Annotated in this window: 86 protein-coding genes and 3 tRNA genes (1 of these 89 running past the window's edge); 43 read left to right on the top strand and 46 right to left on the bottom strand. The window is 53.6% G+C overall.

All coding sequences use genetic code 11. The annotated features are described in order from the left end of the window. Positions 1 to 255 precede the first annotated feature (255 nt). Positions 256 to 1,317 carry a histidinol-phosphate transaminase gene (gene hisC / locus HZS79_RS15570; protein WP_179928320.1) on the bottom strand — a complete coding sequence of 354 codons (1,062 nt, stop codon included), beginning with the start codon at positions 1,315 to 1,317 and terminating at the stop codon, positions 256 to 258. A gap of 164 nt (positions 1,318 to 1,481) precedes the next feature. Between hisC and HZS79_RS15565 the strand changes: the two genes are divergently transcribed. The 4 genes from HZS79_RS15565 to mnmH all read left to right on the top strand — a co-directional run bounded on the left by HZS79_RS15565 (position 1,482) and on the right by mnmH (position 5,587). After that, on the top strand, positions 1,482 to 1,931 hold the full coding sequence (locus HZS79_RS15565) for a copper resistance protein NlpE N-terminal domain-containing protein (RefSeq protein WP_179928319.1): 450 nt from the start codon (positions 1,482 to 1,484) through the stop codon (positions 1,929 to 1,931). Between the two features lie 117 nt (positions 1,932 to 2,048). Beyond that, positions 2,049 to 3,419, top strand: coding sequence for a DNA repair protein RadA (radA, locus tag HZS79_RS15560; protein WP_162220018.1), 1,371 nt, complete (start codon positions 2,049 to 2,051; stop codon positions 3,417 to 3,419). Between the two features lie 45 nt (positions 3,420 to 3,464). Continuing rightward, positions 3,465 to 4,502, top strand: coding sequence for a selenide, water dikinase SelD (gene selD, locus HZS79_RS15555; RefSeq protein WP_162220005.1), 1,038 nt, complete (start codon positions 3,465 to 3,467; stop codon positions 4,500 to 4,502). Then, the gene (gene mnmH, locus HZS79_RS15550; RefSeq protein WP_179928318.1) at positions 4,499 to 5,587 is read left to right on the top strand and encodes a tRNA 2-selenouridine(34) synthase MnmH; all 1,089 of its coding nucleotides are present in this window, start codon (positions 4,499 to 4,501) and stop codon (positions 5,585 to 5,587) included. The genes selD and mnmH overlap by 4 nt, the downstream gene beginning before the upstream one ends. A 33-nt stretch (positions 5,588 to 5,620) precedes the next feature. Here mnmH and HZS79_RS15545 read toward each other — a convergent pair whose 3' ends face one another. Further along, positions 5,621 to 6,313 carry a type 1 glutamine amidotransferase gene (locus HZS79_RS15545; RefSeq protein WP_179928317.1) on the bottom strand — a complete coding sequence of 231 codons (693 nt, stop codon included), beginning with the start codon at positions 6,311 to 6,313 and terminating at the stop codon, positions 5,621 to 5,623. Between the two features lie 112 nt (positions 6,314 to 6,425). Here HZS79_RS15545 and HZS79_RS15540 point away from each other — a divergent pair, with 112 nt between their 5' ends. After that, the gene (locus tag HZS79_RS15540; RefSeq protein ID WP_162220019.1) at positions 6,426 to 7,028 is read left to right on the top strand and encodes a YjaG family protein; all 603 of its coding nucleotides are present in this window, start codon (positions 6,426 to 6,428) and stop codon (positions 7,026 to 7,028) included. Between the two features lie 13 nt (positions 7,029 to 7,041). Here HZS79_RS15540 and HZS79_RS15535 read toward each other — a convergent pair whose 3' ends face one another. From HZS79_RS15535 to hisB, 5 genes are read right to left on the bottom strand one after another with little or no spacing between them, the layout of a single operon-like run. Then, the gene (locus HZS79_RS15535; RefSeq protein WP_162220008.1) at positions 7,042 to 7,548 is read right to left on the bottom strand and encodes a hypothetical protein; all 507 of its coding nucleotides are present in this window, start codon (positions 7,546 to 7,548) and stop codon (positions 7,042 to 7,044) included. 9 nt (positions 7,549 to 7,557) lie between these two features. Then, positions 7,558 to 8,331 (bottom strand): imidazole glycerol phosphate synthase subunit HisF, encoded by a 774-nt coding sequence (gene hisF / locus HZS79_RS15530; RefSeq protein ID WP_162220009.1) that lies wholly within the window; start codon positions 8,329 to 8,331, stop codon positions 7,558 to 7,560. Then, on the bottom strand, positions 8,328 to 9,074 hold the full coding sequence (hisA, locus tag HZS79_RS15525; RefSeq protein ID WP_162220010.1) for a 1-(5-phosphoribosyl)-5-[(5-phosphoribosylamino)methylideneamino]imidazole-4-carboxamide isomerase: 747 nt from the start codon (positions 9,072 to 9,074) through the stop codon (positions 8,328 to 8,330). The genes hisF and hisA overlap by 4 nt, the downstream gene beginning before the upstream one ends. Positions 9,075 to 9,085: 11 nt before the next feature. After that, the gene (hisH, locus tag HZS79_RS15520; protein WP_179928316.1) at positions 9,086 to 9,727 is read right to left on the bottom strand and encodes an imidazole glycerol phosphate synthase subunit HisH; all 642 of its coding nucleotides are present in this window, start codon (positions 9,725 to 9,727) and stop codon (positions 9,086 to 9,088) included. A gap of 52 nt (positions 9,728 to 9,779) precedes the next feature. After that, positions 9,780 to 10,373: an imidazoleglycerol-phosphate dehydratase HisB gene (gene hisB / locus HZS79_RS15515; RefSeq protein ID WP_162220012.1), complete on the bottom strand. Its 594-nt coding sequence runs from the start codon at positions 10,371 to 10,373 to the stop codon at positions 9,780 to 9,782. A 204-nt stretch (positions 10,374 to 10,577) separates the two neighbouring features. Between hisB and HZS79_RS15510 the strand changes: the two genes are divergently transcribed. From HZS79_RS15510 to HZS79_RS15475, 8 genes are all read left to right on the top strand, one after another. Continuing rightward, positions 10,578 to 11,060, top strand: a complete 483-nt coding sequence (locus HZS79_RS15510; protein ID WP_179928315.1) for a GNAT family N-acetyltransferase — start codon at positions 10,578 to 10,580, stop codon at positions 11,058 to 11,060. Then, positions 11,060 to 13,393, top strand: a complete 2,334-nt coding sequence (locus HZS79_RS15505; protein ID WP_162220014.1) for an AsmA family protein — start codon at positions 11,060 to 11,062, stop codon at positions 13,391 to 13,393. The genes HZS79_RS15510 and HZS79_RS15505 overlap by 1 nt, the downstream gene beginning before the upstream one ends. A 140-nt stretch (positions 13,394 to 13,533) precedes the next feature. Then, on the top strand, positions 13,534 to 14,631 hold the full coding sequence (mutY, locus tag HZS79_RS15500) for an A/G-specific adenine glycosylase (RefSeq protein ID WP_162220015.1): 1,098 nt from the start codon (positions 13,534 to 13,536) through the stop codon (positions 14,629 to 14,631). 59 nt (positions 14,632 to 14,690) lie between these two features. Continuing rightward, positions 14,691 to 14,966, top strand: coding sequence for an oxidative damage protection protein (locus HZS79_RS15495; protein WP_162220016.1), 276 nt, complete (start codon positions 14,691 to 14,693; stop codon positions 14,964 to 14,966). Positions 14,967 to 15,140: 174 nt separating this feature from the next. Further along, a tRNA-Phe gene (locus HZS79_RS15490) sits at positions 15,141 to 15,216 on the top strand. 5 nt (positions 15,217 to 15,221) lie between these two features. After that, positions 15,222 to 15,296 (top strand) — tRNA-Gln (locus tag HZS79_RS15485). Positions 15,297 to 15,368: 72 nt separating this feature from the next. Then, a tRNA-Thr gene (locus tag HZS79_RS15480) sits at positions 15,369 to 15,444 on the top strand. 360 nt (positions 15,445 to 15,804) lie between these two features. Further along, entirely contained in the window at positions 15,805 to 18,801 is a 2,997-nt protein-coding gene (locus HZS79_RS15475; RefSeq protein WP_218928025.1) for a non-ribosomal peptide synthetase, read from the top strand. A gap of 71 nt (positions 18,802 to 18,872) precedes the next feature. Here HZS79_RS15475 and HZS79_RS15470 read toward each other — a convergent pair whose 3' ends face one another. Then, on the bottom strand, positions 18,873 to 19,541 hold the full coding sequence (locus HZS79_RS15470) for a 4'-phosphopantetheinyl transferase family protein (RefSeq protein WP_162219005.1): 669 nt from the start codon (positions 19,539 to 19,541) through the stop codon (positions 18,873 to 18,875). Positions 19,542 to 19,752: 211 nt separating this feature from the next. Between HZS79_RS15470 and HZS79_RS15465 the strand changes: the two genes are divergently transcribed. Then, positions 19,753 to 20,418, top strand: coding sequence for a fumarylacetoacetate hydrolase family protein (locus tag HZS79_RS15465; RefSeq protein WP_162219004.1), 666 nt, complete (start codon positions 19,753 to 19,755; stop codon positions 20,416 to 20,418). Between the two features lie 88 nt (positions 20,419 to 20,506). On the opposite strand, the gene speA is transcribed toward HZS79_RS15465, so the two are convergent. Further along, the gene (speA, locus tag HZS79_RS15460; protein ID WP_179928314.1) at positions 20,507 to 22,426 is read right to left on the bottom strand and encodes a biosynthetic arginine decarboxylase; all 1,920 of its coding nucleotides are present in this window, start codon (positions 22,424 to 22,426) and stop codon (positions 20,507 to 20,509) included. Further along, positions 22,426 to 23,382, bottom strand: coding sequence for a homoserine kinase (locus HZS79_RS15455; RefSeq protein ID WP_162219002.1), 957 nt, complete (start codon positions 23,380 to 23,382; stop codon positions 22,426 to 22,428). The genes speA and HZS79_RS15455 overlap by 1 nt, the downstream gene beginning before the upstream one ends. A 174-nt stretch (positions 23,383 to 23,556) precedes the next feature. On the opposite strand from HZS79_RS15455, the gene polA reads away from it, so the two are divergent. Continuing rightward, the gene (gene polA, locus HZS79_RS15450) at positions 23,557 to 26,331 is read left to right on the top strand and encodes a DNA polymerase I (protein ID WP_179928313.1); all 2,775 of its coding nucleotides are present in this window, start codon (positions 23,557 to 23,559) and stop codon (positions 26,329 to 26,331) included. Between the two features lie 101 nt (positions 26,332 to 26,432). On the opposite strand, the gene HZS79_RS15445 is transcribed toward polA, so the two are convergent. Next, positions 26,433 to 27,458, bottom strand: coding sequence for a Fe(3+) ABC transporter substrate-binding protein (locus HZS79_RS15445; protein WP_162219000.1), 1,026 nt, complete (start codon positions 27,456 to 27,458; stop codon positions 26,433 to 26,435). Positions 27,459 to 27,684: 226 nt separating this feature from the next. On the opposite strand from HZS79_RS15445, the gene HZS79_RS15440 reads away from it, so the two are divergent. Continuing rightward, entirely contained in the window at positions 27,685 to 28,782 is a 1,098-nt protein-coding gene (locus tag HZS79_RS15440; RefSeq protein ID WP_162218999.1) for an ABC transporter ATP-binding protein, read from the top strand. Between the two features lie 25 nt (positions 28,783 to 28,807). On the opposite strand, the gene HZS79_RS15435 is transcribed toward HZS79_RS15440, so the two are convergent. The 4 genes from HZS79_RS15435 to dctP all read right to left on the bottom strand — a co-directional run bounded on the left by HZS79_RS15435 (position 28,808) and on the right by dctP (position 33,672). Next, positions 28,808 to 30,508, bottom strand: a complete 1,701-nt coding sequence (locus tag HZS79_RS15435) for an ABC transporter permease subunit (RefSeq protein WP_162218998.1) — start codon at positions 30,506 to 30,508, stop codon at positions 28,808 to 28,810. A 163-nt stretch (positions 30,509 to 30,671) separates the two neighbouring features. Next, on the bottom strand, positions 30,672 to 32,006 hold the full coding sequence (locus HZS79_RS15430) for a TRAP transporter large permease (protein WP_162218997.1): 1,335 nt from the start codon (positions 32,004 to 32,006) through the stop codon (positions 30,672 to 30,674). Further along, positions 32,003 to 32,506, bottom strand: a complete 504-nt coding sequence (locus HZS79_RS15425; protein ID WP_162218996.1) for a TRAP transporter small permease subunit — start codon at positions 32,504 to 32,506, stop codon at positions 32,003 to 32,005. Before HZS79_RS15425 ends, HZS79_RS15430 begins: the two co-directional genes overlap by 4 nt. Positions 32,507 to 32,568: 62 nt before the next feature. Next, positions 32,569 to 33,672 carry a TRAP transporter substrate-binding protein DctP gene (gene dctP, locus HZS79_RS15420; RefSeq protein WP_162218995.1) on the bottom strand — a complete coding sequence of 368 codons (1,104 nt, stop codon included), beginning with the start codon at positions 33,670 to 33,672 and terminating at the stop codon, positions 32,569 to 32,571. A gap of 334 nt (positions 33,673 to 34,006) precedes the next feature. On the opposite strand from dctP, the gene HZS79_RS15415 reads away from it, so the two are divergent. Continuing rightward, positions 34,007 to 36,208 (top strand): tRNA(Met) cytidine acetyltransferase TmcA, encoded by a 2,202-nt coding sequence (locus tag HZS79_RS15415; protein ID WP_179928312.1) that lies wholly within the window; start codon positions 34,007 to 34,009, stop codon positions 36,206 to 36,208. A 27-nt stretch (positions 36,209 to 36,235) separates the two neighbouring features. Then, the gene (locus tag HZS79_RS15410; RefSeq protein ID WP_179928311.1) at positions 36,236 to 37,699 is read left to right on the top strand and encodes an aminoacyl-histidine dipeptidase; all 1,464 of its coding nucleotides are present in this window, start codon (positions 36,236 to 36,238) and stop codon (positions 37,697 to 37,699) included. Positions 37,700 to 37,802: 103 nt separating this feature from the next. Here HZS79_RS15410 and HZS79_RS15405 read toward each other — a convergent pair whose 3' ends face one another. Next, entirely contained in the window at positions 37,803 to 38,279 is a 477-nt protein-coding gene (locus HZS79_RS15405) for a Dps family protein (RefSeq protein WP_162218992.1), read from the bottom strand. 253 nt (positions 38,280 to 38,532) lie between these two features. After that, complete coding sequence (locus tag HZS79_RS15400; protein WP_179928310.1) at positions 38,533 to 39,672, bottom strand: glycerate kinase; 1,140 nt, start codon at positions 39,670 to 39,672, stop codon at positions 38,533 to 38,535. A gap of 117 nt (positions 39,673 to 39,789) precedes the next feature. Between HZS79_RS15400 and HZS79_RS15395 the strand changes: the two genes are divergently transcribed. From HZS79_RS15395 to HZS79_RS15380, 4 genes are read left to right on the top strand one after another with little or no spacing between them, the layout of a single operon-like run. Then, a complete protein-coding gene (locus HZS79_RS15395) occupies positions 39,790 to 40,332 on the top strand; it encodes a hypothetical protein (RefSeq protein ID WP_179928309.1) in 543 nt (180 codons plus the stop codon). Beyond that, positions 40,329 to 40,703, top strand: a complete 375-nt coding sequence (locus tag HZS79_RS15390; RefSeq protein ID WP_162218989.1) for a histidine phosphatase family protein — start codon at positions 40,329 to 40,331, stop codon at positions 40,701 to 40,703. Before HZS79_RS15395 ends, HZS79_RS15390 begins: the two co-directional genes overlap by 4 nt. A gap of 29 nt (positions 40,704 to 40,732) precedes the next feature. Further along, positions 40,733 to 41,395 (top strand): DUF1007 family protein, encoded by a 663-nt coding sequence (locus HZS79_RS15385; protein WP_202932406.1) that lies wholly within the window; start codon positions 40,733 to 40,735, stop codon positions 41,393 to 41,395. 59 nt (positions 41,396 to 41,454) lie between these two features. Further along, positions 41,455 to 42,474 carry a nickel/cobalt transporter gene (locus HZS79_RS15380; RefSeq protein WP_179928308.1) on the top strand — a complete coding sequence of 340 codons (1,020 nt, stop codon included), beginning with the start codon at positions 41,455 to 41,457 and terminating at the stop codon, positions 42,472 to 42,474. Between the two features lie 44 nt (positions 42,475 to 42,518). Here the strand turns inward: HZS79_RS15380 and HZS79_RS15375 are convergent, their stop codons facing one another. Next, positions 42,519 to 42,938 carry an HIT domain-containing protein gene (locus HZS79_RS15375; protein WP_162218986.1) on the bottom strand — a complete coding sequence of 140 codons (420 nt, stop codon included), beginning with the start codon at positions 42,936 to 42,938 and terminating at the stop codon, positions 42,519 to 42,521. Positions 42,939 to 43,116: 178 nt separating this feature from the next. Between HZS79_RS15375 and HZS79_RS15370 the strand changes: the two genes are divergently transcribed. Together HZS79_RS15370 and HZS79_RS15365 are read left to right on the top strand one after the other, a co-directional pair. Further along, complete coding sequence (locus HZS79_RS15370) at positions 43,117 to 43,248, top strand: entericidin A/B family lipoprotein (RefSeq protein ID WP_009724875.1); 132 nt, start codon at positions 43,117 to 43,119, stop codon at positions 43,246 to 43,248. A gap of 108 nt (positions 43,249 to 43,356) precedes the next feature. Further along, on the top strand, positions 43,357 to 43,710 hold the full coding sequence (locus tag HZS79_RS15365) for an I78 family peptidase inhibitor (RefSeq protein ID WP_179928307.1): 354 nt from the start codon (positions 43,357 to 43,359) through the stop codon (positions 43,708 to 43,710). On the opposite strand, the gene HZS79_RS15360 is transcribed toward HZS79_RS15365, so the two are convergent. Continuing rightward, positions 43,707 to 44,312: a LysE family translocator gene (locus HZS79_RS15360; RefSeq protein WP_179928306.1), complete on the bottom strand. Its 606-nt coding sequence runs from the start codon at positions 44,310 to 44,312 to the stop codon at positions 43,707 to 43,709. The two genes, HZS79_RS15365 and HZS79_RS15360, sit on opposite strands and share 4 nt — an antisense overlap. A 96-nt stretch (positions 44,313 to 44,408) precedes the next feature. Here HZS79_RS15360 and HZS79_RS15355 point away from each other — a divergent pair, with 96 nt between their 5' ends. Beyond that, positions 44,409 to 45,803 (top strand): aminotransferase-like domain-containing protein, encoded by a 1,395-nt coding sequence (locus tag HZS79_RS15355; RefSeq protein WP_179928305.1) that lies wholly within the window; start codon positions 44,409 to 44,411, stop codon positions 45,801 to 45,803. A 20-nt stretch (positions 45,804 to 45,823) separates the two neighbouring features. On the opposite strand, the gene HZS79_RS15350 is transcribed toward HZS79_RS15355, so the two are convergent. The 7 genes from HZS79_RS15350 to HZS79_RS15320 form a co-directional block, all read right to left on the bottom strand. After that, the gene (locus tag HZS79_RS15350; RefSeq protein WP_162218982.1) at positions 45,824 to 46,828 is read right to left on the bottom strand and encodes an ion transporter; all 1,005 of its coding nucleotides are present in this window, start codon (positions 46,826 to 46,828) and stop codon (positions 45,824 to 45,826) included. Positions 46,829 to 46,860: 32 nt separating this feature from the next. After that, positions 46,861 to 47,385, bottom strand: a complete 525-nt coding sequence (locus tag HZS79_RS15345; RefSeq protein WP_162218981.1) for an acyl-CoA thioesterase — start codon at positions 47,383 to 47,385, stop codon at positions 46,861 to 46,863. A gap of 57 nt (positions 47,386 to 47,442) precedes the next feature. After that, positions 47,443 to 48,753 (bottom strand): short-chain fatty acid transporter, encoded by a 1,311-nt coding sequence (locus HZS79_RS15340; RefSeq protein ID WP_179928304.1) that lies wholly within the window; start codon positions 48,751 to 48,753, stop codon positions 47,443 to 47,445. 140 nt (positions 48,754 to 48,893) lie between these two features. Then, the gene (locus HZS79_RS15335) at positions 48,894 to 50,192 is read right to left on the bottom strand and encodes an MATE family efflux transporter (RefSeq protein ID WP_162218979.1); all 1,299 of its coding nucleotides are present in this window, start codon (positions 50,190 to 50,192) and stop codon (positions 48,894 to 48,896) included. Positions 50,193 to 50,204: 12 nt separating this feature from the next. After that, positions 50,205 to 50,453, bottom strand: a complete 249-nt coding sequence (locus tag HZS79_RS15330; RefSeq protein ID WP_126942239.1) for a YfhL family 4Fe-4S dicluster ferredoxin — start codon at positions 50,451 to 50,453, stop codon at positions 50,205 to 50,207. Between the two features lie 66 nt (positions 50,454 to 50,519). After that, positions 50,520 to 50,999: a pantetheine-phosphate adenylyltransferase gene (gene coaD, locus HZS79_RS15325; RefSeq protein WP_371829577.1), complete on the bottom strand. Its 480-nt coding sequence runs from the start codon at positions 50,997 to 50,999 to the stop codon at positions 50,520 to 50,522. 11 nt (positions 51,000 to 51,010) lie between these two features. Further along, positions 51,011 to 52,897, bottom strand: a complete 1,887-nt coding sequence (locus tag HZS79_RS15320; protein WP_162219013.1) for a beta-ketoacyl synthase — start codon at positions 52,895 to 52,897, stop codon at positions 51,011 to 51,013. A gap of 210 nt (positions 52,898 to 53,107) precedes the next feature. Between HZS79_RS15320 and trmB the strand changes: the two genes are divergently transcribed. The 6 genes from trmB to HZS79_RS15290 all read left to right on the top strand — a co-directional run bounded on the left by trmB (position 53,108) and on the right by HZS79_RS15290 (position 60,158). Next, positions 53,108 to 53,773, top strand: a complete 666-nt coding sequence (gene trmB, locus HZS79_RS15315; protein WP_179928303.1) for a tRNA (guanine(46)-N(7))-methyltransferase TrmB — start codon at positions 53,108 to 53,110, stop codon at positions 53,771 to 53,773. Then, positions 53,770 to 54,099: a DMT family transporter gene (locus HZS79_RS15310; RefSeq protein WP_162218976.1), complete on the top strand. Its 330-nt coding sequence runs from the start codon at positions 53,770 to 53,772 to the stop codon at positions 54,097 to 54,099. Before trmB ends, HZS79_RS15310 begins: the two co-directional genes overlap by 4 nt. A gap of 83 nt (positions 54,100 to 54,182) precedes the next feature. Continuing rightward, positions 54,183 to 55,676, top strand: coding sequence for a D-alanyl-D-alanine carboxypeptidase/D-alanyl-D-alanine endopeptidase (dacB, locus tag HZS79_RS15305; RefSeq protein ID WP_238401460.1), 1,494 nt, complete (start codon positions 54,183 to 54,185; stop codon positions 55,674 to 55,676). Between the two features lie 28 nt (positions 55,677 to 55,704). Next, positions 55,705 to 56,076 (top strand): diacylglycerol kinase, encoded by a 372-nt coding sequence (locus tag HZS79_RS15300; RefSeq protein WP_162218975.1) that lies wholly within the window; start codon positions 55,705 to 55,707, stop codon positions 56,074 to 56,076. Positions 56,077 to 56,148: 72 nt separating this feature from the next. Then, entirely contained in the window at positions 56,149 to 59,148 is a 3,000-nt protein-coding gene (gene glnE, locus HZS79_RS15295) for a bifunctional [glutamate--ammonia ligase]-adenylyl-L-tyrosine phosphorylase/[glutamate--ammonia-ligase] adenylyltransferase (protein WP_179928302.1), read from the top strand. A gap of 116 nt (positions 59,149 to 59,264) precedes the next feature. Then, positions 59,265 to 60,158 carry an AEC family transporter gene (locus HZS79_RS15290; protein ID WP_162218973.1) on the top strand — a complete coding sequence of 298 codons (894 nt, stop codon included), beginning with the start codon at positions 59,265 to 59,267 and terminating at the stop codon, positions 60,156 to 60,158. A gap of 47 nt (positions 60,159 to 60,205) precedes the next feature. Here HZS79_RS15290 and HZS79_RS15285 read toward each other — a convergent pair whose 3' ends face one another. After that, positions 60,206 to 60,562, bottom strand: a complete 357-nt coding sequence (locus HZS79_RS15285) for a hypothetical protein (protein ID WP_162218972.1) — start codon at positions 60,560 to 60,562, stop codon at positions 60,206 to 60,208. Positions 60,563 to 60,791: 229 nt separating this feature from the next. Between HZS79_RS15285 and HZS79_RS15280 the strand changes: the two genes are divergently transcribed. From HZS79_RS15280 to HZS79_RS15260, 5 genes are all read left to right on the top strand, one after another. Continuing rightward, positions 60,792 to 62,414, top strand: a complete 1,623-nt coding sequence (locus tag HZS79_RS15280) for a BCCT family transporter (protein WP_162218971.1) — start codon at positions 60,792 to 60,794, stop codon at positions 62,412 to 62,414. A 29-nt stretch (positions 62,415 to 62,443) separates the two neighbouring features. Then, positions 62,444 to 62,608 carry a hypothetical protein gene (locus HZS79_RS15275; protein WP_179928275.1) on the top strand — a complete coding sequence of 55 codons (165 nt, stop codon included), beginning with the start codon at positions 62,444 to 62,446 and terminating at the stop codon, positions 62,606 to 62,608. A 185-nt stretch (positions 62,609 to 62,793) separates the two neighbouring features. Next, entirely contained in the window at positions 62,794 to 64,143 is a 1,350-nt protein-coding gene (locus tag HZS79_RS15270; RefSeq protein ID WP_179928301.1) for an MFS transporter, read from the top strand. Positions 64,144 to 64,180: 37 nt separating this feature from the next. Further along, a complete protein-coding gene (locus HZS79_RS15265) occupies positions 64,181 to 64,696 on the top strand; it encodes a retropepsin-like aspartic protease family protein (RefSeq protein WP_179928300.1) in 516 nt (171 codons plus the stop codon). 72 nt (positions 64,697 to 64,768) lie between these two features. Next, the gene (locus HZS79_RS15260) at positions 64,769 to 64,948 is read left to right on the top strand and encodes a PLDc N-terminal domain-containing protein (RefSeq protein WP_162218968.1); all 180 of its coding nucleotides are present in this window, start codon (positions 64,769 to 64,771) and stop codon (positions 64,946 to 64,948) included. 184 nt (positions 64,949 to 65,132) lie between these two features. On the opposite strand, the gene HZS79_RS16920 is transcribed toward HZS79_RS15260, so the two are convergent. Continuing rightward, positions 65,133 to 65,255, bottom strand: a complete 123-nt coding sequence (locus HZS79_RS16920; RefSeq protein WP_274380168.1) for a hypothetical protein — start codon at positions 65,253 to 65,255, stop codon at positions 65,133 to 65,135. A gap of 230 nt (positions 65,256 to 65,485) precedes the next feature. Between HZS79_RS16920 and HZS79_RS15255 the strand changes: the two genes are divergently transcribed. Together HZS79_RS15255 and HZS79_RS15250 are read left to right on the top strand one after the other, a co-directional pair. Continuing rightward, positions 65,486 to 66,244: a winged helix-turn-helix domain-containing protein gene (locus HZS79_RS15255; RefSeq protein WP_162218967.1), complete on the top strand. Its 759-nt coding sequence runs from the start codon at positions 65,486 to 65,488 to the stop codon at positions 66,242 to 66,244. Positions 66,245 to 66,267: 23 nt separating this feature from the next. Beyond that, positions 66,268 to 67,863 carry an ATP-binding protein gene (locus tag HZS79_RS15250; protein WP_162218966.1) on the top strand — a complete coding sequence of 532 codons (1,596 nt, stop codon included), beginning with the start codon at positions 66,268 to 66,270 and terminating at the stop codon, positions 67,861 to 67,863. On the opposite strand, the gene HZS79_RS15245 is transcribed toward HZS79_RS15250, so the two are convergent. Further along, positions 67,826 to 68,764: a LysR family transcriptional regulator gene (locus tag HZS79_RS15245; RefSeq protein WP_162218965.1), complete on the bottom strand. Its 939-nt coding sequence runs from the start codon at positions 68,762 to 68,764 to the stop codon at positions 67,826 to 67,828. The two genes, HZS79_RS15250 and HZS79_RS15245, sit on opposite strands and share 38 nt — an antisense overlap. 99 nt (positions 68,765 to 68,863) lie before the next feature. Here HZS79_RS15245 and metE point away from each other — a divergent pair, with 99 nt between their 5' ends. Further along, on the top strand, positions 68,864 to 71,161 hold the full coding sequence (gene metE, locus HZS79_RS15240; RefSeq protein WP_179928299.1) for a 5-methyltetrahydropteroyltriglutamate--homocysteine S-methyltransferase: 2,298 nt from the start codon (positions 68,864 to 68,866) through the stop codon (positions 71,159 to 71,161). A 68-nt stretch (positions 71,162 to 71,229) separates the two neighbouring features. Here metE and ppk1 read toward each other — a convergent pair whose 3' ends face one another. Together ppk1 and hemB are read right to left on the bottom strand one after the other, a co-directional pair. Further along, on the bottom strand, positions 71,230 to 73,443 hold the full coding sequence (gene ppk1 / locus HZS79_RS15235) for a polyphosphate kinase 1 (RefSeq protein ID WP_179928298.1): 2,214 nt from the start codon (positions 73,441 to 73,443) through the stop codon (positions 71,230 to 71,232). 123 nt (positions 73,444 to 73,566) lie between these two features. Next, positions 73,567 to 74,574 carry a porphobilinogen synthase gene (gene hemB, locus HZS79_RS15230; protein WP_162218962.1) on the bottom strand — a complete coding sequence of 336 codons (1,008 nt, stop codon included), beginning with the start codon at positions 74,572 to 74,574 and terminating at the stop codon, positions 73,567 to 73,569. Positions 74,575 to 74,753: 179 nt separating this feature from the next. Here hemB and elbB point away from each other — a divergent pair, with 179 nt between their 5' ends. Beyond that, positions 74,754 to 75,413, top strand: coding sequence for an isoprenoid biosynthesis glyoxalase ElbB (elbB, locus tag HZS79_RS15225; protein WP_162218961.1), 660 nt, complete (start codon positions 74,754 to 74,756; stop codon positions 75,411 to 75,413). A 118-nt stretch (positions 75,414 to 75,531) separates the two neighbouring features. Here elbB and tatC read toward each other — a convergent pair whose 3' ends face one another. The 13 genes from tatC to HZS79_RS15160 form a co-directional block, all read right to left on the bottom strand. Next, positions 75,532 to 76,317 (bottom strand): twin-arginine translocase subunit TatC, encoded by a 786-nt coding sequence (gene tatC, locus HZS79_RS15220; protein WP_162218960.1) that lies wholly within the window; start codon positions 76,315 to 76,317, stop codon positions 75,532 to 75,534. Continuing rightward, positions 76,314 to 76,784, bottom strand: coding sequence for a Sec-independent protein translocase protein TatB (tatB, locus tag HZS79_RS15215; RefSeq protein ID WP_162218959.1), 471 nt, complete (start codon positions 76,782 to 76,784; stop codon positions 76,314 to 76,316). Before tatB ends, tatC begins: the two co-directional genes overlap by 4 nt. Positions 76,785 to 76,787: 3 nt before the next feature. Next, a complete protein-coding gene (tatA, locus tag HZS79_RS15210; protein ID WP_179928297.1) occupies positions 76,788 to 77,075 on the bottom strand; it encodes a Sec-independent protein translocase subunit TatA in 288 nt (95 codons plus the stop codon). Positions 77,076 to 77,098: 23 nt separating this feature from the next. Then, complete coding sequence (locus HZS79_RS15205; protein ID WP_009724838.1) at positions 77,099 to 77,455, bottom strand: phosphoribosyl-ATP diphosphatase; 357 nt, start codon at positions 77,453 to 77,455, stop codon at positions 77,099 to 77,101. Between the two features lie 135 nt (positions 77,456 to 77,590). Next, positions 77,591 to 79,213 (bottom strand): ubiquinone biosynthesis regulatory protein kinase UbiB, encoded by a 1,623-nt coding sequence (gene ubiB / locus HZS79_RS15200; RefSeq protein WP_162218957.1) that lies wholly within the window; start codon positions 79,211 to 79,213, stop codon positions 77,591 to 77,593. Beyond that, positions 79,213 to 79,890: a ubiquinone biosynthesis accessory factor UbiJ gene (locus HZS79_RS15195; protein WP_179928296.1), complete on the bottom strand. Its 678-nt coding sequence runs from the start codon at positions 79,888 to 79,890 to the stop codon at positions 79,213 to 79,215. Before HZS79_RS15195 ends, ubiB begins: the two co-directional genes overlap by 1 nt. A gap of 22 nt (positions 79,891 to 79,912) precedes the next feature. Continuing rightward, positions 79,913 to 80,668, bottom strand: a complete 756-nt coding sequence (ubiE, locus tag HZS79_RS15190) for a bifunctional demethylmenaquinone methyltransferase/2-methoxy-6-polyprenyl-1,4-benzoquinol methylase UbiE (RefSeq protein WP_162218955.1) — start codon at positions 80,666 to 80,668, stop codon at positions 79,913 to 79,915. A 120-nt stretch (positions 80,669 to 80,788) separates the two neighbouring features. Continuing rightward, a complete protein-coding gene (locus HZS79_RS15185; RefSeq protein ID WP_179928295.1) occupies positions 80,789 to 81,190 on the bottom strand; it encodes a gamma-butyrobetaine hydroxylase family protein in 402 nt (133 codons plus the stop codon). A 237-nt stretch (positions 81,191 to 81,427) separates the two neighbouring features. Continuing rightward, positions 81,428 to 82,750 (bottom strand): ATP-dependent protease ATPase subunit HslU, encoded by a 1,323-nt coding sequence (hslU, locus tag HZS79_RS15180; RefSeq protein WP_162218953.1) that lies wholly within the window; start codon positions 82,748 to 82,750, stop codon positions 81,428 to 81,430. Positions 82,751 to 82,760: 10 nt separating this feature from the next. Further along, entirely contained in the window at positions 82,761 to 83,294 is a 534-nt protein-coding gene (hslV, locus tag HZS79_RS15175) for an ATP-dependent protease subunit HslV (RefSeq protein ID WP_179928294.1), read from the bottom strand. 210 nt (positions 83,295 to 83,504) lie between these two features. After that, entirely contained in the window at positions 83,505 to 84,266 is a 762-nt protein-coding gene (locus HZS79_RS15170) for an SPOR domain-containing protein (protein WP_162218951.1), read from the bottom strand. A gap of 3 nt (positions 84,267 to 84,269) precedes the next feature. Further along, entirely contained in the window at positions 84,270 to 85,955 is a 1,686-nt protein-coding gene (gene argS, locus HZS79_RS15165) for an arginine--tRNA ligase (RefSeq protein ID WP_162218950.1), read from the bottom strand. Between the two features lie 179 nt (positions 85,956 to 86,134). Then, entirely contained in the window at positions 86,135 to 88,393 is a 2,259-nt protein-coding gene (locus HZS79_RS15160) for a primosomal protein N' (protein WP_218928024.1), read from the bottom strand. A gap of 146 nt (positions 88,394 to 88,539) precedes the next feature. Between HZS79_RS15160 and rpmE the strand changes: the two genes are divergently transcribed. Both rpmE and HZS79_RS15150 read left to right on the top strand, forming a co-directional pair. Then, positions 88,540 to 88,755, top strand: a complete 216-nt coding sequence (gene rpmE, locus HZS79_RS15155; RefSeq protein ID WP_009724828.1) for a 50S ribosomal protein L31 — start codon at positions 88,540 to 88,542, stop codon at positions 88,753 to 88,755. 419 nt (positions 88,756 to 89,174) lie between these two features. Beyond that, a complete protein-coding gene (locus HZS79_RS15150; protein ID WP_162218949.1) occupies positions 89,175 to 90,446 on the top strand; it encodes a malic enzyme-like NAD(P)-binding protein in 1,272 nt (423 codons plus the stop codon). 84 nt (positions 90,447 to 90,530) lie between these two features. Here the strand turns inward: HZS79_RS15150 and HZS79_RS15145 are convergent, their stop codons facing one another. Next, positions 90,531 to 91,355: an acyl-CoA thioesterase gene (locus HZS79_RS15145; RefSeq protein WP_179928293.1), complete on the bottom strand. Its 825-nt coding sequence runs from the start codon at positions 91,353 to 91,355 to the stop codon at positions 90,531 to 90,533. 111 nt (positions 91,356 to 91,466) lie between these two features. Here HZS79_RS15145 and tadA point away from each other — a divergent pair, with 111 nt between their 5' ends. Next, positions 91,467 to 91,919, top strand: a complete 453-nt coding sequence (gene tadA / locus HZS79_RS15140) for a tRNA adenosine(34) deaminase TadA (RefSeq protein WP_340159025.1) — start codon at positions 91,467 to 91,469, stop codon at positions 91,917 to 91,919. A gap of 53 nt (positions 91,920 to 91,972) precedes the next feature. On the opposite strand, the gene mltF is transcribed toward tadA, so the two are convergent. Continuing rightward, positions 91,973 to 92,215: the final stretch of a membrane-bound lytic murein transglycosylase MltF gene (mltF, locus tag HZS79_RS15135; protein ID WP_179928291.1), read on the bottom strand. Its footprint extends 1,221 nt past the window's final position; only the last 243 of its 1,464 coding nucleotides appear in the window; its start codon lies off the right edge, out of view; it ends in the stop codon at positions 91,973 to 91,975.

The raw sequence follows: 92,215 nt of genomic DNA, 5'->3' as shown, positions 1-92,215 counted from the left end.
TTTTGCTTTTTAGGGGTCTCCCCTGGACCCCGTTTGTCGGGAACAAACGGGAACCGCTTTAGCGGGCCCGAAGGGCGAGTCTCAGGATGAGACGAGTAGAGTAGCGGAGCGCCGCCCGGATTATCGTCAGGCACTTATTAAGAAAAACCCCAGCTTCATTAGAAGCTGGGGTTTTTTGTTGTTGAGCTATTGTATTTGAAAAATCCCCCAGGGCTTGCGCCCTGGGGGATTTTTTATGCTTAGAAAATGTAAGAATTAGCGGCAGATTGCTTCCAGTGCCTCTATTAAACTATCCATTTCATCATCTGTGCCGATGGTGATGCGCAAGAAGTTGTTGAGCATGTCAGTATTAAAATGACGTACCAAAATTCCCCGCTCGCGAAGGCCTACAAACAGCTGAGCACCTTCAAAATCAGGATGCTGGGCAAACACGAAGTTGGCTTTAGAGGGGAGAACGTCAAAGCCTAGCTGCTCAAGTCGCTGACGTGTGCGCTCACGAGTCGTTATCACGTTATTTCGACAGGCATTAAAGTGTGTTTTATCTTTAAGGGCTTCAATGCCGACGAGGCTCGCTAAACTATCCACTGGGTAGGAGTTAAACGAATCCTTGACTCGCTGAAGGCCATCAATCAGCTCTGGTGAACCAATGGCGTAGCCTAAGCGTAAACCCGCCAAGCTACGTGATTTAGAGAACGTTCCCGTGACGAGCAGGTTGGGGTAGCGCCCAACTAAGGTGACAGCGCTTTCTGCGCCAAAATCAACATAGGCTTCATCGACTAACACGACTCGGTTTGTTACGCGTTTAAGCAGTGACTCAATGGCTTCTAGTGAATGTGCGTGCCCAGTTGGTGCATTAGGGTTGGCAAAGATAACGCCGCTACGCTCTGATGCATTCGCCAGGGCGTTAAGATCGACTTCCCATTGGGCATTCAGCGGATGTTTGCGCAATGTGACGCCGTAAAGATTGGCGTAGACAGGGTAAAAGCTATAGGTAATTGAGGGCACATCCAGCGGTGTGTCATGGCAAAAAAAGGCCTGAAATGCAAAGGCGAGCACTTCATCTGACCCATTGCCGACGAACGTTTCGGCGACGCTAATTCCATAGCTTTCAGCCAACGTTGTACGCAGCGCGTGAGAGGTAGGGTCAGGGTACAGACGTAAGTGATCGGTGGCATAATTGCGCAGTGCTTCGCTTACCCCAGGCGCAGGGGGATAAGGATTTTCGTTGGTGTTGAGTTTAATCACGCGTTCGCGTGGCTGCTCACCGGGCACGTAGGGGGTAAGCTCCCTAACGGCCGGACTCCAGTATTGGCTCATGAAGGTAACCTGATTATCCTGACATAATATAGCCATGGTCGCCTGATGGTCGCCTGAGCGCAAGCATTCAAGTAGGCATGGGGGTGGGCGTTGCACCTTGTAGCGGTTATGCTGTCATAAGCGCGCGGAAAAAATGTATGTCCAACACGATAAGGAGACACTCAATGCAATATAGGAGTTTGCTAGCCGGCTCGGCTATGTTGGCACTGCTGGCGGGCTGTGCAGCTGGTCCAACGGAACAGCGCGAAGAAGCAGGCATGACTGCTTCTCAAGCCAACTACCAAGGTACGCTGCCTTGCCGTAACTGTGATGGCATCGATTTGAATGTCACGATGATGGGGGAAGAGATGAGTGCCGCTGAAGAGCGGACGTTTACTCTGAATGCCACTTACCGCAACCATCCTCAAACACCGCCTGATGAGAACTATGAGGGTAATTGGGAAGTGCTGACAGGCACCCCATCTGACCCAGATGCGACCGTTTACGAGTTAACGCCTGATGGCGATGGGCAGATCTATTACTTTCTGCGCATCAGTGAGCGCACATTGGAGCTGATCGATCCAGAACGTCGTCGTTTTGAAAACGGTGAAATGCTGCAGTTACAGCGTCAATAAAGTGTGAAGCGACGCTCAAAGGCGGCCATTGGCCGCCTTTTGCATTTCTAGTCATCTGATGCATAAATCTCAGTAGCGATAACAATCAGTATCGATAACAACAGGAGCAACATGGCGGTGGCGAAAGCGAAGAGTGCCTTTGTGTGCACCGAATGCGGTGCGGAGTACCGAAAGTGGCAAGGCCAGTGCTCCAGCTGCCAGGAATGGAACACGCTAAGTGAGATTCGTCTGGCCAGTGCGCGCCCCGGAAGTGGTGCTGCGACTGGGCGAGCGGGCTATGCAGGAGACCTGTCGCGAGATGTGGTGGATCTTGGCAATGTGGATCTCAGTGAGGTTCCTCGTCTCACCTCAACTTTTGCCGAGTTTGATCGCGTACTCGGTGGCGGCTTAGTACCGGGTTCCGCTGTGTTGCTAGGGGGCAATCCAGGCGCTGGTAAGTCCACGCTGCTTCTGCAAACCGCCTGCAAGCTGGCCCAGCAGCGGCGCATTGTATATGTCACTGGGGAGGAGTCGCTTTCCCAGGTGGCGATGCGCGCCCATCGCTTACAGCTGCCTACTAATGGGCTGAAGATGTTGGCGGAGACCAGTGTCGAAACGATTCTAGCAGTGGCCGAACGAGAAAAACCGGAGATTTTGGTCATCGACTCAATTCAAACGATGCACCTAGAGGATATTAGCTCCGCGCCGGGTGGGGTTGCCCAGGTACGTGAATCTGCGGCCGCGCTGACACGCTTTGCCAAGCAAACGAACACGGTATTGTTGCTGGTTGGGCATGTGACGAAGGATGGCACCCTGGCTGGTCCTAAAGTATTGGAGCATATGATTGATGCCTCGCTGCTATTAGAGGGCGGTGCCGACTCTCGGTTTAGAACCCTTCGCGGCCAAAAAAACCGCTTTGGCGCAGTGAATGAACTGGGTGTGTTTGCGATGCTCGAGCAAGGTTTGAAAGAGGTCAAAAACCCCAGCGCGATTTTCCTATCACGGCAAGAAGAGCAGGCACCCGGTAGTTTGGTTATGGTGGTATGGGAAGGTACTCGGCCGATTCTGGTGGAAGTACAGGCCCTGGTCGATGAATCTGCGCTGGGGAATCCACGCCGTGTGGCGGTTGGTGTTGATCAAAACCGGCTGGCTATGTTGCTAGCGGTGCTAAATCGCCACGGAGGCCTGTTTACCGGCGATCAAGACGTATTCCTTAATGTGGTAGGTGGTGTGAAAGTGCTCGAAACCAGCGCCGACTTAGCGGTGCTCTTAGCTGTGGTATCTAGCCTGCAAAATCGTGCGTTGCCAAAAGAGTTAGTGGTATTTGGCGAAGTGGGGCTTTCAGGAGAGATTCGGCCCGTGCCCAGTGGGCAAGAGCGTATTGCTGAAGCGGCTAAGCACGGATTTCTACGGGCGATTGTGCCACGTGGCAATGCACCCAAACAGGCACCGAAGGGTATGGAGGTTATTCCTGTCGATAAATTGAGCGATGCCCTGGAAGCCCTTTAGCGTCAGCTATGCTAAGGAACAACACCAAGACTAAGGAGAGGCGTCATGAGTTCGATTCGGTTAACCCAATATAGTCACGGTGCGGGGTGCGGCTGCAAAATTGCCCCCAATGTACTGGATGCAATTCTTGCTAAAGCAGGACCTGCCGCGGGACACAAACGACTCATTGTAGGTAATCAGGGGCGTGAAGATGCTGCGGTGTACGATTTAGGCGATGGCCGCGGCATGATTGCGACCACTGATTTCTTTATGCCGATTGTCGATGACCCCTTCGATTTTGGTCGTATCGCTGCCACTAACGCGATTAGCGATGTGTATGCCATGGGCGGTACACCGGTCATGGCACTGGGCATTTTAGGCTGGCCGCTGGATAAACTTAGTGCTGAAATTGCGGGCGATGTTGTCGCTGGTGCTCAGGCGGTATGTCGTGAATTAGGTGTTGCATTGGCCGGTGGTCACTCGATTGACGCCCAAGAGCCGATGTTTGGTTTGGCGGTCAACGGTTTGGTCGATTTGGCGCATTTAAAACTCAACAGCCAAGCGAAGCCTGATGATCTGTTATTCTTAACTAAACCACTGGGTGTCGGGCTCTTAACCACGGCTGAAAAGCGCGGCTTGCTCAAAGCAGGGCACCAAGGCCTTGCCCGTGAAACGATGCTTAAGCCCAATCAAATTGGCATTGAGTTGGCGAAGGTGAAAGGCGTCAACGCCATGACAGATGTCACGGGGTTTGGTCTTGCTGGGCACTTGGCGGAAATGTGCAGCGCAAGTGGTGTGATGGCACAGATCGATTTTCGCCGCTTACCCCGTTTAGCAGAAGCCGAAGCCTACCGTCGGCAGGGCGCTGTCCCTGGAGGCTCACAGCGCAATCGCGATGCTCTGGGTAAATCGTTACCCGTTATGGATGATGCTCATTGGCAGTGGCTGTGCGATCCTCAGACATCAGGCGGTTTGTTGATTAGCGTCGACCCTGCCTGGGAGGATGATGTAGAGCGCATTGGACGTGAGCACGGCATTACTCTGGTGCCCTTTGGTACCCTGAAAGCGGTTCAGGGTGACGTTTTGATTGAGGTTGTTGGGTGACCCTAGACACTGTTCCGGCATCATTAGGCCTAATTGCGGAAGAAACGCCGCTGATTGATGTTCGCGCTCCGGTTGAGTTTACCCAGGGCAGTTTGCCTGGCGCGGTTAACTTGCCGTTAATGGTTGATGATGAGCGCCACCAAGTGGGCATTGCATATAAGCAGCTGGGACAGCAGGCGGCAATCGGGTTAGGTGAGCGCTTAGTTTGCGGTGAAACTAAGCAAGCACGCGTTAACGCGTGGCAGGCGTATGTCGCACGTCAACCAGAAGCAATTATCTACTGTTTTCGCGGTGGCCTGCGTTCGCAAATTGCGCAGCAATGGCTAGATGAAGCAGGTATCAGCAGGCCGCGTATTGACGGTGGCTGGAAAGCGCTACGTCAGCGGTTGTGTAAGCGTATTGAGGACGCCGCCAGTCAACCGATGTTGGTCGTGGCGGGGCTAACAGGCTGTGCTAAAACGACGCTTATTAATCAATTGAGTAACGGCATTGATCTGGAAGCTTTTGCCAACCATAAAGGATCAGCCTTTGGTCGACAGCCAGATGAACCGGCGACACAAATTAACTTTGAGCACGCCTTGGCCAAGTGCTTAATCGGGTTGACGGGCAAACTGGTGGTAGAGGATGAGTCGCGACAAATCGGTGATGCTAATATTCCGCTTACCTTTTGGCATGCTTTACAGCGTGCGCCACGAATACGTATTGAGATGCCTCTGGACTGGCGTTTAGAACAGCTGCGCCGTGACTATATCGAGGCACTTGAACAGCGCTATGCCTCCCGTTACGGCCAGCAAGAGGGTTGGCAGCGCATGCAGCGGCAGTTGGCCAATGCCTTGGAGCGTTTGGCGAAACGCTTAGGCAATGCCCGATGGCAGCGCCTACAGCGATTGCAGGCCATGGCGTTTCGCGCTCATGCCATAGGGGATGTTTACGCCCACGAGGCATGGCTTGCGCCGTTGCTGACGGAGTATTACGACCCACTTTATCGCTATCACCTTGAAAAGCAGCGGGATAGTCGCCCTGTGGAGCTGCACGTTGGTGATTGGGAAAGCTGTTTAGACGCCGCTAAGCAATGGAGCACTTAGCGGCGTTTGATTCACCGATGGGGCTTATGCAACTTATGTAGCTTTCAGCCACTGAGTCATCATGCGGTCTAGCAGTGGTGCTAACTGATGAAAACGACTAGCGTCTTCTAGAATCTGTTCATTGGTTTGTAGAAAACGTCCTGCTGCGGCCGTTTTTGGCTGTGGCCGTTCATCTGCATTGAGCAGTGGTGAGACGCTGGAAGCTGTCGCTTCAAAATGGCACAGTAAACCGATGACCCGCCCGGCATCCCATGAGAACCCTTGCAGTGGTGCTGCTGCACTGCCGCCTAGCGGTAGTGCGTTTTCCGGTAAGCTAAACACGAGGCGGTGCCACATAAATGCCTCAAATCGCTCGGGTAGATCAAAGGTGCTTTCTGGGGCAAGTGTTATTTGGTGCCAGCCTATTTCAGGGTAGGTGCCTGGTGCAATAACAGCGTCTAGTGCTTGCGCTATCCACAATGCGCCCAAGCCAATGCCGAGTATGGGTTTTTGGCCATCCAGATAGCGATTAATCAGCTTTCGCTCGGCTTTAAACCAATCAGGGGGATCATTCACTAGACGTTCAGGGCCATCCAGTATAATTAGCGCATCGCACTCGCCTGGTCGTGGGGTTAGCTCGCCCGCATAAAGATGAAAAACGGTGTAACTATGGCCCATACTCTCAAGCCAGTCAGTGAGACGAGCAGGACCATGGTCAGGGCCGTGCTGTAGCAGATGGATATGCATGGTAATCTCCTCGCCGGCCGATGTTAACAATGCGACAGGGATCTCCTATCGCGTTTGTGCGACGATAACGTATCGCGTTCATTTCACCAATATTGTGACCCAGGAAATCAGCATGGTGGCTAAACCCCTAGGATTTTATCAGCGGCTTCAGCAGTTACCGTTGCCCGCCCAACAAGCCTTTATGGCTGCGCTGTGTGAACGATTGCTGCCCAATTATGCGCTATATCAGCAAACCACGGGGCAGGGCGATGGCCATACCTTGCGTGCTGTGCTTAACCTTGTATGGGAGCGGCTCAGCGTACCGAACGCCAGCATCGACTTTGCCCGACAAGCGGAAAAGCTGGCCGAGTGCGAGCCTCCTGAAGATGATGAGAGCTTTGGAGCGCGTCGAGCGCTAGATGCCGTTGTGTCAGTATCAGCGCTATTAGATACGCTGCAGGGCGAGTCGCCTGAAGCGGTGCTGGATGTGAGCCGTACCTCGCGAGCGGGCGTTCGTGCTTTTATCGAGCTGACAGAGGGCGAAGAGGATGCTGAGGCGCTTGCGCTGATGATTCGTGACCATCCACTGATGGCCGATGAAAACGACTTCCAGGATGCAGTTCTGGAAGCCGTGAGCGAGCCAATCAACAAAGCCTCGCTAAAAGAGGTTCGCCAACTAGGACGCAATAACGGCATCAGTAATCTCGGATTAACCTTAGATGAGGACGGTGAGTAACCGGCAAGGTCATTTAAAACCGCAGGCCCGCCGTCACCATCATGCCGGCGGTGCCGAAGATAATCAGATCCGATTCTACGCGTCCCCACTGCACGCCAATGCTGGGTAATAGTGCCGGCGCGATTTCAAAATGATTAAGGGGAATTTTGTCGCGGTACTCACCTTTATAGCCGCGCAACAGCCCGCCGGTCAGCTTGGCACGTACGTTAACCTCTTCAGCTACTTGCCAAAGAGGAAACTCTCGGCCTGCATAGACGTACCAAGTAGGCTGATCGAAGGAGTTTTTAAACCATGCCGCCCCAGCTAACCAGCGGTCAGGGTTGTGCAACTCAATACTGGCTAGCTTTTGCTGATTGACGTGCTCTGGGTCAGGGTCAAAGTGGCGTGTTAATAGGCTGGTTTGCACCAATATGTGGTCGAGCTCTAAGGTGGGCGGCCAGTCTGGCAAAGTAAACGCAGATACGTTTGTACTGAGCCAAAACCCTGCTAGCCCTCCTAGCCATTGATAATAACGAGGCATGTTATGTTCCTATAGCCGCATCTCGATGCCGCGTTCCGCCATATAGCGTTTTGCTTCTGGTATGGTGTATTCACCAAAGTGGAAGATACTTGCCGCGAGTACCGCATCGGCACCACCTTTGAGTACGCCGTCCACAAAGTGGTCTAAGTTTCCGACACCACCAGAGGCAATCACCGGCACGCTGACGGCTTCAGAAATGGCGTGGGTAACGCCAAGGTCAAAGCCGACTTTAGTGCCATCTCGATCCATACTGGTTAACAGTAGCTCGCCTGCGCCAAATTCGACCATCTTCTTGGCCCATTCGACGGCATCCAAGCCTGTCGGTCGGCGCCCGCCGTGGGTGAAGATTTCCCAGCGTGGAGGTTCGCCTTCTTTGGACACCTTTTTGGCGTCAATCGCTACCACGATACATTGGCTGCCAAAACGCTCCGCTGCCTCGCGAACAAACTCTGGGTTGGTAACAGCAGCGGTGTTAATTGAGACTTTATCAGCCCCTGCATTCAGCATGGTTCGAATATCATCGCAGCTGCGGATGCCGCCCCCAACGGTGAGAGGAATAAATACTTCACCGGCGATGCGCTCTACCATTTCGACCGTGGTGTCACGGTTTTCGTGGCTGGCGGTAATGTCGAGAAAGGTGATTTCATCGGCGCCTTGCTGGTTGTAACGCTGGGCGATTTCAACCGGGTCGCCCGCATCACGAATGCCAATGAAGTTAACGCCTTTCACTACACGTCCGGCATCGACATCTAAACAAGGGATAATACGTTTCGCTAAGCTCATTCCGTGCCTCCGCTAAGCTGGTCGCTCAAGCGCTGGGCTTCTGCTACATCCAGGCTGCCCTCGTAGATAGCGCGGCCGGTAATCGCGCCTAGAATGCCGCTATCCGCGACATCACACAGCGCACGAATGTCATCTAAATTGGTGACGCCGCCAGAGGCAATTACGGGTAAGCCGCCTTCACGGGCTAGTGCAGCGGTGGCGTCCACATTGACGCCTTGCATCATGCCGTCACGGGCAATGTCGGTATAGACAATGCTGGAAACGCCGTCATTGGCAAAGCGCTTGGCAAGCTCAGTCGCCTTCAGGGTAGAGACTTCCGCCCAGCCATCGGTGGCCACATAGCCATCTTTAGCATCCAGGCCAACAATAATATGGCCTGGGAACGCGCGGCACATCTCACCCACGAAGTCTGGCTCCTTGACCGCTTTGGTGCCAATAATAACGTAAGAGACCCCAGCATTTAGGTAATGCTCAATGGTTTCCGCCGAGCGGATACCGCCGCCAATTTGAATTGGCAAGTTCGGATAAGCTCGTGCTATCGCGGTCACTGCCTCGCCGTTCACCGGCTTGCCTTCAAATGCGCCGTTTAGGTCAACTAGATGCAAACGACGCGCCCCCGCTTCTACCCAGCGGGCGGCCATGGCAACAGGGTCATCGCCGTAGGACGTCGCATCTTCCATGCGGCCTTGCTTCAAGCGCACACACTGGCCGTCTTTGAGATCAATCGCGGGAATTACCAACATAATGAAACCTCTCAGGGCGTCCAGGTGACAAAGTTTTCTAGCAGGCGAAGGCCTGCGCGGGAGCTTTTTTCAGGGTGGAATTGCACAGCGAAGGTGGCATCGCGGCCAATCGCCACGTGGGCGCAAACCTTGCCGTACTGGGTGGTACCAAACACTTGAGCATTGTCCGCTGCATTGACGTAGTAGCTGTGCACAAAATAAAAGTGTTCGTTATCGTCAATACCTGCCCACAGCGGGTGGTCGTGATGCTGTGCCACCAGGTTCCAGCCCATGTGCGGTACTTTTAAGCGCTGTTCATGATCATCACGCATATTGGCCGGAAAACGATCGACGCTGCCATGGAAAAAGCCCAGGCAGTCCACTCCGCCGTTCTCTTCGCTGCGCTCCATCAGCATTTGTTGACCCACGCAAATTCCCAGCAGTGGTTTTTCCTGACGGGTAAGAATATCGTCGACTAAGCCGCGTAGTTCGGTTCGCTCAAGCTCGCCCACACAGTCGCGAATAGCACCCTGGCCGGGTAGCACCAGGCGTGTTGCGCCTAAAATTCGCCGAGGGTCGCGGGTAATAATGACATTTTCATGGGTAACATGCTCAAGCGCTTTTGCCACAGAGTGCAGGTTGCCCATTCCATAATCGATTACCGCGATGGTCATAAAGCGCTCCTTGTTTTCGTTGGCGAGCTACCACTAACAACAATGCTCGGCATTATAGACTTCCTTTGGTAGACGGCATCTGTCCCGCCATTCGTGGGTCTTCTGCTACTGCCATGCGTAGCGCGCGCCCAAAGGCTTTAAAAATAGTCTCAGCCTGGTGATGAGCATTAAAGCCTTTTACATTGTCGATATGCAGTGTGACACGCGCATGGTTGACGAAACCTTGGAAAAACTCCCAAAACAGTTGGGTGTCCATACGGCCAATGGTATCGCGGGTGAAGTCGACATTCATATACAGGCCTGGTCGGCCGGAAAAATCGATGACGACACGCGATAGTGCTTCATCAAGGGGAACGTAGGCATGGCCATAGCGGTAAATGCCGCGTTTATCGCCTATCGCTTGGTGAAAGGCTTGGCCCAAGGTAATGCCCAGGTCTTCAACCGTATGGTGATCATCGATATGTAGGTCGCCTTTGGCGTCAATATCGAGGTCCACCATTCCATGCCGTGCCACTTGATCAAGCATATGGTCAAGAAACGGGACGCCGGTTTCACAGCGGAGACGGCCTTTGCCGTCAAGGTTGACGCTGACCGTAATCTGCGTTTCGTTGGTGTCACGGCTTACCGTGGCAATACGCGCTGACATGTTGCATCTCCTGCGCTGTGGCGCACTCTGAGGAATAATCGGCAGGGTGACATTAGTATGCCACCATTAGACAAGGGCATAACCTGCGACCAAAACAAGCATTATAGAGAATCGGCCCCCCCATCCGCTACAATGCGCGAAAGGTAGCCGCTTTTGCTGGCGGTAGAATAGCAGCCTCGCTGCTCTGTCAAAGAGGATTTTACCATGCCGGTGACACTGCATTACGTTGATCAGGCCTGTTGGGAGGCAGAAGAACAGGTGCGCATTGACATGAGGCGTATCTATGAAGACGCGCCCCAAGAGCGTATGCCCATGCCAACCGTTCTCCCTTTTATAGAACAACACTTAAAAGGGCAGCACTTTTTTGCCTGCGCACACTTTAATGATCGCCTGTTGGGTGCAGTGGCAGTAAAAGAAGCGGATGACCGTGCCTGGTGGCTATCAGATCTGTGCGTTCGAAAAACCACGCGGCGACGTGGCGTCGGTACGCGATTAATGGCTCTTTTGGGCGATCAAGCAAAAAAAGAAGGGCGTGTATTGCGTATTGAAACGTCATCGTTGCCATTAGCCGACCGCGTACTACTGTCTAAGTTGGGGTACCGGCCAGTGGCCAATGAACGTTCTTCTCAACCAGATGCACCAGCGACCAGTGATTTTGTTGAGCTAGACCCACAAGGAAAAGGGTAATGAAACAGTTACTACGTATTTTACTGGCTGCAGTAGGCATTTTGGCGATCGTTGCCGTCGCCGCTGTGGTGTATGTGACCACCTTTCTTGACCCCGAGGACTTTAAGCCCCGTTTAACCGCAGTAATAGAAGAGCAAACAGGGCTTAATTTGGCGCTGGAAGGCCCTATTGCGTGGTCGTTTTATCCACGCATTGGCGTTAGCGTCGCGCAGGCAAAGGCATGGTTGCCTGAGCAGTCACAAGACGATACATCGTTCGCGTCTGTTCAGCATGCTGAAGTTAGCGTGGCATTTGCCCCGCTGCTGCGCGGTGAGATTGCCGTTGATGGTTTAACCCTAGACGGTATGCGCTTAAATCTGGTCAAGAACGAAGAGGGTGTTGGGAACTGGGAGCCACTGCTGGAGCGCTTGGCTGAAAAGAGCAATGAAACGGCAGAAACCGTACTGGCACCGGCAAGCGCCGGCCCCCATGCGGATGCTGGGAATTTGTCAGTAGTGCTGAATATTGCCAGCGTAGAAGTGAAAGGTGCGGACATCCGTTTCCGCGATGAACAAAGCCAAACACTTTGGCGAGCGCAGCCGCTGAATATCTCTGGCACTAATGTCAATCCAGTGCGCTCATTCCCTTTGAAAGTCGTGTCCACTCTCACTAAGCACAACCGCCTAGATGCAGAGGCATTGGAGCGCGCGCCTGAGCTAACGAGCGATGTGAATTTGGAAACCCGTCTTCGTTTAGGATTAGAAGACGAGCAGGTCACCTTTGAAAATACGCAATTGACCACCCGTACACGCCGTGCTGAAGCGAGCGATCCGCAACAGCTAAGTCTGAAAGCAGCAGAAATAGTTATCCGCATGGGTGAGCAACAACTCTCTGTCCGTGAGGGTGTCTTAGATGCCGGATTACGTCATCCAGACAATTGGCAGGGCAGCCTTGCGCTTGCCCTGACATTTGGCCTGGAAAGTGATTGGGCATCAGAAACAGCACAACTCAAAGATGCCCAGCTCACGGGGCCAGATGGCCTACGAGTAAGCGGTCATCTAAATATTGAGCAACTGCTCACTGCTCCCGAATATCGTGGTCAGATCACTGCTGCCCCTTTTACGCTACGTCCTTGGTTATCACGTGCAGGGATCACCCTGAACACTGCCAATGAGAGCGCATTGAGGGATGTGGCGATGACTAGCCCAATTGAAGGCGATATGGTGCGTATTGCGCTGCCGCGCCTTTCTTTGGTGGTGGATGACAGCACCTTTACCGGCGAACTCTCCACTGCGCTGGATGGCACGCAGTTGGCGTTCAACCTGGAAGGCGATCAGCTGAATTTGGACTATTACCTACCTCGTCCGGAAGCCGCCCAGCAGGCGAGTCGAGGGCTGCTACGCCAAGCGTTTGCGCAAACTGACGGTGCTCTGTTGCCGCAGGAATGGCTTAGCACGCTAACGCTTGAGGGTGATGTAAGTATCAATCAGCTGGTGTTGGCAGGGCTAACGTTCGATAAAGCGCGGTTAAGTTTGCGCGGAGAGAGTGGCAACCACCTGCTCTCGGCTTTTGAGTCGCGCTTTTACGATGGCGAGTTAACTGCCACCGGCAGCCTTGATGCGAGAGGTCGTGCGCTTGAGTGGCAGCTCTCACCCATTATCAGCAATGTACAGGTTGCGCCACTTATTGAGTCCTTCAGCGAAGAAGATGCCCCGTTGCGAGGCCGCTTCAACCTAGAAGGCTCACTCACCACTGAGGGTAACAGTCGTGGAGTGCTCACCAGCAACTTGAACGGTGAGCTGAACGCCCGGTTAACTGAAGGCGCTATTCTACAGACTAACATTTCCCAGGAAATGTGTGAGTTAGTCGCCCAGTTGGAAGGGCAAGGAACCGTGCGAGAGTGGCACCCAGATACTCGGTTTGAGCGATTCGACGCCACTATTCAATTGCGCAATGGGGTGGCATCTAGCGAGGACTTAAGCATTACTCTGCCTGGCATCGACGTCAAAGGAGACGGGGAGTTTAACCTTAATACGATGAACTTCATCACAAGGGCGAATGCGCGCTTAGTGGATACTGCTGATGCAGCCTGTCAAGTAAATCCCCGTTTAGAGCAGCTGCCGCTTCCGGTACGTTGTGAGGGGCATATAGGCGATGACAAAGCCCAGTGGTGTGGTTTTGACCGCACTGCTTTTCAAGTTGCGGTGGTAGACCTGCTGCGTAGCGAAGCCGGTAGCCGCGTCGAAGAGGAGTTGGAAGAGCGGCTAGGAGAATCTCTGGACCGAATCGACGAACGTTTGGGTGAGGGCGTGGGTCAGGAGCTTCGTGAAGGGATTCGTCGTCTATTTAACTGAGGGTGTATTCACGCTCTGAGTTCACGTACTAAGCGCTGCGCCGGCCCGAACGCCGGCGCTTTTTTTCGTGCGAATGGCCGCTGCCACAAGATTTATTGCCTGCTCATGGTTGGTGACGTTTTACTGTTAAAGGAGTTTCTATGGCCGATATGCCTGCGCCTTGCCTAACGGCGGAAGAGTTTCAACGCCGCTTGCTCACTTGGTTTGATCAGTATGGTCGTCACGATTTGCCATGGCAGTCACCCCGTAGTGCTTATCGCGTGTGGGTGTCAGAAATAATGCTTCAGCAAACTCAAGTCACCACGGTCATTCCCTATTTCAAACGCTTTATGGCGCGGTTTCCCACGTTAGAAGCATTGGCCAACGCGCCCCAGGACGATGTGTTGCATCTCTGGACAGGGCTTGGCTACTACGCCCGTGCGCGTAACCTGCATAAAGCGGCCCAAGTGGCGCTGGAAGACCACGATGGCGAATTGCCCGCCGACAGTATCGAAGCGTTGATGACGCTGCCCGGCATAGGCCGTTCCACTGCTGGCGCAATTGTCGCGCAAAGTTCCGGTCAGCAGGCAGCAATCTTAGATGGCAACGTAAAGCGATCTTTAACCCGCTTGCATGCCGTTTCAGGCTGGCCAGGTAAGCCAGCAATAGAACGCTCGCTGTGGGCGCTGGCTGAATACTACACACCCGATACCCGCCTTGCCGACTATACCCAAGCCATCATGGATTTCGGTGCTACGCTATGCAAACGCGGCAAACCTGATTGTCTGATTTGCCCATTTAACGACGTCTGCCGAGCCTATGCCCAAGGCGAGCCGCAGCGCTTCCCCGAGTCCAAACCTAAAAAGACCTTGCCCACGCGTGAAACTATTATGCTAATGCTACGGGACAGACAAGGGCGGGTTTGGTTAGAGCAGCGGCCTCCCAGCGGACTATGGGGAGGCCTATGGAGCCTGCCCCAATTTGAACGCCATGGTGAGCTTAACGACTGGCTAGCTGATCATGTGGTTTCCCCAGAGCGCCATGCACCACTACCTAGCTTTACCCACACCTTTAGCCATTTTCGCCTATCGATTACACCTCAGCCGGTCAACTGCGATAGGCTGAGCGGTGTAAGAGAAGACGGCGTATGGTATGACGTTAATGATCCGCCTGCGCTCGGCTTGGCAGCTCCGGTTAAATCGCTGCTGAGCCAACTGGCGACGTTTACCCTAGACCCAACGCCAGGGCCATCGCGTTAATATCACGTGCGATGTTACCTTGATCGTCAGTACCGCTATTTAGGAAGGAGAGTACCCCCATGAGCAACACAGTGTTGTGCCGCAAGTACCAACAAGAGCTACCCGCTCTGCCGTTTCCACCGCTGCCGGGTAAGCAAGGGCAAGAAATTCAAGCCACGGTGTCTAAGCAGGCCTGGGAAGAGTGGCAAGCGCTGCAAACGCGCCTGATTAACGAAAAGCACCTGAACATGCTTGAGCCTGACGCACGCGCTTACTTAATGGATCAGATGCAACGTTTTCTAGACAACGAAACCACGGACCAGGCCGAAGGTTACGTACCGCCAACCCAGGCTTAAGTGTTTAGGAAGTAAGGCTGAAAAGGGGGAAACTCGGCGCAGCCCACAGCTGGTGTGGCTTCTGCCCGTTTTTGACCCTGCCAAGAAATTCCCTAAGCACGTGACTAGAAAGAAAGTTTCACGAAAGTGTTGACGAAAAGCTGAGTTTTTAGTTTAATACGCACCGTTGGCAGCGGCCAGATAGCTCAGTTGGTAGAGCAGGGGATTGAAAATCCCCGTGTCGGCGGTTCGATTCCGTCTCTGGCCACCAAACGTTGGGGTATCGCCAAGTGGTAAGGCACCGGTTTTTGGTATCGGCATTCCCAGGTTCGAATCCTGGTACCCCAGCCATTGCCAGCAAGATTTCTTGTTGATTGCGAAGCTTAACAGTGAAGCAATCATTTTCTCAAGAAAACGCGAAGCGCCGACATAGCTCAGTTGGTAGAGCAACTGACTTGTAATCAGTAGGTCCCGGGTTCGACTCCTGGTGTCGGCACCAATTAAAGTGGTTAAAAAGCAAAGCGTTAGAGAATTAGATGAAGCCGTCCGAAAGGGCGGCTTTTTCGCGTGCGTAGACACTGCCAATGGGCTAAGTTTATATAAGCGCTTGTGTCAGGTGTGGGAAAATCGGGTGAACAGGCCTAAGAAACTCCGAGCCATTACACCCGAGTCACAATAAGGGAAGCACTGCCTGCTAGGTGTTAGGCACAGACAATGGCGAGAATGTCGAATGGCAATTAATTCACGTTCTCTTCAGCCCTGTCGGCGGTTTTACACACAATATTGAGATTATAGGCTAGGCATCTCGTGTTAGTGCACAAGTGACGTATAGATCATTCATAAATAGGAGTAAAGCCCTATGATGATACGTTGCGATACTGTATTGCACTATTTCCAGAAGCATGCTGATCGCTGCCCTAATCGAGAAGCGGTCAATGACTCTTCTACTCATCTTACTTACGGCGAACTGGATCGCCGCAGCAATGACGTAGCCGCCTTTCTGCGAGAGCAGGGAATAGGCAAGGGAGATCTGGTTCCCTTGTTATGTGATCGCACCCACCGTTACGTAGTGGCCATTTTGGGAGTTATGAAAAGTGGTGCTGCTTATATTCCGGTGGACATCCGTTACCCGCTGCAGCGGCAACAGCGCATTCTGACGCAGAGCGGTGCTTCTTTCGCATTGGCGGCATGCAGTGAATTACCTGCTGATACTCCCTTCTTAGTGCACTCCATCGATAGCATGCCGAGTAGCGATGTTCGCCCGCCCACGCTGCCGTCTTCTCAGGACTTGGCCTACGTGATCTTCACTTCAGGCACCACTGGCAATCCTAAGGGCGTTATGGTCGAGCACCATGCCTTTGAACGGGTAGTCGCTTGGCACAACAACAACCTAGGTGTGACTGAGGACAGCCGTTCCACACTAATGGCCGGTACAGGATTTGACGTGGCGCAGTTGGAAATCGCATCGATGCTGATGTCTGGGGGCACGCTGATCCTGCCTGACGAGGAAACGCGTTTGGATCCCGAACGACTGCTGGCGTTCTTTGCCCGCCAGCGCCTCTCGCATGCCTTTGTACCCACAGCGTTGATTTCGGCGGTCACTACCCAACCTCAGCCGTCGGCATTGGCGTTAACTTATCTGTTCACCGCCGGAGAAAAGTTGACTCCACCAGCTACTGCACACTTGCCGTATCAGTTGGTGGATTATTATGGGCCGGCAGAGGCCACTATTTTTGCTACCTGTCACCACGTTCCTGGTGCCGAGACAGACAGTCGCCCCGCTATTGGCTACCCCATGGCCGGTAGCGACATTGTCTTGCTTGATGAGCAACTCGCACCGGTGCCCGACGGTGAAGCAGGGGAAATTTTCATCGGCGGCGACAATCTGGCTCGGGGGTATCTGCATAACGAGCCACTGACGCGAGAGAAGTTCATTATTCATCCTCAGTGGAGACGGCGCCTGTATCGAACTGGTGACTTGGCCCGCAGGCTCCCAGACGGACGCCTCCAGTTTCTAGGGCGCTTGGATGACCAAGTGAAGATTCGTGGTAACCGGGTAGAGCTGGCTGAGGTGGAAGAGGCGCTACACGCACAAGCCGGGGTAAGCGAGGCAGTTGTACTGGCTTCCGATGCGAAGGCTGATGGCGAACGGCATCTTCTGGCTTTTATTGTGCCCGATCGCCAGCAGGCCCCAATGGAGACCGAGCTGCGACGGGGAGTGTTGGAAACCTTGCCAGACTACATGGCCCCGTCTGCCATCTATCGACTTGAATCACTACCGCTCAACGCCAATGGGAAAACAGACAAGCAAGCGCTACTGAAGATGTCTCAGCGGCTGGAAGGCAGTGCTGACAACGATATCCCAGGAAGCGCGCCAGAAGTGGCCTATATCAACCAGATGGAACGCGACATTGCCGACGCCTGGGCGAGCGTACTTGGGCATCGTCGTTTCGGTCGCACCGACCGCTTCTTTGATGTTGGCGGTCATTCATTGCTGGCAGCTCGGCTGATGCTAGCTGTGCGTGAAAGACTGTCCGTTCAGGCCTGGATTCGTGATCTTTTTGAGTATGATACGGTTGAGTCGTTGGCTGCAGTGCTAGAAGAGCGTCGCAGCGATGACCGTCCACAGTCCTTGCTAGACCGAGAGCGTATTCACCCTCTGCGTGAAGATGCCAGCTTGCCCGATGATCTCGTGTTCTCTCCCTGGCAAATGAAGGACTCCCTGGTGCGACCGCGTCACATCCTGCTTACTGGCGTCACGGGCTTTGTCGGCGCTCACTTGCTGACCGACTTGCTTTCCACCACCGATGCGAGGCTTCACTGTCCAGTGCGTGCTCGCTCGGGGGTGGACCCCTGGCGACGCCTGGAAGACACTCTGACCCGTTACGGTATCACGCTTTCTGAGGTAGAGCGGGAACGTGTCGAGGTGTATCGGGCAGACTTATCGGAGCCTCGGCTCGGACTGACAGGGATGCATTATGACGAGCTTGTGGAGATGGTCGACGTGATTTATCACTCCGCCAGTGCGGTCAATTTCATCCAACCTTATTCGTACATGAAGCGTGACAATGTCCAGGGGCTGCTGGAGTTATTGCGCTTTGCTGCTGACACGCGCACCAAGCCTCTGATGTTGCTGTCTACTATCTCCGTATACAGCTGGGGGCATCTACACACCCGCAAGCGAGTGATGTGCGAGGACGATGACATCGACCAGAACTTGGATGCGGTGATCACAGATATCGGCTATGTCCGAAGCAAATGGGTCATGGAAAAAATAGCTGATCAAGCAGCCCAACGTGGGTTGCCACTAATGACCTTCCGGCTGGGGTATGCCACCTATCACAGCACTCGAGGCGTGTGTGCAGATTACCAATGGTGGGGGCGCTTGGTACAAACCTGTGTGACGCACCAGAGCATCCCTGACCTGGAAGCATTGCGCGAGGGGTTGACCAGTGTTGACTACATGACCGCTGCAATCGCGCATATTTCCCGTAACCCGGAAGGCTTGGGTCGCAAATTCAATCTGACACACGAGGGTGACAACAACTTGACGTTCAAGGAGTTCTTCGGCCGACTGGAAGACCTCTTTGGCTACCGCTTCCAAGTGTTGCCCTACGCACAATGGAAGGCGCAGTGGGAGCACGACGCCAACGCGCCACTTTACCCTTTGTTGAGCCTATTCAATGACACCATGTATGACGGCCAATCCACAGTGGAGTTGTACCAGAACACCTACCTATGGGACTGCCGCAATACCAGGCACTTTCTCAGAGGCAGTGGTATTGAGAAGCCGGTATTTTCCCGTCAGGAATTGGCGAACTACTTGGCGTATCTGGATGTGCTGGAGACGCCCTAATAGGCTAGTTGAGAGCTTTTAGCAGGGCATTCACGGCCGCGATTATCTTTTGGCTACAACCCATTATTGACCTAAGCGGGGAACGGCGCTGGCTTCTTCAGTATGCATAGAGACAGACACATGCCAAACCCCGTCCATTGATGGACGGTTAGCAGGGTGCCTTGAGCAAAGGGGGCTACTGGGCAACGAAAGCGTAAACCTTCTGAAGTGACTTCCAGGGTAGTAAAGTCGAAAAATGTCTGGCTGAGAGGATACTGTGCCTTGTAGGCTGCTTCCTTCATTGAAAAAATCTGCAAAGCCGCGAGTTCAGGAGGTTGATCGATACAAGCGAGTTCCTCGGGGGTGGCAATGTCGGGGTGAAGGCTACCTTCAAGGGGGGCTAGGCTCTCGATATCAATGCCGATGGCTTGGGTATGATGCGCCCGAGCAGCGACACCTAAGCAGGCATCTGTTGTATGTGAAAGACTGCCGACTATACCCGCTGGCCAGACAGGGGCACGACCTTTGCCCATCAAGATCGCTGAAAGAGGGACGTCGAGTTTCTTTAGCACAGCATGCGCAGCGGAGCGGCCGGCTGCGAACTCCATCAGTCGCTTCGTATCTGCGCCAACGATAGAGACTTCTTCTTCAGGAAAAAGTGAGAGGTGCATTATTTGCGGGTCTCGAATGGCGCAAACTACTTCTATTGGCCAGCTCGTCTGGTTTTCGGCAAGTAAGCGTTCAAGCGACCCTACACCCATGTGACTTTACCCTGGCTTTAGGAGAATGACTTCATTAAAGCTAGTCCCTTACTGTCGATTCTGCTTGAGATACACAGAGCCGCAGGTAGATTGCTGATAGGCTATAGTGAAAAATTGAGATGAGATATGTGGAACATATGCATAGCTAAGGTAGACTGTTGCGCCTGTCGTTGCGAATGCGGCACGCATAATGAGAAGGAGAATACCCGCCATGCGTTACATTCCACAGTTTACTGATGGCCAGGAATTTCCCCACGCGCTGGGCAAAGTCGTATGCGTTGGTCGTAATTATGCCGACCATGCCAAGGAATTGGATAATCCGGTTCCCAGTGAACCACTGCTGTTTATTAAGCCTTCCACTAGCGTGGTGGATATAACCAAGCCGCTTGACCCGCCGTTTTCGCGGGGTGATGTTCATTACGAGGTGGAGTTGGCTCTTTTGGTGGGTGAAACGTTAACTCACGCCACCAAAGATGAAGCGCAGCGTGCCATCGTTGGTATTGGGTTAGCGATGGATTTAACGTTGCGTGATGTGCAAACCCAGCTGAAAGAGAAAGGGCATCCCTGGGAAATTGCTAAGGCGTTTGATGGTGCTTGCCCCTTATCATCTTTTTTGCCCCTCAGCCGTGTGCCTAACTGGAATGCATTGGCATTTTCGTTGGAAATCGACGGGGAAGAGCGTCAGCATGGTGAGGGCGCAGATATGATCTTTGCGATTCCGACCCTGGTGGCAGAGATGAGTCATCACTTCACCCTAGAGCCGGGTGACGTCATTTTGACGGGTACTCCCGCTGGTGTTGGCGTACTGCCCCGTGGCGCGTCGCTGCGCTTAACATTGACCGGTGGGCTGGAGGTCACTACCCGCGTAGTGGAGTAGCCGACAGCGATGGCACCAAGTTAAACGAACAAGGCCACCGACAGACAGTGTCGATGGCCTTTTTTTGGCTAACAGCGTTAGCGTGTAATTACTCTAGGTAGGTATAGCCTTCAAGACCATCGCTTAAGCTAGTGGCAAAGTGGGCTTGCTCTTCGGCAGAAAAGCCGCTGGTTACTAACTGTTCAGTCAGTTTCTGCTTTAATACTTGCGCATCAAAATTCACGTAGGCCAGCACATCAGCCACTGTGTCGCCTGCCTGGGGGTTTGAGAGCACCCATTTTCCATCGTCACCGAGCGCGGCATCCACCGAATCGGTATCGCCGAATAGATTGTGCAGGTCGCCCAGTATTTCTTGATAAGCACCGACTAAAAAGAAGCCTAGCCAGCGTTCATCTTCAGTGGGCCACTCCGGCAGCGGTAATGTGCTTTCAACGCCTTGGCCATCCACGTAGCTATCGATACGGCCATCAGAGTCGCAGGTGATGTCCTGGATAACGGCACGACGGGTAGGTTCTTTGTCTAACCCACTTAACGGCAGCACTGGGAAAATCTGTTCGATTCCCCATACGTCCGGCACCGATTGGAATAGCGAGAAGTTGACGAACAGCTTATCGGCCAACTTTTCAGCGAGCTCATCCATAATTTCTCGGTGAGCGCGGTTACGGGTGTCGAGTTGTTTACGCAACCGCGCACAGGCGGCCATATAGAGCCGTTCGCCTTCTGCGCGGGCGTTGATATCGCTCAGGCCCATCACAAAACGATCTTGTAGCTCGCTAACCGCTTGAAGAAGGTCATGCCACGCCTCAACGAGTACACGGGGCTCTTGATGGTCGCCTAGTTGCTCAAATACTCGCCATAGAACGTCGACCTGAGAGTCCTTCTGTGAGGAACGCTTAGGCGGTGCATCACTGACACGCTCTTCGCCAATTACGTTAGTGATTAGCACGGCGTGGTGGGCAGTGAGTGCACGACCTGATTCGCTGATTAGGTGCGGCTGAGGAAGGCTTGCGTCTTGGCACAGCTGAGCAAAGGCGCCGACGACATTGCGGGCATACTCCTGCATGGAGTAGTTGGCTGAGCAGTAACTACGTGAGCGGGTGCCTTCGTAATCAACGCCGAGCCCCCCACCGACATCGACAGTATCAATGGGTGCGCCCAGACTCATCAGATTTTGATAAAAGCGCGCGCACTCTCTTAGCCCGCGTTGAATATCGCGGATATTGGCAATTTGCGAGCCAAGGTGGAAGTGCACTAACTGCAGACTTTCCAGCGCATCTTGAGTGCGTAGGGTGTCCACGACTTCAAGAATTTGGCTGGCGGTCAGGCCAAACTTGGACTTTTCGCCGCCGGTGTTTTGCCACTTGCCTTTGCCTACGGAGGCAAGTCGCGCCCGTAGGCCAATACGTGGCGTCACATCCAGCGCGCGAGCTTCTTCCAGAATAAGGCTTAGCTCAGAAAGCTTCTCTACTACCAAGTAGACACGGTGCCCCAGTTTTTCGCCCAGCAGTGCAAGGCGAACGTACTCACGGTCTTTGTAGCCATTGCAAACAATCAGCGATGAGCCGCTATCAGAGAGTGCTAACACCGCAAGCAGCTCTGGTTTACTGCCCGCCTCGAGTCCCACCCGACCATTACCGCGTTCGGAAGTGGCCAAGATTTCTTCTACCACACGGCGCTGCTGATTCACCTTAATTGGGTAAACCGCCGTATAGCCTCCCTGGTAACCGATATCCTGCATTGCGACATCAAATGCTCCGCACAACTGCTCGACACGGTCATGAAGAATGTCGCTAAAGCGCACTAGCACCGGCAGCCGTAGCCCTGCGGTTTGCAGTTGTCGCACCAGGCCGCTTAACGGTAAAGCGGGGCCTTGAGCATCGCTACCTAGCGGACGAACCAGCGCTTGACCGTGGTCGTCCACATCAAAGTAACCGCTACCCCACTGGTCAATGTTCCATGTGCGACGGGCGCGTAAGGCCTGGGTGCTGGTGGTTACCGTCTCGCTCATTAAGAAACCTCGGGGAGTGGTAATGCGCCGAAGGCGATACGCGCTTTTAAAATAGTTCTGAAACGCTCAGGGTCGTGGGGCGTCAGATCGTGGGCGGGTGGGTCGACATAAACCACCAGTAACCGCGATAGCCAGTAGCGCAACGCGGTCATGCGTAACATGGTTGGCCACAACGCTCGCTCATCAGCAGACAGCGGGCGTCGTGCCTGATAAGCACCAAGAATGGCTGTGTAGCGTTCAGCATTAAGCGAACCATCTTCATTGGATGCCCAGTCGTTAATCACTATCGCCAGGTCAAACAGCAAATCGCCCGTGCAGCCATTATAAAAATCGATAATGCCGCCTAGCTGGTCGCCTTCAAACAGGGTGTTGTCGCGAAAAAGGTCGCCGTGCAGCGCCCCTTGGGGGAGTTCACCGTGTTGGCTAAAGGCGCTTTCGAAGTCATCAACCTCGTTCTTCATCAGCGTTTGGTCATCAGGGCTAATATACGTTAGCACCTTATGGTGAACCGCCCGAAGCCAATGAAGATCGCGGGGGTTGGGTCGATGCCCCGGGAAGTGCTGGGAGACAGCATGCAGATGGCCAAGTGTATGCCCCAGCGCTTGGCACTGAGCAAGGTTTGGCGCACTAGGGTGCTTGCCTGGTAAGCGTGGGAACAGCAGCGCAGGCTTGCCTGCCAAACTGTGCAGCGCGATACCTTCGCGGTCGTGAATGGTGCCGGGCACGGGCAAACGGTGCTCGTCCAGATAATCCAACAAATCGACAAAAAACGGCAGCTCTTCATGCTCACCCTGTTCAAACAGGGTTAACACCAGCTCACGGCGATCAGTGGTCACAAAAAACGTCGAGTTTTCTGTACCGCCTGCGACGCCCTGCAGCGAAACGAAGCTGCCAACATCAAACTTTTCTAAAAACGCGGCGACCTGTGCGTCGCTCAGCGGAGTAAATACAGCCATGAGAATCTCGCCCAGGTTGCTAAGCCCATTATTGTAGCGGCTTGCAGGGTCAGTTGGCAGCGTTGTGTGAGTTTGAAATGCGTTATTCGTAGCGGTTGTTTCTGCAGCGGTTGCTTTGAACGCGTATCATAGACAACAGACTTTCTTACTGTTTTGCTAATAATGGAATTGGTTATGGCCCGCGCCCCAATCGTGCTTGTCGATGGCTCCTCGTACCTGTATCGCGCGTTTCACGCGCTGCCACCGTTAACGACCTCCAACGGCCAGCCCACAGGGGCCGTGAAAGGCGTATTGAATATGCTCAAACGGTTGATCAAAGACTATCCGGAAAGCCCTATGGCAGTGGTGTTTGATGCGCCAGGAAAAACCTTTCGCGATGAGATGTACAGCGAGTATAAGGCCCACCGGCCGCCCATGCCGGACGATCTGCGCAGCCAAATTAAACCGCTGCACGCTTGTGTCAAAGCGTTGGGCTTACCGCTTCTGTGCATTGAAGGGGTCGAAGCCGACGATGTGATTGGCACCCTGGCTCACCATGCCACCCAGGCAGGTCGTGATGCGGTAATCTCTACCGGCGATAAAGATATGGCGCAGTTGGTGAATGACCACATCACGCTGGTCAACACCATGAAAGAGGAAACTCTCGACGAAGCGGGGGTTAAAGAAAAATTTGGACTGCCGCCCGAGCTGATCATTGATTTCCTGGCATTGATGGGAGACAAAGTCGATAACATTCCAGGCGTGCCAGGCGTTGGCGAAAAGACCGCCATTGGCCTGCTACAAGGCATGGAAGGCGGTTTAGAAACTATTTACGGTGATCTGGAACGCGTCAAAACGCTCAGCTTCCGTGGTGCGAAAACGTTACCGAAGAAGCTTGAAGAGCACCGTGAACAGGCCTTTCTCTCTTACCAATTAGCGACCATTAAGACCGACTGCGAACTCCCCGTGGGTCTGGATGACTTGGATATTGCGCACCCAGACCGCGAAGCCCTGGTGGAACTCTATAAAGAGATGGAGTTCAAGCAGTGGTTGGCTGAACTGCTGGCAGGTAACGACGAGGGTGTTGATGACGTGAAGGGGGGCGAGCCCGCGCCTGAGAACATCACTACTGACGCCGCTGAAAGCGTCGCGCCTTCCAGTCAGCGCAATGATCATGTCATTGTTGAGCAAGCTGAGTTTGATGTGTGGTTAGGGCGTCTGAAGAAAGCTGAGCGTTTTTGCTTCGATTTAGAAACCACTAGCCTGAATTATATGGACGCCGACATTGTAGGCGTCGGCTTGGCGTTGGAGGCCGGTGAAGCTGCCTATATTCCACTGGCCCATGATTATCTGGATGCGCCCGCACAGCTTGATCGCCAGAAGGTACTGCGGGCATTGAAGCCGCTGCTGGAAGACCCTACCAAGACCAAAATTGGCCAGAACCTTAAGTACGATATTTCTGTGCTGGCAAACTATGATATTCGCGTGGTGGGGCCGCTGGCCGACACCATGCTGGCCTCTTACGTGCTGAACTCCACTGTCACGCGCCATGACATGGATTCGCTAGCGCTAAAGTATTTGGGCGAAAAAACCATCTCCTTCGAGGAGATCGCTGGAAAAGGTGCCAAACAGCTCACGTTTAACCAGATCGCACTGGAACAGGCGGTTCCTTATGCCTGTGAAGATGTGGATATTACGCTACGACTGCAAGAAACACTCCGTCCTCAGGTGGAGCGGGAAGGGCGTTTAGCGGACGTGCTGGACCATCTTGAGCTTCCGCTGATTAACGTGCTGTCGCGTATTGAACGCAATGGCGTGGCACTGGATGCCGAGCGCCTTCACGAGCAGAGCCAGCAGTTAGAGCGCCGTATTCGTGAGCTGGAAAGCGAAGCATTCGAGCTGGCAGGTCGTGAGTTTAACCTCGGTTCACCTAAGCAGCTGGGGCAGATTCTGTTCGAAGAGCAGAAAATCCCCGTGATCAAGAAAACCCCCAAAGGTGCGCCTTCGACTGCAGAAGCGGTACTAGAAGAGCTGGCGCTGGATTACCCCTTGCCCAAGGTAATTATGCAGCACCGAGGGCTGGCGAAGCTTAAGTCCACCTATACCGACAAGCTGCCGCGCCTACTCAATAAAACCACTGGGCGGGTGCATACCAGCTATCACCAAGCGGTGACGGCGACAGGGCGGCTCTCGTCGTCCGATCCCAACCTGCAGAACATTCCGATTCGCACAGAAGAGGGGCGCAAAATCCGCCAGGCATTTGTGGCACGCCCTGGCTATCGCATTGTGGCGGCAGACTACTCACAAATTGAGTTGCGCATTATGGCGCACCTCTCAGAAGATAAAGGACTTCTGGAGGCATTTGCGGAAGGGCGCGATATCCACACTGCGACCGCCGCCGAAGTGTTCGGCACTGCGCTTGAAAAGGTCTCTGCGGACCAGCGGCGCAGCGCCAAGGCCATTAACTTTGGCCTGATTTACGGCATGAGCGCCTGGGGGCTGTCGCGCCAGCTGCATATCGAGCGCAACCAAGCGCAGACCTATATCGACCGCTATTTTGATCGTTACCCTGGCGTTGCTCGCTATATGGATCGTATTCGTACCCAGGCCGCGGAAGATGGCTATGTTGAAACCGTGCTAGGGCGGCGCCTGTATCTACCAGAGATCCACTCGCAAAACCGCAACCGCCGCCAGGGCGCTGAGCGCACCGCGATTAATGCGCCAATGCAGGGCACGGCAGCCGATATCATCAAGCAGGCGATGATCGATGTAGATGCATGGCTTGCTGAAGGAGAATTTGATGCGCTAATGGTTATGCAGGTACACGACGAGCTAGTCTTTGAGGTGGCCGACGCGCAAGTTGAGACATTTATTGAGCAGGTTCAGGCACGCATGCAAGCAGCGGCCACACTTAGCGTGCCATTGATTGTTGAAGCGGAAAGTGGTGCCAACTGGGATGAAGCGCACTAAAACCACGCTAGGCCTTCAGCACTTAAATGCAAAACACCTGCAGCGAAACTGCAGGTGTTTTTTTGTGGTGCGTTATGCAGCGGCCAAGCGGGCCACCGTATTTAGCGCCAGTTCACACGGTCAGATATACGAATGGCCTCTGGGTTGTTTTCGCCCAGGATGCTGATGTTGATATCGTCTTTTGCAAAATCACCCCAAGATTCAAGCACCGGATTTTTCTTGATGCCTTCAACAACGGGGAACTCATAGTTACGACCTGCTAATACTTCCTGGGCGTCGTCAGAGGCTAAAAACTCCAGGAAGCGAGTGCCGTTTTCAGGGTTTTGAGCATTGGCGACTAAGCCTGCTCCACCGACGTTAATGTGGGTGCCACGGTCATCCTGGTTGGGGAAGATAACGCCGACTTTACGCGCGGTTTCACGATCAGATTCGTTATCAGAGTGTAGCAAGCGCACGTAGTAATAATGGTTAGCGACGGCTAGATCGCATTCGCCGCTAGCAGCGCCACGGATTTGGTCCGTGTCGCCACCTTCTGGGTTGCGTGCTAAGTTGTTAACAACGCCCTGAGCCCACTCTTGTGCACCCTCTTCACCGTGGTGCTCGATCATTGAAGCCAGTAGCGATTGGTTATAAATGTTGTTCGAAGAGCGAATACATACTTGCCCCTCAAACTGTGGATCGGCTAAATCTTCGTAGCTCGAAATTTGGCTGGGATCGAAGTTTTCACGGTTATAAAAAATGACGCGTGCGCGTTGGCTAAAGCCGAACCACTTGCCTTCAGGGTGGCGCATGGACTCAGGAATGCGCTCGTTAAGTATCTCAGAATCAACGCTCTGGAACAGGCCATCTTGCTCGGCGCGCCAAAGGCGGCCAGCGTCAACGGTGAGCATGACGTCAGCGGGACTAGCAATGCCTTCGCGCTGCATACGCTCCATCAATTGGTCAGAATCGCCTTCTAGTACATTGACCTTAATGCCAGTCTCTTCAGTGAACGCTTTGTAAAGAATTTCGTCCGAATCATAGTGGCGAGCGGAGTAAATGTTGACTTCGTTAGCGAGTGCGCTGCTTGCAAAAGCAGAACTCGCCATGATGGCAGCGACAGAAGCAGAGAGACACGCTTTTTTCATGACAAATACCCTGAATGTTTATGATAATAAGTTGCATTAGCGACAAAGGTCTATTGAAACGCTTCCAAATCGTGTCGTCAAGTTAAATAGTAATGAAACGCATCTCTATTTTCGGCCTGACGCGTGCATCTCCAACCAATAGAAAATAGAATGTAAATAACTTTCAACCGTGTTCGCAGCGGCACTCGTTTATCATGTCGCAGGTGAACGAAACAATGGTGAAATAATGACGGCAACCGTGTCACTTTCCGACGTGTCAGCCCCTGCATTGGCGCTTTCGTTGCGTGGTGTTCAGCATACCTTTGCGGCTAATAAGGTCGTCAAAGGTATCGATCTTGACATTGCGCCTGGTGAAGTTGTTTGCCTATTAGGCCCTTCTGGCTGTGGTAAAACGACGTTGCTGCGTATTGCTGCAGGGCTCGAAGTAGTGCAAGAAGGAGCGGTAAGTCTCGATGGGCAGGCGATTGCCAAACCAGGTAAGCGTCATGTGCCACCAGAAAAGCGCAATGTCGGCCTTGCGTTCCAAGATTCGGCACTGTTTCCCCATTTAAGCGTGCTCGAAAACGTCACCTTTGGTCTCAAGCAGCTGCCTTCCGGCCAGCGCCGAGCGCGAGCCATAGAGCTATTGGGCCAACTGGGTATGGCCGACTACGTTGACACCTATCCTCATATGCTATCTGGTGGTCAGCAGCAACGCGTCGCCTTGGCCCGTGCGCTAGCACCCACACCAAAACTAATGTTGTTAGATGAACCGTTTTCCAGCTTGGATGCACGGCTGCGGGATCGGATTCGTGATGACACGCTACACGTGTTGAAAAAGTTGGGTTCGGCAACGCTGCTGGTAACCCACGACCCTGAAGAAGCCATGTTTATGGCGGATCGAATCGCGCTGATGCGAGATGGCAAGATCGTTCAAACAGGAACGCCACGAGAGCTTTACTGCACCCCCATTGATCCGTTTGTGGTGACCTTTTTTGGGGAAGTGAACGAGCTCGAGGGCGTGGTGAAAGGTGGTGTGGTTCAAACGCCTGTTGGCGCGGTGGATGCCAGCTGGCTGCCTGACGATAGCGATGTTCAGGTCATGATTCGCCCTGAAGCATTGCGCATTAAAGAGCGTGACTTGCCTAGCGATGCGCATGACCATAGCCATGTTGTTATGGCTAAGCTACTGGGTCGTTCTAGTCTGATTCACCTTTGCGCGCATGGTGAAGATGGTCAGGAAGCACACCTTCATGCCAGGGTGCCTGGGGTGTTTTTGCCCCAAGAGGGCCAGCCGATTGATATCGACTTAGACCACTCTCAGGTATTTATCTTTCCACGTTAATTATTTGCTTTTCAACGACTTTTAACTACTCAGCCTGGCTACCAGGGCGCGCCCGACGCATTGCCAAGCTGAGTAGAATGACCGGCAAAATCCCCACGACGACAATGGTCAGCGATGCTGTCGAGGCCTCTGCCAAGCGTTCGTCAGAAGCGAGGCTATGAGCGCGTACTGCCAGGGTGTCAAAGTTGAAAGGCCGCAGGATAATGGTGGCGGGCAGTTCCTTCATGGCATCTACGAATACCAAAATGCCGGCCGCTAGCAAGCTGCTGCGCATTAGTGGCGTGTGAATACGGCGGAGCGTGCCACCGGCGGTTTGGCCTAGGGTGCGAGAAGCTGCATCCATGCTGGGCGTGACCTTACCCAGGCTCGCTTCTACTGCATTGAATGAAACCGCCAAAAAGCGCACGACATAGGCGTAAATTAAGATAAACGCTGAGCCGCTAAACACCAACCCGATGATTTTGCCATAGTGTGCGTGCAGCCACGTATTTAGGGTGTTATCCAGCCAGGCAAAGGGAATCAAAATACCCACAGCGACAACGGAACCCGGAATGGCATAGCCCATCGCCGCAATACGGGTAAATAGCCGTGCGCTAGGTGAGTTGTGGAGCCTAACGCCATAGCTCAGCAGCACTGCCAGACCCACTGCCAGGAGTGCGGCCGTGGCGGAAAGGCTTAAGCTGTTGACAGCAAAACCGATAAAGCGTGTGCCAAACAGGCTGTCGCCGGTCTCAATGGCCAGGTTCAGCAAAATGCCGCTGGGTAATAAAAAACCGATTAAAATGGGTAAGAAACACGCGAGTGTTGCCCCCAAGGCTTTCCAGCCACGCAGGCGATATTCGGGCAGCTGCTGATAGCGGTTAGTGGTGTGGAAGTAGCGACGCTTACCTCGTGAGTAACGCTCCAGTAACACCAGCACAATCACAAATGTCAGCAGGCAAGCCGCTAATTGGGCGGCTGCTACCGGCTCACCTAAGCCAAACCACGTTCGATAAATGCCTGTTGTAAAGGTGTCTACGCCAAAAAATTGTACCGCCCCAAACTCATTAAGGGTTTCCATCAGCACCAGTGAAACGCCCCCCACCAGCGCCGGTCGCGCCAGCGGCAGGGCGACGCTGGCAAATAAGTGCCAAGGCCCGCGGCCAAGCGTGCGTCCGACATCCAGTACACATACGGACTGTTCAAGAAATGACGCACGGGCCAACAGGTAGACATACGGGTAGAGCACAAAGGTAATCAGCGTCGCTGCGCCGCCCAGGGAGCGCACGTTCGGGAAGTAGTAATCGCCAACCTGCCAGCTAAACCATTCGCGCAGAACGCTTTGCAGTGGTCCCGCAACTTGTAAAAAGTCCGTATAGGCGTAGGCAATCACATAAGTGGGCACGGCGAGAGGCAACAGCAATGCCCATTCGAAAACACGCTTACCTGGGAACCGGCACATGACCACCAGCCACGCAGTACCCGCACCGATAATTAGCGTACCTAGCCCCACCCACAGCACTAACCAGAAGGTATTGGAAAGATAGCGAGGCAACACGGTGCTGGCGAGGTGCTGCCAAACGCCTTCTGTCGGCATGAAAATATGGCTGAACACCACCAGTATGGGGAGTGCCACCGTCAGGGCGATCAGAAATAGGGCAATTGACCAAGGGCTTAGCGACAGCGTAAAGCGTGAAGCAAAACCTGAAAGCGGAGCCGAGGGTGAGCGGCGAGCAGGCGTAGACACGTCGTTGTCTCCTTGGACGAGGTTGGCAGCTTGGCTCGTCAATGCGAAAAAATAGCGGATGCAAATAGTATCACTTGCGCTAGATTGCTGCAGCTAACCCGCTCCTCATAAATAAAAAACCCCCGCGTTAGCGAGGGTTTAAGGACTAGCGTGAAGAGAGGAGTTAATACCCTACCATCAGGCCAGGTAGGCCGGTTACGAGCCATGGGAAGAAAGCCATTAGCATGCATGCCAGCAGTATCAGTGCGACAAAAGGTATCACAGCTTTATAGAGGTGAACGATCTCTATTCCTGGTGGCGATACGCCTTTCAGGTAGAACAGCGCGTAGCCAAATGGTGGCGTTAGGAAAGAGGTTTGTAATACCACGGCCACCATGACAACGAACCAGAGCGGATCTACGCCCATTTGTTGGACAATGGGCAGCATGATAGGGAAGCTGAGCAGTACGATGCCTGTCCAGTCAAGGAACATGCCTAGGATAAAGACTAAAAACAGCATCATAATCAACGCGCCGGTAGTGCCGCCGGGCATCGCTAGCAATAAATCCTGAATGACCTGCATGCCACCGCCGCGTGAGAAAACCCCTGTAAACGCCGTCGCACCTACAAGTACTAGCATGACCATAGTGGTGGTTTTACCAGCGTCAATCAGGGTGTTGTAGCACGTGGAAATTTTTCGGTCACCGAAGATTAAAAACAGAATAAAAGCGATAAGTACGCCAATCGCGGATGCTTCCGTCGCAGTAGCAACACCAGTAAACAGCGCCCCTAAAACCCCAAGTATCAGCGACATTGGTGGCACGACGTATTTGCCCAGCATAATCAGCAGTTGTTTCGTGCTGACTTCAGCCCGTTCAGCCTTTGGTACGGGTGGCCCGTAGGAGGGCTTGAAGTGACAAATTAGTAGCACATACATGGCGTACATAAAGCCAAGCATGACACCTGGAACCATGGCGCCAGCGAACAACGCACCGACAGAAACAGGCGAGTAACTAGCCATCAAGATGAGCATGATACTGGGGGGAATAAGAATGCCCAAACAGCCACTTGCCATAATGACCCCAGCACTGAGCTCTTTGTTGTAGCCATATTTAAGCATTGGCACCAGCGCAATCATCCCCATGACCGCAATCGATGCACCGACAATGCCGGTGGTTGCTGCGAGTAATACCGATACGATGACGACAGTGAGTGCTAAGCCACCACGTAGATTGGCAAGTAGCAAACGCATGGCATCAAACATTTTCTCGGTGACGCCAGAATCGTTTAGAAATCTTGCCATTAAGACAAACAGGGGAATGGCCACCAGAACGTAGTTGTCCATGGCATTGCCATAAATATTATTAATCAACGTTCCTAATACGCGTTCGCCGGGGCCTAAAAAAGCACCAATAACCGCCACACCGCCTAACACAAAGGCAAGTGGGTGACCCATGAATAAGCCAATAAGCAGTCCGCCAAACATCACTAGCGCAAGCAGTTCAGGACTCAGGTTCATGCTGATTTCTCCTCGCGCAACTGAATAATGGCACGCAGCACAATGGCGATTGCCTGCAGCAAGATGAGGACAGCAGCGACCACAATAACGCCCTTAATGGGATATACGGGAATCGATACCATGCCGTAGGTGGTTTCACCGCGACTGAAAGAGCGATCGAAGAATCGCCACCCGTAGGTAATCAGCATCCATATAAAGGGAACAAAGAAAATGAGATAACCGAGTATCTCAAGCACTGCCTGGCGTTTACGTGAGAGAAGTCGCTTAATGACGTCCACTTCGACATGAGCGTGGTGGCGAAGCCCATAAGCCGCCATCAGCATAAAGTGGGCACCAAACAGCATTTTGGTCACGTCAAATGCCCAGTCGCTGGGGCGGCCGACGAAAAAACGTGACCCAATGTCATACAGTACAATTAGGGTAATGATGGCAATTAACGGAGCGATGATGCGGCCAAACAGCTCGTTAAGTGCATCGATCGCCTTGGCAATCGCATTCATGGAAGGTCTCCGCAGTCAGCACATAAATCGCCCCAGCATTGCTGGGGCGGCACTCAAGCGCCTTATAGGCAGGCTTCGATCTCTTCCAAAGAGGGCAGGTTATCTAGGGTACGGCTCATGTTGTACGGCGCAGAGACGTCACGCCAAACAGCGTACTCTTGCAGGTAAGTAATCATGGAGTGGTAGACCTTGGCATGGTCGGCGTGCTCACAGGCACCACGTACAATCACCTCGTTGGTGATTTCCTGGATGCGATCCAAATCCTCTTCTGAGAATTGATTGATCGTCACGCCAGCGTCAATAAACTTTTGGGTAGCATCGGTGGATTCACGCTCTGACCAAGAAAGCGACCACGCCATGGTCGCCTCGGCAGCGATTCTCAGTTTTTCCTGGGTCTCTTCGGAGAGCGCATCCCAGGCATCTTTATTGATCATCACGCCGAAGACACTTGCCGACTGGTGCCAGCCAGGCGTCGCCCAGTAGTCAGCCACTTCAGCAAAGCCGACTTTATAATCAACGCCGGGCGTAGAAAACTCACCCGCATCGATCACGCCACGCTCAATGGCTTGGTACACTTCGCCGCCCGCTAGTGTCACCTGGGAGCCACCTAACTGTTCCAGTACGCGGCCTTGGTCACGGCCAGATAGGCGTAGGCGCTTGCCTTCTAAGTCAGCGAGGCTCTCGATGGGCGTGCGGCCCATAAAGCCGGATTCATTGTTGGTAATGCCGTAGGGCAGATACATCATGTCGTACTGACCATAGATCTCTTCATAGAGCTCTCGGCCGCCCCATTGTTGGATCCAGTTCAAGTAATCCACACCGTTGAACAGACTAGTGGTGGTCGCCAGTGGTGAAAACGCCGGATTCAAGCCTGCCCAGTAGCCTGGCCAATCGCCAGCCGCTTCGATACTGCCCGTTTCGGTGGCATCAAAGACTTCTGTGCCGGGCATCAACGTTCCGCCCGCGCGGAAATTGATTTGCAGCTCGTCACCTGCCAGTTTGTTGACTAAATCAGCCCAGTACTGGTCAATTTTAATGAGATCAATGTTGTCTGGCCAAGTAGTGGTCATTGTCCACTGCTCTTGTGCCTGAGCCGTCGATGTAAGTGCGGCAAAAGCAACGCCAGCGGCAAGGCTGGTTAGCGTAAATTTAGTGGTCTTTTTCATTGTTTGTTTCCTGGTATTTTGGCGATTGGCGTTATTAGTGTTCGTTACCTGAATGCAGGAAATGTAACGTGGCAGTGTTTACGTTTACGTAAAGCAAATGTTAGCCACGCTGCTTCGCTAAGCTAGCACACTCCACCCGCTGCAGCGCAATATCAGTAATCAAAGGAAGCTAACGCTCAAGTTAGTCGGCTTTAAATCTCATAAGTTATTAAAAAACAGATGGTTGTGTTTTTTTTAGTGGAGCTGCTAACCACTCAGATAAGCTAAAAAGCGTTGAAAAAGGTAATGTGGTTAAACCAAAGTTGTAAGTGAAAAGCTGTTTTAAGGAGTCGCTATGTGCCCGTCCCGTTGCATTGATAATCAGGCTGCAGGCATTGCTTTGCGCGCTAAGCAAACGGCCGCCTTGATTAACTATGCCACCCGCCTGGGGCGACGTCGCTGGCGGACGCTAGTGTGGCTTGATGGCCCTGCAGAGAAGGCTCGTCAGCAGGCGGCTGAGCTTTGGGAAGCGGCGGCGTGGCAGGCGCCCTTGTGGGTGGGCGATGAGCGTGAGTCACCCGTTTCCTCTTGTTTATCCGCCCGCAAGGCGCGAACCCGCCTTGGCGCAGAGCATCAGTTGGTCATCGTGGATGTCGGTGGACATCAAGGGTTAGACCCTGATGCCCTAGGGGCTCTGGCAGGTACAGTGTGTGCTGGTGGGCTACTGGTGGTTATTACGCCAAGTAACTGGGGGGCTCAGCCGGATCCTGATTATGCCCGTTTTGCCGATTATCCTTGGCTCTGGGAGTCACTGACGGCTCACTACCTTGCTCGCTTGGCGCGTCAGCTAAGCGAAGCGAACACCATTGTTCGTTGGTCAGTAGGAGGGGGGCTTTCGCTGCCTAAATTGCCCCCCAGCCCATCCATTGGGCTGCCATGGGAAGATACCGACTGCTTAACAGCAGATCAGGCGCGGGCGGTGACCGCGTTAGTGGGTCTAAAACGTCGTCGTCCGTTGGTTATTACTGCTGACCGAGGGCGTGGCAAAAGCGCCGCGCTGGGCATTGCCTGCGTGCGGCTGTTAACTAAAGGTGTGCCCCAGGTTGTGGTAACAGCACCTCGAATTAGTGCAGTGGAAAGCTTATTTTCGAGAGTGACGTCACTATGCCCTGAAGGGCGGCGGGTAAGCCCTGGGCGTTTTGAACATCCCAATGGCAGTAACCTGTGCTTTTTAGCGCCTGATGCTCTAACCGAGCAAGTGCATCAGGCCACGCTGGGAGGGAGTGGCAGCTACTTGTTAGTGGATGAAGCAGCGGCAATGCCGGCAGCCTTGTTGGCTGAGTGGCTTGCCGCATTTCCGCGTATCGCGTTTGCCACGACGGTGCACGGTTATGAAGGTTCTGGACGCGGTTTTGCGTTGCGCTTTCGCGAGGTGCTAAATCGTCAAGCGCCTCAATGGCGGGCGCTTAGCCTGGAAGCGCCAATTCGTTGGTCGGCAGGCGATCCGCTGGAGACTACGATTCAGTCGCTACTGCTACTCAATGCGCCCTTGCCGATTGCTCAAGCGCATCACGAAGGCGAGACAGTGACCATCGCGGTCCCCCAGGCGCAACTGGCTAAGCAAGAAGGGCTGCTTGAAAAATTATTTGGCCTGCTGGTGCAATCTCACTACCGCACGACGCCGAGTGATTTACGTCAATTGTTAGATGGTCCCGGGACAACGCTGCGTATGGTGGTTGCCGAAGCAGAGCCCCAGGCCGTTCTGGTCGCTCGGGAAGAAGGTGGGTTTGATGCGCCGCTTGCCGAGCAAGTGGCCCGAGGGGAGCGTCGCCCGCAAGGACATTTGCTTGCCCAGTCGCTAGCGGCTCATAGCGGCAGCCGTGAAGCGCTAACGGCGCGTTGGCGTCGGGTGGTGCGTATTGCTACCCACCCAAAGCGACGGCGTGAAGGGTTAGCGCGACAACTGCTGAGCGATGATATGAGCAACGCCGCCGAGCAAGGGCTGGCGCTTTATGGTGCTACGTTCGGTGCTGAGGAAGCGCTATTACGGTTTTGGCGATCGTTAGGGTTTGTGCCAGTTCGCCTGGGAGTCACCCGAGAAGCCGCGACCGGCGAATATGCGGTTATGGTGGCTCGAGCGCTAAACGAACAAGGACAGGCGATACTGACGGCGCTGCAACGTGGGTTTGCATCGTCACTACCTAACCTGCTGGCCTTTGAGTTGGCGACACTGCCTGCGCCGGTGGTTGCGTTACTACTGACGTCGCTGCCCCGCGTGCCACTTAGCAATGCTGAGCAGCAAGCTGCTCAGGATGTCGCTTTTGCCCATCGTGACCCTGCGCTGGCCCGTTCGGCGTTGCAGGCGTTGGCTCGCGAGGCTAGTCACTGGCCGTTGGATGCAGAAAGTGGTTTAGCGCATCAGCGGCTGGCGGCTTGGGCGTTTCAAAATCAGCCGTTTGCTAAGGCGCATAGCGACTCGATGCGACGGCTCCGCGACGCGACAAGGCAATTGGTTGAGCAGCATGCTTTCCCCCAGTGCCCCAGAGCGGTAAAGTAAGCCGGTTATCGATAATGAAGAGTTTACATGAACGCACATTTAGAAGCGCTCGCGCCACGTTTAGTGTGGCAGCACTTTCGCACGCTCTGTAACACGCCGCGCCCCTCTGGCCATGAAGCCGAGCTGGTGGAGACCCTGGAAGCCTGGGCTGACGCCCAAGGACTCGCCCATGACCGTGATGCGTTTGGTAATCTGCGCATTAGCAAACCGGCTACCGTGGGTCATGAACAAGCGCCCGGCATCGTACTACAAGGTCATCTGGATATGGTGGCCCAAGCTAACGCAGGGCATGACCACGATTTCACCCGTGACCCTATTCAAACCTACGTAAAAGACGGCTGGCTGCACGCTGACGGAACTACGTTAGGTGCTGATAATGGGTTAGGTGTTGCCGCGATTTTAGCGGTTCTGGAAGATTCCGAGCTTACCCATGGCCCTCTGGAAGCACTGTTTACCCTAGAGGAAGAGACCTCGATGGGGGGCGCGCTCAACCTTGCAGAAAACTGGCTGGAAGGTTCTTTGCTGCTTAATCTGGACAGCGAGGACCGTGGCCAAGTGTATATTGGCTGTGCCGGTGGCGCTGATGTGGTGGTCGATGCCCAGCTCCCCAGTGCAGCCCTACAAGAAGATGAGCAGGTGTTATCGCTGGCTCTGACCGGGCTGAAAGGCGGCCACTCGGGGATGGATATTGATAAGCCTCTGGGTAACGCTAATCGCCTGCTGGTGCGCGTGTTGTGGGCGCTGGAAGCGTTTGATGCACGGCTTATTAGCTATCAGGGGGGCACGCTGCGCAATGCCATTCCTCGTGAAGCATTTGCTCATATCGCGCTGCCTGCCGAAGACGTTGACGCCGCCATTGCCATGGTCGAAGCGCTTTCGGGCACGCTGAAAGCTGAACTGGGTAGCGGAGACAGTGGGCTAACGTTAACAGCTGAGCGCGTCAATGTTACTGATGTTGAGCCACTCACCCGCGATACTAGCGCGATGTTGTTAGCCACGTTGCATGCAGCCCCTTGTGGGGTTGAGCGCATGAGCGCGGATGTACCTGGAGTCGTTGAAACGTCGAATAACCTGGGCGTGTTGAGTTTGGAAGAAGGGCGTTTCCACCTTTGCGCGCTGGTGCGTTCACTGCACAACAGTGCCACGGATGCAATGGCGAGCCGTTTTCAAGCGTTGTTTGGGCTGATGGGTGCCAGAGTGAAAGTGGAAAATGGCTATCCAGGCTGGGCGCCTAACCCGGAAAGCCCGTTGCTAGCGACCTTTAATGCCCGTCATGCAGCACTGATGGGGCGTGAGCCAGAGGTCAAAGTGATTCATGCGGGGCTTGAATGCGGTATTTTAGGTAGCAAGTATCCACACCTGGACATGATTTCGTTTGGCCCGCTAATCCGCGGCGCCCACTCGCCAGACGAGCGGGTGGAAATTGAGTCGGTGTCTGAGTTTTGGGAGATGCTGCGCGGGTTAATCGAAGAGCTAGCAATCTCGCGTTAGTGAGAGAGCGTTAGCGATAAAAACGGCACCGTGAAGGTGCCGTTTTTGTGAGCTGTTATGTCTGAAAGCGCTATGTACAGGTGCTGTATTAGTTAGCTTGCGCTTATTTACCCAAATAGGCGTTGAGCATCCACACGGTTTTTTCCTGTTCGCGAATATAGTCGCCTGCTTGGGCCGCAGTCCCTTCATCATCGGCATCCGATGCGATGGACAGCAACTCTCGCTGTAGTTCGATTATCGTTTGGTAGCCAGCCAATACCCCTTTTACGCAGGTTTTCCCGTCGTGAACGTCTTTATCTTCCTGGATGCGAGACAGTTTTATATAGTCGCTGTAGGCGTGAATCGGGGTGTGGCCTAGCGTTAGGATGCGTTCAGCAACTTCGTCTACCTTGGTCAACAGGTCGGTGTAAAACTCTTCAAATTTGGCATGCAGTTCAAAGAAGTCGTTACCTTTGACGTTCCAGTGGTAACCGCGAACGTTCATGTAGAAAACCTGATAGTTAGCTAGCAAATGGTTTAGCTTTTCAGCCAATTGACTTGCGCTACCTTCGTGTAGGCCAATGCTATTCATATCACTCATAGGGTGCTCCTCCATGGTTGGAACCGCTCTTACACAGTGCGGTCATCAAATCGTTTGATTTAGCTTACGGCGCTAACATTGCGCTGCAAAACAAGTTTTATGCATCGCGATAATAGCGCTATTCCATTACCGTGGCGGTGAGCTGGCGACGGCTGACTCATCGCTGACACAATACCGTGGTGCACAAAGGCAGCCGCGAATATGCGTGTCTGCTAAAGGATGTGTAGGCACCTGGATGGTTTTTCAAGAGTCATCACTCGGTTTGTCGTGCTAGCCATAGACGCGTAATGCTCTCACAGCGAGCGGCCAGCAACTCAGCGGTACGTGGCAAGGCATCTTCAAGCGTCATTGGGCCATCGGCAAGGGCGAAGGCCGCGGTGACTCCCTCCTCTAGGCAGGCTTCCCATCCGTCGCCTAGGCTGCCAGCGAGCACAATCACCGGTTTTCCCTGGCGCTGTGCGGCGCGGGCAATGCCAATGGGCGTTTTGCCCGAGAGGCTTTGGCCGTCCAGGCGGCCTTCTCCAGTCATCACCAGGTCAATCCCAGGCAGTAGGCTGGGCAGTTTGGCTTGCTGCATAATTATCTCAATGCCTGGTGTTAACGTGGCATTGAGAAAGCAATGGGCAGCGAACCCCATACCGCCAGCCGCTCCCGCGCCTGATAATGCTCGATCATCGCGGCCAAGCACTTGTGCGCTCAGGTCGGCAAAGTGGCCAAGGGCTCGATCAAGGGTGGCGACATCTTCAGTAGATGCGCCTTTTTGTGGGCCAAAGACAGCGCTCGCCCCTCGGTCGCCAAGCAGTGGATTGTCCACATCCACGGCGGCTTCGACACTTAATTTGCTTAGGCGTGGGTCGAGTGTGGATAAGTCCAGTATGGCAAGCTGTTCAAGCGCTGCGCCACCGGGAGGAAGCGGGGCGCCGTTCTGATCTAATAGCTTAGCTCCAAGCGCCTGCAGCATCCCAGCGCCAGCATCATTAGTGGCGCTGCCTCCTAAAAAAAGCAATGCCTTGGTGGCTCCGGCATCTAAGGCGGCAAGCAAGAGCTCACCGACACCGTAAGTGGTGGTATGCAGGGCATCGCGCTGCTGGGCAGTAAGGTGTTGTAGCCCGCTAGCTTCTGCCAGTTCGATAAACGCGGTACGCTGCTCACTCAGCCAGCCCCATGATGCTTGGCGAGGACGCCCTAATGCATCCTGTACGGTCAGGTGCCGACATTCGGCGTTGGTTGCCGCAATCAGCGCGTCCAAGCTGCCTTCGCCGCCATCAGCCATTGGGCAAAGGTGAGTCGTTGCCGTCGGTGCGGCTCGCTTTACACCACGTGCCATTGCATTAGCCGCCTGCTGGGCACTAACGGCATCCTTAAAACTATCGGGGCAAATCAGTATATTCATCGCACAACCTCCTAAAAACGTTGTCTCAGCGTGTGGTCATGCATTGTTATGGCGTAAGACGAGCTTAGCGCGCTGCTCAATGGCACACCAGCCGCATCAGCGGCGAGAGGAATGATTATGAAGACAGTATCAGTATCTATAAGCATAGTGTGCCTGTTGGTGCTGGCAGGCTGTCAGTCGGTGCCAGCGCGCATGCCTCAAGCAGAGCCTGCCCCTTCGGCCGCCTGTTATTTCCCCGCCAGCCAAACAGCGGGTTCCCACGATGCACTCACGCGGAGTATTACGCTGCTTGAGGAGTGGGGCTTTGAGCTGGAGACAACAGACACTGAGCTGGGTTTGGTAACCGCGAGCCGACAGCGTAATTTGATCGGTTACTACGACCCCTACGACAACGCCTTTGGCTATGGGCGCAATATGCAAGTATTTGGTGGCTTTGGCCTGGGTAGTCGAGGTTCCAGTATTGGCCTTGGGGTGGGTGGTCGAGTTGGCGGTCATCCAGGCCATCAGGCGGTTGAGGTTGAGCGTGTGTCTCTGCTAGCAAGGGGGGACGCTATACGTATCTCACGCGATATTCGTCGGTTTGACCCACTTGGAGACCTTCGCGAGTCATATAACGCGAGCAATGATGATTTCTGCCTACGTTTCCAGGGAGCGCTATGAAAATGCTTCGTCGAGCCTCTTTCAGTACATGTTCTCTGCTGATGCTCTTAATGCTGGCAGGCTGCGCCGCCACACAGCCGTTAGAGCAGCGGGAGTTGCGCTATAACGCTTCTGCAGAGCAAACATTGCGTGCCGCCGTTGAGCTAATGATGGAACAAGGTTATGTGGTCAGACACGCCGACCTAGCCTTAGGACGAGCTGAAGCCAGTCTGGCTCGCTGGCCAGGGTACCGTTTACAGCTAAAAGTAACAGAGGAACTGAGTGGCAGCCGAGTCAGCGTGTCGGCTCTGCGAGGTAATCAGCCGCTGCCGCCCTATGTGTTAGATCCATGGCTAGTTGCGCTGCAAAATAAGTTGGGAGAGTTGCCGTGAGAGTGGTATTACCAAAGCGAGGTGCTTTATTGAAAACATCGCGTTCCTACTGGGGAGCGTTAGCGCTAGGTGTCGTTAGCGCCCTGGGCAGCAATGCCATTATGGCTCACCCCCATGGCTGGATAGATCTTAGCGTTCGGGTAATTACTGACGACGAAGGGGTGGCGACGGGGCTACACCAAACGTGGCAGATGGATCCTTTTTATAGTTTGGTGGTGTTTGAAGAGCTTCAGCATGTATCAGGCGCTAGCTTAGAAGAGGGGCTCGATCAGCTGGGTAGTGACATCCGCGACAACCTCTCTCAGCAGCACTATTTCACCGAAATTCGCATCGACGGGCGCCCCCAGGCGTTAGGCGATGTGACCGAGTACACAGCTCTGGAGCGCAACAGCCGCTTAACGTTTATGTTTGTTTTACCGTTGGCGTCACCTCAACCGCTGACAGGCCGAACACTGGAGTATCAAGTGTTTGACCCAACTTACTATATCGAAGTAGTGCATGAAGAAGAGGGGGGAAGCCCTTCAGAGCAGGCGCTGATTCATAACGGCGAACCAGATTGCTCGCTCAGTATTATACCCGCCAACCCCGATCCTGAGCTGGTCATGCAAGCAGCGTTGCTAGATGTAGATGAGCAGGGGGAACCCGGGCTTGGTCGTCATTTTGCTGAAACTGGACGTGTTAAATGCCTCTAGCGGCATACACTGAAGGTCGTGTATAAAGTGTTACTTTATAACTTTTAGGTGGAGGGATAATGCCTTTAACGCGGCAACAACTGGCATGGGGAGCGCTCGTCGTTCTAGGCGCGGCGTTGCTGGTGTTTACTGTGCAAGCGAATGTGCAGGGGGTAAGTTATCAGCTCTTGGCTTGGCAGCGAGATTTACACCGCACGTTAACGCTATCGATTACCGAATTGTCTCGCACGCCCTCCACTGAGACGTGGCTGACACTACTCGGTGTAAGTTTCGCATACGGTGTTTTTCACGCCGCGGGACCTGGACATGGGAAAGCGGTGTTGGCGACTTACTTGGCCTCTCACGGCGGTGCTACCCGCCGGGCGCTGGGGCTATCCTTTGCAGCATCGCTGCTGCAGGGGGTGACAGCTATCGCGATGGTAGCGGTGCTAGTACACGGACTTGGTTGGGTTACTCGACAAGCCATGGGCAGCGTGGTCTGGGTGGAGCAGGCGAGCTTCATGTTGGTGGCGTTGTTAGGGATATGGCTATGTTGGCGGGCGGTTAAGCAGCTGCGGCAAGCCTATGGCCAGCACCAGGATGTTGAACACAGCCACAGCCACAGCCACAGCCACAGCCACAGCCATCAGCACGATGGCCACCATACTCATTGCTGTGGTGGTGCCCATCATATTGAGCCTCAGCAGGCGCTTGATTGGCGCACTGCGCTAATGACAGTAGGCGCCATTGGGATGCGCCCGTGTACAGGGGCGGTATTAATGGTCGGAGCTGCCAGCTTGTTAGGGCAGTTCTATGTAGGCGTTGCATCCGTCATTGCGATGTCGATAGGTACAGGGATAACGGTCTCGCTACTTGCCTTAGCGAGTATCGTGGCGAGAGGGTGGGCAACGAAACGCCTCCAAAAACAGCGTAGCCAACACATTGTTGAAAAAGTCGCTGGTTGGGTAGCGTTAATGGGAGGCGCTGTGATCATTGCCCTGGGCGTATCGCTGGCCTTGGCCGGTGCCGCTCAGCCTGCCGGCGACCCGTTACTTAACGCACCGTCGCCTAGGCAGGGCCCAGCGGTGTTTGGGGAGTAGCTGATTATTGTGAATAGCTGCGTATTGTGAATCGCAATAAAAGGCTAGAGCGTTAGCCCCTCGATTTGAGCAAGTAACTGGGCACGTCGCTCACCTTGTCGGGTTAAATCGTAAGGCTTGGGAGTGCCATTACCCCACACCGGCGCAGGCCAGCTAGCATCATCTTGGTAACGTGCTACCACGTGGATATGCAGTTGGCTGACTACGTTGCCGAGTGTGGCAATATTAATCTTATCGGCATGAAAGGCTTCTTTCATCGTGGCGCCCAGCGCGGCTGCTTCACGCCAAAGCTGCGCTTGATCATCCTGGTTGAGCTCAAAGACTTCGCTAACCGAGGCAACTTTGGGCACTAACACCACCCAGGGATAGCGGGCATCGTTCATCATTAGCGCACTGCATAACGGTAGATCACAAAGCGGGAACGTGTCTGCTTCTAGCCGTGGGTCAAGTTCAAACGTTTTCAAGTCAGTACTCCTTTACATGATGAGGATTAGCATAGCAGGTACTGATTCGGCTCGCCCTGGCTAAGAATATGCCAAAACAGGCGGAATTATAAAAATCTGTTACGCTGAAAGCACTCCCATACGGAAAGGCTTCCGTAGGAGCTTCCCGATGCTGAATGACTTGTTAAGGAGAACAGTGATGAAAAAACTATTGGCTGCCAGCTTTATTTTACTGATGACTGCGGGTGCTTTAGCGGGCTGCAATACGATTTCTGGTGCAGGACAAGACGTCCAAGAGGGAGGAAAAGCTGTTCAGGACGCAGCGAGTTAATATTTTTTTATAGCGTATGCTTCTTGGCGTGAATGAATGGGTTAGGCATAGTTGCCTAACCCGTTTTGCATATTGGGGTAACCATTGGCCAAACAAGGAAACGTTTCAATGAATGACGTAATACGTGGCGCAAAAAAAGGCGTGTGCAGTCTCTCTGTGGTACTGGCATCTGTCTTGCTAGTGGCATGTGCTGGCGCACCTGACGATATTTCTGCTCCTGCGCCGCCTACCGTTGGGCAGGGGGCGGCCTCTGCTGAGACTGTGTGTGATGCAGAGGCCATTCAGCACGCTATTGGCACCTCTTTTGATGAAGCTAGCGTGCCGACACTACAAAGCGAAAGTGGTGCCCGGCAGGTGCGTGTGCTCAGGCCTAACAGCGCCGCGACCATGGATTACCGAGAAGATCGCCTAAATATCCTGCTAGAAAGCAACGACATGATTGAAGCGCTGCGCTGCGGCTAACGTAGAATTAATATGACACAGGCGGCGGTTAGCAGTCCCATGGTGATATTAAACAAACGCCATGCTCCATCACTTTTAATCCACTGTCCTATGGCGCTGCCAAAGGCAACCCATAGGGCTATGCATGGCAGGGCTACCATCTCTGCAAAACCCGCTAGCACCAGCGCGTTAACGACTGGCTGACCACTTTCAGGTAGAAATCCCGCCATTAATGCCAGCCCCATCACCCATGCCTTGGGGTTGGCAAACTGAAACATCGCCGCTTGCCAGAAGGTCAGCGGCACCCCGTGTTGGGTTGTGTTGAGATTTGGCGGTGGTGCGGAGGCAATCTTCCAGGCGAGATACAGCAAATAAGCGCTACCCACCCAGCGTAGTGCTATCTGTACCATTGGGAAGCGCTCAAACAGTACGCCAAGCCCCAGGGCAATGCCTGAAAACAGTAGAAAACAGCCACCTAAAATACCCCACATATGAGGCATGGTTCTGCGAAAACCAAAATTCGCTCCAGAGGCGGTCAACATAATGTTGTTTGGCCCAGGCGTCAGTGTCATCGACATCATATAAAGTGCCACAGGCCCAAGCAGTAACCATTCGTTGCTCATTTTTTGTATCCATACAATTTTGTGGTTGGGTTGTTTTTTGGTCGCTTTTGTAAGCATAATGGCCGTCAAATCTACGTCAAAGGTTTTATTGTCACCATGACAATTTGGGTGCCTTCACTTGAGAGCTTCTCTGGGCCACGCTACCGTGCCATTGCCCAGTCCATTGGCGCTGCCATTTCGACAGGTGAGCTTGCCCCGGGAGAGCGTTTGCCGCCGCAGCGTCGCTTAGCGGATGCGTTAGGAGTAACCGTAGGCACTGTTACTCGTGGGTATGCTGAGGCTGAGCATCACGGCTGGGTTAATGCACGGGTAGGAAGTGGCACCTACGTTAGGCAGCATGCGCCACGAACGGTTTTTGACATGGCGTGGAACCCAAGTGATAACAGCGATATCATCGACTTAAGCCTAAGCTTGCCGCCGCCTCATCCGCTTCGTCAGCAGGCATTTAGTGACGCGTTGAGCGTGATAAGCAGCTCTCCTGCAGCCTTGACACGTGGAGTCTCCTATCTGGATGCCAGAGGGAGCGAAGGTCACCGTGAGAGCTTGGCGAGATGGCTAGAGCAACTGGGTATGACATTGAGAGCGGATGAGCTGTTGATTACCCAGGGAGGCCAGCATGGTATTAGTCTGGTACTCAGTACGCTGCTGCGCCCTGGTGAGCTAATCGCCGCTGATACTTTGACGTATCCTGGCGCGATAAGCGCCGCCCAACAAGCACACCTGAAGATGGTAGGCATTGCCTTTGATGAAGAGGGCATGTGCATGGATGCGCTGGAAGCGCAGTGTGCTCGCCAGCCACCAAGACTAATTTATGTGACGCCTGATCAGAATAACCCTACTGGGGTTTGCCTTAGCGAGGAGCGGCGTGAACGGTTAGTATCGCTTGCTCGGCGCTATGATATTTGGTTGCTTGAAGACGGTGTGCAGTATTTGCCTGTTGAGCAACGCGGCACTCCGCTTTACCAGCTAGCACCAGAGCGTACGCTGTTTGTCTTCAGCACAACAAAGGTATTGGCGGGCGGGTTGCGCATAGGAGTCCTTCGCTCACCTGACGTACTGCTTGAGCGCCTTGCAGCAGGACTAAGAGCACAGAGCTGGATGGTGCCGCCACTGATGGTCGATATTGCCTGCCATTGGGTTGCACAGCCAGCAGCAGGCTCTTTACTTGCGTGGCAAACCGATGAGCTTGCTGTGCGGCAGCAACTAACCACACAGGCACTCTTTGGTTATACCTTGAGTGGGCGGCCTAAAAGTAGCAACGTTTGGCTATCATTACCTGAAGGGGCTCGCGCCATAGAACTGTGTGAACGCCTACAGCAGCAAGGGGTTAAAGTCTCTAGTGCTGAGCCTTTTTGCGTGGGCAGTGCGCCTGCGCCTCAGGCAATCAGGATTTGTATTGGTGCTGCTGCTGACAGGCAAATGTTAAACCAGGCACTGACGGTGATTAAGCAATGTCTTGCTCAGCCACCGCTGGCCACCGTTACCGTATAACAGGGCTGTTAATAACCAAGCTACTCATAGCGGCCTTTCCACCGTTGCTGGCGTACCTGGTCTTTCAGCATTTCGAGAATATCGTAGAGCACCTGCTCAGTTACATGGGCACTGGTTTCATCAACGGCTAGCCAGCTATCGAAGCCGCTTTCCGCTGTACGCTCGATGAGTTGGCGAAATTCCGTTGAATGGATACCTTGGGCCAGCTCATCCACCAAGCGCTGGGCAACCCCACTAAGCGATGCTTGCATGGCGTTGGAGGCCGTTTGTCCCATAGGTAAGCGGTGCAGCTTTTGAATTTCTGGGCTCTCTTTCAGTGTCCGGCTCACCAAGTCATCAATGGCCGCCATGATAGCGATACGGTTCTGTTGGTAGGCTTGGCCCACCGTCGCTTCCAGCCGTTGGGATATTTCGTGAATTAGTTGGGCTTTACGGGGCATGAGAACACGGTCAATGACCCGTTCAGTAAGCGAGTCGCTGGCGACGACCTGCTGCTGTACATTGCCAAGCAGGCGCAGTGCAATGCGATCCGAAAGCTCTTCCAACAATATGTCGTAATACTTGGCAAAAAAGCGGTAGCTAGACCACTTAGTCACATCAATTAAGCGCAGTCGATGCAACCGGTTTAACAGTGACACCACGCGTAGAACGCGCAATAAGCGGAACCCGCCAAGCGGAATGCAGCCAAGTACGTCGTACCAGTGCACAAACGGGTAGAAAAACCAGCGGTGATAGCGCCGTTCGGCAATCGCCACCGCCCAGCTCAACAGTACATCCGCTATGAAGATACCGACAAAAAACAAATCGATGGTGATAAAACGGCTGTGAATCACGGTGTCGTAAGCGTCGTGAAAGCCGGGGGTGATGCTGGCAATGGCTTGGTTAATCGGTTCAATCAGAAACAGCGAGTCAAATAGCAGCAGACTTAGGTTAATGACCACCGCCGCCAGAATAAAAAAATCCCAGCCGATATGCGCATACTCAACGGATTTGGGTAGGTGTGGGTAGCGCTCCCTGGCGGGCATGTGTGCTCCTTGCTTGGCGGTGTAGCTTAGCGTTAAGAGTGCTGCTGGTGGTGATTAAGGTGGGCGAGCTGCTCTTCTTGCTCGGCCTGCTTACGCAGCTTTTTGCGTAGCGCGGCTTTTTCAAACCTTAGTTTCTGCAGCGAGGTTTCCAGCGCCAGCGGTGGCACGATGGCTGGTTTGCCATCGGCATCAACGGCCACCATGGTGAGATAGCAGCTGTTGGTGTGACGAATCAGCTTTTCACGAATGTCTTCGGCCACTACCTTAACCCCGATTTCCATGGAAGAGCGTCCCACATGGTTAACGCTGGCTAAAAACGTTACCAACTCGCCGACGTGGATTGGCTGTTTAAAAAGTACCTGATCGACGGAAAGTGTGACGACATAGTGGCCTGAATAGCGGCTTGCGCAGGCGTAGGCCACCTCGTCGAGCTTTTTAAGAATAGCACCGCCGTGCACTTTGCCACTGAAATTGGCCATGTCGGGTGTCATTAAAACCGTCATGGAGAGTTCATGCTGGCCGGGCAGGGCGCTGTGTTCAGCGAGAGTGTCTGACATGGATAAAACCTTTAGGGCTCAAAAATCCCGCCCAGAGGGCGGGAGCTAGACAGTCGGTTAGAACCATACTAAGCCAACAGAAATAATAATGCCGGTGATAAACAGCTGAATCAGGCAGAAGCCCATAATGTCTTTCGCCTTCAAACCGGCGATCGCCAGCACAGGCAATGCCCAGAAAGGCTGCAGTAGATTCGTCCAAGCGTCGCCCCAGGCAACGGCCATGGCCACGCGCGAAATATCAGCACCCAGCGCCTCTGCGGCAGGTAGCATGACGGGCGCCTGAACGGCCCATTGACCACCGCCGGAAGGAACGAACAGATTCACAATGCCTGCGCTGAGGAATGACCAGAACGGCAGGGAGGTGGCTGTGGCAAATGAGACTAACCACTCGGACATACTCTGGGCCAGACCCGACTGCACCATAATGGCCATAATGCCTGCGTAGAAGGGGAACTGAATAACAATTCCCGCGCCGCCTTTAATGGCCTCATTTAAGCTGTTTAGCAGGTTGCGCGGTGTGCGGTGTAGCACAATGGCTAGGAATAGAAATAGAAAGTTAACCACGTTCAGGTTTAAGCCACCGCTACGGAGTAGAAAGTGGTCGAGCAGAAACAGTAGCCCTGGAACACCCACCAGCAGGGCTAGCGGCACGCTATTTTCGAGCTTTTCTGCAGGGCGGGTAATGCGGCCTTGCTGCTCAGGCTCATCGTTTAACAGTTTGGCATCCACATACACGCTGTCTTTTTCGTCCGGTAGCATCAAGCGGTTAACCAGCGGTACAGCTACAAACAGACAGACAACAATGGCTAGATTAAAGAACGCGAAAATTGTCGAACCGGTGCTAATAACCCCGATCTGATCGGCAGAGAAGTGGCCTTCAGTGGCAATGGTGAGCGGAATTGAGCCTGCGAGACCACCATGCCACACCACAAAGCCAGAGTAAGCGCTGGCAACCAGTAGTCGGTAATCTACCCGTATTAGGCGGGCGAGCTCCTTGGCAAATAGTGCACCGACAACTAGGCCAAACCCCCAGTTAATCCAGCTGGCGGCGAGCGAAACGAGTGTGACCAGGATAATCGCACCGCCAGGGCTTTTCGCCGTGCTGGCGAGTTTTTGCAGAAGACGTTTTACCGGTGGTGAGCTTGCCAGCATAAAGCCCGTGACCAATACCAGTAGCATTTGCATCGAAAAGGTAAGTAGCCCCCAAAAGCCATCGCCCCACATGCGTAGTACGGCCAGCGGCGTTTGGCGCTCAACGGCGATGGCAGCCACGGAAGCAATTAACGTGAGGAGCAGAACAAAGATATAGGGGTCTGGCAAATAGCGCTCGACCAGCTTTACGGCTGGTTTTGAGATGAGTTTTAGCATGAGTGATCTCTTTATTCGTTATAAGGAAATACGGCGCTAATATACGGCGGTACACTGTGCTTTTCATCTATCGTCAGTGGGCTTGTTAGGGGCGCCATTTTCACGTTAGCGTAATTGGCATCAATCCAACGTGATGAACTTCAACGGTGTGGTCGCCAGTGGGCTTGGCGATAGTGATAATAGTAGGCAATCAGTACGGTAGAGCGCGTGAGTGTAAAGAGCGTGAAGGCTAGCCACAACCCGTGATTGCCAAGCCCTTGGAACAGCCACCAAGCGGGTAAGTAAACCGCTAAACCGATAAAGATACTGTTGCGCATTTCGCGTACGGCGGTGGTGCCGATAAAAACGCCATCAAGTAAATAGCTCCACACTGCAATAAGCGGCATTATTACCATCCAGGGCAGGTAGCTCGCGGCGGTGGCACGAACGTCAGTCAGCCCTGTCAGCAGAGCAATCAGATAGTTACCACCTAACGCAAACACAACCGCTGCAGCGGCAGCTGTCCAGAATGAGAATGCTGCGGCTGCTCTTACTGTGGCGGCAAACTCTTGCCAGTCCCGTCGTCCATAAGCACGGCCTACCAGTGATTCCGCTGCGTGGGCGAAGCCATCGAGTGCGTAACTGGTGAGCATGATGAACTGAAGCAATACGGCGTTGGCGGCTAATACGGTGTCGCCCTGGCGTGCCCCTTGAGCGGTAAAAAAGGCCATGGCAAACAGCAGCCCCAACGTGCGAACAAACAAGTTGGCGTTGACATTAAACAGTGCTGAGTAGGCTGATAGCACCAAAAGCCGCTGCCGTTGAAAGTAGCCTTCCAGATGGCCAAGCTGGCGCAGAACTAAATAGCCGCCAAAAGCGAGTGCGCTGTAGTCGGCAATCACGCTGGCCAGGGCGACGCCGCCACTGGTCATCCCTAGCCCCACCACAAACCAAAGGTCGAGCACGATATTGACACTATTGGTTAGCACTAAAATCATCAGCGTAACGCGGGCGTTTTGTTGGCCCAAAAACCAGCCAAGGATAGCGTAGTTCGCCAGCACCGCAGGAGCCGACCAGAGCCGTATTTCGGCATACTCACGTGCCAGCGGTGTCGCTGCTTCGCTGCCATCTAGCAGCCATAGGCCGAGGGAAATCAGCGGCGAGCCAAACACAATCAGCAGCGTGCCGATAACGCCGGCCATGATGAGTGACTGCCCTAACAAGTTGCGTACATCGCTATCTGCTTCGCGCCCAATCGCCTGGGCCACTAGGCCGGTGGTGCCCATGCGTAGAAAGCCAAACCCCCAGTAGAGAAAGCTAAACAGCGTCGCGCCGAGGGTTACAGCCGCCAGATAGCGAGAGTCGGGTAGATGCCCGACTACGGCGGTATCGACAAGCCCTAGTAAGGGAACTGTGATATTCGAAAGAATAATTGGCCAAGCAAGGGTCCAAATACGCACGTCGCAGAGGCCCTAAGCTGCAGTAATAATGCGGTACTTCTCCATGAGTTTCTCGTGAGTTTCGGGACGCTCTGGGTCGAGGGGAATACAGTCAACGGGGCACACTTGCTGGCACTGGGGCTCATCAAAGTGACCGACACACTCCGTGCATAAATTGGGGTCAATAACGTAAATCTCATCGCCTGGGGAGATGGCGTCATTGGGGCATTCAGGTTCGCAGACGTCGCAGTTAATGCATTCGTCGGTGATCATCAGGGCCATGGACATACCTCACGAATGGCTTTTCGCCCAGGTTTTAATACCCGAGCGTTTTACTCAACAATATGGTTAGGTAGTGTAGTGCTTATGCAGTGCCTCTGCGACCTGCGGATGAACAAGCGGAGAGATATCGCCCCCCAGCTTGGCGATTTCGCGCACAATGGTCGACGAAATATAAGAGTTTTCCACCGCTGGCGTCAGAAACACACTCTCAAGCTCAGGGTTTTGCGCGCGATTCATATTGGCTAGCTGCAGCTCGTACTCAAAATCCGAGACGGCCCGCAGACCGCGCAAAATAATCGTCGCCCCTTGTTCATGCATCATGGTGGTCAACAGCGTTGAAAAGCCGATGACCTCTACGTTGGGTAGCGAAGCACACACTTTTTGGGCCAGTGTGATGCGCGTTTCTAATTCAAGACTAGGCCGCTTGCCGGGGCTGGCAGCAACCGCAATGACCACCTTATCGAACATCCGCGCCCCGCGTTCGATCAAGTCAAAGTGACCGTTGGTAATAGGATCAAAAGTGCCTGGGTAGACGGCAATATTCACGCGATGGTTGTTCACGTTGGCGCCTCCTCCTCATCAAGCTGACCAAATGGGTTATCCGCTGTGAGCGAAACGGCGTGCTCATAGCCAGGGATATGAATGCGGTCGGCATGAATCTCAAGCTCTGGGCCTTCCAACACCGCTTCACCAAATTGATAGCGGGGGGTGTAGCGGCCACGATCAGCATCAGCTAGATAAGCCGCAGCATTTGCGCGAACGGCCTCCCGTCGTGTTTTCCAAGCGGTAATGGCAGCGCTACCGTGCCGTTGGGTGAGCAAGCGCTCGGTCACGTGTGGAGAGAGCACAACGCCGGTGGCGTTATTACCGCCAAAGCCTTTGGCGTTAATAAAGGCAGCATCGGCATTAAACGCTTGTGGCGCAGTAGAGAAGCATAGACGCTCGGCGTAAACATCGTGGGCGACCGCATCCAGCGTCGGAATACCGGGCAGTAACCCATGGGCAAAGCTACCTAACGCGCTAACCAGTTGGTCGCCAGCCGCGGAACCTTGGGAGTGGCCGATAAACGCTTTAATGGCAACCACTGGCCAGTTATCAATGCCGTTTGCTCGGGCAATTTCATCGAAAACATGGGATTCAGTGGTGCGGTTTTTGGGCGTGCTAGTGCCATGGGCATGCAGGAAAGTACGCTCTTTGAGCGCTTTTTCGCCCAGCATATCTTTTACTAAGGCGGCTGCTTTCCCTAGGGTGATGTAGTTGCCAATGCCGGGTGCAGAAATAGAACGCTTAAAGCCATCGGCATTAACAAACACATCAGGCACCGCGCCTAAAATGTCGGCACCTAGCTCAAGCGCTAATGTGTCGTCCATTAGCAGCACGAACTGGCTGGCTTCTGCCATGGTGAAGCCGCAATTGCGCGCAAACGGGCGACAGGCGCGCTGGTAGTCGGCGTCGGTGAGCAGCTCAAGGGCATCCAGGGCTTTCAGGCTGGCGTCATCTGCCAGTGCGCCCATAGCGCGAAAGCCTTCGATGATTTCTGGAGTGATCGGCGCATCTGCCGTGCCCACCATAACGACTCGGCAGCGGCCCGCGCGAATATCATCAATACCTAAACGTAGGTTGTATAGGAAGCTGGCACAGGCACCCAGCGCCGCGCCGGTGCTGCCCACGCTGCCTAGCACATAGGCATTGAGAAAGTCGGCAGGCATTTGCCCATAACCCAGCGGCATCTGTTTAGACGAGGCGCGCTGACCGCTGACTAGGCTTTTTAACAACCCCCCCCAGCCTTGGTCATCCAACTGACCTATGGAGTTGCCTGCATAAACGGCAATATGGTCAGGATCTAGCCGCTGGCGAATTGATTCCCAGGCAAGTCCGCTAGCACCAAGGCAGTCACTGGCCGCAAATACGGCCATGGACAGACCGCGTGGATGGTGCACGCTACGGTAAAGGCTTGCAGGATCAAAGCCGCTGGGTAACTGAGCAGCTGCACGTACCTTCGGCTCTAAGGCGTCAGGCAGCAGAGCACTAAAGATGCCTGCAGGCACAGTGACCGCTACTTCTTTGGCGTCAATGTTTTCCACCTGCCACCCTTCAGGCAACCATTCAGGCAACTGCCGTCGTCGCAATGTAAAACGTAGCGGTTCGGCTAGCTCCATGTTGGCCTGCCGGTTCGCAGGGAGACCAGGCGAGAGAAATCGCGGATCTTCATTGCGACGAATCAGCGTGTGGTTAAGCACCTGACTACGCAACGTTTGTGCAGGGGAGTCAATGGGCTGGCCTGCGCTATCATGCCACCCGTTATCGGAATGCTCGGCAAGGCGCATAAGCGCCGCCAAGCCTTCAAGTGTTTGGCGCTGCTGGTCAGCAGGAAGTGCATCAAGCACGGTGCGGCGGAAGGCCTGATGGCCCGAGGTTCTGCCGGCGGGATTGATGCCGCCCATGCCGACAATCACCGGTAAGTGTGACAAGCCGGGTTCCTCGTGGTGCGGTGGTTTTTAATAACAGTTATTGTCAGGCGCATAGCAAAAAAGAGCTGCTCACCTGAGCTTAATAATATACTCGGACATGATCATAGCACCGGGCGTGCAACGGCGTCATGCCGCGTGCGCGTGAGACTGTTAGAATCATGCTTTTTTTAAGCAGGGGATGGCATGCAGCATACATCAAGACCCGTGGTTTCCAATCAGCCAGGCCCGCATCAAGATGTGGCCCGTCGGGTAGCGCGTGCTTTGGAAAACCCACTGCGAAAGCCAATCGCTGCGCATACGCAACAGGCTTTTGAATACGCGCATAGGTGGCTTCACAAGCAGCAAGCGCCATTAATTCTCGATGCCGGCTGTGGTGTGGGTCTTTCGACACGTCGTTTAGCCGCACAGTTTCCTGGGCACGTCGTGATTGGCGTTGATCGTAGTGAGGATAGGCTGGGGCGTGACCATGGTGAGCTGCCTGCTAACGCGTTGCTGGTGCGAGCTGACCTGGTGGATTTTTGGCGTTTAGCCGAGCAGGCTGGTTGGGCTCCCGAGCGACACTACTTACTTTACCCCAATCCTTACCCAAAGGCCGCGCATTTAAAAATGCGCTGGCATGGGCATCCGGTTTTCCCCACACTGCTAGCGTTGGGCGGGTGTTTGGAAGTGCGCTCCAACTGGCAGCTGTATGTTGAAGAGTTTGCTCTTGCCACGGCTCTGGTAACGGGGAAGCAGGCAGCGGTTGCACCGCTGACCCCGAATGGCAGTTATTTAACGCCGTTTGAAGCAAAGTATGACCAAAGTGGTCAAGTACTTTGGCAGTTACAAGTTGCGCTGGAGCGGACATGACCTTTGTGTACTTGGTGCTAGCGATTATTGCCGAGGTTATTGCGACGAGTGCCCTAAAAGCCTCAATGGGGTTTACACGACCTATCCCGAGCATTGTGGTAGTGATTGGCTATGGTGTGGCGTTTTACCTGTTGAGCTTAGTGTTAAAGACGCTGCCTGTCGGTATCGCTTACGCCATTTGGGCGGGCTTGGGCATTGTATTGGTAACCTTGGTAGGCATTGCGGTCTTTGGTGAGAGGCCGGATGTACCGGCGGTGATTGGGATAGGACTCATTGTGGCTGGGGTCGTTATGCTGCAAGTCTTTTCAAAAATGAACGTGCATTGAGGTAAACAAGCGTGACGTGCTCATATAGTAAGTGCCTGAACAGTAAGTCTCTAAATAGCCAGTATCAGGATGGTAATAAATACATGGAAGTGAAGTCGCCTGTTGAGATGCTCTCTGCGCTTAAGTTATCCACACGTCGCTGGCGTCGGGCGTTGGTTGCCAGTGTGGCAAGTGCTGCGCTGTGCGCAAGCTCGGCGGTATTCGCTGACTTTAGCCGTTTAGGCCAGCTACAGAATAAGGGGTTTTCAATCAGCGCTGAAGCGCGTTTACTTGATACCGACAGTAATGCGTTGCTAGGTAGTCTGAACCCCGAGCGTCAGCTGTCACCTGCCTCCGTCACGAAGGCCTATTTGTCAGCAGCGGCACTCAGTCATTTTGGCCCCCAACACCGTTTTACCAGTCAGTTAGTGAGCACGGGTAGTGTCGAAAATGGTGTGTTGCACGGTGACCTGATATTTGAAGGTGGTGGCGACCCAGGGCTGACCACTGAAGATCTTTGGCGACTGGTACAGCGCCTGCAGTTAGCGGGTGTGCGTGAAGTAGATGGCGCGTTAGTCGTTAGCCAGTGGCGTTTTGGCCCTGTGGAGTGCATTACCACGGATCGCTGTAACGCACGCACTCGGGTAACCAATGCCTATAGTGCGCCGCTTACCTCCGCAGGCGTCAATTTTGGTAGCTGGTGCGCGAATATAGCACCTGCGGCTGTTGCGGGTGAGCCAGCCCGTGTGGGGTTATGCGATAGCCAGGCGCCGTTAATTACGATTGATAACCAAGTCATCACGCGTCCTGCCAATAGTGGTACGGAAATTAGTGTAGCGCGGATTACCGATGAGCGCGGCGATGTCATGCGTTTGACGGGACAAATTTCAACCAATGCGACGGCACGTGATGTTTACCGCGGTGCGGGAGATGCAGCAGAAAAAACCGCCCAGGTATTGCTGAGTATGCTGAACCAGGCCGGTGTTGCCGTGCGTGACCCGTGGCGAGTCAGCTCAACACGTCCCAGCGGTGCTCAGCGTTTAGCGGCAGTGGATAGTAAACCACTGCAAGAGCTGCTGCAGCGAACTATGCATTACTCCAATAACTATATGGCTGATGTGTTGGCACTGAATCTGGTGGAGACGCCTCAAGCACAGTTGCGTCAAGCGGGACAAGCAATAGAAGCTTACGCGGAAAGCTTGCCAGGACACGGGCCGCTGACACTAACCAGCGGTAGTGGGCTGACGACGGATAATCGTACTTCGGCCCACGGTGTCAATGTGATGTTGGAAGATATGTATTACCAGAGCGCGCTCTTTCCAAGCTTCGTGGCTACCTTTCAATCGCCGGCCAATGGCGTAATGCGATTTATTCGCCGTGGGTCGTCGACATTTCAGAATCACGTCATGCTGAAAACCGGTACGCTGAATCAGCCCTTTGCCGTTCGCGCCGTGGGGGGGTATTTCCGCACAGCCCAAGGCCGCTGGGGCGTCTTTAGTGTATTAGTGAACGGCAGTGGCAGCACGCCCTACCTAAGCTGGGCTGAGGTGCTCGACCCGCTATCGCTGGATTTAGATGCGATGATATTGGCTAACTAATATTAATTTTACCGTCGAGGCAACGGGTATGAAGCCAGGCCATACAGGGTTAACCCATTTACGGCACTCCACGCGCTATTCCTGGAAAGGGCTTAAGGCCGCTTTCAGAAATGAAGCCGCGTTTCGTCAAGAAGTTGGCATTACCGTCGTACTACTGCCACTTGCCTGGTGGATTGGCGATGGTCCCATTAGCTGGCTGCTGCTGGTTGGCAGTCTGTTTCTGGTACTGATTGTAGAACTGCTTAATAGCGCCATTGAGAACGTAGTCGACCGTATTGGAACCGAACATCACGAGCTCTCAGGGCGTGCTAAGGATATTGGCTCGGCGGCGGTTATGCTGTCGCTGATCATGGCCGGTTTAACCTGGGGGCTGCTCGGCTGGCAAAAATTGATTGGCTAACTTGCTTTATTCAGCCAACACAGCGGTTAGCCTCATTAATAAACATAATAGACGCTTGGCAGAGAGGTGGTTATGCAGTTAGACGACGCGTTTTTACCCCAAAGTGTGCTGCCTGCAGCGCTTAAGTCCACTGCGCAGCACGCTTGGCAGCGGTTAAGTGAAGCACTTAGTCAAGCAGATAATATTGCTTCAATGACCAAGCAGCCGCTGCCTTCTAGCAGTTGGGAGGCACTTTCCGGCGCGCGTCGTGAAGCGTTAGCCAGCGTCGTGACCATCTCAAGTTTTGCACTCGATACCTTAGCGCACTTCCCACACTGGCTGATTGATTTAGATGTGGCTGGTGAACTGGATGCTACTCCCAGCAAAGAAAAGCAGGCGAGCTGGTTAGATGACGCGCTGGAAAATGCCGATGATGAAGCGGCAATGCATCGCGCTATCCGCCGTTTTCGTCGTGCCCGCATGCTGGGGATTGTATGGCGCGACCTTAATCGTCCTGATGGCTACACCATGTGGGACACTGCTCAGGCTGTCTCCTGGCTAGCAGAGATCTGTACCGAAGCCGCGCTAAGCTGGCTTGAGCGTTTTTATGCGCCACGTTGGGGGCTACCAGCACCGCGTGCTGACGGCTCGGATCAGCGGCTTGTCGTTTTGGGCATGGGTAAGCTCGGCGCAGGGGAACTCAACCTCTCATCAGATATCGACCTGATCTTCGCTTTCCCTGAAAAAGGCGAGACCGAAGGAGGACGCAAACCACTTGAGCATCAGGAGTACTTCACAAAGCTCGGTCAAAAGTTGATTGCGGCACTCGATGCGATGACGGCTGATGGTTTCGTATTTCGAGTCGATATGCGTCTACGCCCGCTTGGCGACGGCGGCCCTCTTGTGGGCAACTTCTCGATGCTCTCCAGCTACTACCAAGACCAGGGCCGAGAGTGGGAGCGCTATGCCATGTTGAAAGCGCGCCCCGTGGCAGGAGATCTTGAGGCTGGTCAGGAACTACTGGCAAGCCTAAGGCCGTTTGTGTATCGCCGTTACCTGGATTTTGGCGCGATTGAGTCGCTGCGTGAGTTAAAGGCGATGATCAATCGTGAAGTAAAGCGTAAGGGGATGCAGAGCAACATCAAGTTGGGGCCTGGGGGAATACGGGAAGTCGAGTTCGTGGTGCAGGCGTTTCAGCTGATTCGCGGTGGTCGTGATACGGAGCTCCAGGTAACGTCGTTAAAGACCGCGCTGAATCGGTTGCCCGAGCTGGGCTTGCTGCCCCAGGCCGTTGTCGATGAGTTGTTGCCGGATTACGCGTTCCTGCGTGACGTTGAGCACGCCATTCAGGCACTCGAAGACCGGCAAACCCAAACGCTGCCAGTGGATGATGAAGATCGTGAGCGTGTCGCCTATGCCATGGGGCATGAAGATTGGCCTGGTTTAATGGCGCAACTGGATGAAGTGCGCGAGCGTGTTCGTCAGCACTTTGATGCGGTGATCGCGGATCCTGAAGACGACACTGATGCAGAGAGTCGTGACGACAACCTTGGCGTGTCGCAATGGCGGTTACTGTGGCGCGGCGAGCTAGAGCAGGAAGAGGCCGTAGCACTGCTTGCTGATGCCGGTTTTCTGGAGCCGGAGAAAGTGCTTAAACGGCTGCATGGCCTTTACCATTCCCGCCAAGTGCAAAGCATGCAGCGCATTGGCTTTGAGCGGCTGGATGCACTGATGCCGCTACTGCTAAACGCCATCGCTGAGAGCGAGCTACCAGATACGGCGTTGTCGAGAGTGCAGCCGCTCATTGAGTCAGTGCTAAGGCGTACCGCCTACCTTGCCCTGCTGCGAGAAAACCCCCAGGCTCTCGAACACTTGATGCGATTGTGTTCAGAGAGTCCTTGGATTGCCGAGCAGCTAGCACGCTACCCCATTCTGCTCGATGAGTTGTTAACTCCAGATACGCTGTATACCCCCGCTGACAAGTCACGTTTGGCAGATGAGCTACGCCAAACGTTAAACCGTTTGCCGGAAGATGATGATGAGGCACAGCTAGAAGCATTACGTGTGTTCAAGCATGCACAAATGCTCCATGTTGCTGCATCGGATATCGCAGGAACACGTCATCTGATGAAAGTAAGCGATTACTTAACGTATATCGCTGAAGTGATTCTGGATGCGGTGCTGGTAATGGCCTGGAAGCACATCACGCGTAAACATGGCGTGCCAGAAGGGTTGAATGCGCGGGAGCCAGCCTTTCTGATTGTAGGGTACGGCAAGCTGGGGGGCATTGAGCTGGGGTATGGCTCTGATTTGGACTTGGTGTTTCTCCACGATAGTGATGGGAAAGGCACTACTGATGGTGCTAGACCAATCGATACGCCGGTATTTTTTACCCGACTAGGCCAGCGCATTATTCACCTTCTAACAGCGATAACACCGGCGGGCAGCCTCTATGAGGTTGATATGCGACTGCGTCCTTCGGGCAATGCCGGATTGTTGGTCACCTCCTTGGACGCCTTTGCTGAGTATCAACGCCAAAATGCCTGGACTTGGGAGCACCAGGCGCTAGTGCGGGCGCGTGTTGTGGCTGGTCACTCGTCATTAGCGGAGAAGTTCGATGTTATCCGTGGTGATGTATTGCAATGTAAACGCGACCTAAAGGCCTTGCAGGATGATGTGGTCAGCATGCGTCATAAAATGCGTGATCATCTTGGTTCAAAAGGTCAGGGTTCAAAAGGCCAGGGCTCAAAAGGACAGCCAGGTAATGCTGAAGGGGAGGTGTTTAGCCTGAAGCATGATGCGGGTGGCATGGTGGATATCGAATTTTTATGCCAATACGCTGTGTTAGCGTTTGCCCATCAGACTCCCGCACTGATTACCTACAGCGATAATATCCGCATTCTGGAAACCCTAGCGGCGAGTGGTCATGTCACTCAAGAAGAGGCGGATCAGTTGAGAGACGCTTATCTTGCCTATCGAAGCCGCTCTCACCGTGCTGCGTTAACGGGTGAAAATACAACCGTGGATGCTCAGGCGTTCAACTCCCATCGTGAGGTGGTGATAGCACTTTGGCAACATTTACTTAAACCATGATTGGCGAGGTAAGTGTTTTTAAGTAGCATCGAAAGGGAAGATAGCCTGATAACAAAAAGGACACGATTCCCTATGCCAGCGACGACTTATCAGCGCGCCTACCGTTTGGCGGACGCATGACGGGTCATATTCTTGCCACCTTGTTGCCCGTGTTCTTGATTACTGGCTGCGGAGCCGCCTACGGGCGTTACCGCAGTCCAGATATCCGAAGTTTGAACACTCTCAATATGGAGCTGTTTGTTCCACTGCTTGTCTTCGCAGTGTTGGCCGATCGTCAAGCACCCTTGGCGGATTACGCTTGGCTTGCAACCGCAGCGGTGGCAGTGGTGCTTGGGTCTGGTCTTGTGCTTTGGCCGGTCGCTAAGTGGCTGTCACTGGACACCAAAGTGTTCCTGCCGCCAATGATGTTTAATAACTCCGGCAATATGGGCGTGCCGTTATTAGTGCTCGCTTTTGGTCCGGAGGCGCTACCAGCAGCGGTAGTCGTGTTTATTGTCGAGATGCTGCTGCACTTCTCGGTGGGGCTGTATATGTTAGACCCACGCACCTCGTTATGGCGATTGTTACGCATGCCAATTGTGGCAGCTAGCCTTGCAGGGCTGGCGCTTAACGTAGGAGGCGTGCCGTTGCCCAGCTGGTTACTTGAAGCGATGCATATGCTTGGTGGTATCTGTATTCCACTGATGCTTTTCGCGCTGGGCGTTCGGTTACTGGAAATCGACTTTAGCGACTGGCGTACAGGGGTATTGGGCGCTGTGCTTTGTCCGCTTTCAGGCTTGGTAATTGCACTTCCATTAATGTGGCTTCTGCCATTAAATCCATTACAAATGGCCGTACTGCTAGTTTTTTCTGTGTTACCGCCTGCGGTGCTGAATTACCTTGTAGCAGAACAATATAAGTTGGCACCGCAAAAAGTTGCTTCGCTGGTGCTGATCGGCAACTTGGGTAGCCTTGTGGTAATGCCACTCGCACTGGCGGCGGCGTTTACTTGGATACGGATGCCGTCCTAGCGACGGCTGCTTTTTGAAAAGTGGTGAGCAATGGCTGGGAAAAATGACTAAGAGCGTCGGGGATCGTCTTTAACTTCGTAACTACCTTCCAATGCGTCCTGTTGGCTCGTAGATGGGCCGCTTCCAGCGTAACCACTGCCTATGTCCTGAGCATGGTCAGCGCGCATCTGCTCCATGCGCTTTTTCATTTTATGGCGTACAAATGGCATCATCGCCCAGCCAATTAATAAGAAAAATAGCCCAAGCACGACGCCAACAATCATCAGTGCGCCAAATGCCAACCATGTTAGTAACAGTTTTAAACTGCCCACCAAGCCATTGGGCTGGGTCTGGGCGGCACGAGCACGCCACTGGTTGGCAGCTTGCCAAGCGGCATTGCGTTGATCGCGATTCATTTGCGGCATGAAAGCCTCCATCGTTCATATGCAGCTCATTTGAACCCAGCATGGGTAGCAAGTTCCAGGCTGGGGTTAACATTTCTTCATTTGAGTGGCGACGACATTTTATAGGTTTGTGTTAGGTTAATGCCCCTGTCGGTAAAGGCTTGGTACCGCATCAATATTTCCATAATGCCAGCACTTATCGACACATTTCATACTATCGCCCACAGTGCTCATCTAACAGGATGGTTATATGGCAAATCATGGTGGCAAGTCGGTATTTGTCGCATCTGCGATCATTATATTCGGCTTGGTTATTATTGGCGCAATGTTTCCAGAAGGCTTTGGTAATGCCGCTCAGGCGGCGCTCACGTCAGTAACTGAGCTGTTCGGCTGGTTTTATTTATTTTCGGTGTTCGGCTTCGTCGTCTTTCTCGTTGGTCTAGCACTGAGTAAGTACGGCAAAGTAAGGCTGGGTCCGCAAGACAGCACACCCAGTTACAGTTTTTTTTCCTGGATTAGTATGCTGCTAGCGGCTGGCTTTGGTGTCGGGCTGGTGTTCTATGGCATGGCAGAGCCAATGACTCACTATATCAGCCCACCTTATGGCGATGTTCCCGCTGAAACACAGGCTGCCGCACGCTATGCGATCCAGTACAGCTACTTTAATTGGGGTATTCATCAGTGGGCCGCGTTTTCAGTGGTGGGTTTGATAATCGCCTACTTTCAGTTTCGCAAAGGCCAGGCTGGACTGGTGTCTTCCGTGCTCTCTTCGGTAACAGCCAAGCATCCCCGTGTGCGGCCTTATGCGTCGTGGCTAGATATCTTTGCCGTGGTTGCCACCGTCATGGGTGTGGCCACCTCGCTTGGTTTAGGTGTGCTGCAAATGAACGGTGGCCTTAATGCGGTATTTGGGCTGCCAGAAAATGGACTTTGGCAATTTATTATTTTATTTGTCATGTTTTGCGCTTACATGGCATCGACCTGGTCAGGACTTGATAAAGGAATCAAACGGTTATCTAACCTGAATATGATTTTGTGCATTGGCTTAATGCTGTATGTGTTAATAACAGGTCCTACTATTGCTATTTTAGAGACCATTACCCTGGGTATTGGCGATTATCTGCAAAACTTTATTGGCATGAGTCTACGTATTTCACCCTATAGCGATAATGAATGGGCGAGCAGCTGGACTATTTTCTACTGGGCATGGGTCATTGCTTGGTCACCCTTTGTCGGTACCTTTGTGGCGCGTGTTTCCCGTGGCCGTACCATTAAGGAGTATGTCTTTGGTGTGCTGTTTGTCCCTCCTTTGTTAGCGTGTTTGTGGATTGGTGTGTTTGGTGGAGCGGCACTGCATATGGAAATGTCGGGCAGCGACGTTGGCTTGGCTGCTGCCACTCAAGCCAATATTACCGTGGCGTTGTTCGAGATGTTCGAGCTGATGCCCTTTACGGGCGTGTTGTCTGTTGTGGCAATGATGCTTATTTTTATTTTCTTGGTGACCTCAGCGGACTCTGCGTCATACATTGTGGCGCAAATGACAGATAATGGGTCTATCAACCCACCGCTTTATAAGCGCATCATTTGGGGCGTATTGATCGCTGCCATTTGCCTCACGTTAATTATGGCGGGCGGCCTTTCTGGCCTGCAGTCAGCGGCAGTACTCTCAGCACTACCGTTTACCTTTATTTTGTATATGATGATTGTAGTGTTGGTGCGTGAGCTGCGAGCAGACCGCAAAGCGATGCTGACACAGCTATACCGTCGCCACGGAGAAACGCCTGTTGGTGCTGATGCGTTCGAGGCAGAGCAGTTGGGTGAAGAGGAGCGCCTGCGTCGTGCCCCAAGCGTGGTGAATCGCCGTATTAAATAGCTAACACGATGTTGATAAAGGAAGCACTCATGGGAGCAAGCGTGCTTATGACACGTCATGGACGTCACGGCGCAACGAGAAAACAGCCGAAAGGGGGGGCGTTTGACCGTTGGTTAGACCGCGTAGTGACGGTAGCGGTGATTACGGCCTTAGTGGTTGGTATATCGGCCGTTCTGGCACACTGGTTGCTATGAGATTTACCACTTAGCATCCATCTTTGTTAGACACGCCCGGCTATGCCGGGCGTTCGCTTTTACATGGGTTGCCCCTGCGTGTTATGTAGCCGTATATCATCCTGTCTGTGCTATTGAGTCGTTACACTATTTGCTCTGTTTTCCAACCGTGTTGATGAGCCCACTTTTTTCCAGAGAGAGCCTGCATGTTGCCTGCGAATTCGGCCAAGGATGAAACCACCCACGCATCGCGTCGCGAGATATTCGGTTGGGCAATGTTTGATTTTGCCAATCAAGCTTACACTTTGCTCATTATTACCGTGGTATTCGGCGAGCTGTTTACCACCGTGATTGTGGGAGATCGAGGCGATGGGTTTCGCCTAGCCAATTTTTTATGGAGTTTAGCGCTGGCGTTAAGCTATTTGATGGTGGTGATAACAGCCCCCTTGTGCGGTGCCGTCATGGACTATCGGGCAGAAAAGAAGCGCTTCTTATTTATTAGTTACCTCGCCACCGTGGCAACTACTGCCATGCTCTACTTTGTCGAGCCTGGTTATGTTGTTGTGGGGTTGCTGTTAATTGTGTTGTCTAACTACGCCTACTCCATGGGAGAGTCGTTTATTGCGGCTTTTTTACCTGAGCTCGGGCCGCCGAGTTCATTGGGCAAAATTTCTGGTTTTGGTTGGGCGTTAGGCTATATCGGTGGGCTATTTGCGGCTGGTTTTACTCTAGTTGTGCTAGGGGAGGCCACCGTAGAAAACTTTGAGCGCATACGCTGGGTAGGGCCTTTTGCCGCCGGCTTTTTTTTAGTGGCGGCCTTACCGACGTTCTTTTGGCTTAAAGAGCGCGGTGTGCCGCAACCCCGTGGTGTTTCCTACTATCGCATTGCGCTAGAGCGTGTCCAGGTAACTTTTAACGAGTTGCGCCACTTTAAAGATTTAACTGTCTTTTTAGCGTCGCTGTTATTTTCGATGGCGGGTGTCTACATCATTATTGCGTTTGCCTTTATTTACGGTGCCCAAGTCATCGGTTGGGAGGAAAGTGTACGTAATATCATGTTTATCATCGTTCAGATAACGGCAGCAGTTGGCGCGCTCGGGTTTGGCTTCCTGCAAGATAAGCTGGGTGCCAAGCGGACTTATCAAATGACCTTGGCGCTTTGGGTACTCGCTATCTTATCAATATGGGTCACGCCTGAGCTAACGGGTTGGGTTAACAGCCGTTTTGCATTGGAATGGGAAGCGCAATATGTCTTTTTAGTGGTGGGTTGTTTAGCTGGGCTCAGTTTAGGTTCTAGCCAGTCAGCTAGCAGGGCGCTTGTGGGTGTCTTTTCGCCCTTGAAAAAGTCTGCTGAGTTTTTCGGGTTTTGGGGACTGGCTAATAAGCTGGCAGGCGTGTTTGGTATTGTCATGCTTGGCGTGTTGCAAACGCTGGTTGGCCTGCAAGCGTCTATTCTTTTGTGTGCCGCGTTATTTATTATCGCTATGCTGATATGTGCGGGTGTTAATGAACAGCGAGGCCGCGATGCCGCCTTGGCTTGGAACAGTAATGTATAAGCCCGCCGAGGAGAGGCAAATCTCCAGGAGGTGATGCATGAAAACGCACTCTATACAGCGTGGCGGTATCGTCATGATGCTTCTCTTCTGGGTGCTTCTATTGGCGGCGGGGACGTGGTTGTTGGACGGTGGGTTTAAAAAGATCATCACACCCAACGCTCACGTGGCATATGCCACGCTTGATGATGGGCCCGTCACGTTAAAACGCAACCGTGCTGGTCATTTTAAAGCCCCTGGGCAGATCAATGGGCAGCCAGTGATGTTTTTGCTAGATACCGGAGCCACTTATATAGCAGTGCCCAGCCGCTTAGCGGATGAGCTTGGGCTAGTGGCGGGGCGGCGAGCATGGTTCAATACTGCTAATGGTCGCGTAGAAGGGGCATTGACGCAGCTTGATGAAGTGATCTTAGGCGGTATCCGAGTAAGTGATGTACAAGGTTCCATAAGCCCAGGAATGGAAAACGATATCGTACTGCTTGGCATGAGTTTTCTTAATTTATTGACGATTGAAATACGCAGTGGAGAAATGACGCTAAGCTTGCCTGTGGAGTGAATGTAGCTTGTATGCTTGGCAACGATATGCTTAGCTTAAAGCGCATGGAGTCTCACCCATCTAGGAGTGGATATGGGTATTGAAGTAGGTGGATTACTCGGTCTGATTTGGCTCATTATTGTTGTATGGGCAATCGTCAAAGTCGCAAAAAGCTCAGCGGGCGGTTTGGCAAAATTACTCTGGATACTAGTGCTACTATTTTTCCCGCTGCTTGGGTTAATTGTGTGGTTCTTGCTAGGCCCCAAAGGCTAGTGGTAGTAGCATGATTTTGATAGTAAAAAGGCAGGCCACACCGGCCTGCCTTTTTAGTAATCGAGTTACTTTAGCCAGCAGCTAAGTCACTTTGGAAACTAAGTTAGTTTAGAAAATGGTTTTTCAGTCACCTAGCGTAAGCATTAACCAAGACTCGATGTTGCCTAACAAATTTAGGGCTATGTCATTCACGTGGCGGCGCTTTGTAGTGCCCTGGTATGGTTAGCTTTTCTCCGTTAGGGAGATCGCGCACTTGGGTAGGCACGTACACACGTTTAATCACGCTCTTAGCTTTACTGTTTTCCATTACATACTTCTCCTGCCTGATTGTCGACAGTTGGCGAATTAACATTAGCGCTTGGTGACAGAAGAATCAAGGTGGTTAGTTGTCCAACTAGGCATATATAAGTGTGGGCAATAAAGGAAGGGGCAGGCGTTTGGATGGTTTTAAGGTATCCTGGAAGGAATCACAACCTGCTTTTTTATAAGGGTGAGCGGGTGCAAAGACAAACTGCCTAAGCGGAGTGAATATAAAGGATGGTAGATCACTTGGAACAGCAATTTCAGGCGCTTGGCGCGCAAGACTCCGCGACACCTAGTTATCCTGATCAGGACCATGTACTGATTATCGAAGATGACCAGCGTTTAGCAGAGCTTACCCGCGAATACCTTGAAGCGAACGGCTTTCAGGTTACGCTGGAAGCGGATGGTGCAAAAGGGGTGGATCGCATCTTAACCCTTCAGCCAGACTTGGTCATTCTGGATTTGATGCTGCCGGGCGAAGACGGTTTGGCTATTTGCCGCCGCGTACGGCCAAACTTTGCAGGGCCCATTATGATGCTAACGGCCCGCGCAGATGATCTTGACCAAGTACTGGGCCTGGAGATGGGGGCGGATGACTATGTGCCAAAACCGGTACAGCCACGGGTGCTGCTAGCGCGTATGCGAGCCCTGCTGCGTCGCGCGGATGCCCCAGCGCCTGGTGGCGAAATGCGCCTGCGCTTCGACAATATAGAGATTGATAATGCAACGCGCGAAGCATGGCTTTCTGGAGAACGCATCGATCTCACCAGCGCGGAATTTGATCTGCTTTGGTTATTGGCGAGTAACGCGGGGAGAGTGCTGACGCGTGAAGAAATTTTTAACGAGCTGCGCGGTATCAAATACGATGGGCAAGACCGCTCCATCGACGTGCGCGTTTCGCGTATTCGTCCCAAGGTAGGCGATGACCCCAATCAGCCACATCGTATTAAAACAGTGCGCAGCAAGGGTTATCTTTTTGTCAAAGATAGCTAGTCGAACGATTAGAGGGAGTCTGTATGCGACGAGTGTTGGGCCACGGTTCGTTTTTAAGATTTTATCTGCTGCTGGGCCTGGCACTTTGCGTCATATTTTTTATTGCCTTGGTAGGGCGCTCCTTTATTGAACAGGTGCGCCGGGAAGACTACCGCGAACAGCTTGCTGCACTTCCCATGTCGTTGATGACACAGCAGCTTGCTGCGTTACCCGAAACGGAGTGGGAACCGACCATTGCCCACTTTTCTGACCAGCTAAACATGCAGCTTTCTCTGCAGCGTATTGATGAGGCTGGGCTTAGCTACTTTGAGCGAACTCGGGTAGAGCGTGGCTCCGTTTTAGTGGCGGCTTCTCCTTGGCGACTGCGTCAACGACTGCCTGATGATGAGTGGATGCTGAAAGCCTCTTTATCCACCTGGAGTGAGCAACAGTGGCAAGGCAGTATGGTACTACTGGGTGAGTGGCTAGGTAGCATGCCCCATGAAGCGCGGGCAGAGGCCATGACCTCGCTAGCCTCAGGCAGTTGGCCGCTTACGTTGCGCTCTTCTCCGCCTGTGGATCTCACGCCAGGTCAACAGGCCCAGCTTGCCTCAGGGGATGTTCTTATCCGTTTGGTGTCAGATCAGCTTTCACTAATGCTGATTTATAAGGTGCCGGGTGAAAACCAGTGGTTACAGGCTGGCCCGACGTCCCGTGGTGATACGTTACCGATCAATTTGCACTTGCCCTTACTCGTTGGGCTAATGGTGGTGCTAAGCCTGATCATTTACTTGATTATGCGGAGTATCGAAGCGCGTATGGCACGCTTGGAGTTAGCCGCTACAAGGATTGCCAGTGGGCGTCTGGAGACTCGTGTGAAGGTAGAAAGCGGTGACTTTTTAGGCCGCTTAGGCATGGCATTTAATGGTATGGCGAATCAAGTGCAGAGCTTATTGAGAGGGCAGCAAGAGATGATTCGCGCTGTTTCCCATGAGCTACGAACGCCGGTGGCTAGGATACGGTTTGCCGTGCAGATGGTAGAAGACATGACCGATAAACCCGCCATTCGGCGTCAGCTTCAGGGTATCGATGCGGATATTACAGAGCTGGACGAGTTGGTTGACGAGATTCTCACCTACGCGCGCCTGGGGGGTGAGTCAATGAATGGTGTCGAACTGGAAATGGCATTAGTTGAGTGTCGCGCCATGGCTGAACGCGTCATTGATACCTTGTCACCGCTGCACCAGGAGTTGCAGTTAACGCTAGAAGCTGGCGCAGAGGTAGAGCTGTTTGCTGAACCACGCTACTTGCAGCGCGCATTGCAGAACTTAGTGAGTAATGCTTGCCGTTATGGCAAATCCCAGGTGGTCATTCGCCTGTGGGATGAGCCCCACTTGGTACGCATTGACATTGAAGATGACGGGCCGGGAATTCCACCTGAAGCGCGCAGCGATATATTTAAGCCGTTTGCCCGTCTTGATGGTAGTCGTGCCCGTAGCTCCGGCGGCTATGGGCTTGGCCTTTCCATTGTGCAAAAAATTATGGCAGGCCACGGTGGGAGCGTTACTGTTGATACCAGTCCCACACTAGGTGGCGCGCGTTTTACGCTGCTGATTCCTCGTCGCGAGTTACCGGCTTAATGCCGGACAGCACCGCAAATGATGTCTCTTTCGCGGTGCGCAGAAAGTCCTGCATCCAAGGCGCTTCTATATTTTCCTCTCGAATGGCGGCGTAAAGCGTACTCCAAATACCTTTCTCCCCCAGTTTTACAGCGCTAACGTAGTCCCGTTCCAGGTACTCGGTGAGCGCCCAGTTGGGTAGGGCGCAGACGCCTCTCCCGCTGGCAACAAGCTGCATCATCATGATGGTCAGTTCCGCAGTGCGAATCTCTTTCGGGCGTACATTGGCTGGGCCTAAAAACTGAGTGAAAACATCCAACCGTGAATGCTCTACCGGGTAAGTGATGAGTGTTTCATTGGCCAGCGCTTGGGGCTCGATAAACCCTTGGCTGGCAAAGGTATGTTGACGAGCAACCGCAAGCAACCCTTCGTACCGGAATAGCGGCGCGTAGTGAACGCCTTCTAGCGGCTGAGGGTCAGCGGTAATGACCAAATCCAGCTGTTCTCTGGCAAGTGCAGGTAGCGGATCGAAGTGATGGCCACTGGGAATGTCAATTTCCACTTCTGGCCAGTGATCGCGAAAATAGTCCACCGTTGGCATCAGCCACTGAAAACAGCTGTGGCACTCAATGGCCATATGTAAACGGCCCTGCTCGGTGCCCGCCAAGCGTGCTAAGTCCCGCTCTGCCTTGCGTACCTCGGGCAAGATCTCGTCAGCAAGGGCTAATAGCCGGAGCCCCGCGCGGGTGAATTCGACAGGGCGCGTTTTGCGTACAAACAGTGCGCTGTCTACGCGGCTTTCCAGGTCTTTCAGTTGGTGAGAAAGTGCTGACTGCGTCAAGTGAACCCGCTCGGCCGCTTCCACCAGAGAGCCGGTTTCCCGAAGGGCGAGTAGCGTACGCAAGTGACGTAATTCAATCATTGTGAATTTTTTTCATGTTTTGTATTAAAAACTTTAGTTTGATTCATATTTCTGGGGTGAGCAGACTGTGTGAAATCATTCACGTTGGAAGAGTTCATCATGACAGTTTCTCATATTCTCGGCTATCCCCGTATCGGCGCCCAGCGAGAACTTAAAAAAGTTACTGAAGCTTATTGGAAAGGCGATGTGTCGCGGGAAGTGCTTGAAGCCGAAGGGCAGGCGTTACGGTGTGCTAACTGGCAGACTCAGCAAGACGCTGGCCTAGATTTTGTCAGCGTTGGCGATTTTGCATTTTACGACCAGGTGCTTAACGTTTCTGTGATGCTAGGTGCCGTGCCTGCGCGTTTTAACGCTCAGCAAGAAGTCAGTAAAGGCAACGTTGATTTAGATACCGCGTTTCGCATGGCCCGTGGCCGTGCCCCTAGCGGCACGCCTGTCGCTGCATGTGAAATGACCAAGTATTTTGACACCAATTACCACTATCTAGTACCTGAGCTGCATAAAGGGCAGGTATTTACGTTGGCGTCTGACCGCTTGTTTCATGAAGTTGATGAAGCCTTACAGGCAGGCTTTACGCCTAAAGTGACGCTGATCGGCCCACTTACTTGGCTATGGCTGGGTAAGGCCAAAGGCAGCGAATTTGATCGGCTGAGCCTGCTGGACAGTGTGTTGGATGTATACAGCGAAATTCTTTCGCGCTTGGCTACCCAGGGCATTGAGTGGGTCCAGCTGGACGAGCCAGCCTTAGTGCAAGATTTGCCGTTGGCGTGGCAACAGGCATTTGAGCGTGCTTATCATCGCTTGCAGTCAGCGCCACTGAAGTTACTCGTCGCGACGTATTTTGGTGCGCTGGGCGATAACCTTTCACTCGCTACTCGCCTGCCAGTGGCTGGGTTACATATTGATGCCGTGCGTGCACCCGCGCAGGTAGAGAGCGTGATTGATCGTTTAAGCCCTCATCAAGTGCTCTCAGTCGGGTTAGTCGATGGCCGTAATATTTGGCGCGCTGATTTAGCGGCCCTGCGTGAACGTTTATTGCCAGTAAAAGTACGCCTAGGCCAACGGCTATGGTTGGCGCCTAGTTGCTCACTGCTGCATGTGCCGGTGGACCTTGCCCAGGAAACGGAGCTGGATAGCGAACTGGCTGGCTGGCTGGCGTTTGCGCGTCAAAAGCTGGATGAGGTGGTGACCCTCGCCAAGTTGATTGATAACCGAGCAACGCCCATTGATGAGCTACGGGTGAGTGAGGCGACGCGTGCCCTGGATGCGCGCCGTGCATCCGCTCGTATTCACCAGCCTGCCGTGAGTCGTCGCCTTGCAGCCATTACCGCTAAAGACAGCCAGCGTCAGTCGTCCTATGCCCATCGCAGCGTGGCTCAGCGCCGAGCGCTGGCGCTGCCGTTGTTCCCCACCACCACCATTGGCTCCTTTCCGCAAACGAGCGACATACGCGCTGCTCGCCGGGCGTTTAAAGCAGGCGAGTTGAGCCAAGCGGATTATGAAACGCGTATGCGTGAAGAAATCGCGTATGTCGTTGAGCGACAGGAAGTGCTTGGTCTGGATGTTCCCGTTCACGGTGAAGCTGAACGGAACGACATGGTGGAGTACTTTGGCGAACAGTTAGCTGGTTTTGCCTTTACGCGTTTTGGCTGGGTACAAAGTTATGGCTCCCGCTGCGTTAAGCCGCCAATTATATTTGGTGATGTCACGCGACCAGTGCCCATGACAGTTCGCTGGAGCGAATATGCCCAGTCACTGACCGACAAACCCATGAAGGGCATGTTGACAGGGCCGGTGACTATTTTGCAGTGGTCATTTGTGCGGGATGACCAGCCCCGAGCGACCACTTGCCGTCAGATTGCCCTGGCGCTGCGTGACGAAGTAGTGGATTTGGAAAAAGCCGGTATTCAGGTCATTCAAATTGATGAGCCTGCGCTGCGTGAAGGCTTACCGCTGCGTCAGCATGAGTGGCAGGCGTATCTCGATTGGGCGGTGGAGAGTTTCCAGCTAAGCGCTGCGGGTGTCGCGGATAGCACCCAGATTCACACCCATATGTGCTACTCGGAGTTTAATGACATCATTGGCGCCATCGCTGCGTTAGACGCGGATGTGATCACCATTGAAACCTCGCGTTCGAATATGGAACTGCTAGATGCTTTCCAGGACTTTGCGTATCCGAACGAAATTGGACCAGGGGTTTATGATATCCACACGCCCAATATTCCTGATGTTGCATGGATGGTGGCACTGATGGAGAAAGGGCTGGAAAAAATTCCTGCTGAAAGGTTGTGGGTGAACCCCGATTGTGGCTTAAAAACTCGCGGTTGGGCAGAAGTGGAGCCAGCCCTCGCCAATATGGTGGAAGCCGCTAAGCAGCTTCGCCAGCGCTACGCCTGACGTCACTTAACTGCTACCCCCCCCCCCCCGACGCTTACGGCGTTGGGGGATCTTAGGCGTTTAGCCCGCTAGCTCTTAGTGGCATAGGCGTAGAGCAATGTTTCTTGGGCACTGATAGCGTCGCCGTTGCCTGGATCTTGCAACTGATAGCTGCCATCACTTTTAAGAAGCCAGCTTTGGCAGTTATCGACAAGGTAGGTTTCTAGGTCTTTGCGCACGCGGGTAGCGAGCTTTTTATCTAATAACGGGAAGCAGGTCTCGACGCGCTGGAACATATTGCGCGACATAAAATCGGCGCTTGAGCACCACGTTTCCGGCTTGCCATCGTTATGGAAGTGGAAGACGCGGGTATGTTCTAAAAAGCGACCAATAATCGAACGTACGCGGATATTGTCCGAGACGCCTTCAATGCCAGGTTTTAAGCAGCACATGCCACGAATGATCAGGTCGCACTCTACGCCAGTTTGGGAGGCGCGATAGAGCGCCTTAATTAGCTTGGGCTCAGTCAGTGAGTTGCACTTAATAATGATATGCCCCCGCTTACCCTTGCGCGCAACCTGGGCTTCTCGTTCAATCATCTCGACTAGGCGCTCATGGAGCGTAAACGGTGCATGCAGCAGTGTGTCGATTTTGCGTGCGCGGCCCATGCCAGAAAGCTGCTGGAATACCTTATGAACATCGGCACAGAGTGCTTTGTTGGCGGTCAGTAGGCTGTAGTCGGTATACAGCTTTGCCGTTTTAGAGTGATAGTTGCCGGTGCCTAAGTGCGCGTAGTGGCGCAATTCGCCTTTTTCACGCCGTACGATATGCAGCATTTTGGCGTGGGTTTTATAGGCCATAATGCCGTAAATGACGATGGCACCGGCTTCCTGCAGGCGCGATGCCAATTGCAGGTTATCGGCTTCATCGAAACGCGCCCGCAGCTCAATCACCACCGTCACTTCTTTGCCCTGGCTGGCAGCGTCTACCAGCGCACTAACTATCGGCGATTCTGCACCGGTGCGATAGAGCGTTTGCTTAATCGCCAATACGTCTGGGTCGCGAGCGGCTTCACGTAGTAGGTCTTCGATAGGCGAAAATGATTGAAACGGGTGGTGGAGCAGAAGATCGCTTTTGGCAATGGCGCTGAACAAGCTGCCGCCTTTGAGTGCCTTGGGGACACTCGGCGTGTAAGGGCGGTAAAGTAGCTCCGGCCGATCTACGTCTCCTAACACGGCCATCATGCGGGTTAAATTTACCGGGCCTTGAACGCGGTATAAGTCGTTGCTTTCTAGATCAAACTGGCGCAGCAAAAAGCTGATTAAGTCATCTGGGCAGTTGTCGGCAACTTCGAGGCGCACGCCGTTGCCGTAGCGGCGTGCTAGCAGCTCTCCACGCAGTGCTGAGGCGAGATCCGAAACCTCTTCCGGGTCAACGGTCATATCGGCATTGCGGGTGAGCCGGAACTGGTAACAGCCGCGCACGCGCATGCCAGGGAAAAGCTCTTCTGCGTGGGCGTGAATCATCGACGATAAGAAAATGTACTCGGAGAAGCCCTCAGCACATAGTTCTTTGGGTAGCGCCATCAGGCGGGGTAGTGAGCGTGGGGCGGGTAGAATCGCCATGCCCCCTGCGCGGCCAAAGGCATCTTTTCCTTCCAGCTCGACGATAAAATTCAGGCTTTTATTAACCAGCCTGGGGAATGGGTGTGAAGGGTCTAAGCCGATAGGGCTGATAACCGGCATAATCTCATTATCGAAGAACGTGTGTACCCAGGCTTTTTGCTCGTCGGTCCACTGATCGCGACGACGAAAACGTAGCCCCTGAGCTTCCAAAGCGGGCAGTAGCGTTTCGTTCAATATTTGGTATTGACGTGCAATTTGCTGATGAGCGATATCAGAAATTTCTGCCAGCACGGCTTTTGGTAAGCGACCATCGGCGGCGGTGGTGTCGTCGCCCAATGCCAGTTGATGCTTCAGTCCGGCAACTCTAATCTCGAAAAACTCATCCATGTTGGATGAGAATATCAGCAGAAACATCAGCCGGTTGAGTAGTGGGTGAGCATCATCAAGCGCCTGCTCAAGTACGCGGATATTGAATTGCAGGTGAGAAAGCTCGCGGTTGAAGTAAAGCTGTGGGTCATCTAAGTCAGCTTCTGGCTGAGACTCCCGCGCGTGAACTCCGGTAGGTGTGCGATTGATGCGCAATGGCAAAACCTCTCCCTCGCCGCTTATTGTCTCGTGTGCAACGTTCGTTGGCTCGCTAGGAGATGCTGGCGTGGTTTCTGTTGCGTGATCGTCCATAGTTGGCCCCCGTCGACGGTTCATACTCATCATAGCGTGATAACTATTGTTCATTGGAGTATGCCGAGAAAAGATGACAAACAGGTGTCACCGGTTTGTCATCTTGGACGCGTAGGGCGTTTTTTAGCGCCTTAACAAGCGTGCAGCCTCCAGGGCAAAGTAGCTTAAAATGCCGTCGGCGCCCGCACGTTTAAAGCACATTAGTGACTCAATAATAACGCTGTCAGCGTCTAGCCAACCGTTGTCGAAAGCAGCACGGTGCATGGCGTACTCTCCGCTGACTTGATAAGCGAACGTGGGTACTTGAAGCTCGCTTTTCACCCGACGTACCACATCTAGGTAGGGCATGCCGGGTTTGACCATCACCATATCGGCGCCTTCGGCGATATCCATCGCTACTTCATGCAGCGCTTCATCGCTATTGGCGGGGTCCATCTGATAAGTGCGTTTATCCGCTTTGCCTAGATTTGCTGCCGAGCCGACTGCATCGCGGAAGGGGCCATAATAATTAGAGGCATACTTGGCGCTATACGCCATAATGCGCACGTTATGCAGGTGCTCTTGCTCTAACACTTGGCGGATCGCGCCGATACGGCCATCCATCATGTCTGAGGGGGCCACAACATCGGCGCCAGCTTCCGCGTGGGAAAGTGCTTGTTTAAGCAGTGTGTCCACTGTTCGGTCGTTTTGCACATACCCGTGTTCATCGAGGATGCCGTCCTGGCCATGGCTGGTGTAAGGGTCAAGTGCCACGTCGGTAATAATGCCCAGCTCAGGGAGGGCTTCTTTTAATGCTCGCACACTGCGTTGTACCAAGCCGTTGGCGTTATACGCCTCTTCGGCCAGTTCGCTCTTGTGCTCTTCGCCGACCACTGGAAATAGCGCAAGCGCGGGGATGCCCAGGGAGTAAGCCTCACGCGCCTGTTCAATTAACAGGTCAATAGAAAGGCGTTCAACGCCAGGCATAGAAGCAACCGCTTCACGCTGGTTTTCGCCTTCCAGCACAAAGACGGGCAGAATTAAATCGCTGGGTGTTAGGGTTGATTCCTGCATCAGACGTCGTGAGAAGTCGTCCCGACGCATACGACGCATTCGGGTGGCAGGAAAATGGCGTGAACTTGGTGTGTTCAATGGTTCTCTCCAGAAAATCACTTAGTGGTGCCCTCAGGGCTTATGGTGAGTATATCAGTCATACCCTTAGGCGAAAGCTGGCTTGTGGTGGCTTTGCAGACTGACTACAGTGGGTCACTTAGCGACACTAGGTGGCGTTATTTAATAGCGATAATAAGCGCTACGATAAGGAGATAAGCATGACCAAACAGGTAGCAATCGTATTGGCAGGCTGCGGCGTTTTCGATGGTTCTGAAATTTACGAAACCACGTTAACGATGTTACGCCTTGATCAACTGGGGATCAGTTATCGCTGCTTTGCGCCGGATATCGCGCAGCATCACGTGATAAATCACCTTACTCAAGCGCCTGCAGAAGGGGAGTCGCGTAATGTGCTGCAAGAATCAGCACGTTTAGCCCGAGGTGACATCAGCCCGATCACTGAGCTGGAGGCCGACAAGTTTGATGCGGTGATCGTGCCCGGTGGATTTGGTGTTGCCAAGAACCTTTCCGATTTTGCTATCCAAGGCGATAGCATGCAGGTATTGGACAGCCTGAAAGAGGTGTTGGCAGGCTTCAAAGAAGAAGCTAAGCCCATTGGTTTGATGTGTATTTCCCCTGTCATGGTGCCACGACTATTAGGTGAAGGCATTGCGGTGACCGTTGGTAATGACCCAGGCGTTTCAGGGGCAATTAGTGCCATGGGTGGCCTACACCGCAGCTGCGCCGTGGAAGACATCGTGGTTGACCATGAGCATCGTGTGGTCACCACGCCTGCCTACATGCTGGCAACGCGGATCAGTGAAGCTGCTACAGGAATCTTTAAGCTGGTTGACCGTATTGATGACATGATCGACTAATTTCCTCTGCGAGGAAAACGACCCCTTGAAGAGCAAAAAGCCTCTGTCATTAAGTGATGACAGAGGCTTTTTTATGAGGAAAAGTACGTTTATGAAAACCGTATCGTTGACGCTATGCCTACGATTCTTGCTCATCAGCTTCTTGTGCCGCGGCTTTGCGTTTGCGCACTAAGCGGCCAAACAGCAACCCAACCTCATAAAGCAGGTACATCGGCACTGCTAGCAGGCTTTGGGAGATAATGTCGGGCGGCGTTAGCAGCATGCCCACCACAAAACAGCCTAAGATAATGTAGGGACGTTTTTTGGAAAGGCTCTCAACCGTGGTTGTGCCAGATAAGATTAGCAAAAACGTGGCGATGGGTATTTCAAAAGCAACACCAAACGCAAAAAACAGTTTCAGTACAAAGTTCAGGTACTGGTTAATATCTGTCATTATCGCGACGTTTTCTGGTCCCGTTTGGGTGAAAAACGCAAACAGTAGCGGGAAGACAACGTAATAGGCGAAAGCAGCACCTGCATAAAAAAGCGCCACGCTGGAAACCAAAATAGGAATGGCGAGTGCTTTTTCGTTGTCGTAAAGGCCTGGTGCCACAAACGCCCAGGCTTGGTGTAGTACAAAAGGTATAGAGATAAATACCGCTACCACCAACGTTAACTTAAAGGGGGCTAAAAAAGGCGATGCCACTTCGGTGGCGATCATCTGCGAGCCTTCTGGTAGCAGTGCCATTAAGGGCTCCGCCACAAAGCTGTAGATATCATTAGCAAACGCGTAGAGACCGAGAAAGACCACTAAAATGAGCACAACGGCCTTCATCAGGCGCGTACGCAGCTCGATCAGGTGTTCAATAAGGGGCGCTTGGCTTTGATCGTTTTGCGGTTCCTGCGAATCGCCAGACATGCTCATTGGTGATTGCTATCCTTTTTAAAGTCCGCGTTATTAAGTTCGGCGTTATCCGTCTTGATGGCGCGCATCTCATCTTGAGGAGATGCTGATGACGAAGGCGTCTCATCGCGTATCGTTTGTAGCGCCTCATCGAGTCGCGCACTGGCACTGGCAACCCGCTGGTCGGTATCGTGCTTGGCGGCAGGTGTGGAGGCGCTGGAAGAGGGGGCATCGGCAATGCTCTCAACATCCTGCTTGGCTTTCTTCAGGCTGTCATCAAGCTTTTTCTGCTGCTCGGTGAGTTTCTGACGCAGCTCCTCCGCCTCCAGCTGGGCACTTATTTCACGCTGCATGCCAGATACCGTGCGTTTGATCTTACCGATCCACATGCCCGCTGTGCGGGCAGCCTTAGGCAGGCGTTCTGGGCCAAGCACCAAAAGCCCGACGACACCAATGAGCATCAGTTCAAGAAAGCCGATATCCAGCATGGGTTATTTGCGCTCTTCGTTGCGTTCTGCAGAATGGCTTTCTTCTGCCGCTCGTTTCTCTTCGGCTTGCACATCGTAGGTATTGCCAGCGTCTTCGTGGCTGACTTTAGCCTGGGGCTGGTCAGCATCCGCCTTATCGCCCTCTTTCTCTTCTTCGTGCATGGCCTTTTTAAAGCCCTTAACCGCACCGCCTAGGTCGGTGCCCACGTTACGCAGTTTCTTAGTGCCGAAAATCAGGATGATGATGCCCAGAACAATCAGCAACTGCCAAATACTGATACCACCTAACATATGCATTTCCTCATCGGTGCAAGTTAACGTTGTGTGCGGGACGCTTTTTCGTCATGACCAGAAATACCAAACCGCCGTGCTAGCTCATCTAAAACGCGCTGATGATCCAGTTCAAGGTGCGACAGCATCACCAAACTATGAAACCACAGGTCGGCGGTTTCAGCGATCAATGCTTGATGCGCCTGCTCGCCACCGTGCTCGGCATCCTTAGCAGCCAAAATTGTTTCGGTCGCCTCTTCGCCGACTTTTTCGAGTATCTTGTTCAAACCCTTATGATGCAAGGAGGCAACATAAGAATCTTCTGCACAAGCATGACGGCGCTGCTTTAAGACCTCGGCGAGTGCATCTAGCACTTGCGTCGTCTGGGTAGAATCAGTCATAGGCATCCTTTTATCAATCATCACAGCGCTTTCGCAAAAGACTAGCGCTTTCGCCAAAGACTAGCGCTTTCGTCAAAGACTAGCGCTTTCGTCAAAGGCCAACATTGAGGCGCTTTATCGTACTGCCAGGTTGTTTCATTGCCACAGTAGCAACAGCAAGCCTACTCCCGCAGCTGCCAAAACAGGCCACTCTTGGGCCGCTGCCCAGCCGCTTAGCGGCTGCCACGCCAGGGCAATGGCAATCAGGACAAGGCCAATACGCAGCCGATAATGGCGTTTGTGCTGGCGCGTCAGTTGCTGGTGAACCGCGCTAATAGAGGTCACTTGCTGATGGCGCTGACGATGCTCGTGCTCCATGCGACTAAGCGCTTGGTGAGCTAACACCGGTAGCTCAGGCAGCTGGTGGGAAAGCTCGGGTGCTTGGCGTTTGAGCGATTCCCACAAACCACCGATGCCGGCACGCTGCTTCATCCACTTTTCAAGATAAGGCTTAGCAGTGCTCCATAAATCTAAGTCAGGATAAAGCTGACGTCCTAACCCTTCGATATTGAGTAGCGTTTTTTGCAACAAAACCAGCTGTGGCTGAACTTCCATATTAAAACGTCGCGCGGTTTGAAACAGGCCTAACAGTACCTGTCCGAACGAGATATCTTTGAGCGGTTTTTCAAGAATGGGTTCGCATACAGTACGAATGGCAGCAGCGAACTCGTTGGCACGGGTGTTTTCGCTTACCCAACCAGACTCGATATGTAAGGCGGCCACTTCATAATAATCTTGGTGGAAAAACGCCAGTAAGTTGCGCGCAAGGTAGTCCTGATCTTCTCGGGTAAGACTGCCCACGATGCCGCAATCGATGGCGATATACTGCGGGTCTTCAGGGTCATCGCAGTTAACAAAGATATTGCCGGGGTGCATGTCGGCATGGAAAAAGTTGTCGCGGAAGACCTGGGTGAAGAAGAGTTCAACGCCACGCTCGGCCAATTTCTTGAGGTTGGTGCCTCGTGCAATGAGCGTATCCAGATCGGCGACAGGTACGCCGCGAATGCGTTCTTGCACCATGACATGGCGACGGGTGTAAGGCCAGTAAATCGTCGGTACAAACAGTAACGGTGAATCTTTGAAGTTACGCTTGAGCTGTGATGTGTTGGCCGCTTCCTTGTAAAGATCCAGCTCATCAAACAGTGTGGCTTCGTAATCGCGGATGACTTCCACCGGCCGCAGGCGCTTGGCTTCAGGTACCTTGCTGAGCAGCTTTGCGACTTGATACATCAGTCCCATATCCTGGCGCATAATACGGTCGATGCCTGGGCGAATAATCTTGACGACAACGTCTTCACCGCTGTGCAGCGTTGCTGCATGCACCTGGGCAATTGATGCAGAGGCGAGAGGGGTTCGGTCAAAGGCAGCGAATGCCTCAGAGAGCGACATTTCGAGCTCTTTTTCGACCCGTGCAGCGGCTAATTCGCCAGGGAACGGAGGCACTTGATCTTGCAGACGTTTTAATTCATCGGCGATATCTTCGGGCAGTAGGTCTCGCCGGGTTGAGAGCATTTGGCCAAACTTAATAAAAATGGGCCCGAGTGCTTCTAAAGCCAGACGAAGTCGCTCGCCGCGGCTTCGTTGTCCCACGGGGAAAAGCTTAAGGGGCGAAAGGCTCATAAGGATACGCAGCCAGAACGGCAGCCGCTCGACGGGAATAAGCGTATCCAAACGATGGCGAGCTACGACCCAAGTAATTTTCAGCAACCGCAGACTCATTAGTGCGGCTCCTCAGGCTGTAACTGCGTGTTCGTCGGCTGACTGGCCGTCAACTGAGTCAGGCGTTTATGCAGACGGTTGAACCTCGCTTCCAGGCGGTCGGTGGCTATTTCAAGCTCGGTTAAGTGGTCGCGAAGCACATTGCGTTGTTGGGGGCCTGGCAGTAAGCGGGCCTCTTCAAATACATACTCAGAGACGTCTTGCAGTAGCTCATCTTTGGCCCTTAAGCCCCAGCGGGCAGCGCGGCGGATTCCTTCGGCAAGTGAATGGGCGGGCATGTCGCCCAGCCAGCGAGCCAGCTCGCCTTCCCAGTCGATATCCAGATCGAGCAGCAGATCGCGAGTGGCTTCCAATAAGTGGATGCGGCCACGCATGGAAAGCTTGCCGTCAAACATCAGCCTCTCAATAGAGGCGCCACTTAGCCACTCAGAGAGTGTTTCCGGGGTGAGCTCAACGACGGCATCGACGTCAGTTTCGTCTAGATCATCTCCACGCAGTAGATCAATACCAGCATGATGATAGTGCAGCGCCAGCTGTAGATGAGGCTTTTCTAGCCTCACCAGCAGTCGACTACCCGCTAACGCAGCCAGCCGCGAAGGCGCAGCTGGGTCGCGGGCAAGCAGGGCATTCAACGTGCGTTCACATCCGGCCAGTAACAGGGTCGGGGTGACTAGCATGCTGACCTCTTCGTCTGTGACTTCATAATTTAATGCCACGGTGAAGGGCAACAATACCGCCGGTCAGGTTGGTATATTCAACCCGCTCAAGGCCAGCGGTTTCCATCATGCTTTTCAAGGTTTCCTGATCCGGATGCACGCGAATCGACTCGGCGAGGTAGCGGTAGCTATCACCATCACCAGCGACCAGCTCACCTATTTTGGGTAACAGACGGAAGGAATACTCGTCGTAGGCTTTTGACAGCAGTGCATTGTTAGGTTTCGAAAACTCAAGCACCAGCAATCGGCCGCCCGGTTTTAGTACCCGTGTCATAGAGCGCAGAGCCGCGTCTTTGTCGGTGACGTTACGCAACCCGAAGGCAATGGTAATGCAGTCGAAGCTGTTGTCAGGAAACGGTAGGCACTCAGCATTCGCCTGTACATATTCAACGTTGCCGCCAACGCCGTTATCCATCAGCTTATCGCGGCCTACTTTCAGCATGGAGGCGTTGATATCGGCCAGCACCACTTTGCCGCGCGGACCCACCAGGCGAGAGAACTTAAGGGTTAAATCACCGGTACCACCGGCAATATCGAGCACATGATGCCCAGGGCGAACCCCCGCGCGCTCGATGGTGAGGCGTTTCCAGACACGGTGAATACCCATGGACATCAGGTCATTCATAATGTCATAGCGTGCAGCCACTGAGTGAAAGACATCGGCGACGCGAGACGCTTTCTCGTCAACCGGGACTTCCTGATAGCCAAAGTGGGTCGTGCGCTTTTCTGTGGGGCTCATGAGGCGTTAGCTCCCGAGTTCGAGGCGGTATGGTCGACCAAAAGGTCGTCGCAATAAATGGTTAGCGACATTGTAGCCTTCTCACCCCTGATTTGTCTGCGCTTCACCTGGGGCGCAGCGTCACAGTTGTTTGAATTGAATGCTAGCGGGTTCACGAGAGGCACCTGCCTCTTCCATGCGTTGCAGGTAGTTTTGCCAATAATCTGCTTGATGCTGAGCTAGGTCGTACAGGTAGTTCCAGCTATAAAGACCGCTATCGTGGCCATCATCAAAGTGCAGTTTTAGAGCGTAGTTACCGGCTTGGGTTATGTTTTGCAGGCCGACGTCTTTTTTACCCACCTGGAGCACCGCCGTGTCGCCGCCATGGCCGCGTACTTCGGCTGAGGGTGAGTAAACCCGCAATAGCTCGACAGACAGCCGGTAGTTTTCGCCGCTGGCGTAGCCAAGCTCTAGCTCGCGAGCCTGCTTATGGTAGTGAACCCTTGTTGGGGTGGGGGCATTCGTAGAAATAGAGGCATTCATGGATGACGTCACCTTTTACGATATTGAGCTAAAGCGGATTGACCGACTATTTGCGCTTTAGCAAATGCGTGAAGGCCAGCGCCACGGCTAACGTTTGATCGATAGGACGTCGATCAAACACGAGCAACAGGGATGTTGTTCTCGTGCGTAATGTTAGACGCAGCGCAGCCTAAACAGCAGCATTTGCATGCGTAAAAAGCGGGCAAGCTGCTGCGGGCTATACCGATATAAGCGCGTTTACAAAATATAGCGTGATAGGTCTTCGTCTACTGCTAGCTCACCCAGTTGGGCATTGACGTAATCGGAGTCAATCACCAAGGGGCTATCCATATCGCCGCCTTTAAACGATGCTTCTTCGAGCAGCCGTTCCAAGACTGTGTGTAGGCGGCGAGCACCAATATTCTCCGTGCCTTCGTTTACCTGCCAGGAAATTTCGGCAATGCGTTCGATACCGTCTGGAGTGAACTCGATATCCAGCCCTTCGGTAGCCAGCAGTGCTTGATACTGTTTGGTGAGCGAGGCCGACGGCTCGGTGAGAATACGCTTGAAGTCGCCCGGTGTTAGCGCATCCAGCTCGACGCGGATCGGCAAACGCCCTTGTAGTTCAGGGATAAGATCCGATGGGCGCGACAGATGGAAGGCGCCAGAGGCGATAAATAGAATGTGATCGGTTTTGACCATGCCGTATTTAGTCGAAACGGTAGAGCCTTCGATCAACGGTAACAGGTCACGCTGAACGCCTTCACGAGAGACCTCGCCACCGCTGGATTGGCCGCTGCCCTTGGCGACCTTGTCGATCTCATCCAAGAACACGATCCCGTGCTGTTCAACCGCTTCAACGGCGCGAGCTTTAATCTCTTCTTCATTGACCAGCTTGCTGGCTTCCTCATCGCGTAGCAGTACCAGTGCTTCTTTTACGGTCACACGGCGCTGCTCACGCTTTTGTTGGCCCATGTTGGAGAACAGGCTCTGTAACTGATTGGTCATCTCTTCCATGCCAGGCGGTGTCATGATGTCGATGCCTTGGCCATGGGAAGAAGTTTCGATATCAATTTCTTTATCGTCAAGCTGACCTTCGCGAAGTTTTTTGCGGAAGGTTTGACGCGTACCGCTGTCTTCCCTGGGCTGGTCTTCCTGGCCGCGGGGCGGCGGTAGCAGTGCATCCAGAACGCGGTCTTCAGCGGCATCTTCAGCGCGATGACCGACTTCTTCCTTCGCGTGCTCACGAACCATTTTGATTGAGGCTTCCATCAAGTCGCGAATAATCGACTCGACGTCACGGCCTACATAACCAACTTCGGTAAACTTGGTGGCTTCGACCTTGATAAAGGGGGCTCTGGCTAGCTTGGCGAGGCGGCGGGCAATTTCAGTTTTACCTACGCCGGTAGGGCCAATCATCAGAATATTCTTTGGTGTCACTTCCGGGCGCAGCTCATCGTCTAGCTGCATGCGACGCCAGCGGTTGCGCAAAGCAATGGCGACGGCCCGTTTAGCATCTTGCTGGCCAATAATATACTGATCCAGGGCGTGGACGATTTCGCGGGGTGTCATCTGAGTCATAAAAGGGGCCTCAACGGTCGTTGATGTTCAGCTCTTCGAGCGTCACGTGGTGATTGGTAAATACGCAGATGTCGCCGGCGATCTTGAGAGACTTTTCAGTGATTTCCCGAGCGGAAAGCTCGGTGTTTTCTAGCAGTGCACGGGCACTCGCCTGGGCAAAGTTGCCGCCAGACCCAATAGCAATAATGCCGCGCTCAGGCTCAACCACATCACCGTTACCGGTAATAATCAGCGAGGCACTGTGGTCCGCCACGGCCAATAGCGCTTCCAGGCGGCGGAGCGCTCGGTCGGTACGCCAGTCTTTGGCCAGCTCGACGGCTGCTTTGGTAAGGTGACCCTGGTATTTTTCTAACTGCGCTTCAAAACGCTCAAACAGCGTGAAGGCATCAGCGGTGCCGCCAGCAAAGCCAGCCAGCACTTTGCCACGATAAAGGCGGCGTACTTTACTCGCATTGCCTTTCATTACGGTATTGCCCAGTGATACTTGGCCGTCGCCTGCAAGGGCAACCTGATCACCGCGACGTACGGATACAATAGTGGTCATGGAGATAACTCCTTGGGGGAGACACACGCTCCCGATGACTGGTCGGCCATTTTAAAAGGCCGTAAAAAAAGCGATTCACAACAAAATGCGGGCGGCTGATAAAAAATCAACCGCCCGCTAAATAAAGCCGTTAGATAACGTGTTTTTTAAACGGGGCTTATGAACACGAAAGCCCACCTAGCTCTTTGGTGAGAGTGGCCTGTGATGAGGCTAGTTCTGCAGTTGGATCAGCAGTGGCTCAATGCCTTGTGTGGCCATTAAATCCTGGGCGCGGTTAAGCTCACGGGTATCTTCATAAGGGCCTACTTGAACACGGTGCCACGTATCGCCATTCGCCTTTACTTCGCTAACTTGGGCAAGCAGGCTTAAGTTGCGCAGACGGCCACGCAGTTGCTCGGCATCGCTTAGCTCGCGAAACGATGCGGCCTGTAGCATGTAGCGGTTAGGCGTGCTGCTAGCAGGGGCTTGCTGAGCGGTTGATACCTGCTCTTCTGGGCGCATATTCGCTGCAATGACTTGGGCAATTGGGTCATCGCTCTCGTCCGTGCTCGCTACGGATTCGTCGCTTGGCGTTTCACTGCTGGCCGTGCTTTGAGCCTCCTGAGCCGCTGCTTCTGGGCGGTTTACTGTTGAAGGTAATGATACTCCAGGCGCGATGACTTCGGTGTCAGGCAACAGCGTGTAAAACTCGAACGTTGGCATGGAAGGTTGCTCGGGCGCACTTTCGGTTTGGCGCGCAGCGCTGCGTTCCTCTCCGCCAGAAGGTTTGGACAGCACGGTAGCTTGTGGCGTGTCATCGGGTTCTTGCCAGGGCGCTGTACCGTGTTGGTGTTGCGCCAGGAAAAAGCCTGCCGCTAACCCTGCCACCCCCCACAGCCAGCCGGGAAGTTTGAATCCGCCGCCTGAGCTCTTTTTGGGTTTGCGTTGGGTGGTGGCTCCGCGGCGGGCGGGCTTGTCTTTCGGACTGGCCATAACTTACATCTCCTCTGGGGCGCTGACCCCCATGAGATTGAGACCATTACGCAACACTTGTCGTGTCGCTAAGCCCAGGGCTAAGCGCGTGTTGCGCAGCGTGTCATCATCAACCATTACCTTAACGGCGTTGTAACAGGTGTGAAAATCTCCCGCGAGATCTAACAAATATTGGGCAATTTGCTGTGGCTCGCGGTTTTTAGCGGCATTTTCGACCGCTTCGGGATAGCGTGCTAAACGATTAAGCACGGCTTTTTCCTGATCGCTATCGAGCAACGCTAGGTTGGCCAGGGCGATGCTATGGTCGAAGGGCTGGTTTGCATCCTCGGCTTTGCGCAGCATGCTGGATACCCGCGCGTGAGCATACTGTATGTAATAAACAGGGTTGTCGTTCGACTGTGAGCGCGCTAGGTCGATGTCGAAGGTCAGCTGTGAATCCGCCCGGCGTGCAGCCAGGAAGAAGCGGGTAGCATCGCGGCCGACTTCATCAATCAGGTCGCGCAGGGTGACATAGCTGCCGGCACGTTTGGAGAGCTTTACCTCAACGCCAGAGCGGGTGACCATCACCATCTGGTGCAACACATAGTCGGGCCAGCCTTTGGGAATGCCGACCTCCAGTGCCTGTAGACCTGCGCGAACACGGGTAACCGTAGAGTGGTGATCAGCGCCTTGCTCATTAATCACCGTTTTAAAGCCGCGCTGCCACTTGTTGAGATGGTAGGCCACGTCCGGTAGGAAGTAGGTGTAACCGCCTTCACGTTTGCGCATCACCCGGTCTTTATCGTCGCCGAAGTCGGTGGTTCGCAGCCACATTGCGCCATCTTCTTCATAGGTGTGGCCGTTGGCGACCAGTTTTTCAACGGTCGCGTCTACTTTGCCGTCTTGATAAAGCGACGACTCCAGGAAGTAGACATCAAACTCAACGCCAAACGCCTTTAGGTCTAAATCCTGCTCGCGACGAAGCCAAGCAACGGCGAACGCTTGAATGGCGTCGAGATCGTGAACATCGCCTTTAGCAGTCACTTCGCGGTCATCAGCCGTGACGGTCTTTTTGGCCATATAGTCGTTAGCGACGTCGCTGATGTACTCGCCGCGGTAGCCGTCTTCCGGCCAGCTGGGATCCTCAGGGCCAAGGCCCTTGGCGCGAGCCTGGACAGAAAGTGCCAGATTCTTGATCTGAGCGCCGGCGTCGTTGTAGTAAAACTCGCGGGTTACATCATAGCCGGTGGCTTCCAATAAACGGCACAGACAGTCGCCAATCGCAGCGCCTCGGCCATGGCCAACGTGGAGTGGCCCTGTGGGGTTAGCTGAAACAAACTCTACTTGGACCTTGCCACCTTTGCCAATCAAGCTACGTCCAAACGCATCACCGCTGTCTAGCACTTGCGCAACAATTTGTGCGGCAGCATCAGCAGCGGCAAAAAAATTGATAAACCCAGGCCCCGCAATCTCGGTTTTTTGAATCGCCTCGCTTGGGGGGAGGGCCGCTACCAGGGTGTCGGCGAGCTTGCGGGGGGGCATGCCCGCAGGCTTAGCAAGCATTAGCGCCAAGTTGGTCGCATAGTCGCCATGCGCTTTATCTTTGGTGGGGTCAACCTTGATCAATGGCTTTAAATCATCGGGCAGCACGCCTTGGTGCTTAAGCGCGGCAATCGCGCCTTCTAGCAAAGTAACAATGGTGTCTTTCATTTAAATATCCGGATGTCGTCGATGGCGGCGTGTGCATGTGCATATACATGTAAATGGTAATGCAGTTATTCATATAAATGTAAATGCAGTCGCAAAGCGGCCATTATCGGCAATTGGCGCGCACTTTCAAAGCCGTATTCCGTTAGAAGGTCAGCGAAGCAAGCGCTGAATGTCCGCCGTTAGGCGAGGGTTTGCGGGTCAATGTCGATAGACCAGCGTACTTTGCGCGCTTCTCGATTGGCCTCTAGCCACTGTACCAGCCAGTTGGCAGCGGCGTGGCGCTGGCTGCGTTTATCGGCCGCCAGCATGATGTGTACATGATAACGGTTTTGACGACGCTCCATGGGGGCTGGAACTGGGCCTAGGCAGCGGACCGGTAGATTTACCATTGTTAACCATTCGCGCAATGCCTGGGCAGCTTGCTGAGCCAAAGACAGAGCCGTTTCTTCTTTGGGACTTTCGAATCGTAGCAGTGCCATAAAGCAAAAAGGTGGCAGTTTTGCGATGCGGCGCTCTTCCAAAAGGTTTCGTGCCAAGGCGCCGTAGCCGTTTTCAGCAAGTTGGCCCAGGTGAGGGTCATCAGGGTGCAGGGTTTGAACCAATACGCGCCCAGGGTGAGCGGCGCGCCCAGCACGCCCAGCCACCTGCTCTAGCAGTTGCGCACTGTGTTCAAGAGCACGAAAGTCGGCAGCGTAGAGCCCGCCGTCAGCATTGACCACCACCACCAGCGTTACATGGGGCAGGTGATGACCTTTGGCAAGCATTTGGGTGCCGACTAGCAGGCAGGGCTCACCTCGCTGAATCTCCTTGAGGATTTTCTCAAAACTCTCTTTTTTACGCGTACTGTCGCGGTCAATACGGTGCACGGTAACGTTAGGGAACAAGCCTTGTAGCGTTTCTTCAGTTCTTTCGGTGCCGCTGCCTAGGGCGCGCAGGTCACCGCTGCCGCACTCAGGGCAGGCGTCTGGCAGGGCGCGGCGGCTATCGCAGTGGTGGCAAGCGAGTAGCGGGGGCTGGCGGTGAAGGGTCATACGTGAGTCGCACTGTCCGCATTCGGCTATCCATCCGCAACTGTGGCAGGCAAGTGTGGGAGCAAAGCCTCGACGATTGATAAATACGAGCGCCTGTTTGCCTGCCTTTAAGGTGTTTTTGATGGCGGCGATAGCGCCGGGGAGAAGCCCGCCTTGGCGTCGCTGGTGGCGTAGATCAATCAATTCGAGTTTGGCGGGCGGGTGACGGCTAGGGCGCTGGGTGAGCCGAAGGTGGCGATAAGTGCCGGAAAGCGCCTGCTGCAGGCTTTCGAAGGAAGGTGTAGCACTGCCCAGTAGCAGCGGAATACTGTGGTAATGCGCCCTGGCCACGGCTAAATCACGAGCATGATAGCGTAGCCCATCGTGCTGCTTGTAAGAGCCATCATGCTCCTCGTCCACAATAATGGCCCCAGGGTTAGCCAGTGGGGTAAAAATTGCCGAACGTGTGCCAATAATCACCAATGCGCGACCATTGGCGGCGGCTTCCCACACATCTAGGCGCTCTGGGTCGGTAAGCCCAGAGTGCAGCGCTACCACCGGCACCTTGAAGCGACTTTTAAAGCGTGCCAGGGTTTGGGGGGTGAGGCCGATTTCAGGTACCAAGACTAGGGACTGCTTGCCCTTGGCTGCGAGAGCTTCTATTAGCTGAAGATATATTTCGGTTTTACCACTGCCGGTAACGCCTTCCAGTAAACAGGGGTGGTAGCTGTCGAGCTTTTCATGCAGCGCGGCAAGCGCAGTAGCTTGCTCTCGATTGAGCGGCAGTGATGGCTCAGCCAACAGGCTGCCACTCGTTGGCTGTGCCGCGGTTAGAGATATTTCCTGGGCACGGGCGAAGCCTTTGTGTTGCAGGGCTAAAAGTTGGTCGCGGGTATAGCCATGAGCGCTAATTGCGCGACCCGCTAGGCCATGTGGGTGCTGGCGTAGCAGTGCATAAAGTTCAGCTTGTTTGGGGGCACGCTGCAGCGGCATGTGATTATCGGTGTCGATTGGCAGCCACAGGGTGTGCGTGCGCCCCGCCATTGGGTGACCCTGGCGTAGCCGGGCAGGCATGGCCATTTGCATGGTGTCGCCCAGGCTATGCTGGTAGTAGCGGGCGGTGAACTGGCACAGCCACTGCCAGTCGTTGGGTAGCGGGGCATCGTCTAGTACCTCGCTAATGGCACGCAGCTTGGAGTGGGGCAGCTCGCTGTCATTGGTAAGCGCTACGACAACGCCGACGACTTCCCGACGGCCGAAGGGAACGCGCACTCTCAGCCCTGTCTGCCAGCCGCACGTTGGCGCTTCGCGTGCTGGCAAATAGTCAAACAGGCGCCGCAGCGGCGATGGCAGGGCGACTTTCAGCACCTTAAAGGGTGGTGAAGCCGCTTCTTTAGGTGGTGCCTGGGTAGAAACAGAATCCGACAATTGGCCTCCGGCGTTTAGTTTGCTAGAATGCGCGGCCGCTATGAATCTATAGGATAGAGCGGCTAACCGGTTAGCAGTTTTTTCCAAACCCGTATGCGGTGCCTGGCAACGGATCAGGTGGCGGCATATAGCTCATGAGGCCCAAGATGAAACAAGGTATTCACCCGAATTACAACACGGTCACCGCCAGCTGCTCTTGCGGCGCAAGCTTCCAGGTAGGTTCTACCTCTGGTCAGGACTTCTCTCTGGACGTGTGCTCCAATTGCCACCCGTTCTACACTGGCAAGCAGAAGCAAGCGACCACTGGTGGCCGCGTAGAGCGCTTCAACAAGCGCTTCGGCGCTGCAGTAAAGCGCGGCTAATCCTAACGGATTTGCTCAATCGCAGGCACATGCTCTGTGCTTGCATAAAAACCCACGCTTCGGCGTGGGTTTTTTTGTGTTCTGAAGGACGTTTTTATCCATGGCTTGCCTATTGGGTTTTTTTTGAGGCGGACGTCTCCGCAGGTGCTTTTATTGCGATTGGCATGTGGGGGGGCGGTTATGTGTGTGTTTCTGTGGAATTAATTTTCATAAAATAGTGCGGTGCATCAATAAGCAAAGCTTTATGGTTGGCGTGTTTATGCATAAGTTTCAGCAAATAACGCTGAAAAGTGACGAACATGAAGGGAATAGAGTTAAAACGATCGTTTTCCAGTTAAGTTTACTACGTGCTTGAGGCGCCTAGGTTTTTTCTATATTCTGATGCGACTTTTCTACTTTAGGCTGATTGGACCTTGACCATGACGGATGCAAATAAGCAAGCGGCTTTGGATTATCACGCTAAACCGATTCCCGGTAAGCTATCTGTGGAGTTAACAAAACCCACGGCTACCGCGCGTGATCTGGCGCTGGCGTATAGCCCTGGCGTTGCTGAGCCGGTTCGCGAAATCGCTCGTGAGGCGGAAAATGCGTATCGCTATACGGGGAAAGGGAATCTGGTCGCTGTTATTTCCGATGGAACCGCCATTTTAGGTCTGGGCAACCTTGGCCCGTTGGCCAGTAAGCCGGTCATGGAAGGCAAGGGTGTGCTCTTTAAGTGCTTTGCTGGTATTAACTCAGTCGATATTGAAGTGGATGCTGAAAGCCCGCAGGCGTTTATCGATACGGTGGCGCGTATTGCGGATACCTGGGGTGGTATTAACCTGGAAGATATCAAAGCACCCGAATGCTTTGAAATCGAAAAAGCCTTGATTGATCGCTGCAGTATTCCAGTATTTCACGATGATCAGCATGGTACGGCCATTGTGACCGCTGCCGGTATGCTTAATGCGCTGGATATTGCCAATAAGCGCATTGAAGATGTGAAGATTGTTTGCATGGGCGCGGGGGCAGCGGCGATTGCCTGCATGCGTTTGCTCGTGTCCTGCGGCGCTAGTAAAAAGAATTTGGTGATGCTTGATCGTCGCGGTGTTATTCACGCTGATCGCGATGGCATTAACGAGTATAAAGCTGAATTCGCCCGCCATACCAATATGCGCACGTTAGACGATGCCATCGACGGTGCTGATGTGTTTATTGGTCTTTCAGGCCCAGGGCTGCTTTCTGCCGAGCAAGTGAAAAAAATGGCCGCAGACCCGGTTATTTTCGCCTGTACTAACCCAGATCCGGAAATTCACCCGGCTGTGGCTCGCGAGGCACGCCCTGATGTGATCATGGCCACCGGCCGTTCGGATTTCCCGAATCAGGTAAATAACGTATTGGGTTTCCCGTTTATTTTCCGGGGTGCTTTGGATGTTCGGGCGACACGCATTAATGAAGCCATGAAGCTGGCTGCTGTCCACGCTCTGAAGGATCTAGCTCGAGAGCCGGTGCCCCAAGAAGTGTTAGATGCCTACGAGCGCACTGAGATGAGCTTTGGGCGTGAGTACATTATCCCGACACCGGTCGATATTCGCCTGCTAGACCGAGTTTCTTCGGCGGTGGCTCAGGCAGCCGTAGACTCAGGTGTGGCGCGTAAGCCTTATCCCGCGCACTATCCGCTCAAAACTATTAATGACGTTTATGGTGCGTAAACTTTTTAGCGCACGTTGATGTATCCTCCGACGCCCGCTGATAGCGGGCGTCGGTGTTTTTGCGAATCGGTTGATTGATGCGCTTTAGTGCTGTTGCGGGTAACGCACCAGTCCCTCTTGAGCGGAGGAGGCCACTAAGAGGCCATCACGACGATAGATGTGGCCTCGCGCTAAGCCACGGGCACCGCCTGCCCAGGGGGAGTCGACTACATAGAGCAACCAGTCATCCAAGCGCGTGTCTGCGTGAAGCCACAAAGCGTGATCTAAGCTTGCGATTCGCAATGTGGGATCGGTGTACTTAATGCCATGAGGAACCAAACCAGTGGTTAACAGGTTGAAATCAGAGGCGTAGGAGAGCAAGTGGCGATGCAGTGCCGGATCGTCAGGCAGTTTGCCACCTGCCAGGCGAAACCATAGGCACTGGCCTGCAGGTGATGCGTTGTCAGGATTACCCTTTAAGTGCAAAAACTCAACGGGGTGGCCAGGGAACCGCGAGTGCTTAACATCGCCACTGTCGATTAGTGCTTCCGGTGTAGGCACGTGGGGCATGGCACGTTGGTGACTGATGCTCTCTTCTGTATTTTGAAAAGACGCGCTGCAGAAGAAAATAGGGCGGCCTTTTTGAATCGCGGTGACGCGCCGTGTCGTAAAGCTGCCACCGTCGCGAATGGTGTCTACCTGATAGACCACTGGACGGTGAGGGTCGCCAGGACGTAAAAAATAGCCATGCTGTGAGTGCGGCCGACGTTCATCGGTAACGGTGCGAGCCGCTGCTGCTAGCGCTTGGCCTAATACTTGGCCGCCGTAAAGCTGAGGAAAACCCAGGTCTTGGCTTTGACCGCGAAATAGAGTCTCTTCGAGGGTTTCTAGCTCTAGTAAACTAACTAGCGTATTCAGCGCATCGTTCATTATCGGTATCCTTGGTGCTGTCTGTTTTATCGCCGATGAGTGCAAGCGTACCCTGTGCGACTATCGTGCTATTAAAACGATCGTTTTGTTACCTTAGCGGAGTTTTCCTTGATACGCAGCGATGAATTTTACATGCACCGAGCGCTTGACCAAGCGCATCTTGCTTTCGAGGCGGGTGAAGTGCCGGTGGGTGCCGTGGTGGTAGATGCCCAGGGAAGTATCATAGGGGTAGGGCGAAATTCGCCGATAGCCAGCTGTGACCCAAGTGGCCACGCTGAAATTCGCGCCCTACGCGAGGCGGGACAGCAGTTGGGTAATTATCGCCTAGAGGGTTGTACGCTGTTTGTCACGCTTGAGCCCTGCATGATGTGTGCGGGTGCCATGATTCACGCGCGGCTGAGTCGTTTGGTGTATGGAGCGCCAGAGCCACGTACCGGCATGGTGGAGTCGAAAGCCAATGTGCTCGCTCAGCCCTGGTTTAATCATCAAGTGTCAGTCACCGGCGGTGTTCTAGCGGCACCGGCAAGAAAGCTGCTTAAACAGTTTTTTGCTGTGAAGCGTTAACACGCCACCACCGTCCCCTAGCTAACAAATGCCTCGGTGTTGGCTACTGTCAGTTACTCAATTGGCGGAACGATATCGAACAGAAACAGTGATTCATCGCTGGCGAGCGTTTGCTCTAACTGAAAGAACTGCTGTCGACTGCGCTCAACATATTCAATCATTTCGTAATAACGGCGGATGTTGCGCACATAGATGACGGGTTCGCCACCTCGTGCGTAGCCGTGGCGGGTTTGGCTATACCACTCCCGTTGCTGAAGCAGAGGGAGGGCGGCGCGCACGTCCTGCCAGTCATTGGG

Origin of the sequence: Vreelandella zhaodongensis (genome assembly GCF_013415115.1) — a bacterium.
Lineage (GTDB): Bacteria > Pseudomonadota > Gammaproteobacteria > Pseudomonadales > Halomonadaceae > Vreelandella > Vreelandella zhaodongensis.
This window is presented reverse-complemented; position numbering and strand designations above follow the sequence as displayed.

Coding starts and splice junctions, on each gene's coding strand:
- HZS79_RS15275 (WP_179928275.1), top strand. CDS start 62,444: ATGGGAGCAAGCGTGCTTATGACACGTCATGGACGTCACGGCGCAACG.
- HZS79_RS15545 (WP_179928317.1), bottom strand. CDS start 6,313: ATGCATATCCATCTGCTACAGCACGGCCCTGACCATGGTCCTGCTCGT.
- dctP (WP_162218995.1), bottom strand. CDS start 33,672: ATGAAAAAGACCACTAAATTTACGCTAACCAGCCTTGCCGCTGGCGTT.
- argS (WP_162218950.1), bottom strand. CDS start 85,955: ATGAAAGACACCATTGTTACTTTGCTAGAAGGCGCGATTGCCGCGCTT.
- hslV (WP_179928294.1), bottom strand. CDS start 83,294: ATGACCACTATTGTATCCGTACGTCGCGGTGATCAGGTTGCCCTTGCA.
- HZS79_RS15410 (WP_179928311.1), top strand. CDS start 36,236: ATGAACGCACATTTAGAAGCGCTCGCGCCACGTTTAGTGTGGCAGCAC.
- HZS79_RS15370 (WP_009724875.1), top strand. CDS start 43,117: ATGAAAAAACTATTGGCTGCCAGCTTTATTTTACTGATGACTGCGGGT.
- hisB (WP_162220012.1), bottom strand. CDS start 10,373: ATGTCAGCGCGTATTGCCACGGTAAGCCGTGACACCAACGAAACGCAG.
- HZS79_RS15270 (WP_179928301.1), top strand. CDS start 62,794: ATGTTGCCTGCGAATTCGGCCAAGGATGAAACCACCCACGCATCGCGT.
- speA (WP_179928314.1), bottom strand. CDS start 22,426: ATGAGCGAGACGGTAACCACCAGCACCCAGGCCTTACGCGCCCGTCGC.
- HZS79_RS15250 (WP_162218966.1), top strand. CDS start 66,268: ATGCGACGAGTGTTGGGCCACGGTTCGTTTTTAAGATTTTATCTGCTG.
- HZS79_RS15395 (WP_179928309.1), top strand. CDS start 39,790: ATGAAGACAGTATCAGTATCTATAAGCATAGTGTGCCTGTTGGTGCTG.
- HZS79_RS15465 (WP_162219004.1), top strand. CDS start 19,753: ATGCGTTACATTCCACAGTTTACTGATGGCCAGGAATTTCCCCACGCG.
- HZS79_RS15505 (WP_162220014.1), top strand. CDS start 11,060: ATGAAACAGTTACTACGTATTTTACTGGCTGCAGTAGGCATTTTGGCG.
- ppk1 (WP_179928298.1), bottom strand. CDS start 73,443: ATGGACGATCACGCAACAGAAACCACGCCAGCATCTCCTAGCGAGCCA.
- HZS79_RS15405 (WP_162218992.1), bottom strand. CDS start 38,279: ATGAGTGATATGAATAGCATTGGCCTACACGAAGGTAGCGCAAGTCAA.
- HZS79_RS15535 (WP_162220008.1), bottom strand. CDS start 7,548: ATGCCTCGTTATTATCAATGGCTAGGAGGGCTAGCAGGGTTTTGGCTC.
- HZS79_RS15195 (WP_179928296.1), bottom strand. CDS start 79,890: ATGCTAGTCACCCCGACCCTGTTACTGGCCGGATGTGAACGCACGTTG.
- HZS79_RS15380 (WP_179928308.1), top strand. CDS start 41,455: ATGCCTTTAACGCGGCAACAACTGGCATGGGGAGCGCTCGTCGTTCTA.
- HZS79_RS15360 (WP_179928306.1), bottom strand. CDS start 44,312: ATGAGCAACGAATGGTTACTGCTTGGGCCTGTGGCACTTTATATGATG.
- HZS79_RS15540 (WP_162220019.1), top strand. CDS start 6,426: ATGGTGGCTAAACCCCTAGGATTTTATCAGCGGCTTCAGCAGTTACCG.
- HZS79_RS15455 (WP_162219002.1), bottom strand. CDS start 23,382: ATGGCTGTATTTACTCCGCTGAGCGACGCACAGGTCGCCGCGTTTTTA.
- HZS79_RS15565 (WP_179928319.1), top strand. CDS start 1,482: ATGCAATATAGGAGTTTGCTAGCCGGCTCGGCTATGTTGGCACTGCTG.
- HZS79_RS15255 (WP_162218967.1), top strand. CDS start 65,486: ATGGTAGATCACTTGGAACAGCAATTTCAGGCGCTTGGCGCGCAAGAC.
- HZS79_RS15350 (WP_162218982.1), bottom strand. CDS start 46,828: ATGCCCGCCAGGGAGCGCTACCCACACCTACCCAAATCCGTTGAGTAT.
- elbB (WP_162218961.1), top strand. CDS start 74,754: ATGACCAAACAGGTAGCAATCGTATTGGCAGGCTGCGGCGTTTTCGAT.
- HZS79_RS16920 (WP_274380168.1), bottom strand. CDS start 65,255: ATGGAAAACAGTAAAGCTAAGAGCGTGATTAAACGTGTGTACGTGCCT.
- HZS79_RS15400 (WP_179928310.1), bottom strand. CDS start 39,672: ATGAATATACTGATTTGCCCCGATAGTTTTAAGGATGCCGTTAGTGCC.
- mutY (WP_162220015.1), top strand. CDS start 13,534: ATGGCCGATATGCCTGCGCCTTGCCTAACGGCGGAAGAGTTTCAACGC.
- selD (WP_162220005.1), top strand. CDS start 3,465: ATGAGTTCGATTCGGTTAACCCAATATAGTCACGGTGCGGGGTGCGGC.
- HZS79_RS15185 (WP_179928295.1), bottom strand. CDS start 81,190: ATGAATGCCTCTATTTCTACGAATGCCCCCACCCCAACAAGGGTTCAC.
- hisF (WP_162220009.1), bottom strand. CDS start 8,331: ATGAGCTTAGCGAAACGTATTATCCCTTGTTTAGATGTCGATGCCGGA.
- HZS79_RS15510 (WP_179928315.1), top strand. CDS start 10,578: ATGCCGGTGACACTGCATTACGTTGATCAGGCCTGTTGGGAGGCAGAA.
- HZS79_RS15440 (WP_162218999.1), top strand. CDS start 27,685: ATGACGGCAACCGTGTCACTTTCCGACGTGTCAGCCCCTGCATTGGCG.
- HZS79_RS15330 (WP_126942239.1), bottom strand. CDS start 50,453: ATGGCCCTGATGATCACCGACGAATGCATTAACTGCGACGTCTGCGAA.
- HZS79_RS15470 (WP_162219005.1), bottom strand. CDS start 19,541: ATGGGTGTAGGGTCGCTTGAACGCTTACTTGCCGAAAACCAGACGAGC.
- HZS79_RS15345 (WP_162218981.1), bottom strand. CDS start 47,385: ATGTCAGACACTCTCGCTGAACACAGCGCCCTGCCCGGCCAGCATGAA.
- HZS79_RS15205 (WP_009724838.1), bottom strand. CDS start 77,455: ATGACTGATTCTACCCAGACGACGCAAGTGCTAGATGCACTCGCCGAG.
- HZS79_RS15445 (WP_162219000.1), bottom strand. CDS start 27,458: ATGAAAAAAGCGTGTCTCTCTGCTTCTGTCGCTGCCATCATGGCGAGT.
- HZS79_RS15290 (WP_162218973.1), top strand. CDS start 59,265: ATGACGGGTCATATTCTTGCCACCTTGTTGCCCGTGTTCTTGATTACT.
- HZS79_RS15170 (WP_162218951.1), bottom strand. CDS start 84,266: ATGGCCAGTCCGAAAGACAAGCCCGCCCGCCGCGGAGCCACCACCCAA.
- tatB (WP_162218959.1), bottom strand. CDS start 76,784: ATGCTGGATATCGGCTTTCTTGAACTGATGCTCATTGGTGTCGTCGGG.
- hisH (WP_179928316.1), bottom strand. CDS start 9,727: ATGACCATCGCGGTAATCGATTATGGAATGGGCAACCTGCACTCTGTG.
- hisA (WP_162220010.1), bottom strand. CDS start 9,074: ATGTTGGTAATTCCCGCGATTGATCTCAAAGACGGCCAGTGTGTGCGC.
- dacB (WP_238401460.1), top strand. CDS start 54,183: ATGGAAGTGAAGTCGCCTGTTGAGATGCTCTCTGCGCTTAAGTTATCC.
- HZS79_RS15145 (WP_179928293.1), bottom strand. CDS start 91,355: ATGAACGATGCGCTGAATACGCTAGTTAGTTTACTAGAGCTAGAAACC.
- ubiB (WP_162218957.1), bottom strand. CDS start 79,213: ATGAGTCTGCGGTTGCTGAAAATTACTTGGGTCGTAGCTCGCCATCGT.
- metE (WP_179928299.1), top strand. CDS start 68,864: ATGACAGTTTCTCATATTCTCGGCTATCCCCGTATCGGCGCCCAGCGA.
- HZS79_RS15285 (WP_162218972.1), bottom strand. CDS start 60,562: ATGCCGCAAATGAATCGCGATCAACGCAATGCCGCTTGGCAAGCTGCC.
- HZS79_RS15245 (WP_162218965.1), bottom strand. CDS start 68,764: ATGATTGAATTACGTCACTTGCGTACGCTACTCGCCCTTCGGGAAACC.
- trmB (WP_179928303.1), top strand. CDS start 53,108: ATGCAGCATACATCAAGACCCGTGGTTTCCAATCAGCCAGGCCCGCAT.
- HZS79_RS15265 (WP_179928300.1), top strand. CDS start 64,181: ATGAAAACGCACTCTATACAGCGTGGCGGTATCGTCATGATGCTTCTC.
- HZS79_RS15320 (WP_162219013.1), bottom strand. CDS start 52,897: ATGGGCGGCATCAATCCCGCCGGCAGAACCTCGGGCCATCAGGCCTTC.
- HZS79_RS15425 (WP_162218996.1), bottom strand. CDS start 32,506: ATGAATGCGATTGCCAAGGCGATCGATGCACTTAACGAGCTGTTTGGC.
- hisC (WP_179928320.1), bottom strand. CDS start 1,317: ATGAGCCAATACTGGAGTCCGGCCGTTAGGGAGCTTACCCCCTACGTG.
- HZS79_RS15430 (WP_162218997.1), bottom strand. CDS start 32,006: ATGAACCTGAGTCCTGAACTGCTTGCGCTAGTGATGTTTGGCGGACTG.
- HZS79_RS15150 (WP_162218949.1), top strand. CDS start 89,175: ATGACGGATGCAAATAAGCAAGCGGCTTTGGATTATCACGCTAAACCG.
- hslU (WP_162218953.1), bottom strand. CDS start 82,750: ATGACTCAGATGACACCCCGCGAAATCGTCCACGCCCTGGATCAGTAT.
- tatC (WP_162218960.1), bottom strand. CDS start 76,317: ATGAGCATGTCTGGCGATTCGCAGGAACCGCAAAACGATCAAAGCCAA.
- HZS79_RS15390 (WP_162218989.1), top strand. CDS start 40,329: ATGAAAATGCTTCGTCGAGCCTCTTTCAGTACATGTTCTCTGCTGATG.
- HZS79_RS15310 (WP_162218976.1), top strand. CDS start 53,770: ATGACCTTTGTGTACTTGGTGCTAGCGATTATTGCCGAGGTTATTGCG.
- tatA (WP_179928297.1), bottom strand. CDS start 77,075: ATGTTAGGTGGTATCAGTATTTGGCAGTTGCTGATTGTTCTGGGCATC.
- polA (WP_179928313.1), top strand. CDS start 23,557: ATGGCCCGCGCCCCAATCGTGCTTGTCGATGGCTCCTCGTACCTGTAT.
- HZS79_RS15260 (WP_162218968.1), top strand. CDS start 64,769: ATGGGTATTGAAGTAGGTGGATTACTCGGTCTGATTTGGCTCATTATT.
- HZS79_RS15365 (WP_179928307.1), top strand. CDS start 43,357: ATGAATGACGTAATACGTGGCGCAAAAAAAGGCGTGTGCAGTCTCTCT.
- HZS79_RS15495 (WP_162220016.1), top strand. CDS start 14,691: ATGAGCAACACAGTGTTGTGCCGCAAGTACCAACAAGAGCTACCCGCT.
- HZS79_RS15340 (WP_179928304.1), bottom strand. CDS start 48,753: ATGCTAAAACTCATCTCAAAACCAGCCGTAAAGCTGGTCGAGCGCTAT.
- glnE (WP_179928302.1), top strand. CDS start 56,149: ATGCAGTTAGACGACGCGTTTTTACCCCAAAGTGTGCTGCCTGCAGCG.
- HZS79_RS15475 (WP_218928025.1), top strand. CDS start 15,805: ATGATGATACGTTGCGATACTGTATTGCACTATTTCCAGAAGCATGCT.
- HZS79_RS15415 (WP_179928312.1), top strand. CDS start 34,007: ATGTGCCCGTCCCGTTGCATTGATAATCAGGCTGCAGGCATTGCTTTG.
- HZS79_RS15355 (WP_179928305.1), top strand. CDS start 44,409: ATGACAATTTGGGTGCCTTCACTTGAGAGCTTCTCTGGGCCACGCTAC.
- HZS79_RS15300 (WP_162218975.1), top strand. CDS start 55,705: ATGAAGCCAGGCCATACAGGGTTAACCCATTTACGGCACTCCACGCGC.
- rpmE (WP_009724828.1), top strand. CDS start 88,540: ATGAAACAAGGTATTCACCCGAATTACAACACGGTCACCGCCAGCTGC.
- HZS79_RS15280 (WP_162218971.1), top strand. CDS start 60,792: ATGGCAAATCATGGTGGCAAGTCGGTATTTGTCGCATCTGCGATCATT.
- ubiE (WP_162218955.1), bottom strand. CDS start 80,668: ATGAGCCCCACAGAAAAGCGCACGACCCACTTTGGCTATCAGGAAGTC.